Origin of the sequence: Agrobacterium sp. DE0009 (assembly GCF_007680755.1) — a bacterium.
GTDB classification, from domain to species: domain Bacteria; phylum Pseudomonadota; class Alphaproteobacteria; order Rhizobiales; family Rhizobiaceae; genus Agrobacterium; species Agrobacterium tumefaciens_B.
Window position 1 is genome coordinate 1 of the sequence record NZ_VEIU01000010.1, and the last position, 112,654, is coordinate 112,654.

General features: G+C 57.3%; 112 protein-coding genes and 7 pseudogenes. 67 read left to right on the forward strand and 52 right to left on the reverse strand.

The features are described 5' to 3' along the window. The 3 genes and pseudogenes from FS804_RS22525 to FS804_RS22535 all read left to right on the forward strand — a co-directional run. Window positions 1-339: pseudogene (locus FS804_RS22525) on the forward strand (NmrA family transcriptional regulator); the annotation flags it as partial. Between the two features lie 15 nt (window positions 340-354). Continuing rightward, window positions 355-792, forward strand: coding sequence for a cupin domain-containing protein (locus FS804_RS22530; protein WP_144579039.1), 438 nt, complete (start codon window positions 355-357; stop codon window positions 790-792). A 99-nt stretch (window positions 793-891) separates the two neighbouring features. Beyond that, complete coding sequence (locus FS804_RS22535) at window positions 892-1,338, forward strand: carboxymuconolactone decarboxylase family protein (protein ID WP_144579040.1); 447 nt, start codon at window positions 892-894, stop codon at window positions 1,336-1,338. 101 nt (window positions 1,339-1,439) lie between these two features. Here the strand turns inward: FS804_RS22535 and FS804_RS22540 are convergent. Then, window positions 1,440-1,785 (reverse strand): annotated as a pseudogene (locus FS804_RS22540) (oxidoreductase); the annotation flags it as partial. Between the two features lie 319 nt (window positions 1,786-2,104). Here FS804_RS22540 and FS804_RS25070 point away from each other — a divergent pair. Continuing rightward, complete coding sequence (locus tag FS804_RS25070; protein WP_186376965.1) at window positions 2,105-2,266, forward strand: hypothetical protein; 162 nt, start codon at window positions 2,105-2,107, stop codon at window positions 2,264-2,266. 170 nt (window positions 2,267-2,436) lie between these two features. On the opposite strand, the gene FS804_RS22555 is transcribed toward FS804_RS25070, so the two are convergent. After that, window positions 2,437-3,234 carry an alpha/beta hydrolase gene (locus tag FS804_RS22555; RefSeq protein ID WP_371417903.1) on the reverse strand — a complete coding sequence of 266 codons (798 nt, stop codon included), beginning with the start codon at window positions 3,232-3,234 and terminating at the stop codon, window positions 2,437-2,439. Window positions 3,235-3,420: 186 nt separating this feature from the next. On the opposite strand from FS804_RS22555, the gene FS804_RS22560 reads away from it, so the two are divergent. Continuing rightward, entirely contained in the window at window positions 3,421-4,182 is a 762-nt protein-coding gene (locus tag FS804_RS22560) for an SDR family NAD(P)-dependent oxidoreductase (protein ID WP_144579042.1), read from the forward strand. A gap of 47 nt (window positions 4,183-4,229) precedes the next feature. Here FS804_RS22560 and FS804_RS22565 read toward each other — a convergent pair whose 3' ends face one another. The 5 genes and pseudogenes from FS804_RS22565 to FS804_RS22585 form a co-directional block, all read right to left on the reverse strand. Further along, a complete protein-coding gene (locus FS804_RS22565) occupies window positions 4,230-4,454 on the reverse strand; it encodes a hypothetical protein (RefSeq protein ID WP_144579043.1) in 225 nt (74 codons plus the stop codon). Further along, window positions 4,451-5,251, reverse strand: coding sequence for an exodeoxyribonuclease III (xth, locus tag FS804_RS22570; protein ID WP_144579044.1), 801 nt, complete (start codon window positions 5,249-5,251; stop codon window positions 4,451-4,453). The genes FS804_RS22565 and xth overlap by 4 nt, the downstream gene beginning before the upstream one ends. A gap of 8 nt (window positions 5,252-5,259) precedes the next feature. After that, window positions 5,260-5,436, reverse strand: a complete 177-nt coding sequence (locus FS804_RS22575; RefSeq protein WP_144579045.1) for a hypothetical protein — start codon at window positions 5,434-5,436, stop codon at window positions 5,260-5,262. 449 nt (window positions 5,437-5,885) lie between these two features. After that, window positions 5,886-6,058: pseudogene (locus FS804_RS25280) on the reverse strand (IS701 family transposase); the annotation flags it as partial. A 16-nt stretch (window positions 6,059-6,074) separates the two neighbouring features. Beyond that, a complete protein-coding gene (locus FS804_RS22585; RefSeq protein ID WP_144579046.1) occupies window positions 6,075-6,773 on the reverse strand; it encodes an invasion associated locus B family protein in 699 nt (232 codons plus the stop codon). A gap of 718 nt (window positions 6,774-7,491) precedes the next feature. On the opposite strand from FS804_RS22585, the gene FS804_RS22590 reads away from it, so the two are divergent. The 5 genes from FS804_RS22590 (at window position 7,492) to FS804_RS22610 (ending at window position 13,213) form a co-directional block, all read left to right on the forward strand. Beyond that, a complete protein-coding gene (locus tag FS804_RS22590; protein WP_144579047.1) occupies window positions 7,492-8,334 on the forward strand; it encodes a CsgG/HfaB family protein in 843 nt (280 codons plus the stop codon). A 255-nt stretch (window positions 8,335-8,589) separates the two neighbouring features. Then, a complete protein-coding gene (locus FS804_RS22595) occupies window positions 8,590-11,835 on the forward strand; it encodes a hypothetical protein (RefSeq protein WP_144579048.1) in 3,246 nt (1,081 codons plus the stop codon). A 50-nt stretch (window positions 11,836-11,885) separates the two neighbouring features. Continuing rightward, window positions 11,886-12,305, forward strand: a complete 420-nt coding sequence (gene csgH, locus FS804_RS22600) for a curli-like amyloid fiber formation chaperone CsgH (RefSeq protein ID WP_144579049.1) — start codon at window positions 11,886-11,888, stop codon at window positions 12,303-12,305. Window positions 12,306-12,320: 15 nt separating this feature from the next. Beyond that, a complete protein-coding gene (locus FS804_RS22605; RefSeq protein WP_144579050.1) occupies window positions 12,321-12,926 on the forward strand; it encodes a hypothetical protein in 606 nt (201 codons plus the stop codon). Between the two features lie 23 nt (window positions 12,927-12,949). After that, on the forward strand, window positions 12,950-13,213 hold the full coding sequence (locus tag FS804_RS22610) for a curli assembly protein CsgF (RefSeq protein ID WP_144579051.1): 264 nt from the start codon (window positions 12,950-12,952) through the stop codon (window positions 13,211-13,213). A 52-nt stretch (window positions 13,214-13,265) separates the two neighbouring features. Here FS804_RS22610 and FS804_RS22615 read toward each other — a convergent pair whose 3' ends face one another. The 6 genes from FS804_RS22615 to FS804_RS22640 all read right to left on the reverse strand — a co-directional run bounded on the left by FS804_RS22615 (window position 13,266) and on the right by FS804_RS22640 (window position 17,499). Next, window positions 13,266-13,682, reverse strand: coding sequence for a hypothetical protein (locus tag FS804_RS22615; RefSeq protein ID WP_144579052.1), 417 nt, complete (start codon window positions 13,680-13,682; stop codon window positions 13,266-13,268). A gap of 169 nt (window positions 13,683-13,851) precedes the next feature. After that, entirely contained in the window at window positions 13,852-14,736 is an 885-nt protein-coding gene (locus FS804_RS22620) for a hypothetical protein (RefSeq protein ID WP_144579053.1), read from the reverse strand. 437 nt (window positions 14,737-15,173) lie between these two features. Continuing rightward, window positions 15,174-15,467 (reverse strand): type II toxin-antitoxin system RelE/ParE family toxin, encoded by a 294-nt coding sequence (locus FS804_RS22625; RefSeq protein WP_144579054.1) that lies wholly within the window; start codon window positions 15,465-15,467, stop codon window positions 15,174-15,176. Next, window positions 15,464-15,772: a type II toxin-antitoxin system RelB/DinJ family antitoxin gene (locus tag FS804_RS22630; protein ID WP_144579055.1), complete on the reverse strand. Its 309-nt coding sequence runs from the start codon at window positions 15,770-15,772 to the stop codon at window positions 15,464-15,466. The genes FS804_RS22625 and FS804_RS22630 overlap by 4 nt, the downstream gene beginning before the upstream one ends. Window positions 15,773-16,374: 602 nt before the next feature. Further along, the gene (locus FS804_RS25475; RefSeq protein ID WP_144579056.1) at window positions 16,375-16,980 is read right to left on the reverse strand and encodes a BA14K family protein; all 606 of its coding nucleotides are present in this window, start codon (window positions 16,978-16,980) and stop codon (window positions 16,375-16,377) included. 213 nt (window positions 16,981-17,193) lie between these two features. Next, the gene (locus FS804_RS22640; RefSeq protein ID WP_144579057.1) at window positions 17,194-17,499 is read right to left on the reverse strand and encodes a DUF1236 domain-containing protein; all 306 of its coding nucleotides are present in this window, start codon (window positions 17,497-17,499) and stop codon (window positions 17,194-17,196) included. A gap of 169 nt (window positions 17,500-17,668) precedes the next feature. Here FS804_RS22640 and FS804_RS22645 point away from each other — a divergent pair, with 169 nt between their 5' ends. The 4 genes from FS804_RS22645 to FS804_RS25075 all read left to right on the forward strand — a co-directional run bounded on the left by FS804_RS22645 (window position 17,669) and on the right by FS804_RS25075 (window position 20,872). Beyond that, window positions 17,669-18,064, forward strand: a complete 396-nt coding sequence (locus FS804_RS22645; protein WP_144579058.1) for a DUF1236 domain-containing protein — start codon at window positions 17,669-17,671, stop codon at window positions 18,062-18,064. 182 nt (window positions 18,065-18,246) lie between these two features. Next, window positions 18,247-19,617, forward strand: a complete 1,371-nt coding sequence (locus FS804_RS22650) for a sensor histidine kinase (RefSeq protein ID WP_144579059.1) — start codon at window positions 18,247-18,249, stop codon at window positions 19,615-19,617. After that, on the forward strand, window positions 19,614-20,261 hold the full coding sequence (locus tag FS804_RS22655) for a response regulator transcription factor (protein WP_144579060.1): 648 nt from the start codon (window positions 19,614-19,616) through the stop codon (window positions 20,259-20,261). The genes FS804_RS22650 and FS804_RS22655 overlap by 4 nt, the downstream gene beginning before the upstream one ends. 107 nt (window positions 20,262-20,368) lie before the next feature. After that, window positions 20,369-20,872, forward strand: a complete 504-nt coding sequence (locus tag FS804_RS25075; RefSeq protein WP_186376966.1) for a hypothetical protein — start codon at window positions 20,369-20,371, stop codon at window positions 20,870-20,872. A gap of 838 nt (window positions 20,873-21,710) precedes the next feature. Here the strand turns inward: FS804_RS25075 and FS804_RS22670 are convergent. Beyond that, complete coding sequence (locus FS804_RS22670) at window positions 21,711-22,640, reverse strand: XdhC family protein (protein ID WP_144579062.1); 930 nt, start codon at window positions 22,638-22,640, stop codon at window positions 21,711-21,713. 336 nt (window positions 22,641-22,976) lie between these two features. Here FS804_RS22670 and FS804_RS22675 point away from each other — a divergent pair, with 336 nt between their 5' ends. Together FS804_RS22675 and FS804_RS22680 are read left to right on the forward strand one after the other, a co-directional pair. Continuing rightward, entirely contained in the window at window positions 22,977-23,606 is a 630-nt protein-coding gene (locus FS804_RS22675) for an NAD(P)H-dependent oxidoreductase (protein WP_256366761.1), read from the forward strand. 3 nt (window positions 23,607-23,609) lie between these two features. Next, complete coding sequence (locus FS804_RS22680) at window positions 23,610-25,523, forward strand: monovalent cation:proton antiporter-2 (CPA2) family protein (RefSeq protein WP_144579064.1); 1,914 nt, start codon at window positions 23,610-23,612, stop codon at window positions 25,521-25,523. Window positions 25,524-25,711: 188 nt separating this feature from the next. Here the strand turns inward: FS804_RS22680 and FS804_RS22685 are convergent, their stop codons facing one another. The 3 genes from FS804_RS22685 to FS804_RS22695 form a co-directional block, all read right to left on the reverse strand. After that, window positions 25,712-26,473, reverse strand: a complete 762-nt coding sequence (locus FS804_RS22685) for an SDR family NAD(P)-dependent oxidoreductase (RefSeq protein WP_144579065.1) — start codon at window positions 26,471-26,473, stop codon at window positions 25,712-25,714. Window positions 26,474-26,645: 172 nt separating this feature from the next. Continuing rightward, window positions 26,646-27,167, reverse strand: a complete 522-nt coding sequence (locus FS804_RS22690) for a helix-turn-helix domain-containing protein (RefSeq protein ID WP_144579066.1) — start codon at window positions 27,165-27,167, stop codon at window positions 26,646-26,648. A gap of 185 nt (window positions 27,168-27,352) precedes the next feature. Further along, complete coding sequence (locus FS804_RS22695; RefSeq protein ID WP_144579067.1) at window positions 27,353-30,184, reverse strand: winged helix-turn-helix domain-containing protein; 2,832 nt, start codon at window positions 30,182-30,184, stop codon at window positions 27,353-27,355. Window positions 30,185-30,987: 803 nt separating this feature from the next. Here FS804_RS22695 and FS804_RS25285 point away from each other — a divergent pair. From FS804_RS25285 to FS804_RS22720, 5 genes are all read left to right on the forward strand, one after another. After that, window positions 30,988-31,215 (forward strand): cysteine hydrolase family protein, encoded by a 228-nt coding sequence (locus FS804_RS25285; protein ID WP_305765045.1) that lies wholly within the window; start codon window positions 30,988-30,990, stop codon window positions 31,213-31,215. A 658-nt stretch (window positions 31,216-31,873) separates the two neighbouring features. Then, window positions 31,874-32,704: an alpha/beta fold hydrolase gene (locus tag FS804_RS22705; RefSeq protein ID WP_144579068.1), complete on the forward strand. Its 831-nt coding sequence runs from the start codon at window positions 31,874-31,876 to the stop codon at window positions 32,702-32,704. 146 nt (window positions 32,705-32,850) lie between these two features. Next, on the forward strand, window positions 32,851-33,228 hold the full coding sequence (locus tag FS804_RS22710) for a cytochrome c family protein (protein ID WP_144579069.1): 378 nt from the start codon (window positions 32,851-32,853) through the stop codon (window positions 33,226-33,228). Window positions 33,229-33,258: 30 nt separating this feature from the next. Continuing rightward, window positions 33,259-33,711: a (2Fe-2S)-binding protein gene (locus tag FS804_RS22715; RefSeq protein WP_144579070.1), complete on the forward strand. Its 453-nt coding sequence runs from the start codon at window positions 33,259-33,261 to the stop codon at window positions 33,709-33,711. An 11-nt stretch (window positions 33,712-33,722) separates the two neighbouring features. After that, window positions 33,723-35,867 carry a molybdopterin cofactor-binding domain-containing protein gene (locus tag FS804_RS22720; RefSeq protein WP_144579071.1) on the forward strand — a complete coding sequence of 715 codons (2,145 nt, stop codon included), beginning with the start codon at window positions 33,723-33,725 and terminating at the stop codon, window positions 35,865-35,867. Window positions 35,868-36,009: 142 nt separating this feature from the next. Here FS804_RS22720 and FS804_RS22725 read toward each other — a convergent pair whose 3' ends face one another. After that, window positions 36,010-36,876 (reverse strand): aldo/keto reductase, encoded by an 867-nt coding sequence (locus FS804_RS22725; RefSeq protein ID WP_144579072.1) that lies wholly within the window; start codon window positions 36,874-36,876, stop codon window positions 36,010-36,012. Window positions 36,877-37,046: 170 nt separating this feature from the next. On the opposite strand from FS804_RS22725, the gene tehA reads away from it, so the two are divergent. The 11 genes from tehA (at window position 37,047) to FS804_RS22785 (ending at window position 46,629) form a co-directional block, all read left to right on the forward strand. Then, complete coding sequence (gene tehA / locus FS804_RS22730) at window positions 37,047-38,042, forward strand: dicarboxylate transporter/tellurite-resistance protein TehA (protein ID WP_144579073.1); 996 nt, start codon at window positions 37,047-37,049, stop codon at window positions 38,040-38,042. Window positions 38,043-38,253: 211 nt separating this feature from the next. After that, window positions 38,254-38,439 (forward strand): hypothetical protein, encoded by a 186-nt coding sequence (locus FS804_RS22735; protein ID WP_144579074.1) that lies wholly within the window; start codon window positions 38,254-38,256, stop codon window positions 38,437-38,439. A 376-nt stretch (window positions 38,440-38,815) separates the two neighbouring features. Further along, window positions 38,816-39,766, forward strand: coding sequence for a GlxA family transcriptional regulator (locus FS804_RS22745; RefSeq protein WP_144579075.1), 951 nt, complete (start codon window positions 38,816-38,818; stop codon window positions 39,764-39,766). Window positions 39,767-39,848: 82 nt separating this feature from the next. Further along, window positions 39,849-40,664 carry an alpha/beta fold hydrolase gene (locus FS804_RS22750; protein WP_144579076.1) on the forward strand — a complete coding sequence of 272 codons (816 nt, stop codon included), beginning with the start codon at window positions 39,849-39,851 and terminating at the stop codon, window positions 40,662-40,664. Between the two features lie 178 nt (window positions 40,665-40,842). Beyond that, window positions 40,843-41,601 (forward strand): SDR family oxidoreductase, encoded by a 759-nt coding sequence (locus FS804_RS22755; RefSeq protein WP_144579077.1) that lies wholly within the window; start codon window positions 40,843-40,845, stop codon window positions 41,599-41,601. Window positions 41,602-41,662: 61 nt separating this feature from the next. Then, a complete protein-coding gene (locus tag FS804_RS22760) occupies window positions 41,663-42,865 on the forward strand; it encodes an MFS transporter (RefSeq protein WP_144579078.1) in 1,203 nt (400 codons plus the stop codon). Window positions 42,866-42,957: 92 nt separating this feature from the next. Then, window positions 42,958-43,497: a carboxymuconolactone decarboxylase family protein gene (locus FS804_RS22765; protein ID WP_144579079.1), complete on the forward strand. Its 540-nt coding sequence runs from the start codon at window positions 42,958-42,960 to the stop codon at window positions 43,495-43,497. 141 nt (window positions 43,498-43,638) lie between these two features. Continuing rightward, a complete protein-coding gene (locus tag FS804_RS22770; RefSeq protein ID WP_144579080.1) occupies window positions 43,639-44,469 on the forward strand; it encodes an alpha/beta fold hydrolase in 831 nt (276 codons plus the stop codon). Window positions 44,470-44,505: 36 nt separating this feature from the next. Further along, window positions 44,506-45,225: a hypothetical protein gene (locus FS804_RS22775; RefSeq protein WP_144579081.1), complete on the forward strand. Its 720-nt coding sequence runs from the start codon at window positions 44,506-44,508 to the stop codon at window positions 45,223-45,225. Between the two features lie 91 nt (window positions 45,226-45,316). Continuing rightward, entirely contained in the window at window positions 45,317-45,499 is a 183-nt protein-coding gene (locus tag FS804_RS22780; RefSeq protein WP_144579082.1) for a heme-binding protein, read from the forward strand. Between the two features lie 305 nt (window positions 45,500-45,804). Next, window positions 45,805-46,629: an alpha/beta fold hydrolase gene (locus tag FS804_RS22785; protein WP_246665941.1), complete on the forward strand. Its 825-nt coding sequence runs from the start codon at window positions 45,805-45,807 to the stop codon at window positions 46,627-46,629. 293 nt (window positions 46,630-46,922) lie between these two features. Here FS804_RS22785 and FS804_RS22790 read toward each other — a convergent pair whose 3' ends face one another. Continuing rightward, window positions 46,923-48,293, reverse strand: coding sequence for a PLP-dependent aminotransferase family protein (locus tag FS804_RS22790; RefSeq protein WP_144579083.1), 1,371 nt, complete (start codon window positions 48,291-48,293; stop codon window positions 46,923-46,925). 260 nt (window positions 48,294-48,553) lie between these two features. Between FS804_RS22790 and FS804_RS22795 the strand changes: the two genes are divergently transcribed. From FS804_RS22795 to FS804_RS22830, 8 genes are all read left to right on the forward strand, one after another. Next, on the forward strand, window positions 48,554-49,036 hold the full coding sequence (locus FS804_RS22795; protein WP_144579084.1) for an MSMEG_0572/Sll0783 family nitrogen starvation response protein: 483 nt from the start codon (window positions 48,554-48,556) through the stop codon (window positions 49,034-49,036). A gap of 68 nt (window positions 49,037-49,104) precedes the next feature. Beyond that, complete coding sequence (locus FS804_RS22800) at window positions 49,105-50,094, forward strand: Nit6803 family nitrilase (protein ID WP_144579085.1); 990 nt, start codon at window positions 49,105-49,107, stop codon at window positions 50,092-50,094. After that, window positions 50,087-51,205, forward strand: a complete 1,119-nt coding sequence (locus FS804_RS22805; protein WP_144579086.1) for an MSMEG_0568 family radical SAM protein — start codon at window positions 50,087-50,089, stop codon at window positions 51,203-51,205. Before FS804_RS22800 ends, FS804_RS22805 begins: the two co-directional genes overlap by 8 nt. Further along, the gene (locus tag FS804_RS22810) at window positions 51,202-51,741 is read left to right on the forward strand and encodes an MSMEG_0567/Sll0786 family nitrogen starvation N-acetyltransferase (protein WP_144579087.1); all 540 of its coding nucleotides are present in this window, start codon (window positions 51,202-51,204) and stop codon (window positions 51,739-51,741) included. Before FS804_RS22805 ends, FS804_RS22810 begins: the two co-directional genes overlap by 4 nt. Then, window positions 51,741-52,712 (forward strand): sll0787 family AIR synthase-like protein, encoded by a 972-nt coding sequence (locus FS804_RS22815; RefSeq protein ID WP_144579088.1) that lies wholly within the window; start codon window positions 51,741-51,743, stop codon window positions 52,710-52,712. The genes FS804_RS22810 and FS804_RS22815 overlap by 1 nt, the downstream gene beginning before the upstream one ends. After that, a complete protein-coding gene (locus tag FS804_RS22820) occupies window positions 52,705-52,983 on the forward strand; it encodes an MSMEG_0570 family nitrogen starvation response protein (RefSeq protein ID WP_144579089.1) in 279 nt (92 codons plus the stop codon). The genes FS804_RS22815 and FS804_RS22820 overlap by 8 nt, the downstream gene beginning before the upstream one ends. 11 nt (window positions 52,984-52,994) lie before the next feature. After that, a complete protein-coding gene (locus tag FS804_RS22825) occupies window positions 52,995-54,251 on the forward strand; it encodes an MSMEG_0569 family flavin-dependent oxidoreductase (RefSeq protein ID WP_144579090.1) in 1,257 nt (418 codons plus the stop codon). Continuing rightward, the gene (locus FS804_RS22830) at window positions 54,248-55,090 is read left to right on the forward strand and encodes a Pnap_2097 family protein (protein WP_233282535.1); all 843 of its coding nucleotides are present in this window, start codon (window positions 54,248-54,250) and stop codon (window positions 55,088-55,090) included. The genes FS804_RS22825 and FS804_RS22830 overlap by 4 nt, the downstream gene beginning before the upstream one ends. Before the next feature lie 244 nt (window positions 55,091-55,334). Here FS804_RS22830 and FS804_RS22835 read toward each other — a convergent pair whose 3' ends face one another. After that, a complete protein-coding gene (locus FS804_RS22835; protein WP_060726746.1) occupies window positions 55,335-55,748 on the reverse strand; it encodes an Lrp/AsnC family transcriptional regulator in 414 nt (137 codons plus the stop codon). A gap of 243 nt (window positions 55,749-55,991) precedes the next feature. Here FS804_RS22835 and FS804_RS22840 point away from each other — a divergent pair, with 243 nt between their 5' ends. The 6 genes from FS804_RS22840 to FS804_RS22865 all read left to right on the forward strand — a co-directional run bounded on the left by FS804_RS22840 (window position 55,992) and on the right by FS804_RS22865 (window position 61,857). Then, entirely contained in the window at window positions 55,992-56,765 is a 774-nt protein-coding gene (locus FS804_RS22840) for a transporter substrate-binding domain-containing protein (RefSeq protein ID WP_144579092.1), read from the forward strand. 164 nt (window positions 56,766-56,929) lie between these two features. Then, the gene (locus tag FS804_RS22845) at window positions 56,930-57,592 is read left to right on the forward strand and encodes an amino acid ABC transporter permease (protein WP_144579093.1); all 663 of its coding nucleotides are present in this window, start codon (window positions 56,930-56,932) and stop codon (window positions 57,590-57,592) included. Continuing rightward, the gene (locus FS804_RS22850) at window positions 57,589-58,245 is read left to right on the forward strand and encodes an amino acid ABC transporter permease (protein ID WP_144579094.1); all 657 of its coding nucleotides are present in this window, start codon (window positions 57,589-57,591) and stop codon (window positions 58,243-58,245) included. Before FS804_RS22845 ends, FS804_RS22850 begins: the two co-directional genes overlap by 4 nt. After that, window positions 58,242-59,006, forward strand: coding sequence for an amino acid ABC transporter ATP-binding protein (locus FS804_RS22855; protein WP_144579095.1), 765 nt, complete (start codon window positions 58,242-58,244; stop codon window positions 59,004-59,006). Before FS804_RS22850 ends, FS804_RS22855 begins: the two co-directional genes overlap by 4 nt. A 15-nt stretch (window positions 59,007-59,021) precedes the next feature. Further along, entirely contained in the window at window positions 59,022-60,716 is a 1,695-nt protein-coding gene (locus FS804_RS22860; RefSeq protein ID WP_144579096.1) for a M20/M25/M40 family metallo-hydrolase, read from the forward strand. Between the two features lie 67 nt (window positions 60,717-60,783). Next, window positions 60,784-61,857 (forward strand): ornithine cyclodeaminase, encoded by a 1,074-nt coding sequence (locus FS804_RS22865; protein WP_144579097.1) that lies wholly within the window; start codon window positions 60,784-60,786, stop codon window positions 61,855-61,857. A gap of 76 nt (window positions 61,858-61,933) precedes the next feature. Here the strand turns inward: FS804_RS22865 and pcaF are convergent, their stop codons facing one another. Next, window positions 61,934-63,139, reverse strand: a complete 1,206-nt coding sequence (gene pcaF, locus FS804_RS22870) for a 3-oxoadipyl-CoA thiolase (RefSeq protein ID WP_144579098.1) — start codon at window positions 63,137-63,139, stop codon at window positions 61,934-61,936. A gap of 538 nt (window positions 63,140-63,677) precedes the next feature. Here pcaF and gcvA point away from each other — a divergent pair. Next, window positions 63,678-64,583, forward strand: a complete 906-nt coding sequence (gcvA, locus tag FS804_RS22875) for a transcriptional regulator GcvA (RefSeq protein WP_144579099.1) — start codon at window positions 63,678-63,680, stop codon at window positions 64,581-64,583. 76 nt (window positions 64,584-64,659) lie between these two features. On the opposite strand, the gene FS804_RS22880 is transcribed toward gcvA, so the two are convergent. The 7 genes from FS804_RS22880 to FS804_RS22910 all read right to left on the reverse strand — a co-directional run bounded on the left by FS804_RS22880 (window position 64,660) and on the right by FS804_RS22910 (window position 73,896). Then, window positions 64,660-66,729, reverse strand: a complete 2,070-nt coding sequence (locus FS804_RS22880; protein WP_144579100.1) for an acetate--CoA ligase family protein — start codon at window positions 66,727-66,729, stop codon at window positions 64,660-64,662. A gap of 11 nt (window positions 66,730-66,740) precedes the next feature. Continuing rightward, window positions 66,741-67,541, reverse strand: a complete 801-nt coding sequence (locus FS804_RS22885; protein WP_144579101.1) for an enoyl-CoA hydratase/isomerase family protein — start codon at window positions 67,539-67,541, stop codon at window positions 66,741-66,743. 138 nt (window positions 67,542-67,679) lie between these two features. Continuing rightward, entirely contained in the window at window positions 67,680-69,017 is a 1,338-nt protein-coding gene (locus FS804_RS22890) for an MmgE/PrpD family protein (protein WP_144579102.1), read from the reverse strand. Window positions 69,018-69,104: 87 nt separating this feature from the next. Then, window positions 69,105-71,075, reverse strand: a complete 1,971-nt coding sequence (locus FS804_RS22895; RefSeq protein ID WP_144579103.1) for a 3-hydroxyacyl-CoA dehydrogenase NAD-binding domain-containing protein — start codon at window positions 71,073-71,075, stop codon at window positions 69,105-69,107. 114 nt (window positions 71,076-71,189) lie between these two features. After that, on the reverse strand, window positions 71,190-72,212 hold the full coding sequence (locus tag FS804_RS22900) for an ABC transporter substrate-binding protein (protein WP_144579104.1): 1,023 nt from the start codon (window positions 72,210-72,212) through the stop codon (window positions 71,190-71,192). A gap of 47 nt (window positions 72,213-72,259) precedes the next feature. Next, the gene (locus FS804_RS22905; protein ID WP_144579105.1) at window positions 72,260-73,027 is read right to left on the reverse strand and encodes an ABC transporter permease; all 768 of its coding nucleotides are present in this window, start codon (window positions 73,025-73,027) and stop codon (window positions 72,260-72,262) included. A 35-nt stretch (window positions 73,028-73,062) separates the two neighbouring features. Continuing rightward, entirely contained in the window at window positions 73,063-73,896 is an 834-nt protein-coding gene (locus FS804_RS22910) for an ABC transporter ATP-binding protein (RefSeq protein WP_144579106.1), read from the reverse strand. Between the two features lie 780 nt (window positions 73,897-74,676). Between FS804_RS22910 and FS804_RS22915 the strand changes: the two genes are divergently transcribed. The 4 genes and pseudogenes from FS804_RS22915 to FS804_RS22930 form a co-directional block, all read left to right on the forward strand. Beyond that, on the forward strand, window positions 74,677-75,414 hold the full coding sequence (locus tag FS804_RS22915; protein WP_186376968.1) for an alpha/beta fold hydrolase: 738 nt from the start codon (window positions 74,677-74,679) through the stop codon (window positions 75,412-75,414). 309 nt (window positions 75,415-75,723) lie between these two features. Beyond that, window positions 75,724-76,335, forward strand: a pseudogene (locus FS804_RS22920) (methyl-accepting chemotaxis protein); the annotation flags it as partial. Window positions 76,336-76,397: 62 nt separating this feature from the next. Continuing rightward, window positions 76,398-77,685, forward strand: a pseudogene (locus tag FS804_RS22925) (IS110 family transposase). A 224-nt stretch (window positions 77,686-77,909) separates the two neighbouring features. Continuing rightward, window positions 77,910-78,116 (forward strand): annotated as a pseudogene (locus tag FS804_RS22930) (methyl-accepting chemotaxis protein); the annotation flags it as partial. 142 nt (window positions 78,117-78,258) lie between these two features. On the opposite strand, the gene FS804_RS22935 reads toward FS804_RS22930, so the two are convergent. Beyond that, window positions 78,259-78,945: a glutathione S-transferase family protein gene (locus tag FS804_RS22935; protein WP_144579109.1), complete on the reverse strand. Its 687-nt coding sequence runs from the start codon at window positions 78,943-78,945 to the stop codon at window positions 78,259-78,261. Window positions 78,946-78,983: 38 nt separating this feature from the next. Further along, window positions 78,984-79,661: a class I SAM-dependent methyltransferase gene (locus FS804_RS22940; protein WP_144579110.1), complete on the reverse strand. Its 678-nt coding sequence runs from the start codon at window positions 79,659-79,661 to the stop codon at window positions 78,984-78,986. A 109-nt stretch (window positions 79,662-79,770) separates the two neighbouring features. Here FS804_RS22940 and FS804_RS22945 point away from each other — a divergent pair, with 109 nt between their 5' ends. Then, entirely contained in the window at window positions 79,771-80,235 is a 465-nt protein-coding gene (locus FS804_RS22945; RefSeq protein WP_144579111.1) for an Rrf2 family transcriptional regulator, read from the forward strand. Window positions 80,236-80,311: 76 nt separating this feature from the next. Here FS804_RS22945 and FS804_RS22950 read toward each other — a convergent pair whose 3' ends face one another. The 5 genes from FS804_RS22950 to FS804_RS22970 all read right to left on the reverse strand — a co-directional run bounded on the left by FS804_RS22950 (window position 80,312) and on the right by FS804_RS22970 (window position 84,124). Further along, the gene (locus FS804_RS22950; protein WP_144579112.1) at window positions 80,312-81,043 is read right to left on the reverse strand and encodes an SDR family oxidoreductase; all 732 of its coding nucleotides are present in this window, start codon (window positions 81,041-81,043) and stop codon (window positions 80,312-80,314) included. A gap of 54 nt (window positions 81,044-81,097) precedes the next feature. After that, window positions 81,098-81,646 carry a flavin reductase family protein gene (locus tag FS804_RS22955; protein WP_144579113.1) on the reverse strand — a complete coding sequence of 183 codons (549 nt, stop codon included), beginning with the start codon at window positions 81,644-81,646 and terminating at the stop codon, window positions 81,098-81,100. Window positions 81,647-81,699: 53 nt separating this feature from the next. After that, complete coding sequence (locus FS804_RS22960; protein ID WP_144579114.1) at window positions 81,700-82,449, reverse strand: SDR family oxidoreductase; 750 nt, start codon at window positions 82,447-82,449, stop codon at window positions 81,700-81,702. A gap of 215 nt (window positions 82,450-82,664) precedes the next feature. Continuing rightward, a complete protein-coding gene (locus FS804_RS22965) occupies window positions 82,665-83,063 on the reverse strand; it encodes a RidA family protein (protein WP_144579115.1) in 399 nt (132 codons plus the stop codon). A 197-nt stretch (window positions 83,064-83,260) separates the two neighbouring features. Beyond that, window positions 83,261-84,124, reverse strand: coding sequence for an alpha/beta fold hydrolase (locus FS804_RS22970; RefSeq protein WP_144579116.1), 864 nt, complete (start codon window positions 84,122-84,124; stop codon window positions 83,261-83,263). Window positions 84,125-84,290: 166 nt separating this feature from the next. Between FS804_RS22970 and FS804_RS22975 the strand changes: the two genes are divergently transcribed. Then, window positions 84,291-85,298, forward strand: a complete 1,008-nt coding sequence (locus FS804_RS22975; protein WP_144579117.1) for a hypothetical protein — start codon at window positions 84,291-84,293, stop codon at window positions 85,296-85,298. A gap of 3 nt (window positions 85,299-85,301) precedes the next feature. On the opposite strand, the gene FS804_RS22980 is transcribed toward FS804_RS22975, so the two are convergent. Together FS804_RS22980 and FS804_RS22985 are read right to left on the reverse strand one after the other, a co-directional pair. Next, window positions 85,302-86,210 (reverse strand): AraC family transcriptional regulator, encoded by a 909-nt coding sequence (locus FS804_RS22980; RefSeq protein WP_233282595.1) that lies wholly within the window; start codon window positions 86,208-86,210, stop codon window positions 85,302-85,304. Between the two features lie 235 nt (window positions 86,211-86,445). Beyond that, window positions 86,446-87,177 carry an SDR family oxidoreductase gene (locus tag FS804_RS22985; protein WP_144579119.1) on the reverse strand — a complete coding sequence of 244 codons (732 nt, stop codon included), beginning with the start codon at window positions 87,175-87,177 and terminating at the stop codon, window positions 86,446-86,448. Between the two features lie 72 nt (window positions 87,178-87,249). Here FS804_RS22985 and FS804_RS22990 point away from each other — a divergent pair, with 72 nt between their 5' ends. The 3 genes from FS804_RS22990 to FS804_RS23000 all read left to right on the forward strand — a co-directional run bounded on the left by FS804_RS22990 (window position 87,250) and on the right by FS804_RS23000 (window position 89,983). Continuing rightward, the gene (locus tag FS804_RS22990) at window positions 87,250-87,933 is read left to right on the forward strand and encodes a TetR/AcrR family transcriptional regulator (RefSeq protein ID WP_144579120.1); all 684 of its coding nucleotides are present in this window, start codon (window positions 87,250-87,252) and stop codon (window positions 87,931-87,933) included. Next, window positions 87,930-88,832: a LysR family transcriptional regulator gene (locus tag FS804_RS22995; protein ID WP_246665942.1), complete on the forward strand. Its 903-nt coding sequence runs from the start codon at window positions 87,930-87,932 to the stop codon at window positions 88,830-88,832. The genes FS804_RS22990 and FS804_RS22995 overlap by 4 nt, the downstream gene beginning before the upstream one ends. 200 nt (window positions 88,833-89,032) lie before the next feature. Beyond that, window positions 89,033-89,983, forward strand: coding sequence for an MBL fold metallo-hydrolase (locus FS804_RS23000; RefSeq protein WP_233282545.1), 951 nt, complete (start codon window positions 89,033-89,035; stop codon window positions 89,981-89,983). 247 nt (window positions 89,984-90,230) lie between these two features. Here the strand turns inward: FS804_RS23000 and FS804_RS23005 are convergent, their stop codons facing one another. Next, the gene (locus tag FS804_RS23005) at window positions 90,231-91,118 is read right to left on the reverse strand and encodes a LysR family transcriptional regulator (protein ID WP_144579123.1); all 888 of its coding nucleotides are present in this window, start codon (window positions 91,116-91,118) and stop codon (window positions 90,231-90,233) included. Window positions 91,119-91,278: 160 nt separating this feature from the next. On the opposite strand from FS804_RS23005, the gene FS804_RS23010 reads away from it, so the two are divergent. Beyond that, window positions 91,279-92,154 carry a DMT family transporter gene (locus FS804_RS23010; protein ID WP_144579124.1) on the forward strand — a complete coding sequence of 292 codons (876 nt, stop codon included), beginning with the start codon at window positions 91,279-91,281 and terminating at the stop codon, window positions 92,152-92,154. 95 nt (window positions 92,155-92,249) lie between these two features. Here FS804_RS23010 and FS804_RS23015 read toward each other — a convergent pair whose 3' ends face one another. After that, the gene (locus tag FS804_RS23015; RefSeq protein ID WP_144579150.1) at window positions 92,250-93,344 is read right to left on the reverse strand and encodes a GSU2403 family nucleotidyltransferase fold protein; all 1,095 of its coding nucleotides are present in this window, start codon (window positions 93,342-93,344) and stop codon (window positions 92,250-92,252) included. 406 nt (window positions 93,345-93,750) lie between these two features. Beyond that, window positions 93,751-95,004: an MFS transporter gene (locus tag FS804_RS23020; protein ID WP_144579125.1), complete on the reverse strand. Its 1,254-nt coding sequence runs from the start codon at window positions 95,002-95,004 to the stop codon at window positions 93,751-93,753. A 69-nt stretch (window positions 95,005-95,073) separates the two neighbouring features. On the opposite strand from FS804_RS23020, the gene FS804_RS23025 reads away from it, so the two are divergent. Together FS804_RS23025 and FS804_RS23030 are read left to right on the forward strand one after the other, a co-directional pair. Beyond that, complete coding sequence (locus FS804_RS23025) at window positions 95,074-95,517, forward strand: helix-turn-helix domain-containing protein (RefSeq protein ID WP_144579126.1); 444 nt, start codon at window positions 95,074-95,076, stop codon at window positions 95,515-95,517. An 84-nt stretch (window positions 95,518-95,601) separates the two neighbouring features. After that, window positions 95,602-96,051, forward strand: a complete 450-nt coding sequence (locus FS804_RS23030) for a hypothetical protein (RefSeq protein ID WP_144579127.1) — start codon at window positions 95,602-95,604, stop codon at window positions 96,049-96,051. 253 nt (window positions 96,052-96,304) lie between these two features. Here the strand turns inward: FS804_RS23030 and FS804_RS23035 are convergent, their stop codons facing one another. Together FS804_RS23035 and FS804_RS23040 are read right to left on the reverse strand one after the other, a co-directional pair. Then, entirely contained in the window at window positions 96,305-96,808 is a 504-nt protein-coding gene (locus tag FS804_RS23035) for a GNAT family N-acetyltransferase (RefSeq protein WP_144579128.1), read from the reverse strand. A gap of 269 nt (window positions 96,809-97,077) precedes the next feature. Next, window positions 97,078-97,995, reverse strand: a complete 918-nt coding sequence (locus FS804_RS23040; protein ID WP_186376969.1) for a LysR substrate-binding domain-containing protein — start codon at window positions 97,993-97,995, stop codon at window positions 97,078-97,080. 74 nt (window positions 97,996-98,069) lie between these two features. On the opposite strand from FS804_RS23040, the gene FS804_RS23045 reads away from it, so the two are divergent. The 3 genes and pseudogenes from FS804_RS23045 to FS804_RS23055 form a co-directional block, all read left to right on the forward strand. Continuing rightward, entirely contained in the window at window positions 98,070-98,552 is a 483-nt protein-coding gene (locus FS804_RS23045; RefSeq protein WP_144579130.1) for a DMT family transporter, read from the forward strand. A gap of 38 nt (window positions 98,553-98,590) precedes the next feature. Then, the gene (locus tag FS804_RS23050; protein ID WP_144579131.1) at window positions 98,591-99,220 is read left to right on the forward strand and encodes an FMN-dependent NADH-azoreductase; all 630 of its coding nucleotides are present in this window, start codon (window positions 98,591-98,593) and stop codon (window positions 99,218-99,220) included. A gap of 633 nt (window positions 99,221-99,853) precedes the next feature. After that, window positions 99,854-100,078 (forward strand): annotated as a pseudogene (locus tag FS804_RS23055) (chloramphenicol O-acetyltransferase CatB); the annotation flags it as partial. A gap of 782 nt (window positions 100,079-100,860) precedes the next feature. Here FS804_RS23055 and FS804_RS23060 read toward each other — a convergent pair. From FS804_RS23060 to gstA, 3 genes are read right to left on the reverse strand one after another with little or no spacing between them, the layout of a single operon-like run. Beyond that, window positions 100,861-101,070 (reverse strand): 4-oxalocrotonate tautomerase family protein, encoded by a 210-nt coding sequence (locus FS804_RS23060; RefSeq protein WP_144579132.1) that lies wholly within the window; start codon window positions 101,068-101,070, stop codon window positions 100,861-100,863. Window positions 101,071-101,089: 19 nt separating this feature from the next. Beyond that, window positions 101,090-101,461 (reverse strand): nuclear transport factor 2 family protein, encoded by a 372-nt coding sequence (locus FS804_RS23065; protein ID WP_144579133.1) that lies wholly within the window; start codon window positions 101,459-101,461, stop codon window positions 101,090-101,092. After that, window positions 101,458-102,087: a glutathione transferase GstA gene (gene gstA / locus FS804_RS23070; protein ID WP_144579134.1), complete on the reverse strand. Its 630-nt coding sequence runs from the start codon at window positions 102,085-102,087 to the stop codon at window positions 101,458-101,460. Before gstA ends, FS804_RS23065 begins: the two co-directional genes overlap by 4 nt. A 114-nt stretch (window positions 102,088-102,201) precedes the next feature. On the opposite strand from gstA, the gene FS804_RS23075 reads away from it, so the two are divergent. From FS804_RS23075 to FS804_RS23095, 5 genes are all read left to right on the forward strand, one after another. After that, on the forward strand, window positions 102,202-102,594 hold the full coding sequence (locus FS804_RS23075) for a helix-turn-helix domain-containing protein (protein ID WP_144579135.1): 393 nt from the start codon (window positions 102,202-102,204) through the stop codon (window positions 102,592-102,594). A 94-nt stretch (window positions 102,595-102,688) separates the two neighbouring features. Then, window positions 102,689-103,150 (forward strand): hypothetical protein, encoded by a 462-nt coding sequence (locus FS804_RS23080; RefSeq protein WP_144579136.1) that lies wholly within the window; start codon window positions 102,689-102,691, stop codon window positions 103,148-103,150. 86 nt (window positions 103,151-103,236) lie between these two features. Next, complete coding sequence (locus FS804_RS23085; protein ID WP_144579137.1) at window positions 103,237-104,442, forward strand: aminotransferase class I/II-fold pyridoxal phosphate-dependent enzyme; 1,206 nt, start codon at window positions 103,237-103,239, stop codon at window positions 104,440-104,442. Between the two features lie 37 nt (window positions 104,443-104,479). Then, window positions 104,480-105,130 (forward strand): RraA family protein, encoded by a 651-nt coding sequence (locus FS804_RS23090; protein ID WP_144579138.1) that lies wholly within the window; start codon window positions 104,480-104,482, stop codon window positions 105,128-105,130. 76 nt (window positions 105,131-105,206) lie between these two features. Next, window positions 105,207-106,109, forward strand: a complete 903-nt coding sequence (locus tag FS804_RS23095) for a LysR family transcriptional regulator (protein WP_144579139.1) — start codon at window positions 105,207-105,209, stop codon at window positions 106,107-106,109. On the opposite strand, the gene FS804_RS23100 is transcribed toward FS804_RS23095, so the two are convergent. From FS804_RS23100 to FS804_RS23130, 7 genes are read right to left on the reverse strand one after another with little or no spacing between them, the layout of a single operon-like run. Beyond that, on the reverse strand, window positions 106,110-106,871 hold the full coding sequence (locus FS804_RS23100) for a LamB/YcsF family protein (RefSeq protein ID WP_144579140.1): 762 nt from the start codon (window positions 106,869-106,871) through the stop codon (window positions 106,110-106,112). After that, window positions 106,868-107,302 (reverse strand): biotin/lipoyl-containing protein, encoded by a 435-nt coding sequence (locus FS804_RS23105; RefSeq protein ID WP_144579141.1) that lies wholly within the window; start codon window positions 107,300-107,302, stop codon window positions 106,868-106,870. Before FS804_RS23105 ends, FS804_RS23100 begins: the two co-directional genes overlap by 4 nt. Then, the gene (locus FS804_RS23110) at window positions 107,302-108,276 is read right to left on the reverse strand and encodes a biotin-dependent carboxyltransferase family protein (RefSeq protein WP_144579142.1); all 975 of its coding nucleotides are present in this window, start codon (window positions 108,274-108,276) and stop codon (window positions 107,302-107,304) included. Before FS804_RS23110 ends, FS804_RS23105 begins: the two co-directional genes overlap by 1 nt. Continuing rightward, complete coding sequence (gene pxpB / locus FS804_RS23115; protein ID WP_144579143.1) at window positions 108,273-108,935, reverse strand: 5-oxoprolinase subunit PxpB; 663 nt, start codon at window positions 108,933-108,935, stop codon at window positions 108,273-108,275. Before pxpB ends, FS804_RS23110 begins: the two co-directional genes overlap by 4 nt. Continuing rightward, complete coding sequence (gene accC, locus FS804_RS23120) at window positions 108,925-110,280, reverse strand: acetyl-CoA carboxylase biotin carboxylase subunit (protein ID WP_144579144.1); 1,356 nt, start codon at window positions 110,278-110,280, stop codon at window positions 108,925-108,927. The genes pxpB and accC overlap by 11 nt, the downstream gene beginning before the upstream one ends. A gap of 28 nt (window positions 110,281-110,308) precedes the next feature. Next, on the reverse strand, window positions 110,309-110,752 hold the full coding sequence (locus FS804_RS23125; protein ID WP_144579145.1) for a biotin/lipoyl-containing protein: 444 nt from the start codon (window positions 110,750-110,752) through the stop codon (window positions 110,309-110,311). 57 nt (window positions 110,753-110,809) lie between these two features. Then, window positions 110,810-112,114: an MFS transporter gene (locus FS804_RS23130; protein ID WP_246665943.1), complete on the reverse strand. Its 1,305-nt coding sequence runs from the start codon at window positions 112,112-112,114 to the stop codon at window positions 110,810-110,812. Between the last annotated feature and the right edge of the window lie 540 nt (window positions 112,115-112,654).

Here is a 112,654-nt window from a genome sequence, read left to right on the forward strand (position 1 = left end):
GAGTTCATCGAGACCCTGGCCGGCGCTTATGCGGCCGACGGCGTGGTGAAAGTGCCGGATATCGACTTCCAGCCGATTGCTGCCGACGACGTCGCCGCAGCCCTGGTGGAGGCCGCGCTCGGCGAGCCTAAGAACGTAACGGTCGATCTTGCCGGACCCGAGCGCGCACCGTTCGAATCCTTTATCCGGGCGTATCTCGGTTCGAAGTGCGACGGCAGTCCGGTGACCGCAGACGCCGCAGTCGAATACTTCGGCGCACCTGTCGCCAAAGGCTCTCTGGTTCCCGGTGGAGACTACATCAAGGGCGGTGTCACGGTCGCCGAATGGCTAAAGGCATAGAAGGAGCCTACGATCATGAAGACCATTTCATATGCGGCTGCGGCATTTGCGGCCTCCCTTGCCACCGCGTCAGCTCATGACGTTGCGAAGCCGGGACTAGCCTACGATTCGAAGGATGCCAAGGTGACGCTCGTCTACGAGCACCCCTTGCCCGACGTTCCTGGTAAGAGCGTCAAGGGCGTGCTCGTCGAGTACGGCCCCGGCGGCTACAGCTCCGCCCATACGCATGCAAAGTCTGCGCTGATCTACGCCACGGTTCTCGAAGGCGCGATCCAGAGCGCCGTGAACGGCGGCGAGACGAAGACCTTCACAGCCGGCCAGAACTTCACCGAGCTACCGGGAGACCGGCACGATGTAAGCGCCAATGCCAGCAACACGAAGCCGGCGAAGCTGCTCGCCGTCTTCGTCGTCAACACCGACGACACTGTCCTCACGACGCCGCGCAAGCCCTAGGCTCGAGGCGCCTACCTAATCCTCCTCACTTTGAAGTTTTACAACGACGGCTCCTCCAGCGACCGGGGAACCGTGTGCTGAAGAAAGGAAAGAAGAACAATGTCCCGCATGAACTGGTCCGAAGTGGCGCCCGAGGGCGCAAAGGCGCTCTACGGTGTCCACCACTATGTGACGACGAAGACAAACCTTCCCGACGAGCTGATCCACCTTGTTTTCCTGCGCGTGTCGCAAATTAACGGCTGCGCACACTGCATTGACCTACATAGCCGCGATCTGCGCAAGACGATGTCCATCGATAAGATCACGCTGGTTCCCGTGTGGGACGAGGTGCCTCATTTCTTCAGCGAACAGGAACGGGCCGCTCTCGCCTGGGCCGAGGAAGTCACTAATGTCAGCCAGACCCACGCCTCCGACAAGGCTTATACCGCAGCCGCAGCTGCTTTCGAACCGAAGGACCTCGTCGATCTGACGATCACGATCGCCGCAATGAACGCCTTCAACCGCTTGAGCGCGCCGTTCCGTCTTGCAGTGGCGGCCAAGACCTGATCGGCGCCCGGTCACCATGGTTGGAACAACCCTGCCGGTCTATCGAGACCGACAGGGTGTCCCGCTCACAGAGGCAATCCCAGCATCTGCTTCGCCGTCTCCTAGAGACGGGCAGCGTTTTCCGCATCGACCGCGTATCTCGCTACCCCCTTGAACGGTCCCTCTCCCCGCTCGTCGACGACTGGGGCCTCCCGGCAATCGTCGAAATATTGTCCGGAGATGCCTTGCACGAGAGGCGAAGCCGCAAGCAAGACCGACGTGGCCGCCCCCTGCTCTATCGTCTTGCGCAGATGCTCTGGTGTTGGAAGGCCGCCGGTGTTCTTTTCCAGTCCCATTGCAATCGCTCCAGGATTGAGCCGTTGGACGTATACCGTCGCTGCCCCAGTTCTTGGCAATTCCGACGGACATCAGGATGCTGGCTGTCTTCGACTGCCCACAAGCAAGCAGCACCGCCACTCAGCTTGCCATAAGGTATCCTGGCAACGGCTACTCGCCGTCCGATCTCGCCGCCGATGGGAGTCTTTGTGGCCGTCGTGCGGCGTCGCTTCGTCCAGGTGGCTATTAGGATGAGATTCTCTTTCCCCTCTTCCGCCCCACGTTGGGCGACGACATCGAAGAAGCCGTACGCAGCGTCGCCCAAGAACTCGGATTCAGCCGTGAAGAAATGCTGCGGGTCATCGTCAGAGAATGGTTGGAGCAAAACGCATACCTACCGGTGTTGGATCTAGACGACGAAGGTTAGGCTAGCGGCAATCTCTAGAGGCTGATGGCAACCCAAATGAAGGCCGCCATCCACCATCTCGGCTCAGTTCACAGGCGTGGCGCCGGCAGTGCCGCACTTGGCGAACTTGCCTTTCGCATCACGGCACTGCTCAGCGCTTACCGGCGCAGCGGCGAAAGTAGCGAGGGCAGCGACGATCAAAACTGACTTCCACATTCCCGAATCCTCCTGACCGAAATTGGCCGAAGCCATCGTTACAACATGATCAGGAAAGCTCAAGCGGTGAGCATGGTGCGATGAGGGACGCCTCTTGTAGATACCGTGCTTCGGTTGCGTACTTCCAATAGGGATCCTGGACAGCCCCCTTTCGTCAGCGCCTATTTGAAACGGTCGCGTAGAAAGATCGCGGCATCTCGGGCTTCTTCCGAAGAAATCGTGTGACCGACGCCAGGATAGATTTTTGACGTCACGGCGAACCCCGCTGCTTTGAGCTGGTTCGCCGCAGTCGTCGTCGCAGCGGATGGTATGGTCCTGTCCGCAGAACCATGCATCATAAAGATATTCGTCCCGGCAGAAGACGAAGTCGGCGGTAACGGCAACAGTCCGGCGAAGGTGACGAGGGATCCGACCTTCCAACGACCCGAGGCAACCGCATCCAGCGCCATGATGGCGCCTTGCGAGACCCCGACGAAGGCCACCCTGTCGAGCGCGTTTTCGAAACCTTCCCGTTTGATGATCTCGGAGACCACGCCGTCGAACGCTCGACGTGCTGCGTCGATCCGCTCAGGACGCATGATCTGGTCATCGACGGCAAACCACTGACGACCACCTGACCTATGTGGAAACGGCGCGTCCGGCGCGACGAATGCCGTGTCCGGAAGCGTCGCCTGCCAGGAATTTCCCACCGCTTGCATAACGGAGCCACGTCCTCGGATCCCATGGAACAGGATCACCAGATGATCGGCGCGAACCATTCCTTTTTGAGAAGCTGTTTGTTTCTGGGTGCGTTCCGCCTGCAAAATTTGCAAAGGCTTCCCAGCAGGGTCGACCGCCTGGGACATGAGTTTGATTCCGCTGTCCGCAGCCAATACTCGGTCCGGCTTCGCGAGGAGGTAGATCGCGCCGACAAGGATGATGAAGAGAGAGACTAGGGTCGAGAGATGTGACGACGTCATGGGGCGTTCCTGTTGGATCCAATCAACCTGCATTCCAAATGTTCGTTCCGCTTCGCTGCCAGACCGGCGCTGACATTCTCGTTACGGTCATGGTGTCCCTCGAAACGGCCGAGCCCCTGGATCGGGAACAACCCCGCATATCTCCCGTTCGAGCGGATGCACCACTGCGCACTCAAGGAGATTTCAATGCAGCGATTTGCAGACAAGGTCGTCGTCGTGACTGGCGCAGGCTCAGGAATAGGTAAGGCGACAGCGGAGCGTTTTCTCGACGAAGGCGCTATCGTTACACTGGTCGGCCGCACGAAATCGAAGCTCGAAGACGTCGCCAAGCCTTTCCGTGATGATCAATTTATGATCGCTGAGGCGGACGTTTCGAATGAGGACGAGGTAAAGGACCTGATTTCTCGCACCGTCGAGAAGTTTGGACGCTTGGACGTTCTCGTCAACAATGCTGGTGTCGTCGCCGAGGGCGATGTCGGCACCCTGACCACAGACGATTGGCGTACAGTGATGGCAACGGATGTCGATGGCGTCTTCTACGCCAGCCGTGCGGCGCTCCCGCATCTGAAGGCGTCGCGCGGCTCGATCGTCAACGTCAGCTCGGTGTCCGGCATGGGCGGCGACTGGGGCATGGCCTCATCCAACGCCGCCAAGGGTGCGGTGACCAATCTTACGCGGGCTATGGCCATGGACCACGGGAAAGACGGCGTCAGGGTGAATGCGGTGTGTCCAAGCCTGACACGAACAGGCATGACCGAAGACATGATGGACGACGACAAGCTGATTGCGAAGTTCAACGAACGGTTCGCACTTGAGGGACCCGGCGAGCCCGAAGACGTTGCGGCCGTAATCGCATTTCTTGCAAGCGACGATGCGCGCTTCGTGACGGGGGTCAACCTGCCTGTGGATGGCGGGATGTCAGCGTCGGACGGTCAGCCGCCCCAGTAAGCTTCGAGCGGCCCCTCAAGGAGATTGGTGAGGGGTCGCGTCACGTTCTATTCGACAGATCGTCCTTCTTCCGCCGCCGGCCAGTCATTGGCCGGCTCATCAACGGCTTCATCGTCAGCGGGATCCGGATCGTGCTCACGGGCCACCATGAGGGCGTTGACCTCCACGACAATCATACTGCAGGCGTCCTTGTAACTGACGCCGTTCACGACGAGGCCATCAACCAATTCCTCCAGCCTGGTGCGGACCTCGCGCTTCCAATCGTCGATCATTTCTCTCTCCTTTGTTTTGCTGTTTTCTCAATCAGTTCTATCCAAACCGGCGCATGATCGCTGGCGTGCCCCCAGCCCCGGACATGCTTGTCGACCTGGGCTCTTACGAGTTTGTCGGCGAGATCCGGGCTGAGCAAAAAGTGGTCGATCCGGAGGCCGGCGTCGCGTGCGAACGCATTTCGGAAGTATGCCCAGAACGTATAGATGTGGTCGTCTGGATGGAGGTGCCGCAGTGCATCCGTCCAGCCTTGGTCCACCAGGTCGGCGTAGGCTTTCTTCACCTCCGGCCGAAACAGTGCGTCGTCGATCCAGCGCTCCGGTTTGTACACGTCGAGGTCGGTTGGCATGACGTTGAAATCGCCCACGAGCGCGACTGGGACACCGAGTTCCAAAAGTTCGGCCGAGTAGGAATGCAGCCGCCGAAACCAATCCAACTTGTACTGAAACTTCGGCCCAGGAACGGGGTTGCCGTTTGGCAAGTAGAGGCAGCAGAAGACAATCCCGTCGATGACGGCCTCAATGAAGCGGCTTTGGTCGTCATCCCGATCGCCGGGGAGCCCTCGTCTTGTCTCAAGCGGCTCCTGACCTCGTGCGAGAATGGCAACGCCGTTCCACGACTTCTGTCCTTGCCATACCGCGCCGTAGCCAGCGCGCTCCAACTCCTTGCGGGGAAACTTGGTGGAGGACGCTTTTAGTTCTTGAAGGCAGACCGCGTCCGGTCTCGCCTCGTCGAGCCATCGCAGGAGGACGTCAAGGCGGCCGTTGATGCCATTGACGTTGAACGTGGCGATCTTCATCCAAGTGGTCAGCGTTTGCGGTCGCCCTTGTCGCCCTCGCCCGATTTCGTATCGTGCTTTGCGTCATGGCGTGCGTCGGCCGAGAGCGAGCGGGAGACATCGACGCTCTCCTTGAACTTCCCGTCTTCGTCGCGGCGGACATAACGCTTGTCAGTGCAAGTATCGATTAGTTCACGCTTGGTCATCACAGACCTCCTTTTTCGAACAGGTTGCAGAGACAAACGCGCTGCGTCGGCGAAGATGCATTCGAATCAGCACCATAGAAGAGATTCGCGTAACGGGCGCGCGCATCTGGCTAAGTAATTGAAAAACGATTCATTTTGCCAGGAACGATTCGCATGTTGTTTCGGTTTAAATCGCATCGGTTGTGTCAGGAGTACCTCTTCCACCTGCGCAACATTCTGATCCAGTGCGCCTTCGACGGTCGCGCTGGACAGACGATATACATGATGAGTGGATGCGCAATTTCGCCGCCAACAAACCCGGTTTGTCCATCGACCGCCTGGAAGCTACGCGCGACCGGATGAACGCGGTCCTCCCAGAGACAGTGGTGGGGGACCATCGCCCGCTTATTGCGGATCTCACGCTACCTGATCCCGATGATTAGTATCCTCGGTCTTTATTAGTTGCCGAGTCATGCGCCAGTGGTGATCACAGCTATCACTGCGACGACGAACATGACGAGCGAGACATGGTGATGACAGCCATGCCACAGGCGGACTCGTTACGATCGCGGCCGGGTTCGTTCTCGTCTGTCTCGAAGGTGTCGTCGAGTGCATAACGATGACCTTCGACGGATACGAGCGTGCCTGTTGCGGCAGCATCATATGGAAGACATTTTGGCTAGCGCAGCCGAGAAACCTCCGAGGGAAAGCATAATAGGGATTTGGCTGCCTTCCGGTGTTGTAACAGTAAACTTCACTTCTGCCCCCTTTTTCATGGCTTCCAGAAGCGGCGTGTCCAGCTTGCCTTCCAGCAAGCATCCCTGCTGCGTGCAGCGACTGATTGCAATCTCGCTCTTGTAATCCTCGCCTACTGAAATTTGAACCTTCTTCTGCACCGCGATGCCTAAAGGTAAAGCCGCTTGGTAAAGCGTGGTTTTCATATCCGGGGATGAGGCGATGCTGAGCACGAGAATGGTCTGTTTCTGATCTGCCGACGCCGTTTTTCCAGTAATCTGGCATCGCCGCGCGTCCTGTGCCGGGTCTGCGCACTCCACGGCCCAGTTGCCGAATACTTCTTGTTTCGCAGCGATCTGCGGGGCGGTTGGTTGCTGCGCCTGTTGTGGAGGCGGAGGTGTAGTCGCGCGCGTCTGTGTCGCGTTCCCGCCGCCCGCAGAGTTTAAGATTGTATCTGTATCGGCGCGGGGATCATTGAGGATCGGCGCGCCCGTTGTCGAACGAGATGCCGGTGTCGAAAACATTGGGCCGGAAGACTGTGTCTGTGCTGTCACAATCTGAGGAAGCGCGAGAAATGTACTGATAATTATCGTAAAAACATGAGCTCTTCCGAGAGCGGACATCTTAAATCCTCCGAATGCATAAGATAAACATAGTTTAAATCAAATTACGCTCGTGGCAATTGCATAAGTTCTCTTAATTTGCTTATGTTTGACCGGAGTTTACAGTTCGCAGGGGAAAAGGTTGGTAACGATGTCGAAAAGCTTGGCACTTCTGGGTTTGCTTGCTCTCGCGGCATCGTTCACATCCAGTCCTTCTTATTCACAGGCCTACGTCAATCAAGCCAGCCCCGGCGTGAATTCTGTTTATCTCAATCAAATTCCACCGGAAGCGAAGCCCCGGCCACCGGCGATCAATAAACCTGCAAAACGTCATGTTGTGCAAAGATCACCAGCTATGGCTGCGGCGGCGGTTGCCAGCAACACCGCCGTACCGCGATATCCCGACGTAGCCTCCGGCTCGTCTGCAGCTGTACGAGGCAGCGCAACAGAGTGGCCTTCGGTGGGTCGCGGTTCCGTAAAGCGCTGAGAGTTATACTGTTGCATAATTAACCAATGCTCTCGATATTCGGCCTGAACGCTTCACTTAGAGAGATATACCCAAAAATGGGACTGCGCGCGCGAGTTGCTTAGTGGTAGTGAGCAACTGCCTCAAAGGCGCAAGTATTGTGCTTTCGTGTAACTTTAAGGGGTCGTGGGTTTAATCGCCTATTAACCAGAACCACTGGGTTCTGCTGTTAATGTGTTTGATTATGGCTGCGGCAGGGATTGTGGGGACAGAATGAAGCTTCAGTTTGCGGCTCTTTGCGTGGTGAGCCTCGGCATTGCAGGATGCCAAAGCGGCCAGCAACTCGAAACACCCGCCGCGACGCTTACCGCTCCGACCAAGACATCCGCAAAGGTAGAGAATGTTCCTCTGCCAGCGGTGCCGGTTGATGTTGCGGTTTATGATTTTCCTGATCTGACTGGCCAGGCAAAGCCAAATGAGAGCTTTGCAGAGTACAGCCGTGCCGTGACCCAGGGCGGTAGCGCCATCCTGATCGACGTATTGAAAAAATCCGGAAGCGGGCGGTGGTTCCGCGTGGTTGAGCGTGGCGGGTTAAAGAACCTCGTTCAGGAACGCACCCTCATCGAGAATACCCAACGCTCTTTCGGTCGGCCCAGCGGCCTGCCAGCCGTAAGATTTGCAGGCCTACTTTTGGAAGGCGGGATCATTGGATATGATTCCAATGAACTCACAGGCGGCGCTGGCGCAAAGTACCTCGGTATTGGCGGCGATGTGCAGTATCGTTCCGATGTCGTGACGGTTAACCTTCGTGCTGTCAGCGTACAGACTGGAGAAATCCTTGCGTCCACGACGACGACGAAACAGATTTATTCTATCGGGGTTCGCGGCGGCGCTTACAAGTTTGTGAAAGTCGGCGAACTTCTCGAAGTCGAATTGGGCCAATCCAGGAACGACCCAGGATCGCTCGCAGTTCGCGAAGGAATAGAGTTGGCGGTGTACTCGCTTATGGTCGATGGCGTTCGTCAGGGGCTATGGCACCTGCAAGATCGCTCGCAGGAAGCGGCGTTCATCAGCGGATTTCACAGGCGTTACAAAGAAAAAGTTAGTGAAAAGTGAATTGTCGGCGAACTAGCCATTAATATATTAAGGTTGAATGGGGTCGGATTTCCATTTCCGACCCCATTTTTTTTGCGAAGATCGATCTAATATGTCCCATTTTTGGGTTTATTCTTTTTCGTAATTAACTATTACTTAATAAGCATTTAAATGTGTCTTGCTAAGAGACAAAAAACAGTGGCATTAAGCTGTTGTTAACGAACCACTAGCCGAGGCACGAAAGCTCAGTAAGGGCCGCCTCACGGGGAGAAACCAATGAAAATTCCTAGCAGACGCACACTGCTTCTCGCAGGTGTTGCTGTCGTTGCGCTGAATGGCCAGGTTCTGGCTCAGGACGCCAACTTCGGTTACATCGGCCAACGTGATGACAGCAACTTCGCTTATCTTTCGCAGGCTGGCGTCAACGGCGCCGCCGGAAGCAACAACGGCTTCATTTACCAGTACGGTTACAACAATGCTTTTCTGCCGTTCGGAAACGGTGCTGGCGGTGACGCCCAGCTCGGTAATAACGATCTTGGTGTAGAGCAGCTTGGCCGCAACAACTTCATCGGTGGCGACTTCCTGCAGGTTGGCGATAACACTGCGGGCCTCGCCCAGTTCGGCGAAAACAACATCGTTGACAAATTCCGCCAGTCCGGTTTCAACAGCGCCGCCGTCTTCCAGGGTGGCCATGAGAACCTTGCCCGCAACGTTCAGACCGGCGGCACCGCCCAGACCGGCAATGAAACGGGGATCATTCAGTTGAACGGCGACTATTCCGTCGCCGGCAACATCGCTTCCAGCGAACAGATCGAGGGCACCGACACCTCGTTCTCCGGCACGTTCCAGGCTGGTTCTGCCAACGTAGCGATCACATCGCAGAAATCTTCGACCGATGCACGCGGTAATATCGTTCAAATCGGCGATAACAATGGCGCGACCAACGCGCAGATCGGCGTAGAAAACTCGTCAGCTTCTATCGGCCAGTTCGGCAATATCAACGTTGCGATCAACACGCAGGATGGAGCGGATCGCTCTGCCGCCGGTATTCTTCAGACCGGAAACGGTAACACCGCAGCAAACGTTCAGGACATCTACACAGGTGTTGGTGGACCGATTTCCGGCGAGGACCTCACTGCCAACATAGGCCAGTTTGGTAACCGCAACGCTGCTACCAACGCTCAGCAGGGCGCTCGTAACGACGCTGGCATCCTTCAGTTCGGTAACGCCAACACCGGTGCGAATGCGCAGGTGGGTGCAGACTTAGACGCAGATATTCTGCAGGTCGGCAACCGCAACGATGCAACCAACGTGCAGAACGCCGGTGGGTCTTCGGCGGCAATCGCTCAGTTCGGCAACCGCAATACGGCTCTTAACGGCCAGACCGGCGCCAATGAAGCTGGCATCCTACAGATCGGTGACCGCAACGAAGCAACCAACTCGCAGACGCGTGGCGGTGCGGCGGGTAACCTCAACCGCGCCGGTATCGTTCAGGGCGGAAACGCGAATGTCGCAAACAATGCCCAGGTCGATGGCCTGAATGAGGCGGGCATCGCCCAGTTTGGCAACCGCAATACCGCGACCAATGGTCAGGTCGGCGGTGTGGAGAGCCAGTCAGGCATCCTCCAGGTTGGCAATCGCAACGTGGCGACCAATTCGCAGGCTGCGACAGCCAACACAAGCGGCGATGCTAACACGGCGCTTATCGGGCAGGTCGGTGACGGAAACACGGCAACCAACGTACAGTTCGGAACCAGCGGCGCAGTCCGCACCGGCCGCATTCTGCAAGTTGGCTCCTCCAACGAAGCCACGAATGCACAGCTTGGCGGAAATGCCAACAATGCTGGCGTTGCACAGTTCGGTGATACCAATGCCGCAACTAATGCCCAGACTGGTGGCAACACCAACACCGCGGCTATTTTGCAGGCTGGCGTAACCAATGAAGCCACGAACCTTCAGTCAAATGGTCTCGGCAATGTGGCCAATGCCTTGCAGGTTGGTGCGGAAAACGTTGCAACCAACGTCCAGTCCGGCGGTGCTAAAGCAACGGCGACCATCGCTCAGTTCGGCGTAGGCAATAGCGGCATGAACGCTCAGGTCAATGTCGATCCAACCTCTGCTCTGATCGTTCAGGGCGGTGTGGACAACACGGCTGCCAACGGCCAGACCAACGTTATCAACTCGAGTGCTACTATCGTGCAGCTCGGCGCCGATAACGATGCGGTCAACAGCCAGACGGGCGGGACGGGCCTCACAGCTGCAACTCTCCAGGGCGGCTTCGGCAACACCGCGATCAACCTGCAGGACGGCGGTACCGGTAATACCGGCCTGATCGCTCAATTCGGTTCGGACAACACAGCAACCAACCTTCAGCATGAAAAGAGCTCCCGTGTCACGGCTTCGGTCGTTCAGATTGGTAGCAACAACACTGCACTAAACACGCAGGGTGCGCGCCAGACGGTGAGCTATGTTGTACCGGGTTATAATCTGTCCACGCTGGTTAAAACTCCTAAGTACATCTCTGAAGCATTTTCGCCGACGTTGGGTCCTTACACCACTGGTCTGATCGCTAACGATGGCTTGGCTACCGGTAGTGGCTCTGCTCCGGCAGTAGACTCGGTCGCTGCCGTAGCTCAGTTCGGTAACAACAACGTCGGCGTGAACAATCAGGTGGGTCAATTGCTCGTACCTGAAACAGTTCATGTCACTCAGACGGGCACGCTGTATGCTCCGAAATTCGAAGGTGGCGCGGGCACGAAGTTGCGTAAGGTGCTTGGTGTCACAGTTACTCGTGAAGATCCTTTCCGGTGGTCGCAAGGGCAGGAAGATGTAACAGTCGTAGACGCTGACATAGATACTCCGACTGGCGAAATATCGCTGCCAACCGTCGCTTCCGCTGCTGGCGTCGTTCAGGCTGGTGATAACAATACTGCCTTCAACTTCCAGACTGTCGCTGCGGGTTCGCTTGCTGCCACGGTTCAGCTAGGAAACGGTAACTTCTCCATCAACAGCCAGACGGCCACCGTTGGTGTAATTGCCGCAACCGTACAGAGCGGAACCGGCAACATCTCGAACACTACGCAGGAGCTCGCTCTGGCATCGGCTGCCGGTGTCCTTCAGTCCGGCAGCGGCAACTACGCAGAGACCACACAGGTGGGTAGCCTTCTGGCTCCATCCACCGGCAATCTTTCGCTGACCATGCAAGATGGTAACGGTAATGCCGCCATCGTCAAGCAGCCGGGATTCGCCAACAAGTCGCTGGTCGTCCAGTCGGCCGATCACAGCTTTGCTCTAGTCAACCAGACCGGAAGCACCAACAACTCTGCTGTCATGCAGGCTGGTGCCTACTCGAATGCTTGGGTTTCCCAGCAGGGTAGCGCTTCCAACTCTGTCGTCCTGCAGTACGGCACCGGTGGTGCTGGCCAGGAAAACATTGCTGTCGTGACACAGCAGAACGGCGGTCAAAACTCCCTGGTCAGCCAGATTGGACGCGCTAACGTTGCTTACGTTTCGCAGCGTTAATCAATGGTCGGGGCGCTCCTGGGCGCCCCGTTCCCACTGGCGAGGCTCAAATGGCGCGTCCTTTGATGAGCGGAACGACTATTCCAATATGTGTTTTAGCGACGCTGCTGACGAGCGGTGCAAGCGCCGGAAACGGTGAGATGTATCGAGGGGCGGTGGCCGACGATAGGGTCGCGGAATGCGGGATTATAGTGAGTAGAGACGAGACCACGCGGATTGAACCTTTTCTGGTGGGCCACGATGATCTCGAAGGCAGGCTGGTTCTGAATGTGCAAAAGAAGGGCATCTCCGGAACAAGCCAGTTAAGTCAGACAAGCATGTTTGCCAACGGGACCCTCGGGCGGGTCAGTTCCGCTTTCGAACGATCCTCTGATGTGACGGTCGAGATGATCGTCACCGACCGGTCCGGCAAAATCCTGTGCGAAATGCCCCGCTCGATGGTGGCTGGCAGCGCAGCAAAGAAGATTTGAGTGGGAGTTGTGACGATGAAATATGCAGGCAGGGTTTTCGGAAAAATGAGAAGCGTGCTTCTGGCCGCCAGCATCGCCGTAGTCGGCACGGCAGCAGTCGCATCGGAAAATCTTCTCGTCCAAAACTACGAGACCAGTACCGCCAGCGTTCAGGCGCTCATGGAGCCGATCCAGCAGTTTGTCGGTGGCGGGCAATCCAACACTGGCATTATCCAGCTCGGCCAGGATAACTATGCCAATTCCGGTATTGAGGGCAGAGGCAGCCTGTCGCTGATCCAGCAGTCAGGAAACAGCAATCGCGCGGTGCAGGCCATAGAAGGCTCGAACTCGGCCCTTCTTCTTGTTCAGGGCGGCTCCAATAACTCGGTTTTACAAGCGAGCCAGGGAGACAATAATTTCCAGCTGGTCGGCGTTTCCGGGAAAAACAACCAGATCGCCTACATTCAGAAGGGCGATAACCTCGCAGGCGCGCTCGATGTGCGCGATTCCGTAAACTCGACAGTACTAGCAATCCAGACGCCGCAAAGCGGCAACTATATGATGCCCGCCGGTTTACGTGGCCTCGAAAACAAGACTGTTATCGTCGTGCCGGGACGGATGTACGTTCTTCCTAAGCGCTAACTATCCAAGGTAAGGAGTTTGATATGAAAGCCATAAATGTTTTTCTTTTCGCCGCCGCTCTCATCGTAAGCGGTAGCGCGCAGGCATCGCAGATCGTCTATCGTCCTGTGAACCCATCGCTCGGTGGCGACCCGCTGAACGGCAACTGGCTGCTCTCTCAGGCCAGCGCACAGGGTGAAGGAGCAGCCCAGAGCCCCGGCTTCTCCATCGATTTCCCTGATTTCGGTGGCGTTACGCAGCCTGATCCAGATCCGAGCACGCTGCCACCGGTAAACCCAACGCCTTAATTGCGTTTGTCATTTTATCAAAGGCTGCTTTATCCAGCCTTTGATAATTTGCCTAGCGCTGCCGGATGATCGCGAGGTTATTGCGACCTTCTTGGCGGACGAAAGCCTGATGACCTACGCCGGTTTGCGTGATTGAGGCTGAATTTGTATAGCCGATTTGCTGGATAACGCCAATGTTGCGGCTGCCCGTCTGCTCGATTGATGCCGTGTTGAAATCACCGGCCTGGTAAATAAGCGAAAGGTTGCCGACCAGATCGGACGTATCCATTGCCTTGACGGATGTAAGCACTTCCATCGATGGTTTGAAAATCGAAGCAGTGTCCATCAGTCCAGCGCTGCCGCCGCCAGCGCTCCCACCAGTTGCCTGCTGAACGAAAGCCGGCGACGGTGTTGCAGGGCCCGCGACAGCAGAGGACGCGCCAAGAAGTGCGATTAACGAAACGACAATCATTACTGGGTTGTTACGCATACCATTCTCCCTGTTTCTTTAATGTCGAGAGAATGAATTGCGTAATTTAAGATATGACCCAATAAAAATGGTTATTTTTCTAGAAAACTCTTCTCTATAATTAACAATAAATATTTCTTTTATTTTTAACCAATCGAATTAAGATTCAACAGTAATATAATACGCCTTATTAACCTGTAACCGCCCAGGCACTTTTGATTGCTGCATATTTGTAAGCTTGCCAGAGACGATAAGCATCGATCAACTCACGCGATATCCACATCGATCCGCCGTTTCCTGGTCTTTCCCAACCAAGAAGTTCCAGCTCACGGGCTCTTGCAATTAGACGCTGACCATGACTGCGCGAGATAATATAATTGCTTGTTATATTCGAAGCTGTAACGGGGCCAACCCATATCCGCTCCGGCAAATCAAGAGTAGGTGGAACCCTCAGGAACAAGTCATGCAGAATGTTGCTGCCGGATTCAACCCACACAAATGTTGCAATGCTTTCAGGTGGCTCTGACCACGCCCGCTCCCTCAATAGCGTTCTGATCGCCAAGGGGTGACTGCGATGCAGTAGCTCCGGCTTTTCCGACAGAGTGGCAAAGCGATCGCCGCCGTCCAGATGATCGAGCGAGTGCAGGTGCCCTTCAAACCACTTTCGAACTAGGGTCTCACCAACGTCCGCCAAGATCAGTGGTCGGGAACGTTTGCTCTGTGATGTCATGTCATCGCCGAGAAGGCCGTACATTCGCATCTCGACCAAATGCGAAACTGCAGTATTCTTACTAACCGCTTTTACGTTATAGCTCTTCAGCAGATTTAGAAGGCTCGCGATTGTCAACGGGGGAGCGGAGTTATCAAGCAGCCGCTCAAAATGAAGCAATACAATGCCCTGCGTCAGCAGCCATTTAGGAATATTTGCTACGTAACGTGCCGTGCGCGGGGCAACGGCGTGCAAATTCAGTAATCTTTTAGATGACTCGTGAAGGGCGGTTGGAAACATATGGTTTCTAGAAATATAGCACGCAGTAGATAAAGTGTCCAAAATACCACCTTGGAATACGCTCACCTATTCACAGCCGTGAAATGTGATTTCTCATCATGTATTTATAATGGTGCAATCTAGGGTAATCCGCAAATGAAACTTTAGCGGTTCGTTAAGTAAATTGGTTAAAAAGCAGCAATCGCTAGCAAGGAGGTATACGTTATGCAGATACGGCCGAAAAAAGAGTAATTGAGCGGCATTGGCATTATAGAAATTGGTGATTTTCGCTGACAAATGACCCAGCGGTGGTGCGGATAAAGAGATGGACTGTGTCATTGTTGAAGGCCGAGGATTCCTCAGGTTTCAATAGGCAATTTTGAAAATCTGTTTCCATAAGTCACGGACCGCTACCTCCCAGTCAACAAGGTGAATTCGGCCCCCCCCCGGCTGTGGCAACGGCCCATATAAGCCACACGCCTTGATGGGGATCGAACCGTCGGCCCCTACATAAACGTGGTCGATCAGCTTAGCGGCAAATTTTCTGGCCATTCTTGCGCACCATGGAGTACGCGAAGAATTCGAACTGTCGTCTCGGCAACGACGTAGGCGGCGATGTAAGGTGTGCCATTTATGGCGAGTTCGCGCGTCCCGGCAATCCGACCCAGGCGCCCACTGGCAGGAAAATCGAGCAAGCGACGGGCGCCAGCGGCTATCCGTTCATCGATCAAGACGGCGGCGGCTGGATTATCTGCCTCGATGTATGTGAAGATGGCGTCACGATCCGATAACGCAAAAGCGGACCAAGTAAGTTTCACGATTCTGGCACACCCGCTTTAAGGCGGGCCGCCACTCGACGTTTGGCAAAGTGCGCCTCTGCCTCGTCGTCCGATAAATCCGGTCGAGTATCGTTCAACGCTTCAAGCACCTTCGTCCGAAACCAAGCGTCATGCGCCTCACTGCCGGATAAAAGTTCAAGAGGCAGAGCGCCCTCGTTAGCGGTCCGGGTGAGCATGATACGAACCGCATCAGATACCGTGAGGCCCATGCTTTCAAGGACGGCAGAAGCACGATCCCGGACTTCGGAATCAATACGTGTTTGTACAAGAGCGTTTGCGGCCATGGCTGTCTCCATATTGAAGGAGAATGTAATGCAATTGAATGACGTTTTCTAGCTGAAATTTTACGCCGTCCCGTTCACGGCTCTCTTAAATGCTCTTGAAACAATTCGAACCTTCAACCTTCGGATCTTAAGCTCCAAGTCACTGAAAATTCCGGTTCTTCACTTCTAACGTAGCATATTGAAAAAATTAGGCACTTATCCGGAGCGGGATACTATTTTCTAAAACATGGCATTTCAGGTGAAGCTGCTCCGCAAACTCCGCATATTGTCAAAACAATCAAACGCAGGATTACGTATAATCCTACTGACTGCAGCGCATGTCGCTCAGCGGATACCCGAGACGACGCTGCGGCTCGTGACGCCATTGAGCGTTCAGGATTAGGTCACAGCCCTCTGAGCACCGCGTAGATTTTGCCCTCTTGCTACACAAAGAACGCCACTTGGCGAGCTTGGACACTCACACTTGTCCGCATCAATCAAATCAACTCGATCATGTCGATCGAGTTGATCGCGTTACAACCACCGATTAAGGCGTTCCAAACGGCGTCAATCGGCGCCGAGCTGCCGCCGCCGAATAGCTACGCTTGGGGCTGGTCGTCTGTCTAATTGGATACCTGTTGGGCGAGTAGAGTTGTCCGGTAACGCTGATCTGGCGCTTCTAAACCGGACTGGCACTTTCTCCTCCGACCTGAAAACGGCTGGTACGAATTGTCCTCAGCCTGGTAAGAGCGATACCGGCTCATACACCACGCAACGTGGTTCTCGTTTAGCGAAGCGATTTGTGGTCGCGTGTCTGTCTTGACCACATCCAGCGGTGGGACGCAGCGCCTGCGCGGCCCACCACTGAAGGGTTGGTAACTTTTATCGGCCTTCACATACGATCGGTATTTGCGGGAGCACCATTCATCTGATTTGTGCTCCGCAACATCAATCTCAGTCGTTTTTCCAAGCGGTAGACCGCTGGCTTGTATGAATGGCTTGCTTCGCGGGATATCATTGGAAGCGAGTAGTGCAGACGGTAAACGCTCATAGGCTTGCTGGTTTGGATCAACACGCTTGACTTGAGTGGACCACAAGGGCTCCTCATTTATATCCAGAATGACAGGTGGCTGGTGCTGCGACCTGAGATCGGACGCAATCCTCATTCCGCCACCAACAACGGGTAATGCACAGAGGAGCAGTAGAGAGCCGACGATAACGTTTTGCATGGCGCATCACAAAAGAGCATCGAAATATCGCCAGAGCAGCAAGACGGAAAATTTCGTGCCGCTCGGCACACGGGTAGCCGATCAACTAGTTGGTCGCGCCACCGCGACCAACGCCGAGTGGCCAGGTCGTAAGAACGTAAATGATCTTACAGCTTGCAGGATCGATGTTAGGCGACGTGACATCTCGCATCCATCGATCGCGCGGTTACCGGCTTAGTTCATGATCCTGATGATCTTGCCGGTGCCGGGATCGACTATCGCTGTCTTTCCGTTAACGACGACGTAGCTATAGGTGAGATCCGGTGCGTCAATCCTGTGCAGCTCGACCGTCTCCGGAAGGGCAGTGCCAACCACGACATCGACATTTGGCGCATCCACTGAGGTAACCGTGTGCGCAGTCACGTACTTCTGGATTACAACTTCCTGTTCCGGGCTGATCACGACGGTCTGCGCGTGCAGAACGCTCGACGTGCCCATAACGATAATTGCAGCCGACATTGCGAGGACTCGGTTTTTCATATCATTCCACCTTGGCAAGTGTTGTTTTTTGCCTGCGGTTGCAGGTGGGATTTCAAGCAAATTGGACGGAAAGTGTTCCAGGACAGGGCACAAAGTCCTATGCCCGGAACTGATCCAGATCGAAAAATATTGTTTGGCTGTGGAAATTCTGCCCTAAGGAGGAACACCCATGCAGATGAAACAGCTTTCTTTCCTGACGTTAGCAATACTGGTCGCCGGCGGAGCTCAGGCTCAGGAATCGACTGTGACCGGCGCCGCTGGCGGCGCGATTACCGGTGCAATCGTCGGCGGGCCGGTGGGCGCAGCCGTTGGTGGCGTCGTGGGAGCCGTCGCAGGCACAGCTATCGATCCGCCGCCACCGCGCGTTGTTACTTATGTTCGGGAGGCCCCGATGCCGACTGAGACAGTTGTCGTAAAGGAAAAGGTCGTTGTCGGCGAGCCGCTTCCCTCGACTGTGGTCATTCATCAGGTCCCGGACGAACCGAAATATTCGTACGCCATCGTCAACAAGCAGCGAGTAATCGTTGAACCGACCACGCGCAAAGTCGTGCAGGTTATCAACTGATGGCGTTGCCTGCCGGGCTTTCTTCCCGGCAGGCCTTTTCCTGGGGAATAAATTAGTATTTTCAGAAATAAAAACCTTCATGCTTTCAGGCTTCGCTTTCCGTCCTCAAGATCCTAATTTACAGTTGTCTGAAGTTCGCTGGGCTGACCCTCGGCGGCAAAGTTACAGGCACGCGTGTCACAATGTCAGGTCGCACAAACACTCGTCTTTCATCGAAGACCTTGGGCGCATTGTCACTCGCCCAACAGTTCTTCCTCGCCGGCGGTCTTGTTACGTTGGGTGCGACGGTTTTGATTGGATTGCTGGTGACAAACCAAATTGTTGACACTGTAACAAGGAATGCAGGCTCTACAACCGCGCTTTACGTCGACAGCATCATTGCGCCTATCCTGCCGGATCTCACCCGCGCGACAAAACTCGACGATTCCATCGAACGAACGCTGGATGAAACTCTGGGACAGGGTGCACTGGGCAGACGACTCGTTTCCTTCCGACTGTGGACAAAAGACGGGACCATTATCTATTCGAACGACAAGCGGCTGATGAACATGGTCGTGCCGCCTGGCGAAAACAGGACAAAAGCGTTCGCTGGCGAGCTCGTCGCAAATTTCGAAGAGGCAGGAGACCCAGAGAGCGACGCGGAGCGAGCGCTCGGGGAACCCCTCCTGGAGATATATAATCCGGTCTTGCAGCCATGGTCCGGAGAGGTGGTTGCCGTCGCAGAGTTTTATGAGCGGGCAACGGATCTTGAGAAAAGCCTGGCGCGAGCGCGCTGGAAGAGCTGGATCGTCGTCATCGCGGTTGCCTCTGCATTTTTCGCCGTACTTTCCACAATTGTGCTCAAGGGCAGCAGGATGATCCGGCATCAACTGCGTGAGATCGAGGAGCTTGCGCGTCGCGTGCAAAAAGGATCGCGGCGCACGGTGGCCTTGAACGAGCGGCTGTTGCGCAAGATCGGTGCCGATCTGCACGATGGGCCTGCACAGCTCATCGCCTACGCAGCACTGCGGGTGGACAGCGAGAAGCTCGTCAGCGACCAGACAAGTCGGAATGAACGAGAATCCGAGACGACATCGATCAAGGCCAGTCTGGATGAAGCTATCCGCGATATCCGCAACATCTGCCGCGGCCTTGTTTTGCCGGATATAGAAAATCTGCCCATCGAAGACGTTGTTGGTCGGGCAGTTGAACATCATCAGTCCCGTGCTGGTACGCGAATAACGACCTCAATTGAGGATGTGAACGCGCAAGTCGGAGTTCCCCTTAAAATCTGCGCTTACCGGTTCGTCCAGGAGGGTCTGAACAACGGTTGGCGCCACGCAGCATCAACAAATCAATGCGTGTCACTCCGACAGGAAGGCACAGAGATCGTCGCTACTGTTTCAGACGGCGGCAGTGGTTTTTCGTTCGACGAGATTGAACCCGATTGCATCGGGTTGTCAGGCCTTAAAGAAAGAATTGAAAGTCTGGGGGGCCGTTTCGAAGTGCAGACATCGGCACGCGGAACGCACCTCACCATGAGACTGAACACCGTCGATGTGAGCGATCCATGACAGAAAATATAAAGGTCGTCATCGTTGATGATCACCCGATGTTTCGCTCGGGTGTATCGCTGAGCCTGAAAGAGTGTGGCTTCGACGTCCTGGGTGAAGGAGAAAACGCTGACGACGCACTAGCCCTTGCGACCAGATTAGCGCCGGACATCATCCTCCTGGATATCTCGATGCCCGGCAACGGCCTAGCGGCGATCAAATCCATATTGAGCCTGTCTCCGTCCATTCGAATTCTCATTCTCACAGCATCTGAGAGCGTGGATGATCTTCAGACAGCAATCCAGTCGGGCGCGGCGGGATACGCCTTGAAAGGCGTCGGCTCTCGTGAGCTGGTACAGATGCTGCGGACCATCGCAGACGGCGGGCGTTCCATTCCTGCCGAACTGGGCGCGAAACTGCTGGCTGAACGAAAGGCGGCGTCGGAACTGATCGAGCAGCGTCAGGATTTAAGCAACCGAGAACGGCAGGTCATGGATCTTATTGCCATCGGAATGAGCAACAAGCTTGTCGCGCGCAAACTGGGGCTTCATGAGAAAACGGTGAAGCACCACGTGACAAGGATTTTTGCCAAGTTAAACGTCAGCAATCGCACGGAGGCGGCACTTCTTTGGAGAGATCGCATCCCTGCTCAGCGTGAGCCCTGAAACCTTGAACGATCCTTGGCAGTCGCAGGCCGTTCAACGATGACACGGCCCTTATTGTCGCGCATCGAATACCGGCCTTTACGTAAAGTCTCGGTGATGCCATTGGCGTGGCGCACTTCGAGGGTCTGGCCAGACTGCTGAACGCCAGCCCGGTTCTGGCTGGAATTTCCGGCTGCTTCAGGATCTGGTGCTTTCCCGCTTCCGCTCTCGTTTCCGTTCCCTTTGCCACCTCCATTTCCATGTCCGCCATCATTGCTGCCGCCGTTGCCGTTGCCGCCACTATTTGCGCTTCCGTTTCCGCCGCTGTTACTACCGCCATTTCCGTTTCCATTGCCGCCGCCGTTGTTTCCTCCGCCATTACCGCCGTTATTCCCGTTACCGTTGCCGCCGCCATTACCTTGAGCGACAGCAACCCGAACACCGGCGGCCTGCAAGAGTTGGACAGCGATCAACGCAACCACTGGCCGTCCGACCATGGGAAAGGTGAAGAGGTACTTAAGCATGTTTCTTCTCGTACGCACTCCATTCTCCATATCTGGCATCCTGCTGGAATGGACGCGAACCAATTACTTCTGCACAGGCTGCCAGAGTTTGGCTCGGTTGAGAACTGACTTGGGGTAGTCTTGGCCCCGCTTTTTCTGAAATACCCGCCTTCCGAAAGCTAAAGACGTGATGGTTGCACAAGAGCCGCGCATAAACAGAAACCCGCACCTTCCCGCCGGTGCAGCGCGACCAAAAAAGTAACGTTGTCCCAAAAACAAGCGTCAGCAGCTCCCGTCCGTATCGCTTTTTGGATGAGCATCAAGCTGCTTCTGGAGGCATCTCTTCAACATTTTGTCGATCAGGGCCCTGTCTCCGTTACAGTGATCCAGAACGTCGACTGCCCTCGAAATGCTCAAAGAATATCTTTGTTGAAGTTGCTCAACGGTGTAAGGCTCGGGTCGTAAGCTCTGGTCCATCTCATCCTCTTTACGTTCTGCAATCAGATGCTGTCCGATCGATTGCGCTTGCTAGACGCCGGCATGGCTTGTGTCGAACGGTACAGATCATCTCTCGTTGGGATCCCCTCAAGATTAGGTTCCTGACAAAGAACACCCATCATGCGGAGGGGTTCATCTATTAGGACTTAGTGCCCATAAACGCGTGCGACGCGTTAGCCTCGAACGGGTTTGGCCATGCCTGACAGGTAGTCGCCGTTGTAAGCCGTCTGAACGCCAAGCCCCGCAATCGCATCTCGTATGTCAGCATCTCTAAAACCCGTCACGACGATCACGGAATGGCTTTGGCATGCAAGCGCAGCGTAGGCAGATCGGCGAACGAGCGGCATGGCATGCCGCCGAATTCCGTGAAGAGCCTGTGGCATCCACTTGAGCCCATTGGGCTTGATCGCCCCGCTGCCAGAATGACGATCGCGACTGTCGGCTCTCCTCCACCACCCATCAGCGCTTCCTAACCGAAGACAGCAAGGCGTGTGGCCGCAACGTCGGCCAGGACAGAGAGCGCAAGCGATGCAGAATCCCGTGCGGGCCCGAAGATTCCGATTGGCGCCTTGAGTCGGCGAATGTCCTGCGGCTCAAAGCATCGCTCGATCAGGCGCTCGACGCGTCTTTTATGCGTGCGACTGCTTCCCAGTGCCCCAATGTAGAAGGCAGGCGATTTAAGCGCCTCGTCCAGCGCCGCCGCTTCAGCGTCGAGATCATGATGAAGAAGTATGACTGCCGTGAAAGGGTCAATTGTCCACGGATCACTCAGGTTCCGGCCGGGCGCTGGTATCCTTACAACATCATATGAAGACGCTTCGGCCACTTCGGCAATGGCCTGCGCCTCACACGTCTGTCCCGAGATAACAATGAGCGTCTGTGGGCGGTAAACACTCACAAATTCCTCCCCAGTCCAGCCGGACCGCCCTGGCGCATCCGTTAAGCGCACGCGCTGTTGCCGTGGCAAATAACTGAGGCCGACGGCGCGCCTGGCGTTGAGGCGATCCAACACCATTTGCAGCGGCTGCGGATCGCGCAAGAGATGGATGGCGACCGAGATGCCCCCACCACAGGGGAGAGCGATGTCGAAAAACGGCGAGCCTTCTCCAAATTTCACAATCCGATCACACCCCTCGGCCATGGCAAGCAATGCTTCGGCCGCAACGGCAGCTTCCACGCACCCCCCAGAGACATAGCCGCAATAGCGTCCGTCCGAAGCGACAACGACATGCGAACCAAGAGCTCGCGCCGCGCCGCCGCGGATTTCAACCAAGGTGGCGAGCGCGACCAGCCCCATGCCAAACGCCTCGACCGTGAAGCGAAGCAGCTTTGCCGGATCATCGGTTGTCGACACGCGCAAAGGTATCGGTTGCAAGAGAGAATCGGTTATTTCAAGCATCTACAAACCTCTTTGGGGAAGGCTGGCCTACGGATTGCGAAACCAATGCATACGGGCCGAAGATGGTGGGATGCCCGCTCCGCAGCGAGACCACCAGTGAAACCGGCGCTCAGTGCACTTATGGCCTTTGACTGATAAGCTTCCGTTCCGCCGGTCCCGCCCACATTTTCTCAGCTAACTGACAAATTGCAGGGCGTCTTTGATGATCCAGCTTTTGTTAAATATCGGCAGAACACATCCGACGAATGCAGCCGGATCGTGCAATCGACCGGCCCGTCGCCGCTATACACAAGACAGCTGCCTCTCGACTGCTTCTAACCTTGTGGCATCAGCTTAATCGTTTTAGATAAGGACGGGTCTACCATGCGGGTTCTGGTCCTGCTTGCGCACCCTGCGCAACGGAAGAAAAGCATTAATCTCGCGATGGCGCATTTGGCGCGCCGGATCGAGGGGATTACATTCGTAGATCTCTATGCGGAGTATCCCCGCTTTTCCATCGACGTGGATCGCGAGCAGCAAAGACTCTTGAATCATGACGTCATCGTTTTTCAGTTTCCGCTTTTCTGGTACTCTTTCCCGGCCCTTCTAAAGCAGTGGCAGGATCTCGTCCTGGAATATGGCTTTGCCTACGGCCCGTCAGGCCAGAAGCTTTCCGGCAAACTTGTGCTGGCCTGCGTCACCACGGGCGGCAGCCGCCACGACTATTCACCGGATGGCGGTAATGAACATCTCTTTGAGCACTTTTTGCTTCCTCTGCGCCAAACGGCCATCTTGTGTGGGATGGAGTTTCTGCCGCCCTTCCTGCTTCATGCAGCAAATCATATCGAAGCGGAAATCTCCCGGTCTCACGTAGACGCCTATCCCAGGCTGCTGACGGCGCTGTGGGATGGCAAGCTCGATCTGCAAACAGCGCGGACACATGCCAGTCTATCCACGGGCGATCTCGCCCACCTGATCGGAGGCTGAACCATGCATGGGCTTGCCTCTTACGCATTCGCGTATCTCGCGACCGCGGTGATTGCAGTGATCATTTCCCGGCGCATAGGCCTTGGGACGGTGGTCGGATATGTCGCCGCGGGCGTCATCATCGGCCCGATTCTGCAGGTTTCGACTGCTGGCTCCGAATACCTAGAACAGTTCTCGGAGTTCGGCATTGTAATGATGCTCTTCCTGATTGGGCTCGAGATCGATCCGCAAAGGGTGTGGAGACTGAGAGCCAAGCTGCTGGGTCTTGGAGGGTTGCAGGTCATTGGGACCCTTGGCGTGATCACCGCTATAGGAACTGTCGTCGGTTTCACCTGGCAGCAGAGCCTATTTTTTGGATTCGTCGCCGCCTTGTCCTCCACAGCGATTGTACTTCAGACGCTGGAAGAAACAGGGCTGCTGGAATCGGATGGTGGACAGGCAGGTTTCGCCGTTCTGCTGTTTCAGGACTTTGCCGTCATTCCGATGCTGGCCTGCATCCCATTGATTGCCGGCACCAGCACGGCGACATCGGCCGGTCACGACACTACCCTGCTCCAAAGTCTTCCTGGATGGGCGGCCGCTCTCCTGACACTGAGCGCTGTGGCACTCGTCGGGATCTCTGGGCAGTACCTGTCGCGGCCCATCTTTCGGTTGATTGCCCTCTTGCGTTTGAGGGAAATCTTCACGGCGATGGCACTTCTCGTGGTCGTCGCGATTGCTCTCCTGATGTCTGCGGTCGGTCTATCGCCCGCCCTTGGCGCCTTTTTGGCGGGGATCATGCTCGCCAACAGCGAGTTCAAGCATGAACTACAGAACGACGTAGAACCATTCAAGGGACTTTTGCTCGGTCTATTTTTCATGACCATCGGTGCCAAGGTAGATCTGGCAGTTTTGCGTGACAATTGGCAAGTTATTCTTGCCGCAACTCTTGCGCTCATCGCGATCAAGATAGCCGTTCTCTTGCCGCTGGGCTGGCTTTTCCGGGTTCGCGGGACAGCAGGCTGGTTGTTTGCGCTCGGCCTTGCACAGGCAGGGGAATTCGGCTTCGTCCTTCTCTCGATTGGTAGAGAACGTCAACTGTTGACAGAGCAGATGACGTCTGTGGCCATCCTCGTCATTACGATGGGGATGATCCTGACGCCGGTCCTATTTGCGTTGTATGACCGCATCGCCATGCTGATCGAGACCCAACAGGACGAGGGCGAAGCCGACAGGCCCGATGAAGGAACGATCATCATTGCTGGCGTCGGGCGCTTTGGCCAAATCGTTAACCGAATGCTGCTCGCAAACGGCCATAAAACCGTCATCCTGGATTACCGAGCCGATGTGGTGGACGACATCCGCAGGTTTGGCGTCAAATCGTTTTTCGGCGACGCAAGCCGGCCGGATCTCTTGACATCTGCGGGCCTGGAAAAGGCACATCTTCTGCTGGTTGCAATTGATGATCGTCATCGGGCTACCGCAATCGTCGCACATGCACGACAGCACAATCCCACCATCCGGATCATTGCCAGAGCCTATGACCGGCTCCACCACTACGAGCTCGCCGAAGCCGGCGCAGATCACATCGTGCGTGAGCTTTTCGGTAGCTCTGTAGAGGCGGCGGGTTTGGCCCTACAGTCGCTCGGAATGCATCCCTATGAGGTCGAGAAGCGAAAGAACATTTTCGTTGAGGAGGATGTGGCGGGGCTCGTTCGCATGGCTCCCCTTGTGGGCGAGGTATACCGCGCGCACGAAAATCCAATGTTTGTCAACAGTTTCAACAATATTGCTGGCATTATCGAAAACGCTATGCGCGGCGAAAGAGCGGGTTATGAGGAGATCGTGCGACGCGGGTGGAGCCCACCGAATCTTGGCAAAAGCGACGCCACGGACTCGGCGTCAGATCAGAGACCTGAGGCAGAGGTGAACGCCTGACCAAGAACAAAGGCGATCGGTATAGCTCTTTGATGAAGGGAAGCCACTATACACGTCGACACGACAGGGGATTATCGCGACCGACCTGTTATAGAAACAGAAAACTGAAAGGCATTCGCCCTTCCGCAGTGGTTTGCACTTCGGTGCACGAACGATGTGCAGGCCTTCAGACGAACTTTCCTTCCCAATCACGCTGTATAGCCGCCGTCAACATTCAGAACCGTTCCGGTGATGAATGAGGCAGAGGGACTGGCGAGAAATGCAACGGCAGCAGCGGCCTCTTCTGCGGAGCCTAGTCTTTCCATGGCATTGGCTGCAATTTCGGCTTCCAATTGCGCAGACGGAACGCCTCGCAGTGCGGCGTCGATGGCGCCAAGTTGGACTACATTCACGGTAATACCGCGCGCACCCACGTCGTGAGCAGCACCTTTGCAGAAAGCGACCAAAGCCGCGCGGGTAGCCGCATAATCAGCCAGCCCGGGCGTACCGACGCGATCAGCCACACTGGCGCCTACCGCGATGACGCGACCTCGATCATTCATACCTTTGATTGCTGTGCGAATTACAGATATGGTGGCAGTGACATTGACGGCGAACTGCGTCGCAAGCGCATCTTCGTCCTGATCCAGGTCGTCGACCTGCCATTGCAGTTTGTGTTCGCAATTCACAACCAGGACATCCAGCTTGCCGACCGTAGCGATCACGCGCCGGACAAGTCGAATACACTCTTCGCAATTGAATGGGTCAGGGATCTGAAAAACGGAAATCTTGGCCCCTGCAGATCGAAGCGCTTGGACGAATGCGGGTTCCGGTTTCGAACTGCTAACAGAAATTGCAAGGTCTGCGCCACCCTTGGCAAGAGCCCACGCGGTCGCTGGTCCGATACTAACGTCGGCACTCGTCAGAAACGCAGTCTTGCCGGCCAGCGGCCTTTCCCCTTGTCGGTCCATCGTGATCTGCGCCTCCCGTTTTGTCGTTGAGCAGGGCGCTCAACCTCCAACGGTTGTAGATTGACGCCTTGGGGTTTGCGTCTATTGTCGATTCGTGCGCAAAGGAACGCGGAGCTAGATCAACAACGACAGCTCGTGATGTCTTGCCGAGCCGCTCTTCGGCGTATAGCGATCAGGCGACATCTTCCAGTTGTCGTTCCTGGCTCGCTTTAACGCTACTTGGACCCCGGCTCTTCTCACGCCATTCCTGAGGTGTCATACCAGCAGCTCGGCGAAATGACTTGCACAAATGCGCCTGATCACACATGCCACACGCGCATGCGATCTGGCTGAGTGGTTCGTCGGTCATCTGGATAAGCGCCATGGCGAGGGCAACGCGCCTTGAAAGAACATAGGCGTAGGGAGACGCGCCGAAGGACACCTTGAAGTTTCGCGAGAAGTGGCTCGCACTCAGGTGAACAAGCGCACCAAGATCGACAATCCTCAAGCTCGTCCGGATGTTTTGATCAATGTGACGGACGATCTTCTTTTTCTGCCACTCCGAGAGCCCTTTGGCGCTGGTACGATCTGATGAGAGACGATGTACAGCTTGATTTGAAGCGCTTGTGACACGGGCGACCTTCACTTCGATGTCGTTGTAATAATCGGCGAAGTGGTGGGCTATCGCAGAAATTGAGGCTGTCGTTGCTTTCATAAGGTTCACCTCGCTGTACGGCTTACAGCATGGTGCAGGAGGGCCGCACCAACAGCGAGTTATTGGATGTTAAGAGATGTTGCCTTTAGCGGTAACAACTGTTTTGGATGTCAGACCAAGACGGTTCAGAAGACATATTTCGTCCATCGCTTTGAGGGGGGCATCTCTCTGATGGAGCAGCGAAGTTAAGCCTTCGCCAATTGATCCAGCATATGCCGCACTTCAACCAGATCAGGGCTATCGAGCCCTTCGGTGAACCGCCCGAAGGTCTCCCGAAGTGCCGCTAGGGCATGGCTCGATGAAACGGGATCCTCGGCGATCTTGGCAAGCCTTGCGAGAATCCTCAGCTCGACGGACAAGATGCCATCAGACCGCGCCTGCATGAGTGCCTGCTGTAAACCAGCCACATAGGCTTCGCGGTCGCCGAGCTCATGCCATAAAAACACGGCCCGCATTCTCATGAGATCTGCGAGATAAATTTTGGTTCCCGTTTCGCGAATTCGCATCAGTGTTTTATCCACGAGTTCCCTAGCATCGCGGTAGCGACCCGCTTCGGCATAGGCCTGTGCCAGTTGGCCCAGCATGAGGATTTCCTGGAGCCGGCTGTTGGTATCTAGCAACTTGCTGACACTCCGCTCGAGCAGTTCGATGCCCCTATTCACGTTTCCTTTCAACACTGAGAGGGTCCCGCTGTGCCCATCGGCAACGAACCGGAACGGTAACAGCGCGCTCCGGGTGGAACATTCCAAGAGCCGCTGGTTTCGCTGTTCGGCGAGGTCTAGGTCGCCAGCCCACAGCGCCAGCACGGTGCCCCAGACCAAACCGGTTGCCAGTGGAACCGGGCTGCCGAGCATTTCAGCCTCCTCCAGGCTTTGACGCGCCATTTCCTTTGCCTGATCGCGAAAACCTTGGATCCACAGCGCCAGACTACAGGAACTGTAACACCAGATGCGGTAGTCGACACCAATCCGAAAAAGATTGTTCGAACGTTTGACGGGAAGCACAGCGAGTGCACGGGCTGCATGAAAACGGTTCTTTGACAGGTCCCCCGCGAAGAAGGCTGCGACACATTTCATCCCCTCCAAGATGCCCCTTTCCTGCAATCCCTCAGTCATGTTTTCGGCGCGAAGGATGGTCTCTAGCATTCCCTCGATATTTCCCGCTCGCAGATGAAAAGCGAACAGGGCTGAGACCGTACTAGGCCAAAAGACGTTGTCTTCCAATTTTTGCGCAAGGGTCAGGGCGCGGTCTATCGCCTGCCGTACATCCTGAGAGTTACCGCGCATGAAAAGAAGCGGCATTGCGAAATGGGTCGAGAGAGCCATTTCGGTATGCGTGCCAAGTTGCGCATCCGAAAGGCGCTCGAGCGCAGCAGCAGCCCATTTGGTGCATTCGCCCAGTAGCGACAGGTCCGTCATCAGATCGGCGGCAGCAATTGTGAGCGCTATGCCTATCTCTTCATCACCACCCTGTGAGAAACACCAATCGAGAGCCACGCGCACATTGTCGATATCAGGGCGTAGGCGCGCCATGGATTGCTGCGGTCGCTGTTGCGCTTCTTTCTTCAGCAGGGAAAGATAATAGTCGGCATGACGTCGGCAAAAATGTGAGGTTTCGGTCGCGCCCCTCAACCGCTCGGATGCATAGTCGCGGGTCGTATCCAAAAGCCTGAAACGAACCTGATCATGCGTGACATCGGCCGAGACAAGTGACTTATCGACCAGATTGGAAAGGAATTCCGCCACCTCATGGCCTGTTATGTTATCATCGCTGGCAATGTTCTCTGCGGCTTCCAAAGAAAACGTGCCGGCAAAGACGCTGAGGCGGCGCAAAACAATCTTCTCGGTGTCTTCCAGAAGATCGTGACTCCAGTCCAGCGTTAGACGAAGCGCCTGGTGGCGCGGCTGGGCGGTGCGTCTTCCACGATTGAGAATGCGAAAACGCTGGCTGAGGTAGCTGGCTAGACCTTGCAATCCGAGACTCGAAACGCGCCCGGCAGCAAGTTCGATAGCCAGTGCAAGACCATCCAGTCCCCGGCAGACCTGGGCGACCAAGGCTGCGTTCTCGTCTGTTAGCTGGAAGTCATCCATCTGCGAGCGCGCGCGTTCCACGAATAGCGATACGGCAGGATAAGCGCGCGCCGTCCCCGCGGTCATCACCTCATCCTCCGGAGGGAAAGCGAGACCCTGTAGACGATAGATCTTCTCTCCGCGGACGCGCAGCGGTTCCCGCGTCGTGGCCAGCAAATGGACACGCGGTGCCGCGTCGAAAATCTTTTCGGTCAGCTCGGCGACGGCGCCGATGACATGTTCGCAATTGTCAATGATGAGCAGTATCTTCGCCGCATCGAGCGTGGCGATGATGCTGGCTGTTTCGTTCTCGCCCCGTACCGGCAGTCCGAGTGCCGTCGCAAAGGCGCTCGTGACCATTCGCTGATTGCGCAAGGGTGCCAGATCAATGAAGACAACGGACTCGGCGAACTCCGCCAACAAGCTTTCGGCAACAGCCAGGGCTACAGTCGTCTTACCGATACCGCCAGTACCGAGGATCGACACGAAACGGTTTGCAAGCAACTCCTGCCGAATACGCTGAACCGCATCATCTCGTCCGACGAGTTTTGGAGGCCGCATGGGCAGCCGATCGACCTGCGCAACAGGCCGCACGGCCGCCGCCGGGAAAGCGGGAGCGTTCTCGTGACACTGTTTTACTGGGACCGCAAAGCTGTAGCCACGGCCAGGCACGTTGACGATATAGCGATCGGCATCCGCAGCTTGGCTCAGAACCTTTCGCAGCTCCGAAATATGCACCCGCAGACTGACGCCTTCGACGTGCAGACCTCCCCATACATCCAGCATCAAATCTTCATTGCTGACGATGTTGCCCGAGTTTCGAACGAGACAAAGCAGAATATCAAGCGCCCGACTGCCGAGACGAATGGCGCGCCCATCAACGCTCAGTTGTCTTTCACCCGCCGACAGGCGAAAGGAACCGAATTCAAAAACACTTCCGCTCGACAACGACTACTCCTTTTCGCCACACGCAACAGAACGGCAGCGCCGGAAAGCATGGCCTTTAACTGACGAATAATAAGTCTTCATGGACTGTTCAACCGGTCGATGGAACGCAAGAACAAAATATAAGAAGAAAATTCGCCATCCATTTTTTCTGTGAAGACAAGCTCCAAGACGCGCCAGGTCACATGTATTTTCGTGCCAGCAATGGCCCGGCTTCTTGGGCCAGCCGTTTGTTCACCGGGATTGCAGGATAATACAAGCCACGCATCGGTCGCGCTCCTATTCTCGGGAAATTATTCGAGAAACGGAGACAAACTTTGACCAACCATTCTCTCGCAGCCTATGCAGACCCAGAAACTCCCGCCCTGCCGAAGGTGGGAATGGGGATCGAGCCCGGTCGAACAGCTCTGTTGATCACGGACCCGCAGATCGATTTCCTTAGTCCCAAAGGGTGCCGCTTGGGGCGCATTTGGAGAGAGCATCACAGAACACAACACGGTCGAAAACATTGGCAGACTTATGCAGGCTTCCAAATCTGCTGGCATCGAACTGATCATCTCTCCCCACTATTACTATCCCTTCGACCATCGCTGGGATTTCGCTGCCACGGGCGAAACCCTCATGCATAAACTACGTATGTTTGATCGTAGGGATCCGTTGTCGCTGAATGGTTTTGACGGATCTGGCGCCGACTGGATGCCGGAATACAAGGAGTTCATTGAGGACGGAAAGACTATAGTATGTTCTCCCCACAAGATCGCCGGTCCGCAGACCAACGACGTTGTCTTACAGTTGCGTAAAAAAGAATCGACAAGGTCATTCTTGGAGGAATGGCCGCAAACTTCTGCGTCGAGTCCCATCTGCGCGACCTCGTGGAGAAAGGTTTCGAGGTTGCCGTGGTGCGTGATGCCACCGCAGGCAGCAAGCTGCCGGAAGGAGACGCCTATCTCGCTGCCCTGATAAATTTCCGTTGGTTTGCCAACGATCTCTGGACGGCGTCTCAGGCACTGGAGAAACTGGCCAGCGCCAGGTAACCCCCTGCAGCAGCTCGCCAAGAATTCGACCGGATATCTTGCCAGGTTTCCGGGTGTAAAATTTGCTCGCCCGGCGTTAGCCGCTGTGTGCCTTGTTCCGCCGTCAATGGTAAGGACCTGCCACGAGGCACCCCTTGAGAGGGCACTGCGGCCAGACGGATGTGATGAGAGTTAAAAGACCAAGTCATAAACCTCGCACGACGGTTGCTGGAACATGAGCAAAAAAAGATGTCCCTACCCATAGCGTGGACAGGGGCCAAAATGCTCGTTCGTCAGGTTTCGATCGGCGAGTCCGAAACCGATGAGTGCTGTGACTCCATTTGATCGTCCCGTCCCGGATCGCCGGAAGCATCGTGCTTGGCCTTAAACCTTGGTGACGAAGAACGTTGCCGGAGGCAGCGTCTGCCGTTTGGTACCGCGAGTGTTCGAAATGGGCGGAAACGTACAAGCTTGTTTCCAGGCGTTGCCCTAGCAATCAGACATATCGTCAACAGAACGGCGGAAAAGCTTCTTCGAGCCAACGGAGCGTGACAATGAGCGACGAATTTGGATCTCACTCACGCGACGGCAGACGTTGATCGCCGGAGCATCCCATTCATTTGCAATAGCCAAACCGGCTCTTTCTGCCTTCCATAAGAAGCTACAAGGATTTGATCCCATGACCGAGAATTTCATCAAGACAAAGGACGGCGTCAACCTCTTCTACAAGGACTGGGGTAAAGGACAGCCGGTCGTTTTCCACCATGGCTGGCCGCTCTCCTCGGACGAGTGGGACGCCCAGATGTTGTTCTTTGTCCAGCAGGGTTTTCGCGTCATAGCCCATGACCGCCGTGGTCACGGCCGATCCACTCAAGTCAGCGATGGCCATGACATCGCTCATTATGCTGCCGACGTCGCCGCTCTGACGGAGCACCTGAACCTGAAGGACGCCGTCCATATCGGACATTCCACCGGCGGCGGTGAAGCGGCAGCCTATGTCGCTCGCCATGGCAAGGGGCGGGTCGCCAAGCTCATCATGGTCGGTGCGATTCCTCCCATGATGGTCAAGACGGCATCCAACCCTCGTGGCACGCCGATCGAGGTGTTCGATGGGTTCCGTGCTGCCCTGGCGGCGAACCGCGCCCAGTTCTATCTGGACGTTGCATCTGGGCCGTTCTACGGCTTCAATCGGCCTGACGTGAAGGTCTCTCAAGGTTCAATCCAGAACTGGTGGCGTCAGGGCATGATCGGAAGTGCCAAGGCCCACTATGACGGCATCAAGGCATTTTCCGAGACCGATCAGACCGAGGACCTGAAGTACATCGACGTGCCAACCCTCGTCATGCATGGCGATGACGACCAGATCGTTCCGATCGCCGATTCCGCCGAACTCTCGGTGAAGCTTCTCAAGAGGGGCACACTCAAGGTCTACCAGGGCTACCCGCACGGTATGCTCACCACCTATGCCGACGTGCTGAACGCAGACATGCTGGATTTCATCAAATCCTGATCCACCTCCGGACGTCCCACCACGCCTAACCAGTCCTCAACCTGCGGGAACGGCGCGGAGGATGTTTCCTCGTCTGCCTCCCTTCGGGAGATCTGCCAATTGCGCTGCTGTCACGAGCCGGCGCTCAACCTAACCAGAGGTCTACCATGCCAACGATATTGCGCGCTGCCGCTGCTACTGCACTTGTACTGACATTCTTCTCCAACCCCGCTCTCGCTGATGGAAATGCCGAAAACGGCAAGAAACTTTTCAGTCGATGCAGTGCCTGTCACGCCATCACCGACCAGAACAAGTCTGGGCCCGGCTTGCTCAACGTTGTTGGACGAGCCGCCGCGTCTCTGCCGCAGTACAAATATTCCCCGGCGCTTGCTGCATCTGGCCTGACCTGGGACCAGCCTACCCTTGACGCTTTCCTTAAGGCACCGACCAAAGTCGTGAAGGGCACGCGCATGGTTCTCGCCGTGCCGAAGGATGAGGATCGTGCCGATATCATTGCCTATCTGCAAACACTGTCGGGAAACTGAACCTGCGTCCTGTCGAAGAGGATAACAATCATGAAAACGCTCGTCATCAACGGTGTTTCGCATCAAGTGGATGCCCCCGACGATATGCCGCTGCTTTGGGTATTGCGAGACATTCTGGGAATGACCGGTACGAAATATGGCTGCGGCATCGCACAATGCGGTGCCTGTACCGTTCATCTTGATGATGAGGCCGTACGCGCCTGTCAGACCACGATGGATATGATTGAGGACCAGGCCATCACCACGATCGAAGGAGCGTCCAAAAATCCCGTCGGTGCAAAGGTGCAGGCGGCTTGGCTTGAGAAGGAAGTGGTCCAGTGCGGCTATTGCCAGTCTGGCCAGATCATGTCCGCGATCGCGTTGCTTTCAAAAATTCCGAAACCGACCGACACAGACATCGATGAGGTGATGGCCGGTAATATCTGTCGATGCGGCACCTATGTTCGCATTCGCGAAGCCATTCACGCTGCGGCATCGGCTTGAAGGAGGCCGCCATGATCAAGAACCTTCACTCACGCCGCAGTTTCCTGAAGGGAACGGTGCTTGCGACCGGCGGCATTCTCCTGTCTCTCCCGTTGCCTGATTCAACCCGCACCCGTGCAGCACTTGCCGCGGATCGTCCTGTGCGCTTCGTCCCGAATGCGTTCGTTAAAATTGACGAACACGGCGTGACGCTGATCATGCCGCATACGGAAGTCGGCCAGGGAATTTACACGTCGAGCGCGATGATGATGGCGGAAGAGCTAGAACTTGATTTGGACCAGGTAAAGGTAGAAGCCGCACCTCCGGACCTGTCGAGATACATGGACCCCAACCTTTATGATCAGGCTACCGGCGGCTCTATGTCGACCCGCTCAGACTGGATGCGTTTGCGCGAGGCAGCAGCAGCAGCACGCATCATGATGGTTTTCGCTGCAGCGGCTCGGTGGCAGGTCGAAGCTTCCACGCTGAAAGTGGATCGCGGCGTGATCCACAATCCCGCGACCAGGCAGCAGTTAACTTATGCCGAGATTGCCCCGGAGGCCGCCAGCCAACCTGTGCCAACCGACATCAGGCTGAAGGAGCCAACGCAGTTTCGACTGATCGGCACCAGCGCCAAGCGCGTGGATACCGCTGCTAAGGTCGACGGCTCGCTGATCTACGGCATAGATAATCGTCAGCCGGGCATGAAGATCGCCACCTTGGCCATGGCTCCGGTCAAAGGCGGGAAGATTGCATCGCTTGATGAGGCATCCTGCAGGTCCGTACCGGGTGTCCTTGACATTGTACGCGACGGCAATGATGCGGTCGCCGTGATCGGCGAGCACATGTGGGCGGTCAAGCAGGGGCTAGAGGCCCTCACCGTGGTCTGGGACAATGGCACCAACGCCGCCGTGACGGTGGACAGCATCATAGAGGCTATGGATGTAGCCTCGAAACATGAGGGCGTCGTGATCCGGAACGAGAAGAATGCGCAAGCTTCCATCGATGCCGCGACGACCAAGCTTTCCGCCATCTACCAGTCTCCCTTCCTCTCGCATTCGCCTCTGGAGCCGCTGAACTGCACGCTTCATATCCGCGACGATGGCGCAGAGCTTTGGGTGGGCACGCAGGTTCCGGTAAGGGCGCAAAAAGCCGTTGCCGATGCAACCGGCCTGTCACCAGAGAAGGTGACTGTCTACAACCAACCGATGGGCGGCGCGTTCGGGCGCAGGCTCGACGTGGACAGTATCGAGATTGCCGCAAGGCTGCTCAAGGAGATCCGATATCCGGTCAAGATGGTTTGGACCCGCGAGCAGGACATGACCCACGATTATTATCGGCCTTACTACTACGATAGGGTCGCTGCTGGTCTCGATGCTGAAGGCAAGCTCGTAGGGCGCACCCATCGCGTCACGGGTTCTTCCATCTACGCCCGGTGGGCTCCCGCCGCCTTCATCAACGGCGTGGACCCCGATGCCGTCGACGGTGCGGCCGAAACGCCCTATGACGAAGATGCCGTTCTGGCGGATTACGTCCGTCAGGAGCCGGATGGAATGAATACGAGCTGGTGGCGCGGTGTCGGCCCGACCCACAATGTTTTCGTGGTCGAAAGCTTCGTGGACGAAATGGCAGCGGCCACCAATCAAAATCCGCTACAGTTCCGGCGCCGCATGTTGACGCGCAATCCAAGAGCACTTGCCGTCCTCAATCTCGCTGCGGAGAGAGCAGGCTGGGATGGGAAGCTTCCGGCTGGCCGGGGGCGTGGCATTAGCTTGCAATTCGCCTTCGGAACCTATCTGGCGCACGTTCTGGAGATCGAAGCGGTTCCCTCCGCCGAGATCCGCCTGATCCGTTCGGTTATTGCAGTGGACTGTGGCATCACCATCAATCCGGATACGGTGCTTGCACAGATGCAGGGCGGCATGATCTTCGGCTTGAGTGCTGCCATGTTCAACCAGATTACGCTGACGGATGGTGCCGTGGACCAGACGAATTTCGATACCTACCGCGTCATGCGGATCAACGAGGTACCGAAGATCGAGGTCCACCAGATTGAGAACAACGAGGCTCCCGGAGGGGTCGGTGAGGCCGCAACAGCCGCCGCCGCCGCCGCCCTTGCAAACGCGATCTTTGCCGCCACAGGAAAGCGCCTGCGGAGCCTCCCACTGAGCGCTTGACCTTTGCCAACAGGCATAACAGGAAAAAGCCGTCGCGTAACGCGGCGGCTTTTTACGTTTTAAGTCGATTGTTTCTGGCACCGTGACCCACAACCTCGGAGCCATTGCCAAATGTCATAATCACTTGTGAGACCGATAAGGGTCAGGATTGGCGGCCGGCCTCATCCAGATCGCGGAACTCCTGATCGCTCAATTCCACACCGGCAGCCGCGACATTCTCCTCAAGATGCGCCACTCGAGACGTGCCCGGGATGGGCAGGATGACGGGGCTTCGTTTCAGAATCCAGGCAAGTGCCATTTGACTGGGTGAGGCACCCTTATGCGCAGCCAGGCGGGTCAGGATGGAACCGCTTTCAAGCAGGCGGCCCGCTGCAAGTGGATACCAGGGAATGAAACCAATGCCATTGGCCTCACAGTAGTCGAGAACGTCTTCACTGCCACGATCTGTCAAGTTGAACCGATTCTGCACGGTTGCGACCGGGAAGAAGGCCCGCGCGGCCTCTATCTCCTCAACGTTGACCTGGCTGAGACCGGCGTGACGGATGACGCCGGAGGAGAGCAGCTGCCTGATGGCATCGAACTGCTCGTCGCGCGGAACACGCGGGTCGATCCTGTGCAATTGCCAAAGATCGATGCGATCGACTCCGAGCTTCCATACGCTGCGATAGGCTTCCTGGATAAGATATTCCGGCCTGCCCAAAGGGTGCCATACATCCGGACCCGTCCGCACGAGACCCGCCTTCGTCGCGACGACAACATTGTTGTAGGGATGTAGCGCCTCGCGGATCAATTGTTCGGAAATGTCGGGTCCATAAGAATTGGCCGTATCGACAAAGGTGACACCGAGCTGCGGAAGCTGACGCAAGGTTTCCAGCGCACTCCCCCTATCGTCAGGTTCGCCCCAAATTCCACGTCCGGTAACCCGCATGGCGCCGAAACCAAGGCGGTTCACCTCCAAGTCTCCGCCTATGAGAAAGGTTCCAGATCGGCCGGCGTCGATGTGCAACATGATAATTCTCCTGTAGTGAATGGCTGCAATCAGCATGCAGCAGGACCGGCTGTCTTGATTGTCGAATGCTGTCTATTGCGGTCAGTGCTTGCGCCGATTGTATGGCGGGATCGTCCAATACCAGCGGGCAGCCTATGGACAATCCTTTTTCGCCAGACTTGGAGACTGCCATGAACGCCCTTCCATCGAACCTCACCGATACTCCCGGAGGCCTTTTGAGGCGACGACTGCCGGTCATTCCTGCCGCGTCCTTCGGCATTGTGCTAGGTCTCAGCGGCTTGGCAAATGCCTGGAAGGCGGCCGAGGCACTCTGGGGATTGCCACTCTGGCCTAGCCAGATCATCGGCCTGTTCACCATCTTCATCTGGTGCCTGCTGCTGGCCGGCTATGTCCTCAAGTGGGTCTTTTCCAGCGCCAAGGCGATCGAGGAACTGTCGCACCCGGTACAGTGCTGTTTCGTCGGCCTTATCGGCGTGTCCACGATGCTTGTTTGTGCACTGGCGTTGCCCTATTCGACGATTTCGGCAAACGTGCTCTTTTGGTCCGGCGCATCGTGGACGGTTGCGTTTGCTGTCTGGCGCACGGGTGCTCTATGGACAGGTGGGCGCGAGCCCACCACAACGACGGCAGTCCTATACCTTCCGACGGTTGCAGGCTCCTATGTCCTGGGTATCGTGGGCGCAACCCTTGGCTATGTAGACATGGCCCAACTAGCTTTTGGTGCCGGCTTCTTTTCCTGGCTCGCCATCGAGTCGGTTTTGCTGAACCGGCTGCTTACCGCACCAACGATGTCCGAGCCGCTTCGTCCGACTATCGGCATTCAGCTTGCGCCACCGGCGGTTGGCTGCCTTGCCTATCTGAGCGCCACCACAGGCCCGCCGGATATGCTCGCACATGCCATGCTGGGTTACGCGCTTCTTCAGTTGTTGCTGATTCTGAGAACGCTGCCATGGGTGATGAAGCTACCCTTCACCGCCGCCTATTGGGCCTATTCCTTCGGACTGACGGCGTCGGCGACGGCGATCATTCGTACGGTCGAACGCGGAGATACAGGGATAGTTGCAAGCCTCGCCCTACCCGTCTTCATGCTGGTCAACGCCGCTATCGCACTTCTTGTGATGCGTAGTCTAACCGCCGCTGCGCGCGGCAAGCTGTTCCCGCAGTGACGCAGGTCCCGGTCGTCTGCTCGTGGTCAGGATTTGAAGCCATCTCACCTTGGACAGTCCCCATTCCTGCTCTGGCCGACGTCACCAAGTGGGATGCCCGGCAAACCACGCAAGGAGCTGATCCCGGTTTCCGAGCGGTCGGAAACGGCTTCGCGATACAGGAGTTGACCGGGACTATCCAAACCAATTAAACGAGACGAAAGGAAGCTCAATGATCTTCAAGGCGCTGCTGACCTCCAAGGAAAGCGACAAGACGTTGACGAGCCTCGTCGATTTCAAGGATGAGGACCTAATGCTCGGAGACGTGATCGTGGCAGTGGACTACTCTGCTCTGAACTACAAGGACGCGGGCGCCATCACCGGCCGGATGGATGTCATTAACGCTCGCGGGGATTGACACTGTAAACGCTCCCAAAGCCGTGCGGGCGAGGCATGGTCGCGACTTGCCCGGAATCTCGACTTAAAAAGCTGGCGCGCACAACATCAGTAATCAATCTTGGCAATGTGCTGGATGCAGCAGTCCGATTGTTAAAGGGAGGTATCCAGGGCCGTACTGTCGTCGATGTCAACGCCTGACAACGCAGGATACGAGGCTTTGCGTTGGCTGGCACGGAGCAGCCAGAAACGTGCTGCGGCTAGCCTTCAAGGCGGCGGAAAATTATCCATTCGCGCTGCCGTCCAACAAACGACATTTCTTGTCTTCGATGTGAATAGCGTTTGTTCGATGAATGCGGTCGAATTAGTCTGAACCGTCAATTCGGGAAGGAAAGAAAATGCGACAGGTCGGTCTGGTCCTTGAAGACGGGTTCCAGCTCATGGGACTGGCAGCCCTTGCGGCTTTCGAACTCGCCAATGCCCAACTCGGGGAGGAAGGCTATCAGTTGACCGTCCTGTCGGAGAATGGCGGTACGGTCAGGTCCTCAATGAATACGGGCATCGAGACGGTGGCCCTTGGTGTGATGCCCGACACGCTGATGGTCGCGGGCGAACTCGTTCCTTCTCCCGTTTCTCCTGGGCTGCGTGGCTACTTGGCGCTAGCCGGAAGGGAAGCTCGCCGTGTCGCCGGAGTCTGCACGGGCGCATTCGTCCTCGCCGAGGCCGGTCTGCTGGACGGGCGCATGGCCACCACCCATTGGGCACACGCATCCACCCTCAGGTCTCGATTTCCAAGGGTCAACGTGGACGAGGATCGGATTTTTATCCGCGATGGCAATATATGGACCTCAGCCGGAATGTCCTCGGCCATCGACCTGACACTGGCGCTGATCGAGGACGATCATGGCCCGGCACTGTCGCGATCCATCGCCCGCAAGCTGGTCGTATATCATCGCCGCCCCGGCGGCCAGTCGCAATTCTCGGCGCTTCTGGAACTGGAGCCGCGCTCCGACAGGGTAAAGCGCGCCCTGTCCTATGCCCGTGAAAACTTGCGAAATGCACTGTCGGTCGAGGAACTGGCAGAAGCCGCCAGCCTGTCACCCCGGCAGTTCAGCCGGGTTTTTCGTGAGGAAACCGGTCAGTCGCCCGCGAAGGCCATCGAGATGCTTCGCTTGGAGGCCGCGCGCGTGATGCTTGAAGAGGGCCGACATCCGATGGACATCGTTGCCCGCGACACCGGATTTGCCGACCGTGACCGAATGCGCCGTGCTTTCCTTCGCAGCTACGGGCAGCCGCCAGCGAGCTTGAAGCGCAGCCTCAAACTGATGGAAGACAGCACGGCAGCGTGACTGCATTCACCGCCTCTATGTCATTTCAGCCAACCATAGCCCACGCTAACCTGCCGCCATTCCCACGGAATGGAGAAGCAACATGGAGAAGATTTCACGTAACGGCTGGCTGGATACAAGCCACGGCCGCCTTGCCATCAGGCAGGACGGACCCTATGGCGGCATCCCCTTAATCCTGCTGCAGCGGTTTCGCGGCACAATGGACGATTGGGATCCGGCATTCATCAGGTCCATATCCGCCGATCGGCGCGTCATCCGCTTTGACAGCGCAGGTATTGGCCGATCCGAAGGACGCGTGCCCGAGACGATTGCGGGAATGGCTGCGGTTGCGGCTGAGGTGATCGTCCGGCTGGGATTCAACCAAGCAGATGTTCTTGGTTGGTCGCTCGGCGGTGTCGTGGCGCAGCAACTGGCTCTTGATGCCCCTCACCTCATCCGCCGACTGATCGTAGCCGGGTCCAGCCCGGGCGGCATCACCGATGGACCCCAGCCACATCCGCGCGTGCCACAGGTCATGACACGTAGCGTCAACGACGAACCGGATTTCCTCTTCCTTTTCTATCCCGAAACGGAAACCGCCGTTTCCTGTGGTAAGGCGTCGATCGCCCGGATTGCGGCGCAGCTCGACCCCGGGCCGGCAGTTACCGCCGAGGCCTTCATGGCGCAGATCAAGGCGATCTCCAGTTGGCCGGGGACCCTGGCCCGCGCGAAGGATCTACGCATGCCGATCCTGGTCGCCAACGGTGCCCATGATGTGATGCTCCCCGCCTACCGCTCCTTCGTTCTTTCACAGCAGGCGCCTGACGCCAGGCTGATCCTTTATCCGGATGCAGGCCATGCCTTCCTGTTTCAGGAGATCGATGATTTCGCGACACAGATCGATCTATTCCTCGCCTGAAGCCACAGCAACGTGAGAGCAGATTTAGACAATACCCGGCCACCGCGCCGGGTCTTTTATGTCCTCATTAAAGTCCATGTCCTGAATTGCCGTTTATACGACATTTGAGACTAGAGATCTGGCAAGCATATTGGGCTCACCGAAAGCGCCACGGTGGCGCAGCAGAAAGGACGATCCCATGCAAATGACCGGCAACACAATCTTCATTACCGGCGGGACCTCAGGCATTGGCCGGGCGCTCGCCGAGGCCTTCCATCGGCTCGGCAACAAGGTCATCATCGCCGGCCGGCGAAAGGCGTTGCTTGACGAGGTGAGCTCCGCCCATCCCGGCATTGACGGTGTGAAGCTCGATATCTCTGATGCGGCCGACATCGACCGTGTCGCCGCGCAACTGATCCGCGACTACCCCACCTTGAACGTCCTGATCAACAATGCCGGTATCATGCCGTTCGACGATCCTGCGAACCGCATTGATGATGCCACATCGCGCCGCATTCTGGACACAAACCTGCTCGGCCCGATCCGCTTGACGTCCGCGTTGATCGAGCATCTCAAGGCTCAGCCGCGAGCGACGATCATCTACAACACCTCGGTCCTCGCCTATGTGCCGATCGCCACCAATGCAGTCTATTCGGCATCGAAAGCCGCACTGCATTCCTACGCCCTGTCGCAGCGCTTCATGCTGAGGGATACAAGTGTGACGGTGCAGGAAATCGCGCCGCCGTGGGTGGATACCGATCTTATCAAGAAGAGCGGCGATCCGCGCGCCATGCCGTTGGATGCCTTCATAGCAGAAACCATGAATGGTCTTGCGACCGAAGCGCCGGAAGTCTTCGTGGAGGGTATCCGCGCCCTGCGAGACAATCCCGGCCTTAATGAACATGCGCTGGTTAACGGCTTCAACGCCCAGATTGCCGCAAACCCGATCCCCGTTTGACATCTGTCGTAGCACCGGAGCCTGAGCGAGTTTTAGGCTCCGCGTCAGAAAGATTTCCCTCATGTCCCTGTCGCCCACCCAAACATCCCATGCCGCACTGGTTCCGGCAGGGTTCCTTGCACTTGGGACCTTTGCCATCGGTACCGAGGGCTTCATGATTGCGCCCCTGCTCCCGGTCATGGCTGAAGATTTCCGGATGGCTGTACCGACGGTGGCCCTCCTGGTTGTCGTGTTCACCTTGGTGCTGGCCGTATCCTCACCGATCACCACCGTTGCAACCGGCAGGCTGCGGCGGCGAAAGGTACTGCTGATCGCTATGCCGATCTTTGCCATCGGCAACCTCGTTGCGGCGATCTCGTCTTCCTTCGCCGTGCTGATGGGCGCGCGGGTTCTTATGGCCATCGGTGCGGGCCTCTATGTGCCAGCCGCAAATGGTCTTGCCGGCGTCATCGTGGCCCCGGAAATGCGCGGTCGGGCGCTCGCCATCGTCAGTGCTGGCCAGACCTTGGCCATCGCAATTGGCTTGCCGCTGGGCGGTCTGATCGGCCATGCTTTTGGATGGCGGGCAACCTTCCTGCTGGTGGGCGCCATGAGCGTCACCGCGATTGCCGGCATCCTTGGAGGGATTTCGCGCGATGCCGGCCAAGGAATAGGGGTTGCAAGCCTGAGGGATCGTGTCCTCGTGACCCGTCAGCGTCCGGTTCTGCGACTGCTGGCCATCAGTCTCTTCTGGTCAATCGGTGCTTTTGCCGCCTATCCCTATATCGCCGAATATCTCATCGCCGTGCTCTCCTTCGGGCCGATGGCAATTACCGCGACTGTTTCACTCTGGGGACTGTCAGCCGCAGCCGGCGTGATGACCGGAGGGATCCTGAACGACCGCTTCGGCGCGGACCGTGTTGTGCACTGGTCGCTCGGTCTGTTGGGACTGTCCTTCTTGGTACTCGCAATAGCTTCTGGCCTGCCGCCAACATTCTCGCTGATCCCCGTGCTCAGTGCCGTTGTTCTCTGGGGCTTTACCGTCTGGTCGTTCTTTCCGGCACAAATGTCGCGGCTGATCGGAGCCGGACCACCATCTCAAGCGCCCGTCGCCTTGGCACTCAATACATCTACAATGTACTTCGGGTTCTCCGTCGGAAGCGCGCTCGGCGCGACCGTACTCGGCATGGGCGCCATCTGGAGCATCGGCGCGCTGGCTGCGGCAGCAGAACTGATCGCTGCAGCCCTGAACGCCTCGGCCTCCAAAAAAACCAATCCGCAATAGGCGCTACCGCTCCGGCCACGCCCAATTCACTGAATCATCCTCTTCCAACCGCGATTGATCGCCTCGGAAACCAACTCAATAGGAGCAACCAAATGACCTCTCGTATCGATACACCCGCCGCCGCCGCTGCCTCCGGCGAAACGGCCGAAGTCTTTGCGGCGATCCGCAAATCCGTCGGCACGGTGCCTAATGCCTATGCCGCCATCGGCGCCCTGAATACGCCAGCCCTGCAGGCAATACTCTCAGCCGACGCTGCACTTGCCCGCGGCGCGCTGTCAGCCCAGGACCGCGAAACTGTCAAGCTCGTGGTCAGCACGATTGCCGGCTGCGATTATTGCGTGGCGGCCCATAGCCTTGCCGGGAAGGCGTCCGGCATTCCCGCTGACACGGTGCGCGCAATCCGGGCGCTGGAACCGACGGGTGATGCACGCCGCGATGCACTGGTCCGGTTTGTCCGTGTCGTTCAGGAGAGCAGCGGAACAATCGATCAGGCTGAGCTCCATGCGTTACGCGCCGCTGGCTTTCCGGACGAGGCCGTTGTCGATATCGCCCTGGCGATTGCCATCATCACTTTCACCAACGTCTTCAACCGCGTCAACGACACCACCGTGGATTTTCCGGCCCTCAAGTGATGCTCCCTGCCCCTCCACATGGCACCGTCATATCGAGGGGCGTCCCGAACGCCGTCTTCTCATTTCGAACGGCTCTGCCCACGCTATCGTCCCCCCAACCATCCACGCCTCGGTCGCGGATGACCGCAGAAGGACCAGATCATGAGCACAACCCTCCAGACCGCGCCGACCTTCTATGTTGAAACAGGCGGCATCCGTTTCGCCTATCGCAAGCTCGGACCCGAAAGCGGTATCCCGCTGGTCTTCCTCCAGCATTTTACCGGCACCATGGACGCCTGGGATCCACGCGTCGTCAATGCACTGGCCGCGGACCGCCCGGTCATTCTATTCAACAATGCGGGCGTCGGTACATCGACTGGCACCGTGCCCGATACCATCGAGCAGATGTCCGCCGATGCGGAGAACTTCATGGTGGAGCTTGGCCTGAGCGAAGTCGATCTTCTCGGGTTCTCGCTCGGCGGCTTTCTCGCTCAGGTGATCGCCACCCGTTCGGTGGTCAAGGTCCGCAAGCTCATCGTCGCCGGCTCTGCCCCCAGAGGCGGAGAGGAACATCTCCTTGAGGTGGTGGGAGAGGCATTCTCGAAGAACGCCCGCGACGTGCGCCTTCCTCTCTTCTTCACGCCAAGCGAGGCAAGTCAGGAAGCCGGGGCAGCCTTTGTCGACCGGACAATCGCGCGAACAAAAAATCGGGACCGGGAAAGCGGTGAAGCCGTCAGCAATCCGCAGGCGGCTGCGATCATCGCATGGTGCGCAAACAAGGATGACGGACATGCAACACTGAGGGCAATTCGTCAGCCCACCCTCATCGTTCATGGCAGCGACGACACCATGTTTCCCTCAATCAACGCCTACGAGATGTTCAAGCATATGAGCAGCGGTACGCTGATCATCTATCCCGACTCCGGCCATGGCGCCCTGTTCCAGTATGCCGACACCTTCGTTGCTCACGTCCGGACCTTCCTCGACGCTTGAACGGACGCCCGCACCAGATTCGAAAGGACCTCGTCTATGATTACCCTCGCGCAGAAAATCATCGATGCCCATGGCGGCCTTGACACATGGAAGACATTCTCCAGCCTGACCGCTCATCTAAAGCAGGGTGGTGCGCTCTGGCACCTCAAGGGCCAGGGCGGCAAGCTCGACGAGACCGATGTCACGGTCGGGCTCGGCGATGAATGGGCTTCACACCATCCATTCGGCGCCGACGGCAACGTCACCCTTTTCCGGCCCGACAAGGTCGAGATCAAGGACAGCACGGGCCGGGTGCTTGAGGAACTCGATGCGCCGCGTGACTCCTTCGCCGGCCACACGCTCGAGACGCCGTGGACGGAGCCGCAGCTTGCCTATTTTGCCGGGATTGCGATGTGGACCTATCTTAACATGCCGTTCCTGCTGGCCGCACCCGGCGTCGTTAGCGAGCAGCTGGCAGACTGGAACGAAAATGGCGAGACCTGGCAGCGCCTGAAGGTGACCTTCCCGAAGGAGATCGCGACCCACAGCGCCCTACAGACACTTTATGTCGATGTGGACGGCTTGCTGAAGCGCCACGACTATGATGTCGAAATCGCCGGTAATACGCCCGGCGCCCACTACATCGCCGGCTATACGACGGTTTCGGGAATCAGATTCCCAACCGAGCGGCGCATCTTCCCGCGTCAGCCCGACGGTGAATCGCGTCCCGAGCCTCTCGTCGTGTCGATCGACCTTTCTGACATCAAGCTGCGTTGAGTGCCAGCCTACAATAGCAATGCTCTCCATCCTCTGAGAAAACCGCGATGTATGTTCCCCAAGTAAGTTTGACGCCGCCAAGGCAGCCATCATGGCAGCAGCAATCAAGACGGCCGAGATCGGCATCCGTGCGACCATCGTCGTGCTCGATCGGGGTGGAGAGCAGATCACCATGGCGCGCATGGATCAAGCCGGGCCTGGCGCCTTTGATCTGGCGCGGGGCGAGGCTGAGACGGCCCGGTCGTTTCATGCACCGCAGCATTTGTCCAGTTGATCCAACCGGACGCCAGTCTATTTGCGGTCGGGAATGTCGACGCCGGCAAGTATGCCATTCTTCCCGGCGGCCTTCCCATCGAGCGGGAAGGACACGTCACTGGAGCTGCCGGTTAAATCGGCGGCTTTGGTGAACAGGACGCACTGATAGCTGCAACTGCACTCGAAACAGCCGTCTCTGAGCAACAGGAAAAACCGTAATCAGCTGACACCGGCGACCACCACAATGATCTGGTCGTCCGCAATGACGGAAGCGACCGTATGGGGTTCGCATATCGAAAAGGGACATCCGTTATGACTACTCACATGTTGATGCCGAAAGATGCTTCGTTCACTGAGATCGATGGCTTGAAAATCCGAATGGTACGATCCGCTTCGCAGGACGGAGTACCGATACTTATGACGGCGCCCTGGCCAGAAAGCATTTATGCATTCAATGTCCTGTGGCCGCGGATCTGTGGCATAGGTCCCGTCACCGCCGTCGATCTTCCAGGCTTTGGCATGTCCGAGAGTCGTCCGGATCTTATGTCGCCCGAGGCAATGGGCCGATTCCTCATCCGGACGATGGACGAAGTGGGCATCGAGCGAGCGCATGTCATTGCGCCCGATGTCGGCACGCTTGCCGCGCTCTTCGCTGCGAGCAGCAATCCGGAACGGTTTGAAAGTATCGTCGGTGGTAGCGGCGGCATTAGTATGGATCTTCTGGGCGAGCCCTTGCGGCAGATTGTTGAGTCCTCGCGGGACGACTTCGCTGGCTCCGATGGCGGTGAACAAGTATATCAGCTTGTGAAGACCATGGCGCGGACGACAATTCCCGAGATCATTCTGGAGGATTACCGAGCGTCATCCAAAGGACAGCGCTGGAACGAGGTTGCGGATTTTGTCCGCGCCTATCCTCGCGACCTTCCCCGTCTCGCCGAGTTGCTGCCCACAATAGGGACGCCGACCCTGGTAGTTTCGGGAAAAGACGATCCATTCGTTCCACCTTCGAACGGGCAGTTTCTGGCGGAAAGCATGCCGCATTGCCGAGCCGTTGTAGTGAGGGCCGGCCACTTCGTCTGGGAAGATGCTGCTGAGACCTATGCTTCGCTGATTTCCAGTTGGATCTCCCGGGACTATCGCGATATCTGATACGGACTGGGTGACTGTGCCTTCACTACAAGCCATCCATCACTCCGGGGAGCAGCGTTAGTTGAATGCTACGCCCTATCGACAGCGCAGACGCTTTTATCCTTTGAAATGCCCGCCTAAAAAGCCAAAACCAACATAGACGAATGTTCTATTGCCTACAGGATCGGCGGCGTATTTCGGCACGATGTGACGAGGTTGCAGTCAGCTTTTCCTCAGCCGCCGCTTTCGCCGCAATCAATCTGCTGGGGGAATTTGATCGAGGCTTCTCCCTGTGACGATGGTGCGAGCCTGGTTCAGCCCATCCAGCCACCGTCGGAAAGCGAGTTCGCCATGAATAGCAATCCGGCGCGCAGTTGCTCGCGGTTGACGATGCCCCCAAGACACACTCTGACATGCTCGTCAGGTGCGCCAAGAACAGTAAATGCGTCTGACGGCATCAACCCGACATGACGACCGGCCATCCGTCCCATAAGTTCCGCTCTGCTGAAACCCTTGGGCAGCTTTAGCCATATGCTGAAAGCCTCAGGTTCGCCTCTGACATCTAAGTCAGGAAGCGCTTCGATGGCAATCTTATGTCGGGCTGAGCTTTCCGCACGGACAAACCGGCGAATGGCATCGGCCGTACCATCCTCGATCCACCGCGTCGCCAGTGCCATGCATATTGGCGACGGCATGACAGCGCTGGCCCGTAATGCCTGGGCCAGTGAATAGGCGGCTCTGGCGTTAGGAGAAACTGTGTAGGCAAGGCGCAGACCTGCTCCAAGGCATTTCGCGAGGCCCCCGATGTGCCAGGTGAAGTCGGGAGCAAGCGTAGCAAAAGGTACGGGCGCCGTTGCGGGAATGAAGCCGTATGCATCATCCTCTATCAAAGGCAGTCTATGCCGCAGGACAACCTCGGCAATCTGCATTCGCCGCTCGCGTGGAATGGTCAGCGTCGTTGGATTATGGACCGTGGGATTGAGATACAACGCTTTCGGTTGATGCAAGTGGATGGCGGCGTCAAGCGCGTCCGGCAGAATGCCGGAAGTGTCCATCGGAATTCCCACAAGTTGCAATCCCATGCGTGCTGCGATCGCCCGCAAACCGGGATACGTCACCGCCTCGCACAAGATCACATCGCCCGGTCTCGTCATCGTCGAGAAAAGCGCTGTCATCGTCGCGTGCGCTCCCGGGGTAATCGCGATCCGCTCGAGACTTGGCACCATCCCCCTCTTCGACAGCCAGGACGATGCCGCGGCTTTATCTTGTTCTCCGCCGGTCGTCGACTGGTAGCGGAGAAGGGAAATAAGGTTTGCGGAAACAGTCTGCAGTCCTTCTTGCATTCTCGCGACGAGCTCCGGATCCTGTGGCTCTGGAGGCATGTTCATCGACAGATCCTCGTCCCCGGCGCGGCGCGGATCGATACGATGCTCCTCTTTCGCGCGGCCGAGTGCAAAGGTACCTCTTCCGACGTGGCTTTCCACGAGACGTCTGGAATGCGCCTCGGCGTAGGCGCGGCTGACTGTCGTGAAGTCTATCTTGAGACGCTCGGCGAGCCTGCGTTGTGGCGGCAATCGATCACCAGCGGCAATATCGCCTCGCTTGATCGCCAGTTCGATCGCGTCAGCAATCTGGAGATAACGAGGCTTGCCGTCAGGACGAAGTTCAGGGAGCCACTTCAACATTTCATCTTGCCTCAAATATTGATTGTTTCACATTGTATGGATAGCACGAGGCGGATTCAAGTGTTGATTTCGCGACGAGCCTGAGATCATAAATTGGGCATAAACGCCGATTTTCGAGCTGTTAATTGAGCAGAGCGTATGTTCCGTATGCAGAATTACGGTTCATCAAAGAAATATTGTATGCACAATGAACTGCTTATTGATTCATACAATTTCGCTCGTATCGTTTCTGTATCAACCCCGCGTAAGGAGATGCAGACATGCCTGAAGTAACGCAGCCGCCGCATAAGGATGGTGACTTCTTTGTCGACTACGAGTCCAAGGTTTTCGAGGATGTTAAGGCCGATCCCGGTGATAAGGCACTCGTAACCTTCCATACGGTGGCGTTCGAAGGCTCCATCGGGCTCGTGAACATCCTCAATGCCATTCGCCTGCAGCGGAAAGGCTACGAGACTTCCATCCTTCTCTACGGTCCGGGCGTGACATTGGGGATCCAGCGAGGTTTTCCCAAACTCGGCGATGAAGCCTTCCCCGGTCACCTGAATTTCAACAAGAACCTTGAGCGCTTCATGAAAGAAGGCGGCAAGGTCTACGCCTGTCGCTTCGCGCTTCAGGCTCTTTATGGGCACGGCGAACCGGCTCTGATCCCCGGCATCATCCCGATCCTACCTCAGGACGTGCTGGACTGCGTGCTTCTGCACAAGAAAGCCAACGCCCTGATCATCGATACATGGACCGTCTGATTTGACCTTGGCACCCCGCTCGACAGCGAACGGGGTGCACTGTTCCAGGTTACTCAAAGGAGCCAGTCATGCCCAAAACAGTACGTGCCGCCGCCGTCCAGATAGCACCCGACCTTACGTCGCGCGCCGGCACTGTCGAGCGGGTCTTGAATGCGATCGCCGAAGCCGCTGACAAAGGCGCGGAGCTGATCGTATTTCCCGAGACGTTCGTGCCCTGGTATCCCTATTTCAGCTTCGTTTTGCCACCCGTTCAGCAAGGCCCAGAGCACCTGCGGCTTTATGAGGAGGCGGTCACGGTACCATCTGCGGAAACGCGGGCTGTCGCTGACGCCGCGCGCAAGCGCAATGCCGTCATCGTTCTTGGCGTGAACGAACGGGACCACGGCTCGCTCTACAACACCCAGCTGATCTTCGACGCGGATGGCAGCCTGAAACTCAAGCGCCGCAAGATCACGCCGACCTATCACGAGCGGATGATCTGGGGCCAGGGCGATGGCGCCGGTCTGAAGGTTGTCGACACTGCCGTCGGTCGCATGGGGGCCTTGGCATGCTGGGAGCATTACAATCCTCTGGCGCGCTATACGCTGATGGCCCAGCATGAGGAAATTCACGCCTCGCACTTTCCCGGCTCTCTGGTGGGTCCAATCTTCGGCGAACAGATCGAAGTCACCATGCGCCACCACGCGTTGGAATCGGGCTGTTTTGTAGTCAATGCCACCGGCTGGCTGAACGAGGGGCAGATCGCATCTATTCATCCAGACCCCGCCTTGCAGAAGGGGCTGCGCGATGGGTGCATGACCTGCATCATAACCCCGGAAGGCCGCCACGTCGTACCGCCCCTGACCTCGGGCGAAGGCATCTTGATCGGCGATCTGGACATGCGGCTCATTACCAAGCGCAAGCGGATGATGGATTCGGTCGGACACTATGCTCGGCCCGAACTGCTGCATCTTGTCCATGACACGACGCCCGCACGCGCACGCGAGCAGGTCGGCCTTTCAGGCGATTTTTCCGATGCGGAGCAAGACAAGCTATTTGAGGAGGTTCAAGATGCGTGAGCTGCCATCGATAGATCCGGAACTCATCAACGACCTCCAGACGCGAGGAATGCGTCTCGTCGATCCGCGGGCCGGCCACGAGAGCAGGCGCGGCGGCGCAGGCCCCTCGGACCATAAGGCCGTCAATTTCGGCGACACAACCGTCATGGTCCCGGTACATACCGCACCTGCATTCGACAGTCCCTATCTGGTGGAGGCGCCCGATGCCGACGGCCGTGCGCGCATCACCAGGGAAGGATCCGAGGTCGCCCGAATTCGATTTCCCAATCGTCCGCGATTCTATGATCTGACGACTGCAGACGGCATTCCGTACAACAAGATCGCTGTTCTCCATTCGCGCGATGTGCTCGCCACGACCATTCTGCAGACCTGCATCCGCTATGAAAGCCGCAAGAAGACCTGTCAGTTCTGTTCGATCGGCCAAAGCCTTGCAGCCGGCCGGACTGTCGCGCACAAAACCCCCGCGCAACTGGCGGAGGTCGCAAAGGCGGCCGTCGAACTCGACGGCGTGAAGCACATGGTGATGACCACCGGCACGCCTGCGGGCAAGGACCGTGGTGCTGCCGTTTTGGCAGAGAGCGCGCGCGCGGTTAAGGCCGTCGTCGACCTGCCTATCCAGGTGCAATGCGAGCCGCCGGAAGACGATATCTGGCATGAACGGATGAAGGATGCGGGCGCGGACGCGCTTGGAATGCATCTTGAAGCGGTGACACCCGAAGTCCGGGAGCTGATCATGCCGGGCAAGGCCAGCGTTCCGCTTGAAAAGTACTTTTCGAGCTTCGAGGCTGCAGTGAAAGTCTTCGGGCGAGGACAGGTCTCGACGTATATTCTCGCGGGGCTGGGCGATACGCGTCAAGCCATCCTCGATATGTCGACTCGACTGGTCGCAATGGGCGTCTACCCATTCGTCGTACCGTTCGTACCGATCTCCGGAACGCCGCTCGAAAGTCACCCCGCACCGAAATCCGATTTCATGGCATCCATCCTTGCGCCATTGTCCCAGATCGTCATCGACGGCGGGTTGAAGGCCTCGGACATCAAGGCCGGTTGCGGCAAATGCGGCGCTTGCTCGGCCCTTTCGACCTATGAAAAGCTGAGGATCCCGGCATGAGCCTCATGGATCACTCCACCTTCATCAGCCCTGAATTCATCATCCGGGCAGCAACTGAAACCTGGGAACTTCAAGGGGTATCTCGTCTCCGACACCAGGTGTTTGTAGACGAACAGCGCATCTTCGTCGGCAGTGACCATGACGAAATCGACGCTAGCGCCCTCCCCCTTGCGGCAATCGCTACGTTGGCGGCCGAACCTGCAGAAGTTGTGGGGACTGTCAGGATCCACGAGCCCACGCCCGGTATCTGGTGGGGCTCGCGCCTTGCGGTCGCTCCGGCATATCGCAGAGTTGGTCGGCTGGGACCGGAACTGATCCGGTTGGCGGTGAGTACCGCGAATGGCCTCGGGTGCAGTGAGTTTCACGCCCATGTCCAGCTTCAGAACGTACCTCTTTTTCGCCGGCTGCATTGGGAGCCGCAAGGAGAGATCGAACTGCATGGCGTGCGCCACATGCACATGCTGGCTTCACTCGATCACTATCCCCCCATATGCGACCCGACCATCGGCTGGTCCGCCAGAGCACGGAGGCCATGATGGACGTACATGCCCTGGCGGCAGCACTCGCAGCCCACCCCTCGATCCGCAGCAAACTTGGCATAGCAGGCACGACACGAGCGCTCTCGATATCAGCCGGGACGGCGGGAATGCCGGGCGACGACGCCGCCGCAATTGCGGCTCCGGATGGGACCTGGGATCTGCTGGCGGGGGAAGGTTTCATTCCGCAATTCGTGCAAGACGATCCGTGGTTCGCCGGGTGGTGCGGCGTGATGGTCAATCTCTCGGACATCGCAGCCATGGGAGGGCGTGCGACCGCGCTGCTCGATGCCGTGTGGGCACCGGACGCGGCGTCTGCCGACCCCCTTCTTACTGGCCTCCGCGACGCAGCGATGGCCTATGGTGTGCCGATCGTCGGCGGACACACGAACCTCCGCAGCAAAGATCTCAATCTTGCAGTTTCGGTGATGGGACGTGCAAAGAAGCTGATTTCCAGCTTTGCAGCCGCCCCTGGAGATCTGCTTATCGCAGCCATCGATCATCGCGGGCAGTATCGGCCAAGTTTCGACAACTGGTGCGCCGCCCTTGATGCGCCCCATGAACGGCTGCGCCGCGACTACGAGATCCTTCCGGAGCTTGCCGAGGCCGGTCTGGTGGATGCCGGAAAGGACATCAGTCAGGGCGGTATTGTCGGCACAGCGCTGATGCTAGCGGAATCGTCACGCTGCGGCTTCGATATCGCGCTGGCCGACATCCCGCTTCCGCAAGGCGTTCAACTCGAACGCTGGCTGCGCAGCTTCCCGAGCTTCGGCTTTCTCCTTTCGGTCCGCCCGGAACGGGCAGAAGAGGTCTGCGACGTGTTTGCTGCTCGGGGCATCAGCGCAGCTGCCATCGGTCATGCAACGGACAGCTCCCGGATCGATCTAACGAGCGGTGGCGCCCGGGCAACTTTCTGGGACTACGCGGCAGCCCCCTATATCGCGCTCGCAAAGGAGATCGCCCATGCCTGAAGTACGCTTTACCATTCGATGGCCTGATGGCATGGAGGAGAGCTGCTACTCGCCCTCGACCGCCATAACGCGCCATCTCGAAGCCGGATGCACCTATCCGCTGACCGAATTTGTCGAACGTGCCCGCACCGGTCTGAACGAAGCATCGGACCGCGTCACGGCGAAATTCGGCTTCGCCTGCTCCTCCGCACTCGACCAACTGGCAAAGATTGAAACGACAGCCGCCTCTCAGCCGGCTGACGCCGAAGTTACATGCCTCTCGATGTCATGAAAGGGTTCATTATGACCGACGCCACTGTACCGCACGTACCAGTTCTCATCATCGGGGGCGGCCAGGCTGGCCTTTCGGTCAGTTGGTATCTGATGAAGGAAGGAATCGAACACATCGTTCTCGAGCGCCACCGGAAGTTCGAAAGCTGGCGCAACAATCGCTGGGACAGTTTCTGTCTGGTCACACCGAATTGGCAATGCCGCCTGCCTGGCTGGCACTATAAAGGCGCGGATCCCGATGGTTTCATGCTCAGGCAAGAGATCGTAGACTATCTGGATGGCTTTGCAGAAAGCTTCAACCCGCCGGTCCGTGAAGGGGTGGACGTCACGCATGTCTCCCCTCGCGAAGGCGGCGGATACTGGATCGAGACCAGCTCTGGCACCTTGACTGCAGATCAGGTTGTGGTTGCGACAGGCGGGTATGACAATCCAATCGTGCCGTCCTACGCGGCAGATCTGGACGCCTCTATCCTACAGATGCACTCGCGCGATTACCGGCGTCCGTCGCAACTGCCAGATGGCGGAACCTTGATTGTAGGCACAGGGCAATCTGGCGTGCAGATCATGGACGACTTCCATCTGGAAGGTCGTCCGGTGCATCTTGCCGTAGGGCCGGCCCCGCGCAGCCCGCGCAAATATCGTGGGCGCGACGCGACAGATTGGCTTTACGATGCAGGAACCTATGCCGTCACGATCGATAGCCATCCCGATCCTGTAAAAGCGCTCACCCAGACGAACCATTACATGTCCGGGCGCGACGGCGGCAAGGAGATCGATCTGCGCAAATACGCCCTGGAGGGCGTGCGGCTATACGGATCTGTCGCGGGCGGCTCCGGCACAACGATGACGTTCCTGCCCGACCTTGAGAAGAACCTCGATGATGCTGACCGGAGCTACCTGGGTATACGTAAGCAGATCGATGCCTGGATCGCCGCGCAGGCAATCGATGCTCCGGAGGAACCCCCTTTCGAAAAGGTCTGGCGTCCCGCTCAAGAAATCACCGAAGTTGATCTCGCGGAGGCAGGCATAACGTCGATCATTTGGGCAATCGGTTTCCGTCCGGATTATTCGTGGTTGAAGGTCGACTGCCTGGATCAGCGAGGCAAGCCTGTGTTCCGTCGCGGCGTAACGGATGCACCGGGTCTTTATTTCATAGGTCTTGGCTGGTTGAACACTTGGGGCTCGGGCCGATTTCTTGGCATCGACGAGGACAGCCAGTATCTCGCCGAACAAATAGTGGCACTCCAAAAGGACAGGCTGGCCGCATGAGCACCTTTCAGCTCGCCAGGCATGAAGGAACGGAGCTTATCGAACGCCACGTTCTAGGCATGGCGGAAATGGGCTACAGCGGCATTTCGGAGCAATGGCTCAAGCGACGTGCCGGTGATTTGCACTGGCGGCTCATCGCGCGCGCCATGGGACAGCGGGATGCAGTTTTCACTTGCTCAGAGGGCGAGCCACTCTATGCGGCTTTTCGTGCGACCAGCTTGCAGCTCGTAAGACCCCATCTCCCCCGCCTGGGTGGGGAGATGACACTCGCCGCCGATCTCTACCGCGTCGGCCACGGGCGTCTGGCGTCACTTCTCCGCATCACCGCAGGCGGCGATACAGTAGGTCGCATGATTTTGGTCTCGACCTTTGTGGGACGCTCTGAACCCGGCGTCAACCGATCCGTCGTCCGAAGGAGCCCGCGAGCTTTGGCGATGCCGCCTGAGGCTCCCCTCGCGGTTCGTCGCGTTGCCGAGACGGCCTCGGCCGCCGCGCGAGACATTCGCAACAACCATCTTAAACTCTCCGCGATGTCACAAACCCAGATGGTCCTGCCGTGCCCGACGACAGACTTCAATGCCGCAGGACTTCTCTATTTCCCGAGCTACAGCGCATTGGCAGATCGGGGATTGTTTCAAGCAGGGGAGATGCACCCTGCAATGATCACCTCGCGGAATGTGGTTTATCTCGGCAATGCGGAGCCGGGAGAATGGATCGAGATCAGCTTCAAGAAGCTACCTTCAGGGCATGATGTCTTCCTGAAAGATTCAGACTTCAGACCGCTGGCGTTGATGCGGGTACGCTTTAATTGTGGCAGCGACAGCTCTGTAACCTCTTAACAGCGCGACGCTGTCAACAAGGAGTGCCGAGTCAAATGCGGCTACGGCAACTCACGCGATACCGCCTCATTAGTCTAGCTCTTGATGCGGATTGAACCGAAACACCTCAATAGGGGCCCGCCCAGCGGCCAAAACTGCGATATAAGCCTGCACCTCCTCCTTTACATTTCAAAAAAGAATGTTGAAGCGGTTTCATCCGCTTGGGCAGATATCATCTCCCCTACAGACTAAATAGATGCCATCGTCAAGCCGGCCCCAGCATGATAAACGTTTCGCTCTTCGAGACGCCTTCCGTCGCACGAACCGTTGAAATTAACTCGTTCAATTCGGACATCGTGGAAACCTCGATCTCGGCGATCACGTCCCACACGCCGTTGGTGTTGGAAACGGCAGCGACGCCGGGGAGCCGTTTTACTGCTGACACAGCCGGCCGCGGTGGCCCGTTGATGGTGATCAGGATAAATGCTCTGATCAAATCCTTGCTGATGTCGTCCTTTAGACGAACCGTAAATCCTCTGATGTGCCCACCCTCGATCAACCGGTCCAGCCGCTTCTGAGCCGTCGCTCTGGCGACCCCAAGAAGCTGTGCAAGTTGCGGAACCGAGGCCCGGCCATTGATGCGTAATTCGGCAATCAGCCGCCTGTCCAGATCATCCACAGCAGATCCTCCAATTTCGTCATATCTATTACTATTTCGTCAAAAAATGAGGATATCAATCAGTTTACGTTCTTTTTTGTTCTTCATAAACCACTTACGACTCCTCCCATCGTTGCTGAAGCAGTCGGAAGTCATACGGGAACAGTCAATCGGCCCCTCTCGCATTCTGCGATCGAAGCTTGAAATTTGCGTCACAAGCCCCGCGACGATCAGCGATCTCGCGTCAACTGGGAGATAAAATATATGAAGTTTAGCAAAGTCCTTGCAGCGCTTGCTGTTGCTGCAGCTGTTTGTCTGCCCCTGGCAGCTGCCCACGCTGACGATCTGCAGAAGATAGAAAAAGCCGGAAAACTATCAGTTGCGCTTTCGGGCTCGTTTCCTCCCTTCAGCTTTGTCGATGAGAGCAATAAGGTCGTCGGCTTCGACGTCGATATCGGCACAGAGATCGCGAAGCGCCTCAAGGTAGAGCCGCAGATCATCACGACCGCCTGGGACGGCATTATCGCGGGCCTCGTTACCAGTCGCTACGACACCATTATCGGCTCCATGAGCATCACCGATGAGCGGAAGAAGGCGGTCGATTTCGTCGGCCCCTATTATCGCTCCGGTCTCGCGATCTTTGTGAAAACGGGCTCTGAGATTAAGACGGTCGATGCGCTCAAGGGTAAGACGATCGGCGTGACGCTTGGCGAAGCAGCGGAAAAGTGGGCGCGCGAACAGAACATGTTCGATATCCGCACCTATAAGGGCCTGCCCGAAATGCTTCTGGATGTGAATGCAGGCCGCGTCGATGCGATCGTCGCCGACGATGTTCCCGTCTTCGTTGCGATCGCCAAGAGCAACGCCCCGATCGAACAGGTCAAGGATGACCATATGCCGCGCTACGATATCGGCATCGCCATCCGAAAGGGCAATCCCGACCTTGCCGCTGCCATGCAGAAGGCGCTCGACGATATGATGAAAGACGGCACCTACGAGGCCATCTCGAAGAAGTGGATCGGCCAGGATATCCGCTGATCCGGCAGACCGGAGGGCCAAATCCCTCCGGCATTCCTTTCCTCCTCGATAATGCAAGTCCGCTTGAGCGAGCGCCTTAGCTTGCCCGTAGAGATTTGGCCTTCTGGGCATCCTGCGCCAGTCGGATGCCTTACGTCTTCTCAATACGATCCGGAGTGCCCGGCATGGATTTTCAACTTATTGCGCGCATAGCACCCTTTATTGCCGAAGCCGCGCTGGTGACGGTCGAGCTGACCGTCTGCTCCCTGGCTCTCGGTCTCGTCGTTGCCACTGTTCTCGCCGCTGGCCGCTTTTCCAAGATTTTGCCCGTCCGTTTGCTGGCCACATTCTATGTCAGCATCATGCGCGGTACCCCGCTCCTGGTGCAGCTCTTCATCGTTTATTTTGGCGGTCCGCAGTTCGGACTTGAATTGACCCCGTTTGTCGCAGGCCTGCTCACGATGGGCTTGAATATCGGAGCCTATATGTCAGAAGGAATCAAGGGTGCGATCCTTGCCGTCGACAAGGGACAGACCGAAGCAGCGCGCTCCCTTGGCTTCGGTCGCCTCGACACGTTGCGGCTCTTCGTAATGCCGCAGGCAGCGCCGCTGATGATTCGATCGCTAGGCGTCAACACCGTGATCCTCTCGAAGAGCACGGCCCTCGTCTCGACTATTGGAGTGGTCGAGCTGACTTATGCGGCTCAGCGATTTGTCACCTCCACCTACAAACCCTTCGAGGTGTTCGCGGAAGCGGGCGCCGCTTACATCGCCATCGTTGCGGCTATCTCGCTGATCGTCCGGAGCATTGAGAACGCCTTCAGGCCCGGTCAGGAGGCACGCCCATGACACTCGATTTCAGCGTCGTTTCGTCCTACACCGACCTTCTTCTTACCGGCCTCCTCTGGACGATACTCATTACGTTCCTTGCGGGCGCCTTGAGCGTGATCCTTGGCATCCTGATTGCGATCGCAACACTGTATGGGCCAAAAATCGTCAGTCTGCCCATTCGTGCCGTGACGTTCCTCTTCATGGGAACGCCGCTCCTGCTGCAACTCTATCTGCTCTATTACGGGCTGTCGCAGGTGGGCGTGATGTTGCCCGCCTTCTGGACCGGTGTTGTCGGACTTAGCTTGCACTACGCGGCATATAATGCGGACATCTTTCGCGCCTCGATCGAAAGTGTCGATGCTGGACAGGCGGAAGCGGCAAGGTCCCTGGGCTTTGGCAGAACTGCCACCCTGCGCCACTTCATCGTCCCACAGGCGGTCCTGACTGCTCTTCCCCAGGTCGGCAACAACAGCATCATTCTCCTGAAGGACACAGCGGTCCTGTCTGTGCTCGGCATAACCGAGCTTGTGTTGAATGCGCAGCGCGCCATCAGCGAGACCTACCGTCCCTTCGAATTCTATTTCACCGCGGCCCTGCTCTATTATGTCGTCAATCTGGCGATGGAATTTTGTCTCGGCTTGGCCGCACGTAAAGCGGAAGCGATCCGATGACGTCTCAAACCCCAATGATAGAGTTGCGGAATATTCGCAAGGCCTACGGCGACCATGAAGTTCTGAAAGGCATAGACCTCAGCGTCGAGCGAGGAAAGATCGTCTCCATCATCGGTCCAAGCGGCTCCGGCAAGAGCACGCTTCTGCGGTCGATCAACATGCTTGAGGAGACATCGGGCGGCGAAATCTGGCTCGATGGCCAGCAGGTCAACCGTCCACTGAAAGGTCGCGCTTTCGAAAAGCACATCAATCAGATTCGGCAGGAAATGGGCATGGTGTTTCAGCAGTTCAATCTTTTCCCGCATCTGACGGTACTGCAAAACATCATGATCGGTCCCATGCGTCTTAAGGGTCTGTCCAAGTCGCAAGCACTGGACCGGGCAAACGCGCTGCTGGCCAAGGTCGGCCTTGCAGATAAAGGTCAAGCCTATCCAGCCCGGCTGTCAGGCGGGCAGAAGCAGCGTGTGGCGATCGCACGCGCGCTCGCCATGCAGCCGAAGGTCATGCTCTTCGACGAGGCAACCTCGGCGCTCGACCCGGAACTCGTCGATGAGGTCAACCTCGTCATGAAGCAGCTTGCGGCAGAGCACATGACAATGCTCATCGTCACGCATGAGATGCGTTTTGCGGCGGAGGTCTCCGACCACGTCATGTTCATGGATGGCGGTGTCGTCGTCGAGCAGGGCGAACCCTCCCGTGTTCTTTCGAACCCGACCGAAGAGCGCACCCGCGCATTTCTGCGCAAGCATCTCTCGAACTAAGAACGGAAAGCTATAATGACCAAGGTGCACGAAAAGATTGAGGCCGATGGCGGCAGCAAGATCGACAGCAACCGCGTCCGCGAGTTCGCCCTGCGCATCACCTCCTGGCCCAGCGAAACGGGAACTCCCGGAGAGGCATCCTTCGCTGGTCGGCTTCATGGGCTTTTGAGCGAATTTCCATATTTTCAGAAACATCCGGAAGATCTCAGGCTCGTCGAAAGCCACGGAGAGCCGCTCACTTACAATGTCGTCGCACTCGTGCGTGGAAAAGGCAGGCGTACGCTGGCGCTTGCCGGACATTACGATACGGTCGCCACCGACAACTATCATGAACTCAAACCGCTGGCCTGCGAGGCGCCTGCCCTCAAGGACGCCCTAATCGAGATGCTCTCAGGACGAGAGCACCGCTCGGAACAGGAAGAGCGCGCACTGCAGGATCTGGTGAGCGGCGAGTTCCTTCCCGGCCGCGGACTGCTTGACATGAAAAGCGGTATTGCGGTCGCGATCGCCGTCCTCGAACAGTTCACATCCGACCCTGCCCGCGAGGGCAACCTGATGCTGGTCGCCACGCCTGATGAGGAGCGGGAAAGCCGGGGCATGCGGTCTTTCCGCAATGCACTTCCGCAACTGGCGAAAGACCTTGATATCGGTGTCGTCGCCGGCATTAACCTCGACGTGACCTCCGATCAGGGAGATGGCCGCGAAGGGCGCGCAGTTTATGCAGGGACGATCGGCAAGCTCCTGCCCTTCGCGCTGGTGATCGGCTTGAGCTCTCACGCCAGCTATCCGTTTGAAGGTGTCAGCGCCCAGGCCATGGCAGCGGGAATTCTCGCGCGGCTGGAAGGCAATGCGGCTTTGGCGGACAGAGATGAAAACGACATATCTCCCCCGCCGATCTGCCTTGAAGCCAAGGACCTTCGCGATGGCTACGAGGTGACGACGCCCGAGCGATTCTGGATCGCCTTCAACTGGCTCTATCATTCCATGAGCGCGGATGAACTCTTTGACCGCTTTCGCGAAGAGGTTTTAAACGGCGCCACCAACGCTGTCGACCAGTTCACTGCTCAGTCTTCAGAATACGGCCGTTTGGTTGGGCGGAGTGCTGGCGCAACGCCAGCAAAGCCTCGCCTTCTCACTTTCCATGAGCTCCGAAAACTGGCGGCCGATGCCATAGGCGATGGTTTTGAAACGCTTTACAGGACGAAGGAGCAGGAATACCACCATATCGACAACCCCCTCGTTCTCAGCCGCCTGCTGACGGAGTGGCTGATCGGCATTGCACGCGTTTCCGGGCCCGCGGTGATCATCGGCTTTTCCGGGCTGCACTATCCATCGAGCCATCTGCGCCTTGATGAACAGGAAGATCGTAATCTGCATCACGCCATCGAGAAGGCGCGCTCGCGTCTTGGCAACGATCCGCAGCGCAGTCTGGTCTGGAAACCGCATTTCCAGGGCATCTCAGATATGAGCTTCCTTGGGATGGCGAGCAGCGCAAGCGCGGTGGTTTCGAACAATACGCCGATTTTGCGCTTGGTCGATCAGGCCCCGGAGAATGCGCTGCGCTTTCCGACGGTCAATCTTGGCCCCTGGGGGCGTGAATTCCATCAGAAATTCGAACGTGTCCACGAGCCCTATGCGTTCGGCGTACTGCCCGGCCTCGTTGCCGATATCGCGAACATGTTCCTTGCTTCCAACAATAGCGATCGATGATTCGCTGCGGAAACGAAGCTTTGGCGCACGCTCCCCACGACCGAAACCACAAAAGGAACAAGCCGCGATGACTGCTCACACCAATCTGAACACTGTCCCGTTCGTCAGCGTCGATCACATGATGAAGCTCGTGCTGAAGATCGGCGTCGAAACTTTCTTGACCGAGCTTGCTGCTGCGATCGAGGAAGATTTCCGCCGCTGGGAGCAGTTCGACAAGACACCGCGGATCGCTTCGCATTCCGAGGAAGGCGTCATCGAGCTGATGCCGACGAGCGATGGCACGCTATACGGGTTCAAGTATGTCAACGGACATCCGAAGAACACGAAGGATGGTCGCCAGACCGTCACGGCCTTTGGCGTCCTATCGAATGTCGACAACGGGTATCCCCTGCTGCTGTCGGAAATGACGATCCTGACCGCCTTGCGTACGGCAGCAATGTCGGCGGTCGCTGCCAAGAATCTTGCCCGTGCAAATTCCAGGACGATGGCAATCATCGGCAACGGTGCTCAAAGCGAATTTCAGGCACTTGCCTTCAAAGCGATCGTCGGGGTCACCGATCTCAGGCTCTACGACATAGATCCGTTGGCTTCAGAACGCTGCGCGAGAAATCTCGCCGACAAAGGTTTCAACATCAAAACGTGCTCGTCAGCCCAGGAGGCGGTGGAAGGCGCCGACATCATCACCACCGTCACGGCAGACAAACAATATGCGACCATCCTTTCGGACAACATGGTTGGACCGGGGGTGCATATCAATGCCGTCGGCGGCGATTGCCCCGGCAAGACGGAACTTCACAAAGACATTCTGCTGCGCTCCGATATCTTCGTCGAATACCCTCCGCAAACGCGCATCGAAGGCGAAATCCAGCAATTGGACGCCGATTATCCGGTCAAGGAGCTTTGGGAAGTCATTGCCGGAAGACGGGACGGTCGGGAATCCGAAAGAGCAATCACCCTCTTCGACAGCGTGGGCTTCGCCATCGAAGACTTTTCCGCGCTTCGCTATGTCCGAAGCAAGCTTGAAGAGACCGGCCTCTTCATCGATCTCGACCTGCTCGCAGACCCTGACGAGCCGCGCGACCTCTACGGCATGCTGTTGCGGAGCGATGCAGCCTACAAAGCGACCGTCGGCATAGGATAAGGGACCAGGCAAGGGCACGATGTGAAATCCGCTTATCGCCCGTCATAAAAGCTCGAGAACCCGCCTTCTTCTAACGTCAGGCTTTTTCCAGCGCGATCGCAATACCCTGGCCAACGCCGATACACATCGTCGCCAGGGCTCTCTCCTTGCCGGAAAGCGATAGCTCCAGTGCTGCCGTTCCGGCGATACGGGCGCCCGACATGCCAAGCGGATGGCCAAGAGCAATCGCGCCGCCATTGATGTTGGCGCGCGGATCGTCATCTGCCAGGCCCAGTTGACGCAGGGTGGCAAGGCCCTGAGAGGCGAAGGCCTCGTTGAGTTCGATGATGTCGAACTTCTCCTGCTTCCAACCGAGACGGTCCAGCAGTTTTTGCGAGGCCGGTGCAGGACCGATGCCCATGACCCTCGGGGGAACTCCCGCCGTTGCGCCGCCGACGATGCGGGCCAAGGGTTTTAGGCCATATTTTGCGGCAGCGGCTTCGGACGCGATGATCAGCGCCGCCGCGCCATCGTTGACACCGGATGCGTTACCCGCGGTCACCGATGCGCCTTCCATGCGATTGACCGGTTTCAGCTTGGCCAAAACGTCGAGGCTCGTTGCGCGTGGATGCTCGTCTTTCTCCACCAATATAGCATCGCCCTTTTTCTGCGGGATGCTGACAGGCGTGATCTCTTTCGCAAGTCTTCCATTGGCTTGTGCGCGGGCAGCCTTGTCTTGGCTTCGCAACGCAAAGGCATCCTGATCCTGCCGCGAGACCTTGTAGTCGAGCGCGACATTGTCTCCCGTCTCCGGCATGGAATCCACGCCATAAAGAGACTTCATCTGCGGGTTCACGAAGCGCCAGCCAATGGTGGTATCGTAGATTTCGGCATTGCGGGAAAAGGCGGTCTCAGCCTTCGGCACGACGAATGGCGCGCGGCTCATGCTTTCCACACCGCCTGCGATCATCAAATCCGCTTCGCCCGCCCTGATGGCGCGCGTCGCGGTGATCACGGCATCCATACCGGAGCCGCAGAGACGATTGATCGTCGTGCCTGTGACGGAAACGGGCAATCCCGCCAGAAGAAGCGACATGCGCGCGACGTTCCTGTTGTCCTCACCGGCCTGGTTCGCGCAGCCGAAGATCACATCATCGACCGCGTCCCAATCCACATTCGGGTTTCGCTCCTTCAGGGCCATCAAAGGAACGGCGCCCAGATCATCCGCGCGGATCGAGGAGAGTGCGCCGCCGTAACGGCCAATGGGCGTGCGGATGTAATCGCAGATATACACGTCAATCATTGATGCTCCTCCAGCTTCCGGTGTCGGCGCCTCCCAGCGGCCGACAAAAGTGATAATCGCCATAGCCGAGCCATCCGTAAGACACCTGATCTGGGGCAACAACTGACAAGAAGTCATCCACACGAGCAGAGAAACTTGGGCAATCCGCTGCCTTCGACAAGCGAGAACCACCCGCATGCGTTATTCGGCATGTATCGGGGACATGATCCCGGGCTACCTCTGCCCGGCGAGTTTTCCCCGTCGTTCAGCGCATTCTTGGCGGTCACGTGGGAAGGTTGCCAAGTCAGGAGCGCCGATCCAAGAATATTCGTACCGCTTCCAGATCGGCAGAAAATCAGACTTCACGACGTCGGGCTGCTGAAGCCTACGGCTTGAATTGGGATGAAGGGCTGGCGGTCTTTTCGCGCGACATTTGACAGAGATGTTGTTATCGCTTCGCGACATCGCTTATCCGTTGGAAACCCGTGTGGTATCGTACGAGGAATTGGCAAGATTAGCCCTTTGAACAGTGATATCGAAGTCAGGTATATGCGCCGCCATGTCTAATCCTATGCCCCCTCTCAATCCATTGCGTACCTTCGAAATCGCAGCAAGGCTCAACAGCTTCACCCTGGCTGCGGACGAATTGAACGTTTCGCAGGTCGCGGTCAGCCGACAGGTCAAGGCGCTTGAGGATTATCTGGGTGTCGCCCTTTTCAACCGCTTGCACAGGGGTCTGGTGCTGACGCGAGAAGGACAGGAACTCTACCATGGGATTACCGAAGCGTTCCAGCAGATCGGAAATGCCGCAAGGCGCGTCTCAAGACGGGGTAGACGGGATATACTGGCAGTGCAGGCCTATACCACCTTTGCGCAGAGGTGGCTGATCCCGAGGCTGGTGGCCTTTCATACGGCCCATCCACGTGTCGAGGTGCGGTTGTCGTCCTCCGCCACCGCAGCAAATTTCGATACCCAGAACCTCGATGCAGCCATTCGCTCTGGCAATGGAGAGTGGCCCGAATTGCATGCCGAACGTCTTGTCGATGTAGAGCTGATACCGGTTTGCTCGCCATCCTTCCTGGAAGAGTTCCCGCTTAAGCAGCCCAGCGACCTTTCCAATGTCCGGCTTCTATATTCGATGGCGCGCCCGCACGATTGGAGCGCCTGGGCCGAGAGCGTGAACTGCGATATCGTTTCGCATCAGGGCGTGAAGTTCGAAAATTCCGCTCTGGCATATGAGGCTGCCTCGGTAGACGTCGGTGTGGCCATTGCCGTACGTGTTTTCGTCGAGCGGCATCTTCGCAGCGGCGTTCTCGTCGCCCCTTTCGAGCAAACATGCCGAACGGGCGATGGCTATTACCTCACGTGGCCGAAAGACAAGCGTCCGTCTCAGCCACTCATGCAGTTTTTGAACTGGGTTCGAAAACAGATGGAAGAAGATTCGGCCCGCCTGCGATCATCGTAGCCGAACAAGCGCGCACAACGCAAAAAGCGCCGACGTTTGCGCCGGCGCTTTTCCAATGTCGGGATTTGCGCACCAGCTATTCGCCGATGACCACAAGAGCGTCTCCGGCCCTGACGCCCTGACCTTCAGGAAGCACGAAAACGGGGTTGATTTCGGCCTCGACAAGGCGGCCATCCAGAGAATGCGCCATATCGGCGAACGACAGGATGGTCGAGACCAGACCATCGGTATCAGCCAGCGGCTTGCCACGGAAACCTTTGAGAAGCGGCGCGCATTTGAGGCTGTCGATCATCGATACCGCCTGCTTCCTGTCGATCGGCAACAGTCGCAGAGACACGTCCTGATAAAGCTCCGTCGTGACGCCGCCTGCACCGAGCAGGATATAGGGCCCAAGCTGAGGATCGCGGTTGAAGCCAAGGATAAGCTCGACGCCGCCGGTGATATATTCCTGGACCAAAAAGCCATCGATGTGCGCGTCCGTGGCTAAACGCACCCGCGCCAGCATATCGTTGCAGACCTTCGAAACCTGATCTGGCGCAACGCCGACCACAACGCCGCCGACCTCTGATTTATGCAGGATCTCGTCCGACAATATCTTGATGACTACGGGACCGCCGAAACCCTTGGCAGCTTCCGCCGCTTCTTCAGCCGTCGCAACGGCGACTTCCTTGGTGACGGGAACGCCGAAACGTGCGTAAAGCGACTTGGCGTCGGCCTCGTTCATAGAACCGGCCACGATGTCCGAGCAGTCGATCTCCTGATGTTTGCGAGCTTCCACGCCGTCGGATTTGCCCACCTTCAACAAGGCGGTAAGCGCAGACGCACAACTTTCAGGCGCTGCGAATGCTGGCACTCCGCTGGTGTTGAGATGACGAACGATGCCCGGGGCCTCGGGGCTGACGTAAGCGATAAGTGGCTTATCTGTCATTGCCATGGACTCCAGCAGAGGTCGCGCCACGACATCCGGTTGACCGATCGAAGACGAACCGATCACAACGACAATGGCATCGAAGCTCGAGCTTTCCGCCAGTATCTTGAGGATCGACCGGAAGAGATCCGGTCGCAGGCCCGCAAGCGTGACGTCGATCGGGTTGCGATCCAGAACCGCCTCCTTCAGCTCCAAGGCCAGAAGTTTTTCGGCAGTGTCTTTGTCGGGGCTCGGCATATCAAGGCCGAGATAGCCGACATTATCGGCAACGATCGTCGCCGCGCCGCCAGTTGACGTCACGATGGCAACCCGCTTGCCCGCCAGTTTGCGACCCGACGCCAGGATCGCTGGAATGTCGAGAAGGTCTGCGAAGGTTTGGGCCCTGATGATGCCAAGCTGGCTGAACAGGGCATCGTAAACCTCATCGGCGCCGGCCAAGGCGCCGGTATGGGAGACGGCAGAATTTGCGCCGGATTCGGATTTGCCGACCTTGTAGACAACAATGCTTTTTCCCGCGTCGATGACACGTTTTGCAGCTGCCCTGAATTTGGCGGCGTTACGGATCGTTTCAAGGTACAGCGCGACGACGGACGTGGCGTCGTCCTCGGCAAAGGCATCGAGAAAATCCGATACTTCAAGGTCGCACTCGTTGCCCGTCGCCACGAGTTTGGAAAAACCGATGCCTCGGCCCGCAGCACGCGAAAGAAGCGATCCCATGATCCCGCCGCTTTGAGACAGCAGCGCGATCGAGCCCGTCGGAAAATCGTCCATCTCCATCGCGCCGGAGGCCGTAAGCAGGATCTTGTCGGTCAGGTTGACCAGGCCGATGGTGTTGGGCCCGAGGATGCGCATGTTACCCGCGGCTTCCAGAAGCTGCTGTTGACGCGCCCGGCCATCTTCGCCGCTCTCGCCAAATCCCGACGCCAGGACGACGGCGGCTTTCGTGCCCGCCTGCGCCAACTGGCGAACGGAATCGATAACGCGGTCTGCGCCAACGAGAACCAATCCGAGGTCCGGAGCAGCGGGAAGCTCGCGCGGATCGGCATACGACTTGAGGCCGGCAATGGTGTCGTAACGTGGGTTGATCGGGTAAATGTCGCCTGCAAAGCCATGCCGTTGCAGGTAAGCTACGGGTCTCCCGGTCAGCTTTGCCGGATCATTGGACGCACCGACGACGACGACGCTTTGCGGGTTAAAAATTGTCCTGACGATATTCATATCACCACACCTCACTTCGACGACTTGTTGAGGAAGTCCTCGACGGACTTGCGGTGCTCGGCCGTGGTGTAGCAGATCGCCTGCGCTTCGCGACCCAAGGCAAAAACCTGCTCATCGGTGCTTTCAAACGTCTTGTCGAGGATCGACTTCGTCAAGGCGATGGCGGCGGGCGAGCCGATGCACAATTCTTCAGCCCAGGCCTGGACGTTGTCCATCAGTATGTCCGGAGAAACCACCCGGTCCACCATGCCGATCTTCAGGGCTTCCTCGGCCTCGAGAACCTGGGCCGTCAGGATCAGCTCCTTGGCTTTGACAAGGCCGACACGGCGCGGGAGGAAGTACATGCCGCCGCCATCGGAAACGAGGCCGCGCTTGATGAAGCTCATTGAGAGCTTTGCGCCTTCCGACGCAACGATGAAATCGCAGGCCAGGGCCATGTCCAGTCCGAGGCCAAAGGCGGCACCGTTGACAGCCGCAATGACGGGTTTCGAAATGCCGTGAATCACGGCAACGCCACGGTGGGTGCTTTGCTGGCGCGTCCAGCCGTTAAACGCCACCTCTCCCGACGGTGCATCAAGTCTGGCGCGCATACCGGCAACGTCGCCTCCCGAGCAGAAGCCTTTACCCGCACCTGTCAGGATGATTCCACGCACTGTCTTGTCGGCACCTGCCGCTTCGAACGCTGCAATCAGTTCGGCACGCATCTGGTCGTTGATGGCATTACGGACATCCGGCCGGTTCAGCGTAATCGTCGCGATACCGTTTTTCTCGCTTACCAGCACGAACTCGGCTTGGCGATTGGCAATGTTCATCGTGATGTTCCTCGAATTTGGTGATGCGAACGGCTGCACTCCTCCGCGCCGCTTTGGCATTCTCCATGAATAGTGAGACAGACCGGAATGTCGCAACCGAGGATCACGTCAGCCTTGACCAACATTAGGTTGGGCAATTCAACAGGCCTGCTGCGGCAGCTCTGTTTCGGTCAAAATTCTGTTTCTAAGTGCTGCAATTTGAGTGGCGTTCAGCACTGCACCTGTCAGTTCATCGAACTTCTGGACCAGCTCTTCCAGGCTCAAGGGATCTTCCGGGTCACCTTTCCTTGTCTCCTGAAGATGCTCCACGCGACGACCGTCGTTCAGATGCACGGTCAGTTTCGCCATGCGTTGTTTCGGGTAGAGACCGGCGAGTACGGGATCCATACCGACGGCAACTTTATCCATCAGCTGTCGAATATCCGCATTTTTGAGCGCCTCGTCCTTGAAAGCACTCAACCGGACGCCTCCCAACACCATGTCGGCGGCAATGCAGTACTGCGCGCTAAAACGGGCATCTGCCGCGGTTTGAGGAGCCGGACGATCACACATGGTCTTGGTCGCACCATATCCATCAATGCGGATCGCCTTCACGTCAGACGACGTGAAGCCGTGACGTTGGCGCATCAGACGAAGACCGTCGAGAGCCGGGAAAATATGGCCACAGCAGCCGTGATTTTTGATCGTCATGTGTTCGATGGGCGCCCACTCTCCCAAGCCCTTTAATGCAGAGGCCCAGTCGCCCGTAGACGCACTTGTGGCGGCGGCGTAGCCGGTTTCCCCATGCAATGCGTCCGGCGATCCGGTCATGCCGCTGGCGGCAGAAAATGCCGCAAGCATTCCAGCTTCGGCGGCGTGCCCCGCGTGCAGGGCTTTGGCCATGCCGCCGTTCTTCAGGTTCTGCTGGTGCCCTCCGGCGAAACTGCTCGCAAGAGAGATCGCGTGTGCGATTTTCTCGGCGTCACATCCAAGAAGCATGGCGCAGGCTGTTGCGGCACCCATGGTGCCGATCGTCGCTGTGGTATGCCAGAAGGCGTAGTGGCTCGGCTGGACCGCGAGCGAAATCCGACACCCAACCTCATATCCACCGATGATCGCCCGATGAAGGTCGTTCAGGGGACGGCCCAGATGCTGGGCGAGCGCCAAAGCCGCGGCAATCGTCGGACTTCCTGGGTGATAGCCGCCGTCTTTGAAAATATCGTCGAACTCCACGATATGACTTGCCGTCGCGTTCAGCAATGCGGCGGCCCTTGGAGAACGCATCTTTCCGTCCGCGTAACACACCGATCGTCCAGGAAACTCCTCGAACTGCACGGCTTGAAGCAGAGCAAGCGATGGTTCTTCCTTGGCACCGGGAAGCGTCGTTGCGAACCAATCGAGGATCGCCCGACGCGCCGCGACCTCAAGCCCCGGAGTCAGCTGCTGAAAACGCCAGTGCTCCGCCTGTCGTGATAAGGAAACTAAAGGATTGTCCATGTAACTCTCTCGACGCCATTGCCACCTATCAGTCACTAAGACCAGCCGTCACGGACGCGTTTAATTCGCTCGCGGTAACGTCTGCGTTCAGGCGACCGTTCGGACGTGACGTGTCTCTACGCTCATCATGTGCATCGGCCCTCCCCGATGACGGGGAAAGCCGTAACCGTTGATCATCACGACATCGATGTCGTCGGCATTGTCGGCAATGCCTTCGCCCAGCACTGCCATCCCCTCTTGCTGTATCGTCTTGATAATCCGGTCCATGATGTCCGCTTCGGTGAAGGAATGACGGGTGAAGCCGCCCCGTTTGCTTTCATCGAGAATAATGCCCATCACCTCGTCATCCACAACAGGCTTGCCGGACGAATAATCGTACCATCCTTTGCCAGTTTTCCTGCCAAAGCGACCCGCTTCGCAAAGCCTGTCGGCAATGTGCGCCACGCGCTGGCCGCTTGCCTGCGACGACGCCTTTGCCTTGCGTTGTGCCCAGGCGATATCGAGGCCGCTCATATCCTGGACCTCGAAAATGCCCATGGCGAAACCGAAGTTGCGCATTGCGGCGTCGATCTGCGAAGGTGTGGCTCCTTCCTCCAGCATGAACTCGCAGTCGCGCCGATAGGCAGCCATGATCCTGTTCCCGATAAACCCGTCGCACACGCCCGAGACGATGGGAATCTTGCGCAATCGCTTCGCCAGCGCATGAGCCGTTGCCAAGGCTACCGGCCCGGTTTTGGCACCACGCACGATCTCAAGCAGTTTCATGATATGAGCGGGGGAAAAGAAGTGCAGGCCGAGAATACGCTCGGGGTGCTTCGTCGACGCGGCCAGCGCGTCCACGTCCAGATAGGATGTGTTGGTGGCCAAAATCGCGGCGTGCGGCATGATGGCGTCGAGCTTGGAGAAGACCTCGCGCTTGACCGCCATATCCTCGAACACCGCCTCAATGACCAGCGAGCATTCCTTTAAAGCGTCGTAATCGGCCAAAGCGAGCAAACGCTGCAGCGCCTCTCCCGCGCTTTCGGCAGTTATGACTTTTCGCTCCGCGCTCTGTTGGAGCGTCGCGCTCACCCGTTCCCGCGCCTTCTGTGCGGCCTCGGAAGTTTGCTCAACCAACGTGACTGACGATCCAGCGAGCAGAAGTGCAGTGGCAATCCCCGCGCCCATCGTTCCGCCGCCGATGACGCCGACACGCGATAAATCGACCGGATCAGCATCGGGTGTCTTGAGACTTTGTCCTGCACTGCGCTCGGCAAAGAAGATGTGCTTCAAGGCCCGGGATTCGTCCGAAACCGCAAGCCGCAGGAAGCGTTGCCTTTCCCTGTCGAGCGCGATGTCGGCATCGAATGTTGCAGCATCTTTCAGCGCCTCGAGAGCTTCGAGCGGCGCGATGGCGCCTCGCGCTTTTTGTTGGACGGAACGTTGCATGGCTGCCCAGCCGATGGCGTGAGCATTCTTAACCTCGCGCTGAAGCAAAGGCTGTACCGGCTTCTCCAGAAGCGCGCGCGCATATTGCGCCGCCTCCTCCACAAGATCGCGATCAACGAGCCGATCAATGAGGCCGGAAACAAGCGCCGCCGCCGCCGCCATCGGTTTGCCGGACGTGACGAGGTTGATCGCTTTTTCCAACGGTATCAGGCGAGGAAGCCTGACCGTTCCGCCCGAACCGGGAATGATACCGAGGATGACTTCAGGAAGACCCAGTTTTGTACCTGCGAGCGCCACGCGGCCAGCACAGGCGATGGCAAGTTCCAGACCGCCGCCCAGGACCGTCCCATGCAGCGCCGCCACCCATGGCTTGGACGATCCATCGATCTTTTGCAGCACGTCCGGCAAATAGGGCCGCTGGGGGTTTCCGAGTTCGTTGATATCAGCCCCGGCAACAAACGTCCTGCCTGCACAGGCAAGAACGACCGCGTCCACGTCTCGATCGGCGGCGATTGCGTCTGTAACAGCCAGCAGTTCCTGCCGGACCTGTTGGCTGAGTGCGTTCACCGGCGGACTGTCGATGGTGACAATCGCGACACGATCCTGAACTTCGAAATCTACCAACGCCAATTTCGGGCCTCCTGTCATCAGCCTCTCTGTTGCCATTACGGTTCGTCGAGAGGAATAAACGCAGTGGTGAGCGGCGGGTACATCTCCACTCACAGGTGCTCTTGAAGGGCTAGATCACTTCTTCAATTCTGCGACAGCCTGTTCCACATAGCTGTTGTCGAAGTAAGTCTCGGGGGTGCCGGCGATCTTGGTTCCCTGAAGCTCGCTTAGGAACTGGATCACGCGACCGACCGTTTCAGCCATCAGGACGGGCGTGTCCGGATACGTGCCGGCATTGGACTTCCACGCTGCTTCGAACACCTCGTCGGACGTCGACGCGAACCGCTTGCGAACCGCAGCCTTCGCCTTCTCCGGATCGTTATGGATCAACTGATCAGCCCTGGTGATGGCGCGGAGAAACTTCACCGCCATGGCACGATTGTCTGCAAGCCAGCTGTCCTGCGCGGAAATTGCAATCGATGGGTATCCGGCAAGCGGCTCATATTGACCGGCGGACATATCGATCAGCATCTTGCCCTTGTGATCCAGCACCGCAATATCGGAAGTGGGGGACGACAAGGCAAAGCCGTCGATACGGCCACGGTCGAACGAAGCGAGCATTGCGCCGCTGTCGTTCATGTAAAGAAGGCTCATATCGCTCTCGGGTGAAAGCTTTGCAGCGCCCGCAAGGTGGCGAACGAGGAAGTCTGCGCTACCGCCTGCCCCGGCTGCGGCGATCTTCAAGCCCTTCAAAGCGGCAAGACGCTTTTCCATCGGCATGTCTGGCGTGAGGCCAATGCGCTCCGCCGTTTCTTCCGTAACGACGATATTGGACGCGTACTGGTCTATCATCGCGCCGATCAGCTTTACCGGCGCACCTTTTTCTGTGGCATTGATGGCGTTCTGTACCGAGCAGGAACAAATCTCCACGCTGCCGCCCACCAGGCCGGACATTGCCGCACCGCCGCCCTTGAACTTGACGAGCTCTACGTCGAGCCCCTCTTCTTTGAACAAGCCACCATCATATGCCACGAAGAGCGGCAGATGCACGAAGCCATCCGTTCCAAGCGCCACCTTCAATGAATCAGCGGCGTTGGCCGATCCGCTGACAAGGCCGACTGCGATTGTCATCGCAGCAATAAGGGACCGAGCAATCATTTTTTCCTCCCACGATTTCTCAGATTTTATGGTGATAGTTGGCGACCCTAGATCGTCAGCTCGCGGTCATTCGCCGCCGTTTTCCAAGGCATCAACTTCTTCTCGGCAAACTTGACGGCCGTCTGCAAACACAAAGCGAGGAAGATGATGGCGATCAACGCGGCAAATACGCCGCCGGTATCCAGCTGTCCGGCAGCATCCTGCAACAGGTAGCCAAGGCCGCGATTGGAGGCCATGATCTCGCCGACGATCGCACCGATGAGCGCGTAAGGCACAGAAAGTTTGAGGCCCGTGAAAACCCACTGAATAGCCGATGGCATGATGACCTTACCGACGAGATGGCGCTCCTTGGCGCCCATCAAGCGCAGGATTTCAACGAGCTCGCCACTGACGCTACGCACACCGCTATAGGTATTGAGGAAGACAAGGAAGAAAACGATGACCGCCGTCAGCATGATCTTCATCTCGATGCCGATGCCGAACCACATGATGAAAAGCGGAGCCAACGCAACTTTCGGCAAGCTATAGAGCGAGATGAGGATAGGGTCCAAGAGCTCTGCGAGCGTCTCGTTACGGCCAAGAATCAGGCCGACCGCAATACCGGCCGCGGCACCGAGAGCGAAGCCGCCGAGCGTTTCGACAAGCGTGATCCAGCCATGATCGAACAGACGGCCGCTCTTCAAAAGCACCCAGAATCGCTCGCCGACCTCCAGCGGACTGCTGATGAAAAATGGATCTGCAAATCGTCCGGATGCGAATTGCCAGATGCACAGCAGCCCAAGGATGAGTGCGATTCTTCCCAAAAATATTTTCATTTCTACCTCCCGAATTCGGTCACGGCGCCGCGATATCAGTGCGAAGCTGTCATTGAAGGTGCAAGAATGTCCCACAGATCGGAGCAAAGTTGCTGGTAGGTCTGGTCCTTGCGTAGCGCCAGGATCGAACGCTCTCTTGGAAGCGGAACCTCGATGTTCTTGACGATGGTGCCAGGCCGTCCCGAGAACACAAGGCATCGATCTCCCAAAGCCACGGCTTCATCGATGTCGTGCGTGACAAACAGGACCGTCTTTTTCAGACGACGCGACAGCTGGAAGAGTTCCGTCTGCATCTTGATCCGCAACTGCGCATCGAGTGCCGCGAAAGGCTCATCGAGAAGCAGGGTTTCAGGATCGTAAGCCAGCAATCTCGCAAGGGCGGCGCGCTTGCGCATGCCGCCCGAAAGCTGTGACGGGTAGGAGTTCAGGAACTGCGTCAAGCCGACCAATTCCGCCAGTTCTTCGACACGCGCCATGCGCGCCGGCTTCGACATGCCCCGGATCTCCAGCGGAACCGCAATATTTCCCGCAACGGTGCGCCATGGGAGAAGGTGGTCGCTTTGCGTCATATAGCCCGTGCGGCCATTGACGTCCGAAATCGGAGCATTGCGATATTTCACCGTTCCGACGGTGGGCGACAGAAGACCAGCGGTCAGATTGAGCATCGTGGATTTGCCACATCCCGAGGGGCCGACGATGGTGACGATCTCGCCTTCGCGAATGTCGACGTTGATGTCCTTCGTGGCTTGAATTTCGGCAGCGCCAGCCTTGAAGGTCTTGCCGACGCCGGCAAACGATATGACGACATCCGCCTGTGTCTGGACCGGGCTAAAGGACACGTGCTGTATGACTTTTTCGGTAGACGACATAAATCCTCCCATCTTGCTTACGGCCAGATCCCGCGCCGTTTTCGTTAGCTTCGCTGGCTTAGAGGCAGGGGAACCAATGGCAAACCTGTCACGTGCTTTTGAGCACGGTGTTCAAGGTACCGCAGAGCCTCCCAACTCTTCGTGCGTAACCTATTTCCTGAGGGTGATCCGTCCAACGCCACTCCGCAAGAAACATTCAGGCGCTCAATGCCCAACCTATTGTTGGGCAGAATGCATCGTCGGCATCGCAACGCAGATAAGGCAATCCCCATCACGGCAACGTCGAAGGCATTGGGGCAATCGATATTGATGGAGTGTCCACCCGGCAAATCCTCGATGGCGATATGCGGATGAGAGTCGTGCAGCCAGTCACGCGCGGTCTGAAACCGTTTCTCCCAAACGCCATTGACCAACAGCGTCGGCACATGCAGTTCGCCCAGACGCTCGCGAACGGATAGATGTGGTGTTGCCTGTGATAGAAGCATCCATCGAGACAGCAATCCTCCTGACTCAAAACGAACGCTACCAGAAAATCATTCGTGTTACGCCCAACTATTCACACGGTCTCTCCAAACGCCAGGTTATGGGGCGGATCGGCAGGTTTGCGCTATAAGAACCTGAGGGACGGGATATCGTGCCCGGATAGGTACCGGTTGTTTCTTGACGGCGCAGCGCCTCTGTACAATTCAGGCGCGGTTCAAGCCAAAGGACTATACGTCCAAACGCAATATCATGTAATTGTTTTGCCTTATGCCAGGGGAGTTTCAAAGGAGACAGGCTATGAGCACACTTCTCACCATACCGGGGATCATGTCCGACGTCAGGACCTGGAGCGCGGTCGTAAAAAATCTCAATCTGGGAGGCGTGACACTCCACAATGCGGATTTGCAAAGGGACGCCACGATCGAGGAGATGGCCGCCCGTGCGCTTAGCGACACCCAAGGCGACTTGATTGTCCTTGCCCATTCCATGGGCGGGCGTGTGGGCATCGAGATGGCCCGACAGGCTCCGGAGAGGATCCGCGCAATCGTATTGGCGAATACCAACACCGATGGCCTGGGCCCTGACGAGGCGGCCCACCGCGGAGCCCGCATTGCGCAAGCAAATGAGGACATGGCCGCCTATGCTCGGAACTGGGTCCCGAAAGTGATCTCGTCAAGAAGCCTGGAAGAGGCAGACCTGGTGGCTCAAATCGTGGCAATGGTGGAAGACTGCCCGCCCAAAGTCCATGAGCAACAGAACAGGGCTCTTCTTGTCCGACCGGACGCGTTGGACGGCCTGCAATATCTGGCTTCTCCGGTCTTGCTGGTAACCGGTTCCGACGATCACATGTCCACTGAGGCCTCAAACAACGATGTCGCAAGGCGAGTGCAAGACGCCGAGGTCCGTATCGTCGAAGGAGCCGGCCACCTTTTGCCTTTTGAGGAGCCGCAGCAACTTGCCAGCGTCATTCTTGACTGGTTGTCCGACAAAGGTATGGGACGAGACCTTCGGCATAGTCGCGTTAGAGGTATGTAACGAGCGATCGCGACTTACAAATTCGACGCGCATCGCCAGCCTAGCAGTGCTTCAGCGTCTTTAGCTCTTGAGCCGATCTGAACAAATGACCCTGTTATTTCAGTTTCCCCAGAACTCGTAAGGTCACCACGGACTTGCCTTGAAGCATGCCCGATGAAGCGCCGCTTATCATGAGACTGCCAGACCAGGTTTCTGTTATCGCTGCCTTGAGATGACGATCGTTAGGGCCTCCGCCACCTTTCGCGATCCGCCACTCAACGATGGCCTTCTGTCATATCTTCGATGAGGACGTCCGTGAGCGGGCAACCTGATGCCCTGGCGCAGGGCCTCGGTAAACTCGCAGATGGCAACGTTTCCTACCGGATCAATTCACCATTCGTCGCCGATCGCGACAGGCTGCGAGCCGACTTCAACAACTCCGTAAGCAAACTGCACGAGGCTTTGGTGTCCGTTGGCAAGAACGCCCGTGGCATTGATGCTGGCGCTAACGAAATCCGTTCTGCTGCGGACGACCTCTCCAGGCGCACCGAACAGCAGGCAGCATCTGTGGAAGAAACGGCAGCCGCACTAGAACAAATCGCGACGACAGTTCGCGATTCTGCCAAGCGCGCCGAAGAAGTCGGCGGACTTGTGACCAAGACGCGGCTTGGCGCCGAGCACTCCGGTCAGGTTGTCCGCAACGCCGTCGTTGCCATGCAGCAGATCGAAAAATCCTCTCGCGAAATCTCGAACATCATCGGTGTTATCGATGAGATTGCCTTCCAGACCAACCTTCTTGCGCTTAATGCGGGTGTAGAGGCGGCGCGCGCTGGCGAGGCTGGTAAAGGTTTCGCCGCAGCACCTACGGAAGGAAGAACTGGAGCCACCGAGGGAACGGTGCGCGCAGCTTTTTTGCTGCAAGCGCGCATCGTTCGAGGTGGCCATGGCCAGTCGAAGTACCTCTAGAATGTGAGTGTTCACAACTCATTCGGGAGAGACCGACCATGACCAGTCAGAATTCTATACCTGCCGATGCTGTGTTGGTAGCCATCGACATCGCCAAGGTTCGCAATGAAGTGTTGATCGAAGCACCCGGCCATAAACGCCGCCGTCGGTTATCTGTTCTCAATACGCGTGCAGAACATGACCATCTGATCGCGATTTTGCAATCATATGACCGACCGGTGGTCTGCGCCTTTGAGGCAACGGGTAACTATCATCGTCCGATCGCCTGGCGGTTGGTGGAAGCCGGCTTCGAAACGCGGTTAGTGTCGTCGCTAGCGCTTGCCCGCACGCGAGAAGCCTTGCACAACAGTTGGGACAAAAACGATCCCAAGGATGCCCAGGTGATCCTACACATGTTGAGGATCCACTCGACTCAGGTCTATCATGATCCCTTGCGTGCTGGCATCAACGACGTTCAAGAATTGTCGAAGACACACGAAGCCATTGCTAACGCCAAGACCGAGATCCAACATCGCATCCTGACGCATTACCTGCCGCTGTATTTTCCAGAGATCGAGCGTTTCCGGGGTAACAGTCGGAGCGACTGGTTCTTCGCGTTCCTCGACGCCTTCCCCACACCATCGAGCATCACGACACTGACGAAGGAGAAGTTCGTCGAAGCGGCATGGGATGTTGTCGGCAGGAAAGTGAGCAAGTCACAGATTTTAATGGATATTTATGAGACTACCCGCACCTCGATTGGCTTGCCATTGCCGCTGGATGCGCCTGCAATTCGCATGTTTCGGATGGTTGTCGCCGAAGCCCGCAGCCTGATCCGCCAACGCAACGAGATCGAAGCACAGGCCGATGATTTGCTGCGAAACAGCCGTGATTATCAGATCCTGCGGCAGATTCCTGGGATCGGTCCGATCAACGCGCTAACGATCATTGCGGAGGCTGGGGACCTGCGCCGCTTTCATCATCACCGTCAGTTTCTCAAATTCTGGGGGCTGGATCTGTCGACACAGCAATCGGGCCAGTATCGCGGCCAAACCCGACTTTCCAAATTCGGCAACGCGCGGCTGCGACGAACCCTGTGGATTGCTGGGCAAGTTGCAATCCGCCAGCGTGAGAACGGCTTCCGACATAAATTCGAACGCTACATCGCGAGAGATCGTGACAATCCCGATCTCCGCCGCAAGGCAATGACCGCTATTACCGCCAAGATGGCGCGTGTCGTACACGCCGTCGTCAAAAGCGGTTCAGATTACCGGCCCTTCGTTGAAGGGCGGGTACCAGGTGGAAGAACCTCTGTCAGTTAGAGCCGTGAGGGCATCCTTCGAATGACCCTGTAGACAATGCTTGGGTCTTCCACCTGGAACAGAAGCTCGTGTTAAGGACGGTGAGGGCCAAAATGATGGACCCTGTGTTTGCTATGGACGAGACCTTTTCCCTTGCCAGTGGAAGCCGCCTGGTTCGACGATGTGACTTGACGAGCGTCATGCAGCGTGAGCATGCTGACGGACAGAGAAACTTTGCCTGCCAAGCCCATTTTCTTCCGCACTTAGGACGTTGTCGCGCAGGAAGTTCGCGAACTCGCCCAGCGCTCCGCGACTGCGGCAAAAGAAATCAAGACGCTGATTGTCACCTCGGGCGATCAGGTTCGTTCGGGCGTCGAACTCGTTGGCAACACTGGCAAGGCACTTGAGGTGATTGTTTCTGAGGTTCAGCATATTAACCAGCATGTGAAGTCACGGACCGCTACCTCCCAGTCAACAAGGTGAATTCGGCCCCCCGGCTGTGGCAACGGCTCATATAAGCCACACGCCTTGAACGGAATCGAACCAGCGTCCGGTCATCCTAACCGACTATTTGCATGTGACTGAACCACTTGAGCACGTGGGAAGTAAGGGACTCAGCCTAAAAGTAAACTCCCGTCTGCCCCATCAGACCCACTGCCTTGCACTGCAGTTGCTCGGGATAGGGTGGCCGCTTGGCGCTGGGCCGCTGGCTGAACCTATCGAACCACATCTGGAGCTTAACGCACCCGGGCGGGATCGGAACGGCATAGAAATCGCTCGTATACTGCAGCGTCGCCATCGCCACGCAGTCAGCCAGCGTGACGTGCTCACCGGCAATGAATGGGTCTTCGCTCATCAACCTTTCGATGAGCCGCAGCTGCCCGAAATACCGGTCGGAGCAGATGTCCGCGACTTCGCGGCTTGATCGCACCACGCCTTGTCCGAGCGCACTGCCGTGGCGCGCCCAGAGGCCGAAAAAGGTAAGGGCCTCATCGACAACATGAACGATTTGGCGAACCTTGGCCCGTTCCGCTGGTGTCTTCCCTCGCATATCGGGGACCGGGATCCGATCCTCAAGATATTCGAGGATCGCAAGCGACTGGGCAACTAAGGTACCATCGGCGTCCCTGAGGATGGGGAGAGATCCCGTGGGAGTGAGAGCCCTGATTTCAGGCGTCGGCGTCTGCTCACGCTCATTTGGCTCCGCATACAATGTCACCGCGACGCTCTCAGGCTGCTTTTCTGCCAGGTAGATATTCACCCTTTGCGGATAAGGCCCAAAGGCGAAATTGAAAATTTCAATCAAGCTGATCCCTCCTTATCGACAGGGCGTTGTGCGCAGCGTCAGGCGGTCATGACCCAGCCGCGGAACGAAAAAGCGGCGTAGAACAGGCTTGGTTGCTGGAAGCCGGCTTCGCGAAAGCACGCTTCTTCCCGGTCCTGCGAAAGCAGCGGCAACCGCTCGGCCATCGCCTCGGCCGAGGCTGCTGCCTGTCCAGGCGCCGAGGTCGGACCCGCGGCAAATGCCGCAGATCTCGCCAACCAAATTTGCGCTTGTCCTTCGATCTCAGTGTGATGGGCGGCAACGAAAACGCCGCCCGGCTTCAGACGCCTGCAGATCTCCTGTAGAGTCTCCAGCCGCTCGTGCCAATCGAGGAAATGCAGTGTCAGGAGGCAAACCGCGCCATCGAAAGGACCGGCTGGTGCATCGATCGCCGTTCCATGATTAAGTTGCGTTCGCTCGGCGCAAAATGACGTCGTTTGGCGGGCGATGTCCAGCATGGCAGGCGAGGGATCGACGCCATTAAATCGCCAGTCCGGCCGCATCTCCGCCATAGCCCTGATTTCCAGGCCGCCGCCGGCACCCACGACGAGTATGTCGGCAGCACCCGGCGCCTGTTCGGCAAGAAGCAGCGCTGCCATTTTGTGGAGGTCTGCAAGCCCTGGCACCTTGCGCGGCGTCTCAAGGACATAGTCGCTGACGGCCGCCAGATTCTGGAATGGATTGGGATTGCCGTTCATGACGAACCTCTTTATGTATCAGTCGAAGATACATAATACGCTTTCGCTTCTTGTATCAAGTGATGCTACATGATTCGCCAGGATGATGCTCGCACGAGTGGGGCGGCCGATGAACAAGGATACGAGACTATCTGATGTGTTGCATGTGCTCTTGCACATGGCGCAAGTGAAGGAGTGCCTGACATCGGAGGTTCTGGCACGAAGCATGGGTACCAACCCAGCCGTATTCCGTAGGACAATGGCGGGGTTGCGTCGCGCGGGCCACGTCATCTCGGGCAAGGGCCACGGCGGGGGCTGGCAACTTGCGCGACCCCTTGAGGAAATCACGCTTCTAGCCGTCTATGAAGCGCTGGAGCGGCCGACACTGTTTGCTATTGGCTCACGCGGCAGGCATCCGGGATGCAGGATTGAAGAGGGCGTCAACTCAACCCTGGCGGAGACGATGCGGCAGGCGGAAAGCCTGCTGTTGCAGCGATTTGGCCAGGTGACGTTGGATCAACTGATGCCGTCGCAGGCAAAGGCATCAATGCAGACTTGCCGCAGTGCCTTACCCGCCACGCCGCGTGGGGACTGAGTTGACCCCCAAGGCATGGCGTCGCAACGCGGGCGCTGCCGCAGAACCGCAGCAGCGCCGGATGAAGTGCCGGGTTTCAGTCACCCGCCGTAGGTCGAACGACGATATCGCTCGTGTCCACCCCGTCAGGCTGGCCTATGACATGCATGATGGCCGCTGCAATCGCCTCGGGCTTCAAAGCGATCTGGCGATAACTCTCCATGGCCTGCGCCGCCACCGGATCGGTGATCGTGTTGGCCAGTTCAGATTCCACCACACCCGGATAGATGCAGGTGACGCGGAGCTTGTCGTTCTCTTGGCGCAGCCCGTCCGAGATCGCGCGAACCGCATATTTGGTTGCGCAGTAAACGGCGGCCGTCGGCGAGACGGCAAGGCCGCCGATCGACGAGATATTGATAATCTGACCGGATCCCTGCCTGTTCATCACTGGCAGAACCGCTGCAATGCCATGCAGGACGCCCTTAATGTTGACGTCGATCATAAGGTCCCACTCGTCCACCCTCAGGGACGCCATGGGTGACAGCGGCATGATGCCAGCATTGTTGATGATCACATCAATCCGACCGAACTCCCGGACAGCCGCATCCGCAAAGGACTGGACGCTGTCACGGGACGTCACGTCAAGGCTTCTATAGATCGCCTTGCCGCCGGCGGCATTCAATTCGCCGGCAAGCTCTTCCAGCCGATCCGTTCGCCGCGCACCAAGCACGACCGTGGCGCCGGCGCCGGCAAGTGCCCGCGCGGTCGCTTCGCCGATCCCGCTGCTCGCTCCGGTAATCAGGATGATCTTGTTTTCGATGTTCGTCATCTGAGTATTCCTTCCTTGGTGGTTTCAAATGGGGCAACGGCCTGCGCATGGTGCTCACGGCAGGTGACGCCACTTGACCATGCGGTGCTTCAGGTCGAGCGTGCCGTTGTCGACGGTGAAGGTCCCATCCCCGCGATGGTGCAGGGTTCGCCGTTCCGTGCGGCTTTCATTGAGCCAGATCCTCTTCGCCTCGAGGATGAAGAGGTTGTAGGGGTCGCGCAGCCTGTCATCGATGACGACACATTCGATGTTGGCCAAGCAATCCGCGAGAAGGGGAGCCGAGACCTGCTCCGCGGGCCTGGTCCTCAGGCCAAACCGCTCAAACTTGTCGAAATCCGCGCCGGAACAGTTTCCGACATCGACAACGGTTTCGGCCAGATCGAGGCCTGGCACGGCAATCACGCATTCACCGGTCTTGCGAAGCGCGTGATAGCTATGATCCCAGGGGCCGATCACACAGCCAATGAGCGGCGGATCGTGCTGGATCATCATGTGGAAGCCCATTGTCAAGACATTGGGCTTGCCGTTGTCGTAGGTCGACACCAACACGATCGGGCCAGGTTCAAGCAGACGGTATGCCTGCAATGCGGGTAGTTCCTTCATCTGGATCTCCATTGAGGCCCCTGCGCAGCGGCAGGGGCCGAAAGGGCGGCGCCTTACCAGCCCTGTTCCACGGGCAGGACGAAGAGTTCGGCCACATCAACATGCGCCGGTGCCTGTGCGGCAAAGACGACCGTGTCGCCGATGTCCTCGCCCTTTAGGAAGGTCATCTGGCCGGCAAGGTCGTCCATCTGCTGGCGGTAGCCGGGATCGGTGATGTGATCGTAAAGCTCTGTGGCGACAGCACCCGGCTGGATGCAGGTGACCCGGATGTTGTGCTTCGGGCCCACCTCCATGCGCAGGCCATCCGAAAAGGCGGCAACGGCATGTTTGGTGGCGCAATAGACCGACAGACCCTTGAAGACCTTGCGGCCGGCAATCGAGGACATGTTGAAAACATGGCCCGAATGCTGCTTGATCATCTGCGGCAGGACGGCGGCCGTCGTATTGAACAGGCCCTTCACGTTCACATCCACCATCCGGTGCCACTCATCAACCTTGAACTGATCAATATCGGAGAGCGGCATCAGGCCGGCATTGTTGACGAGGATGTCGATCGCACCATAGGTATTGACAAGCGTCTTGACGCTAGCTTCGACGGAGGTGGGGTCAACCACGTCCATCTCGAGTACTATGGCTTCGCCACCCACAGCCTCGATCTTTGTCCTGAGTTCATATAGCTTTTCGGTGCGGCGGGCGGCAATGCCAACTCTCGCTCCGGCCTCGGCAAGCTTGAGAGCGGTTGCGGCGCCAATACCGCTGGAGGCGCCGGTCACGAGGGCGATTTTTTCGTTCAGGTTCGTCATTGTCGTCACTCCTAATCTGGGGAAGCCGCCTTGAAGACGGTTTGTCGCGTTGACGATGTGAGATTTAGGCTCGACTGGATGAGCTTCTTTGGGGGTCTTGCGCCGCATGTCGGGATCTTGCGCAAAAGTCGCGATCCGCATGCGTGTGACGCAAATGTGCAAGGCAGGAGCCTTAGATTTGCTCCCAGCAACGTCGTGGCAGAGCGCGATGAATATCAGCGGTTGCTCGGTATACGAGCGATAACCTTGATCTCGAAGTCAAACCCGGCGAGCCAGGTGACACCGATCGCAGTCCAGCTTGGATAAGGTGGTTCCGGAAATACCTCGTTTTTCACCGCCATGATGACGCCGAATTGGTTTTCGGGATCCGTGTGGAAGGTCGTCACGTCGACAACATCGTCAAAGCTGCAACCTCTAGCCGACAGGGTCGCTTCAAGGTTCGCGAAGGCCAGTCGGACCTGCGCCGCGAAGTCGGGCTCTGGTGATCCGTCGGACCGGCTTCCGACCTGGCCGGAAACGAATAGAAGGCCGCCGGAGGCTATTGCTGCCGAGTAGCCGTGCGCTTGGTAGAGGGCGTGACGATCCGTTGGAAAGATGGCGGTACGTGAATTCATTTTCTCTGCTCCTTTACTCGGCGGTCCGTAGACCGCCGTCATTGAAAGAGAAGAAGCTAGGAGCTGATGGTGGATCGTCTCGCGCGATCTTGCTTCGTGTGTTGCGCTTTTGCTGAATTCGACGGAGAAGCGCCCAGCCAGCGAGTTAGCCGCCTGAGCCTAGAGAAGAGATCTGCGGCCGGTAGCGCTACGACGACTTACGAGAACGTTGCTGAAGCAGGCCGTATAAACTGCGAAACCAGTTCCGCAATTTTCTCCGGCTGGTCCTCCGGCGAGAAGTGACCGCAATTTTCCAAGATGGTCAGGGCTGACCCAGGGATTGCATCACGGAGCTTTCGCCCCCACTCTGGGACCTGCCACTCGTCATTGGCGCCCCAGATGAGTTGCACAGGGAGGTCTTTCAACTCACCAAGCCTGTCAGCAACCTCCAATGTATGGACAGGGTCGTAGTGCTTTACCTGGTGCTCAAACAGGCTCGGCTGCCCGATCGGACCAGAAATGTAATCAAGATACGTCTCAAGAGGACCTTCTTCGAACCTATGCTTGTCGTACACAGCGCTGAGCAGCCAATCCCGGAAATGCGCCCGATGGGCGGCGTCGGGCGCTTTCATCAGCGCCTCGAGCCCCTTTTCCATTTGCTGCTTGGTCCGCCTTGAGGGATAGCTGTCGAAGCTCACGACGTCGATCATCGTTAGGGACTTCAATCGATATGGACTAAAAACGCCAAACCTTTGCGCTATTCCCCCGCCAATATCGTGCGCCACCAGATGAAAACGTTCGAGGCCCCAGTGCTCCAGCATCTTTTCGAGAATAGGCACTTGCCCAGACATGGACGTGTCCACATTTCCTGCCTGCGGGCGTTCGGAAAGACCGAAGCCTAGGAGATCGAACACGTGGATCTTGCACCCGGCTTTGATGAGGTGTGGCGTGACATTCCTCCAGATGAGCGATGAGGACGGGGTTCCATGGAGCAGAACCACGGGTTCTCCGTTGCCATGGGTGCCGGCGGCAATGCGATGGCTGTTGACGAGAACCTGCTGGTTGATCAGATCATTCCCCATTTGTATCTCCACTCCTCTCGAGGCCGGCGACAACGATGCCACCGCAACACCTTTCGGCCCGAAGACGCCGACGCGCTCGTGTCGAATGGCGTCAAGATTGCACCTGAGCCAGTGAGACTACAGCGGCACTTGCTCCTGTGCTCATGACAAATATTGAGGTTCTTCCATGCGAAATCGATTGTGCGTGACCTGCAACGAGGCAGCCGCCGGCTATCTGAAGGCGAGCCAGGTATCTATTCCAGCGAGGTCACAAATCATACCTGTGCGCAGCAGCTTCATCAGGTCTCCTGTCATTGAAGTGGATCTCGGCGACAGCGACAAACAACAGGCCCTTCCCTCTATCCACCCGGCGCTGGAACAGATCTTGCAGAATTGGCGTGACGCCGATCAGGTGGAGCTGTACATAGATCCTGACCCCAACAGCCAACTGCTGATGGTCTATCTATTGAGCCATGCCCTTGCCGCGGAAGTCGGCCACACGAATCTGTTGATCTTCCAGCGCATAACACCGTGGGGACAACAGCTCCCTCAGACGCAAAGCAGTTCGGTGGTGGCGCCGATATCGGTTGAAAATCAGCATCTGACCGCCGCCGCCGCAATATGGTCGGCCTACTCAGCTTCCACGCCCCATGCATGGCTTGGCCTTAGTTTAGACGAGCTGTCCCATTTTCCCTTCATGACCCAGACAAGAGAAGCGCTTCTTGATGATCTGCCGAGCGCCGAGACGGGCCTTGGCTCGTCCGAGCGCCTGGTACTGATGACTGTCGCCGATGAAGGATGTACCGTCGGCCAGGTTGCTAGGGCCTTTGCCAGCGACCCGTTGCATCTGCTTAGTTTGCCTTTGGTCGTTGACCTCATTACAACACTTGCGTCAGGCGTTTCGCCACTCATTGCCGGGCTGTCTGGACGCTTGAGGGCGACAGACTTTTTTGATGATGTCGACGCTTGGGACACGTATGTCGGAAGCTACCTTGGATTGACGGCTGACGGGCACAAGATCATCGCGGGCGCGATTGATTTCGTCGAGACGCAGGGCGTTGATCGCTGGTGGGGCGGCACCCGATTGATGGGACACACCTCTTGGCGATGGGATAAACAAACGCGTGTTCTGATACCACCAGAAAACTTGATGTGTGAGAACATCGGGACACCACCCTGGATCTGCGGCACATAGTATTCACGTCTTGCGATAGTGGCTGGGCAGCAGTCCCGTCTCCCGTCTGAAGACTTGCGAAAAATGGCTCGGGCTGGTGTATCCAACAGCAATGCCTACTCGGATGATGCTGAGATCTGTCTCTTGTAGAAGTTGCTGAGCGCGCGCCATCCGTTGACGGATGAAGTAGCGAGAAGGTGACAGCCCTGTCGCTTTCTTGAACAATCGGCTGAAGTGGAAAGGGCTCATCCCGGCCTTTTCCGCAAGCTCCGCCAGATTGAACGGTTCAGCCAAGTGTTCTTCCAGATGAGCGATCGCCCTTCTCAGCTTGTAGCCTGGCAATGCGGTTTGCCGATCATCATCGCCGCCGTTTGAGGCGTAGTTTCGTATTAGATGAACAGCAAGACTTTGGGCTAGCCCTTCGACATACAGCTGGCTCCCCCTACCTTGCGCCGTGAGCTCGTGGTGAATGAGAGCCAGGAAATGTGTCAGCCGTGGATCCTGACCTCCCGACACATCGCGCAATCGTGGAGGAGTGTCGCAGCCAAGAACATCGCCTGCCACCCGCTCGAACAGAGGGACAGAAATGTAGAGGTGCATCACCTGAAACGGATCAGATCCGAGAGCGCGCCATCGCATCTCATAAGGCCGGTCTGCTCGGGTCAAAAAGAAATCGCCAACGTTAACACGGGCAGTCTGCCACTCTCCATCGAGATCTCGCTCTTCGACGATGGCCTCACCCGACATAACCCAGACCACGAGCGGCTCGGCCACTGCTGGGACCAGAAACGGCTCCTGGTTCTGATGGCGTGAGTAGACTTGTACGAACAGATCACTCCAGGCCAGACCGTCTCCGCTCAACAAGGTTCGGCCTGCTATGAACTGCTCCAGCCCACGCGGTGACGTGCGATCGGGGACAGTTCGGTCCAGCATAGGTGCATCTGCGCCCGGCGGAAAATCCCCATCATCCTCTGGCGATAGAGGACCGGGATCAGGATGATCGGAGGTTGCGACTGTCTCTACCATGTGTTTCCTTGGGACTTGGTGCCTTCGCCGATAATCCGTTTCACTGACGCCCGCTATTGATGCCCGGGCAAAGGCGTGGTTCGCGGTTGCGCGACAGAGATGTCGGAAAGGGCCGGCATAGGCCGGCCCGGATAACGTGACGCTACCAACCGACAGAGCCCTCGGGGGCAACAAATCGGCCAGAAACCGCATTGTCGTCGAGCAAAGCATATTGGACCGGAAGGCGGGCCCCCTCTTCCGGTGTCATGTAGCCATTACCTCCAGTCAGGTCCGTTTTGACATAACCCGGCGCTACCGAGTTAACGACAATGGAGCTCCCCTTGAGCTCAGCGGCCAGTTGCACCGTAAGCATATTCAACGCCGCCTTCGAGGCGTTGTAGCCAATCAGGCGTGCCTCGTAGTACGGAGACGTAGGATCACCATTCACCGTGAGCGAGCCAAGCGTCGTCGCCAGATTGACGATCCGGCCAGCGCTCGACTTGTGCAAGAGCGGTAACATGACCTGTGTAACGGCCAGCGTCCCGAGAAAGTTCGTCTCCATCAACCGTCTGGCCGCACCGACCGTTGCAACCGAAGGCGGCCCGTCCTCAGCGTCGACGACACCGGCATTGTTGACAAGAATATCGAGCCTGCCGTGGCGGGCCGAGATGGCTGCAGCTGCAACTCGGACTGTCTCCTCGCGATTAAGATCCAGCTCGATGGCTTCCACAGCCAATCCGGCCTGGGTCAGTTCCTTCGCAGCCGTGTCGCCGCGGGCATAGCTGCGGGCGCCCATGATTACAGTGACACCGGCCTCCGCCAATTGCTTTGCGATCTCCAAGCCGATGCCCTTGTTAGCGCCTGTGACGAGCGCGATTTTCTTTGTATCTGTCATTCATTCACCTTTGTATTTGGGAAGGATGCAACGGTAAATATATGAAGGATAGTTCGGATTTTGGATTCGCATATGGATGTGCCTCCCCCTCGCCACCTGAAGGCCCGGAAACAGCCGCGTCAGGCCCGCTCCGCCACTACGATCGACGCTATTTTCGAGGCGACTATTCAGGTTTTGATTACGGAGGGAACGCACCGGCTGACCACCACGCGTGTGGCAGAGCGCGCCGGCGTCTCGGTCGGTACGATGTACCAGTACTTTCCCCACAAGAAGTCCTTGCTCTACGCGCTCAACGAACGCTATCTCGACAAATTGGCGGAGCGCGTGGAGATGACCTGCCGTACACACCATGCTCGGTCGACCGACGAGATGGTCGAGGCGCTTATTACCACTTACTGGGAAGCAAAGACGGAGCGTAGCGATGTCACGCGCGCACTCTACAGCTCTGCGGTAGAACTGGATAATGAGGCGCTGATTGATGCTTTCGCCAAGCGCATGGATGCAGCGACGAGGGCGATGCTGCTGAGCGCTCCTGATGCTCGCTACGAAAACATCGATCTCGTCAACCTCACGCTTCTCTCCGTCATCTTCGGAACGGTCAGGAATGTTTTCGAGCGCAACCTGCCACCTTCGGAGCAGACTTCCATACGCGATGAGTTGAAGCGCATGTGTCTCGCCTACCTCGCTATGGCATCCGGTGAGGTGTGTGCGACAATCCGGCCGCCTGAGGAACGACATAGATGCTTCGAGACATGAGCGACACGCTAGCCTTCGTTGAAGTCGTCGAGCGGGGAAGCTTCACCGCTGCAGCGGAGAGCTTCAGAACATCCAAGGCGCGGATCAGCAAGAAGGTGCAGGACCTGGAGCAGAGGCTGGGGGTGAAGCTCCTTCACAGAACCACCCGCAACATACGTCTGACGGAGGCGGGATCGATCTATTTTGATCGTTGTCGCGATCTCGCGCGGCTTATCGGTGACGCGGAGAGCGCGGTCGAGCAGGTGCATGGCAAACCCTCTGGGTGGTTGAGGGTGACGGCGCCGCACTGGCTAGTCACCAAGGCCCTCGCCCCGCTCATGGTCGGGTTTCGAGAAGCCTATCCAGAGGTCAAACTGCAACTGCTTCTCGACCACGACGTCAAGAACATCGTGCAGGAGGATATCGATGTCGCCTGCCGCTTGTGGAACGGCCCCATGCCCGATTCCAACCTCGCCGCCCGTCGCTTGGCCAACGTTCAGACAGGCCTTTACGCGTCGAGGCAATACCTTGAGCAGCACGGAGTCCCACAACATCCGTCGCAGCTGAAAGACCATGCCTGCCTGGTGACGCAATTGTTTTACGGGAAGCCTCAGCACTCATGGCCTTTGACAAGGCAGAGTGAGGTAATGGATTTCCCGATCAACCCGGCGGTTGTCGCAACAGACCCGGAGGCCTTGTTCGAATTTCTGATCCGAGGACAGGGCATACAGCTCACCAATCCCCACCTCGCCCATCAAGCGGTGGAAACCGGCGACGTCGTCCGTATTCTCCCTGAATGGTCCGGACCCAGTGCCATATTGTATGCCGTCAGGGCCGGTGGACGCGTCCAGCCTCTCAAGGTCCGGTCCTTCATCGACTATCTGAGTGAGAACCTCGAAAACGTGCTGCGGCTAACCTGAGCAGTCTATCTGCTCGATCCCTCATTGTAATCAGATCGCTGACAGCGCGATCAAGGTTCAGCGCCTAATCGCCCGAACGACCACCCCTTACTTTCATCCCGTACTCGCCGCGCGCATCGAATTGCCGCTGCTCGGTGACAATGGATGAAGGATTTATCATGAACAGCATAACACGACGAAACGTCCTCAAGGGGGCGTCCATGCTAGCCACGGTCGCGGCCATTTCGGGAGCCCCCTCCCTCACGTTCGCGGCTGCCCCCAAGCAACACTTTCAGTCGCCCGGTTTTTTCAGGATGGCTCTGGGCGATCTGGAAATCACGGCACTCTCCGACGGGACACTGCCCCTCCCTCTTCCAGAAATGTATCGTGACGTGACTGCAGAGCAAGCCGCTCGACTGCTGCACGCAGCTTACCGTGACATTCCGACTGACACATCGGTCAACGCCTTCCTCGTCAATGACGGTCAGCGTCTCGTCCTCATAGATGCCGGTAGTGGTAGCTACTTAGGCGCGGAGGCCGGGCATCTATTCGCCAACCTGGAAGCGTCCGGCTACAAGGCCTCTGAGATTGATCATGTCATTTTGACCCATGTCCACACGGATCATTCCGGTGGCCTGGTTCGGGACGGGAAGCTCGTCTTTGAAAACGCAACCCTGCATGTTCCCGCGCGTGAACTTGAATTCTGGCTGAAAACTCCGGTAGAGGCGCGACCTAAAGACTTGAACCAGCAGCTGTTCAAGGAAGCAGAGGATTGCCTTCGGCCGTATCTCGAGCGGGGCCGGGTTGAAGTGTTTCAGGATGATAAGGAGGTAATTTCGGGTTTCCAGTCGATCATGCGCCCTGGCCACACTCCGGGCCACAGTTCGATCGTGGTTCAAAGCGGCGGCAAAAAACTGGTGTTCTGGGGCGACATCACGCATGGCGATATCGTTCAGTTCGAGCAGCCTGATGTGACCATCGAGTTCGACGTCGATCGTCCGAGGGCAGTGCGATCCCGGCTTGACGCCTTCGCCGAAGCCATCGCGGAAGGTTATCTCGTCGCCGGCGCGCATATTGCCTTTCCGGGGATCGGCAATGTCCTCAAAGAAGGCGAACACTTCGACTGGATGCCGGTGAATTACTCTGATGGTGAAGCTGGCATGGTGAGATGAGAACCTGATGGCGACGATGTAGGAGCTAGATCGTTCGTCGATGGGGGAATACATAGAGGGCACAGCAATGGGTCGCTTGTTACCCGCGTCGCCACTTATTCTCTGGTCCCATCGACGACAATTCTGATCGCGGCACGGGCTGGATCATAGGGCCCGGCCCACCTTCGGGTGGCGCCTGCCTCTCGGCACGTGGACTATATGAGCGGCGTTGGCAACGATGGTGGCATCAAGCCGAACCCAGTCGAACTTAGCCCATCAACGCCAGACCTCCCTGACGCCCAACCTCGGCTTGTATTTCAGCGACGAGGCTATCAAGAGCCGGGTTCCGCGCCTTCCGTGCCCGCCGTACAACATAGGCAAGCGAAGGGGGTGCGGGTAAGCGATCGGAGATAAGGCGCATGTTGCGGCTGATATGACGATCGCTCAACAATGCGACTCCCATCCCGGCATTGACCGCAGAGACAATACCCGCCGAGCTGGAGCACTCAAAAACCGTTTCCAGAACGACATCATCCCGCCCCACATCAAGCGCCCACTTCCGGTAAAAGCAGTCATCATCGAAGGACAAGAACGGGACTGGCTCTTCGCGTCGGAGCTCTAGCTCGGGGTGGCTTACCCAGCGAAGAGCTTCATTGTAGAGAACAACATCCGTGGGCCTCACTTCATGATCAAAAATCTGAACGATTGCGGCGTCCAACTCGGCACGCTCCAGCATGCCGCGGAGGACAAGGCTCATTCGAACCTTCGTCTTAACAGCCACATTCGGGTGCAGTTTTTTGAAGCGTCCAAGTACGCGTGCAAGGTCGCTGCAAGCGGTATCCTCTGTAAAACCCAGCAGCAGTCGGCCCGCGAGTGGCGTCTTCGCGAGACTCCGCAAAGCCTCGTCGTGCAGGTCTAGTATCTTGTTCGCATAGTCCAGGAGCTCTTGACCAGCTGTGGTGAAAACTGGGCCGCCTGTTCGGCGCGAGAGCAACTCGCAGTCAAGATTCAGCTCAAGTCGCCGAATCTTGTGGCTGACGGCCGATTGCGAAAGTCCTAAGGCAGCCGCTGCCCTGGTGATTCCGCCGTGGTGCTTGATCGCGCGCATTGCCCGCAGTGCGTCAATTTCCAAACGGCGACTGTTGATCTCGATCATCCTGACATCCGCGTCAGTGTTGCAGGGCGATCCTAACAGTATGACAGATACAGAACGAATGTCATGGCATCATCGACATTTGTCATGCGGCATTGCGATGTCGGCTCGTTAATCCTGGAACGTAGCTGCATGTACGAGGCACAATGAATTTTTCGAAGGCATTAAGGGCCAACATCACCGCCTTTGTTCGTGGCCGCTATTGGCCACCCTTCTGATCGTTGGCTGGAGCTCCGGGTTCGTGGGGATCCGATATGCGAATGAGGAGGCAAGCGTCATGCTGCTGCTCTTCTGGCGCACCCTGCTGGCCGGACTGGTCTTACTTCCGTTCGCGCTGGCCTTTGGTCCCAGAATGTCGCTAGCTGCAGTCAGGTATCAAGCGTTGCTCGGGTTCATGGCGGTTTTTCTGTACCTGGGCGGTTTCGCGCTCGCCATAGAGCAGAAAGTGCCAACCGGTTTGGTAGCACTCATCGCCGACCTCCTTCCGCTTGCTGTTGCTGCCCTCTCGCAACCCGTCCTCGGTGAGCGCTTGACGACACGACAGTGGCAAGGGACCGCAATCGCAGTCTCAGGTGTGTTGATCGTATCCTTTGACAGCCTCGGTATAGGCACCGCTCCGGCCTGGGCCTATATTCTCACGGTTGGATCAATGTTGATCCTCGCTCTCGCCTCTGTTGTGAACAGGAGGAACTCGACGAGCGGCATGCCGGTCCATCAAAGTCTCTGTGTCCAAATGCTGACGGGCGCGGTTCTGTTCGGGCTTTGCGCGTCCATGCAAGGCAGCCTTGTGCCTCCTCTCACGCAGAAATTCGCGCTCGCCATGGCCTGGCTGGTGCTGATCGCGACGTTCCTAGCCTACTCGGTGTATTACACCAGCCTTCGGCTCTTCCCCGCAGCAAAGGTCAGCGCGGCCATCTACCTCAGCCCGCCAGTTACAATGCTGTGGGCATGGATGCTGTTTTCGGAGCCTCTGACGTTGATGATGCTGAGCGGGCTGGTGATAACTCTAGTCGGCGTGTGGATGACGTCTAGGCCGTAAAGGATGCGCCTTGAACAGAATTGAACCCTTGGCACCCTATTTGTCCGCGCCACTTCGAATGCAATCAGCAACCTGGCGTTCAATGGGAAGGCGGGCTATTCGCTAAACGGAAGTTCAATATTTTCGCGGTTTTTCTTTGCGCCGTCCATTAGGACCGTTTTGAACCGGTCCGCATCTGGCGCCGGCAGCATCCCCGCCCCGGTTCGAATAGCTTGTTGCCATGCCGCCCCGCGCTCCCATGCTTCGTTGTAGACGAGGGCCAAGTCGGCAGATCGCCTCGTCTGCTCCAGCGCTTCAAAAAGCAGCGCGGCTTGGCGAAGGTCCTTCTCACGCTTCGCTGGCCCCTGCCCGTCAGAGTGGCGGCGGCTGGCGACTATGAGCTTGTGGACCGCATATCTAGTTGGATCGGGGACAACGACTGGGATGCCGCTTCGGTGGAGAAGTATTGTTCTTACGGGTTCCCTGATAAGAAAATCGAGAAAGCGTAGTGGATCCGCGCTGGCGCCGCCGAGGGCGGGCATCTTCGCCGGCTGATCGATGTAGTCGTCCGAGCCGCGGTTCGATGTCAAGAATTCCACCCTGTAGCCGTCGGCATTTTGAAATGCGGACGAAGCCGCTGATCCCGATCTATGTGGAACGGGCCGGAAACTGGCGTCGACGTCCTGCAGCAATTCTACGATCGGAGGCAGACTATCTTCAACCTCTCGACTAATGGCATAATCCTGAGCGATGTCCGCATCGCCGGTTAGTATGGCGGCCATGGGAAGGCGCACGCCCAACAGCCCTGAATAGCATTGAAAGGCCACCGTGCCGATGAGAACGCCACGAAGTCGAAAGAGACCGCCATTGGCTAAAGCTTCAACGATATCGCCTGACATTGCGTCGGGGGATATCATCCCGCCTTCACGGGTCAGGGTGTTTACCAGGCGCCTGCGAGCGCGTAGATCGTCCTTGTCCCGCTTATGATCAGATACGCGCTGCGCTATATCCGGATCGTCAGCAGGTCCAACATAACGACGTTTCGTACCACCGTGTCCGTCCGGGATGTCGAAATACCAATACTTCCGTCCCTTGATGTTCGCCGGAGTGAATCGACCCTCCGGAGGGAAATCGGCCGTCCATGCAGCGTCGAGCGAGCGCTGACCTAGCTCGGCGAGCATAGTTTGATACATGAGATCAACTGACTTCATAAGCTCGATTCCGATGTTATACTGTTTTTCAAAAACAGTATAACGCTCGAGTGGAACCGTCACAATAGGGAACTCGATTCTGTCGCCTTGACATAGATATGAACCACTGACCCGTAGTGGGAACGACAGGACACTGGATGCTCGAGACCATTCATCTGATCAAAACCTGCTCCGTCACTTTCCGTAGCGAACCAGCCCGGCTTGAGATGACCTTGTGAATTGCTATCAGGTTAGGATGCTTGATTCCCTCTTCGGTAAACTTAGCAGCAAGGGCATCTGACTCGCCCGCCGGCGTTATCAAAGGGCAAGGTGTGCCGCTCAACCAACTATTTTTGGCCTGTTGATCTTCCCTGGCGTCAGGGCCATGGTCTGGGGCAATTGTCCACAATTACACGAGCTGTCCCCGTCAGGCCTCACCGCGCTCAACCTCTGCCCTATGCTTGTCCGGCCGGAAAACCGCGACGGCGAAGGTAGCCATGGTCAAGGCACCGGCAATGAGAAAGGTCAGGCGCATCCCGGATGCTATAGCCGACGCCGGCGCCTGGGTGACATCCGTTGTGCCGACACCAAGGGCGAAGAAAAGGCCCATGGCCGAAGCACCGCCAATCAGCCCGATATTACGCGACAAGCCCAAGAGCCCGGAGACGGTCCCGCGGCGGTCCTTGGCCACATCCGCTAGGGCTGCCGTATTGTTCGCCGCCTGGAACAGTTGATAACCCGGTGTAAGGACGAGAATCGACAGCACATAACCGGCGACCCCGATCACGCCCGGCACGATGGCCAGCATAAGCGCTCCAACACCCAGCAGGGCCAGGCCGATTGCCAGCATGCGGTGGCTGCCCCAGGCATCCACGAGCCGGCCGGATGGCACGCCGCTGACGATCGAAATCACCGGGCCGATCGCCATCACCGCGCCGACCTCAGAAACGGTCAATCCCAGCCCGAGGCCGAGATAGAAGGGTCCCACCACCAGCGTCGTCATCATGATGGCAGCGACCAGCAGATTCATAAGGAGATTGCCGGTCAGACTCCGGTCCATCACCGACCACAGGCTCGGCGCCTTGCTATCGGCTAAGTTCGCGTCACGCGGCAGAAACGAGACTGCCAGGATCAACGCCAAGGCTGCCAACGGCAGCTGCATCCAGAATATCGCCCGCCAGCCCGACAGCGGGATCAGCAGCCCGCCGAGAGAGGGGCCAAGGGCAGTGCCGATGGCCGAGACGGTGCCGAGCAGGCCCATGGCCCGCCCTGTCTGCATCTCGCCTGCAGTCTGGCGCATCAACGCCATGGCCAGCGTCATCAGAAATGCCGCGCCGGCGCCCTGAAACGCCCTTGCAACGATCAGCACCGACAAGGTCGGCGCGGCGGCGCACAGCCCGGTGGCCAACGCAAACAGCACCAGGCCCAGCACGAGCATCGCCTTGGCACCGAAGCGATCGGCAAGACGGCCGGCGACGACGACGCAGACCGTCAGGCTGGCGAGATAGGCCACCGTGACGGCCTGCACCTGCGGAAGCGGCGCGGCAAAGGCCTTGGCGAGATCCGGCAGGGCGATGTTGGCAATGCTAGTGCCGAGCGAGGCAAGGCCAGTGGCCAGCGAGAGGGCGATCGTGATGCCGGCTCGACCAGAAAGCGGTCGGAGTGAATCGATGGTGTCCAATGTCGTTTCCACTTGTCAAATGATCAACTGAGGGGCAAGCTGCCACTTCAAGCCAACTTGAGGTCAAGTATGAAATTCCTGGATATCGGTGAGGTCGCTGCGCGCACAGGGATCAAGCCGTCGGCCCTGCGCTATTACGAGGAGGCTGGCCTGATCGCCTCGGTATCGCGTCACGGCCTGCGCCGGCAGTTTCCGCCCGAGGTGCTGCTGCAGCTCAAGCTAATCGCCATGGCGAAATCGGCCGGCTTCTCACTACAAGAGATCGCCGGCATGTTCGGCCGCAACGGACTGCCGGATCTGCCCCGTGACCTGCTGCGTCGTAAGGCAGAGCACATTGATCAACAGGTCGCGGAGCTGACGGCGCTGCGCGAAACACTTCGTCATATCGCCGATTGTCCGGCCCCATCGCATATGGAATGCCCCACGTTTCGAAGACTGATCCATGGGGCCATCAAACGTGGAGGCCGGGCGAGCCGTCCCCTAAAAGAGTCGTTGAAAGCTGACGAAGTATAACCAGGACAGCCCGTCCCGCGACGCCCGAATGGAGCAATCTGCGCCCGACAAGCGTGCGCTTACGTCAGAGTCAATGCGGCATCAATGTCCGACACGATTTTACGCTACGTTCCGACCGAACCCTTCTGGCAGCCGACGCCGGAACAGGCGGGCAAGGCAGCGGATCTCCTCAGGGTCATGGCGCCAAAGGCTGAAACCATACAGGCCAATTTCGAGAATACTGTGCGCTTCTTTGATCCCGGCGAAAACTGGTCGGGGGTGCGATGCCCTACCTGCGATGCCGAGATCGAAGAATGGTGGGGGGACGCCATGGAAAAGGCCTATGAAACGGAGTTCAAAAACCTTTCCGCTCAGACGCCCTGGTGTGGCGCCAGCGTGTCTCTCAATACGTTGAAATATATCTGGCCTGCGGGCTTTGGCCGCTTTGCACTTGAGGCTCTCAGTCCCAACATGGATAACACGACTCGCGCGCAGGATGAGGAGCTTGCCAAAAGCATCGGTGCGCCGTTGGGAAAAATTTGGGTAAGAAATTAGTATCTTCTCACACTGGCTACAGCACTTGATGCAGCGCGGACCTTGTTTGCAGCGGACTTTGTAGCCCACAAAACCGCGGATATGTCGGATCATTATGAGCAGATTTTGGATTTCGGAAAGTCGCGGCAAAATTGCCTACCGGAGCACCGCATCGACCATACTCTCCGATCGTCCTGGGAGGGGACGGTTTAGCCCGGTGATTGCAACGGTACGTAGCAGAACGGACCTCATTACTTGCCGGTCACCGTGAACCTCACCAATCAGCTAGTAGTGCCCATCTTTCATGATCCCGCCACGCGCCAGATATTTTTAGATAGTGTGTCGAAAATCCCTCTTTCTTGAAGCCAATTCGCTTTACAAGAGCTAACGAAGCCGCGTTCTCAGGCTGAATGTTGGCCTCAAGCCTGTGAAGACCAAGATCATCGAATGCATGACGACAAGCGCTCCTGACTCCTTCAGTCATGAGGCCTTGGCGAGACCAATCTACCATGCCGTAGTAACTCAAGTACGCGCTTCTGAACACGCCCCAGACGATTTCACTGAGGTTGACGACTCCCACGATTGCGTCCGTATTCGCCTCCCTGATGATGAAGCCAAGATTGGGACCAGTAAGGGTTCTTCCGTACCAAGCATCAAAGCCTTCTTGGTCGATGAAAGGCTTAACCCAAGGTGAGTGATATTCAGCGCTTTTTCGATTTGCGTTGATAAGCGCGTCCGCGTCTGCCTTAACGGCTCTTGATAGTACAACTTTTGACATCCCCTCTGCTAACACCTTGCGGTCGCTTGGTCACCTCCTTGCCCGTGTCATGGCTTTGCTGGCGAGCGTTGGAGTATTTAGGAAGGCAGGCGCGAAGCGGCCTTACGGGTTAAGGATGCCAAAGGAGCGGTTCTAACGCGCGTCGCTCCCTTCCCTACCTCTGCTCTGCCAGTCTAGTGTTGCAAACTTATCTGTCGGGATTGGCCACGGGAATGTCACGTTAAAACGACGCTCGTTATTGGCGGGATTAAGGGGACCGCCTCGGGTCATTATTTCAGGGACGCCGCAACATCCGATATGACGTTGCGAAGCCACAGGTGAGCAGGATCGCTCGCGCGACGCTCATGCCAGACCTGCACAAACGGAAATGGCGCTATCGGAAACGGGGGCTCGAAGAAAACCAGAGAGGCATCGGTTTCATGGAGTGCGAGCGCATTGCGCGCGACCGTCAGAACGAGATCCGTTCCGTGGATCAGCCGCGGTGCGTTGCCCCAATGGGGTAGCGTGACGACGACGTGTCGCGTATAGCCTAAAGCGCGTATAGCCATGTCGATTTCGGTGTTCGTGCCGTCGTTCATCGCAACGAGAACGTGGGGCCTTGCAAGAAAGCCGTCCATATCAAGGCGGGCCTTGCCCGCCATCGAACTGCGGTCCGCCACGCAGGCGAAGTGCTCGATGGCGAGCTGCTCGGCTTGCAGCCGTTCGGGAAGATCAGGAAAGACGCCCAGGGCGAGATCGCACTCGCCGTCCAGCAGCAGCCGTAGCATGGCTTCCCGGCTCGACTGGGTCACCACAAGCTCGATCCCTGGCGCCTCGCGACGCAGCCTTCGCAAAAGACCGGGAAGTACAACGGAAGAGCCATAGTCCGACATTGCAAGGCGGAAAGCTCGTTTCTCACGCGTAGGGTCGAAGTCGTTCGGGCCGAGGACCTCCCTCATCTGTCGCAGGGCTTGCCCCAGAACCGGCGCGATCTCCATTGCCTTGGCACTTGGGACAAGCTGACCACCGCGGCGTACGAACAGGGGATCGTTGAACAGAAGACGCAGGCGCCCGAGCGCATGGCTGACTGCCGGCTGGCTCATATTGAGCCGTGTCGCTGTCCGCGACACATGCCGCTCGGCCAGAAGGGCATCAAGGACCACAAGAAGGTTGAGGTCGACGCCTCGGAGATTATTCACATCATGCATAGCGAAGATATTACATCGGAATTTCCATCAGCACATCAAATATTGCATGTGGTGGGCATCGGAGGTTATCCGCCATGCAAACCAATGCAATATTCCTTATCTTCGCTGCCGTCGTGACCGGTGCGGTCGTTCCCTTTCAGGCAGGAGCAAACGCGGCTCTCGGGCGCTCGCTTGGTCATCCGCTTTGGGGCACGCTCGTATCCCTGTGCGTCAGCCTGGCCTGCATTGTGCCCGTCATGCTTTTGACGAAGGTGCAGTTGCCTACCCTGTCGAACCTTGTCCACGCGCCGCGCTGGATATGGATCGGTGGCATTGTCGGCGTCGTCTACATCACTGGCGCGCTCATGCTTGCGCCAAAACTCGGTGCGGCCGGCTTCATCATGGCGGTCATCGCCGGGCAGATGCTCGCATCGATCATCATCGACCAATGGGGCCTCGTCGGCCTGCCGCAGCAACCCGTTTCATGGTCGCGCCTCACCGGTCTCGGCCTCATCTTTCTCGGGCTGATCGTAATGCAGTTGCAGACATTCTGGCTGAAGCCGCCTGCCGGTTCGTGATGTCAGAAGAGACAATGCTTTTCCAGAAAGGACAACTGATGAAACTGCTTCACATCGACTCCAGCATTCTCGGTGAGCAATCCGTTAGCCGCATGCTGAGCAAGACCGCTGTTGAGCGACTCAAAGGGCTCGAACCGTCGATGGAAATCATCTACCGCGATCTCGTCACCAACCCCCTACCGCATCTCATCGGTAAACATCTCGCTCGTGTTGCCGATGTCATTGATGATGTCACGCTTGGAGAACGGGCCCTCGAGGAGTTCATCGATGCCGATGTTATCGTGATTGGCGTTCCACTCTATAACCTATCCGTTTCAAGCCAGCTAAAGGCATGGATCGACCGGATCGTGGTCCCAGGTCGCACATTTCGCTATACATCCCATGGCCCCGAAGGCCTGGCGCATGACAAGCGCGTCATTCTCGCTATGGCCCGCGGTGGGCATTATCGACAGGGAAACGGCCTGGCTACGTACGAACACGCCGAGGCTTATCTTCGCTCGATATTTGCGTTCATTGGGGTAACCAGGCTTGATGTGATCGCCGCAGACGGGCTCGCTGTCGACGACACACAGAAAGAACTCAGCATCCGAGAAGCCCTCAAGTCGATATCGGCCCTTGAACCCCTCGTCGAGGTCCCAGCGATACGCATGAACCGACAGCGCAGTTGAAGGCAAATCAGCGATTTGAAACAAAAGAAGCGCTAAGGATATGGACGGCTTCTGCACCGGGGGTGAAATGCCGTAATGCCCTTCTTGGGAGCGGCAAGACCACCTCATCAAGCTTGGGCTCTTATGTCGCCATCGGCAAACGGTTGGGACACAAGCGCACCAGTTCCAGACTTTCAAACCCTATATTTGCTTTAGGAGAGCCGGAGAATGGACTTAAAGAATTTGACGTTTTCAATGACGCTGACGGCAGTCATCTCCGCTGTATCGACCCCGCTCTTTGCGAAAGACCTTCTGCCGATAGATCTCGGGACATACGTGCAAACACAGCGGGACTGCAGTGACCCGCAAAAATCCATGCCGTTCATATATGACGGAGACACAGTCAAAAGCAGCAAGACAGCTTGCTCTCTGAGGAACGTTACAAACACGGGTAACATTTATCGTTACGAGGAGAAATGCTCCTACTACCATCGTTCATGGAGCATCCTTCCGACAACTACCACGGAATTTAAGACCACCCTGGAAGTTTTGAATCGCAGAGAATTCCGGCTGAAGCGTCAACATGCAGACTCGGAGATCAATGATCACTACCGGTGGTGTGCACCACAATAGTCGGATCGTTTCTTTCGCATGATCGGTGATGGCGCGGTCATCGGCACCAGGGCGCTGGTGACAAAGGATGTTGAACCCTACGCCATCGTTGGAGGCAATCCGGCAAAAGAAATTCGAGAGTGGTTTGATGACACGGATATTGCGATGCTACTCAATGTGCGCTGTTGGGGCTGGACCGACGACAGGCTCAAAGCGATGAGCCTTTTGACGACCGGTGACGTCGCAACGATTGTCAGGCTTGCCTAAGGAAGACATTCATCCGGAACCAGGCGCTCAGTCTGAGTGCAAGCGTATTTATTGACAGCTGTACGAAGGCAAAATTGCAGATCGCTCCTCCGTCGACAATAGTTGCTTTGCACTCGCCGCGAGACACTCCGCTGAACAACTAGTGATCCTGTCTGGCAGGAGGGCAGGTTCGGGCTCATTTCACAATAGTACCACTGCGTTTTTGGCACTGTCATTGTGAAACCATCTGCGAACAAACATCTCTGAATTTGGGCTTGCTGGTTCGGAGTTTTGTCCTCTCGGGGAGGAACGCTCAGGCTGGAAATACTCGCTGATCCGCATTCAAGCAGCGCCTTGGACACCTCGGTGGAACTCGCTCCCGGTTTGGTCCATACCTGTCCCTCCGTAGGTGGGGGCTGAAACCAGTCAGGGTTCCCGCAACCTGAAAGAACCAAGGCGAGCGCAAGAAGAGTAGCAGAATTTTTCAGAAATTTTTGGCTTCTTTTTTCCATTAACTTTGCCACTTGGATCAATGAGGAGTTTTTTTTCCCGGTTAATCCGGCACTCCTTCTTCTCATTGAACAGCGTCGCCGACGGACGTCCGGGCGGCCCACCCGCAGACGCTTCTAGCACCCCGTGGTCGAAGATGGTCGCTTGGGCTCGGCCCGTCACTTCATGTTCGGTTCATCGACCACAGTATCTGCTCAACATTTCTGAGGCGCGTAAATACGTGCCTCAAAAATCAGGGATGACATGCCCCAATCCGCGACGAAACCTCGAAGCGAATCAGATCATGCCCACCGCTATGTTTCGCGGAGTATCTTACGATATTCTGCGACAGGAAGCCCTCCAACACCCCAGTCTTCCAGTTCCACCTCATCAATGACGACGAATGTGGTTGCCGGGTTTTTGTCGAGCACTTCGACCAGAAGATCGGTCACTCCTTTGATAAGCCTGGCTTTCTGTTCCGTCGTTGCGTCTTCACGTGTAATTTTGATGTTCACATATGGCATCGGTTCTGATCCCTTACTATCAACGTTCAATGATCTGGAAGACCTTGGAGATAATGCGCCACTCACCATCGCTGCGCACCAGCGTCAGAAAGTCGACGAAATCACGTTGGCCGATCGAGCAACGGACACGGGCGAAGGCGGTATTTTCCCCTGCCAGGTCGATGGCATCGATATGATCGCGACGCGTCTCATTGCGTGAAGCCGGTGACTGCCGGGCTGCGACCACCGGTACATATTCCTCCATCGTGCGATAGAGCAGCGGGGTTTCATCAGCAGTGGCATAGATCGCCCGGGGATGGAAAACGCGCTGCAAACGGTTGGTGTCGCAGAAATAGAGTGCATCAAAATAATCCTGCAGGGCAACGGTAATGTCATGGAAGGCAGACGTCACGCTACGACCTCCGCGGCCAGAAGTCCTTCTTGCCGCATGGCTTCTCGGACAGCCGGTCGGGCCGCTATCCGCACCACATAGGCCGCGACATGCGGCCACCGTTCAAGGCTGAACCCGATAAAACCGGACCAGTTCAGCACGACGAAGAGATAGGCATCGGCCACGGTGAAACGCTCGCCGAGAATAAAATCACGGCCATCAGCGAGGCCCCTCTCGACGTCGTCAACACGGCGGGCAAGTTTCCAGTCCACCTGCTTCTTCTCTTCACCTTCAAGCGGGTGTCCACGAAAGTAGGGGCCGAATGCCTTATGAAGTTCGGACGATGTAAAGCCAAGCCACTCCTGTTGTCGCGCCCGCTCCAGCGGCTCGCGTGCTGCCCCGAAACCAAAATCCGGATGGGTATCGGCAAGATACTGAAGGATAGCGGGGTTTTCTGTTAGGACGGACCCATCCGCCAGTTCAAGCGCAGGGACATACCCCTTGGGATTGATCGAACTATAATCCACGCCCGTTTCCGTCAGACCCCTGTCCGTATCGACCTTGACCGCGTCGAACGGAATACCAAGTTCAGTCAACACGATACGCGATGACATAGAGCAAGCGCCCGATTTGAAATAAAGTCTCATGCAAGTCTCCTGTTTGTGTGCAGCAGGAAGCTATGCACCGGAGTTTCTCTTGCCAACCTGGTTTCTTATGGTTACTTCACATTCGAGTTTCCTCGCAGTAACCAGGGTACGATCATGAGCCTCAAAGTTCGCAAGAACCGCAGCACGCCTCCGCCGGAACCCTGTGCATTGACCGAGTGCATGAGGATCATTGCCGGCGCATGGGCCCCAAACGTGATCTGGCACCTGCGTGCCGGGCCGCGGCGTTTCAGTGAGCTGCGGCTCGACATTCCGCCCGTTTCAGCGAAGGTTTTGTCTCAGCGCCTTCGAGAGCTTGAAAGCCGCAAGGTCGTGACCCGCACCATCCAGCCGACGACACCGCCCTCGGTGGAATACGCCCTCACGCCGCTTGGGCGGGAATTGGTGCCAGCGCTGGAAGCGATTGTCGAGATTGGTCACAAGCTCAAATCGACAAAGCGAAACTCTGAAGAGGGCAATGTTGCATCGAACTCCGAGGCGATGCTGTAAGTCTCTTTCCCTATGTCTCCCGAGCTGTCAACGCGCGATCCGAAATGGACACCTGGAAGCTCTATCCACTTGTTGATAGTCAGGCGTTGTAGCTATGACCGACGCAGCAGCACACATCTTAAGCCTGTACCTGCGCCACGCTGGCGCATGGACAAATGCTCATAACATGGAGCTACAGGAGCTCGCTTGGATCGAGCATTTTGCCGACATCCTGAGGCGAGGAGCGACGGTGCTAGACATTGGATGCGGATCAGGCGAGCCGAGTGCCCGATTTCTCTCACAGGCAGAGGTCATCTCCACCAACCGGCATCAATGCCAATGCCTCCTCGGTCCAGATGTCGGCGATGGTACCGCGCATCTGGCCGCGTGGAGCCTTTGCCCAGAACTCCTTGCACCGAATCTCCAGCCAGTTGTTCGGGGCATTCCTGATGTCGACCGCGAAGACGACTATGCACTAGGCAGCGATCTCGAGATAAATTCATCCTTGACGCCCCAGCTACGTTTAGACAACCATCAGCTCTCAGTATTCATCCTGCGCGACTCTCATTCCTTTTAGAAATGGAAATTGATTAGTATTAATCGCTTTTCTTGAACTTGCTTTCCGCCTAGCTTTTGCGAAATTAGAAAGTCAAGGCGAACAAAATGTCTCTTCAAATTTCAAATCGCGCACTCGCGTTGAAGCCGTCTGCAAGTATTGCGGCCAAGAAGATGGTCGCGGATCTGCAGGCGCAGGGACAAGAGATTTTCGATTTAACAATCGGCGAGCCGGACATTTCTACCCCCGCGCATATAGTTGAGGCGGCATACACGGCGATGAAAGCCGGCGACACACACTACACAGCATCTGCGGGTACGCCAACACTCCGCACTGCCGTTGCCGCTCAGATCAGCCGGGAAAAAGCGCTACCCGTCAAGCCCGAAAACATTGCAGTCGGGTGCGGTGCCAAACAGCTGATTTTCGAAGTTTTCTCCGCGACGCTGAACGAAGGTGATGAGGTAATAGTTCCGGCACCCTACTGGGTGTCCTATCCCGACCTGGCTACCCTGCATGGTGGAAAGCCCGTTGCTGTGGTTTGCGCAGAAGAGGCCGACTTCAAGCTGACGCCAGCGGCGCTGGAAGCGGCGATTACCGCAAAGACCCGCTGGCTCGTTCTTAACACTCCGAACAACCCGTCTGGTACGGTGTATTCTCGTGACGAACTCTTGGCTCTGGGCGAGGTGCTGCAGCGCCATCCCAATGTTTGGGTCATGACGGATGAGATTTATGAATATCTTTCTTACAACGATGAACGCGCCCTGAGCCTTATCGAAGTCGTGCCGTCACTGTTTGAGCGCGCGGTCATCATCAACGGCATGTCAAAGGCTTACGCTATGACGGGATGGCGCGTTGGCTACGCGGCCGGTCCAAAGTTCTTGATAGACGTGGTTGTCAAGATGTTGAGCCAGAGTACGACATGCGCAAGCTCGATCAGTCAGGCTGCCGCTGTTGCGGCGCTGGAAGGCGATCAGGCTTGCGTGCGTGAGGCAACTGCAATGTACCGTCGCCGTCGCGACCGTATGGTGGAAATCCTGTCAGAAGCGCCGAGCCTGTCGCCACGCGCGCCCTGGGGAGCCTTCTATCTCTTCATTTCCGTTGCCAGCTTGATTGGCAAGACCACGCCGACCGGCAAGGAATTGCGGACCGATCTCGACGTTTCACTCTACCTTCTGGAGGAGGCCAAGGTAGCCGTTCTCGACGGGTCAGCCTATGGGCTGTCGCCCTATCTTCGGCTTTCATTCGCGGCTTCCCTGGAAGTCGTCGAATCCGGGAGTCGAGCTATCGTAGAAGCGATCAACGCTCTTCAATGAGAAGCATCGCCTCGCACTCAATCCAGAGAGAATTTCAATGATCGGAAATCGGATACTTCCAAGCGCGCCCCAGGCAGATGCCGAACTCGTCTCAGCCTATGCCAGGTCCTCGACAGCAATTATAAGCGACAATCTCGCCCGTCTTCCTGGCGCGATTGGCGTTCGACCATTCCATAAGGTCAATCGCACGATGGCTGGTACAGCTCTGACAGTTCGTGTTGCTGCCGGAGACAATCTGCTGATCCATAAGGCACTTGATCTGGTTCGCCCGGGCGACGTCGTTGTCGTGGATGGTGATGGCGAGACAAACCGTGCTCTGATCGGTGAGATCATGGCAACGATTGCTCAAACTCGAGGTGCGGCCGGCATGGTGATAAACGGCGCGATCCGCGATGCCGGAGCTTTGGCGAAATCCGAGTTTCCGGTGTTTGCGCGCGCCGCCATCCATCGCGGACCTTACAAGAACGGCCCAGGCGAGATCAACGTGCCAGTGGCCATCGGCGGCTTCGTGATCGAGCCGGGAGATATCGTCGTCGGAGACGAGGACGGAATTGTTGCGTTTCCGGCAGCAATTGCTGCCGAACTACTAAACGCCGTGCATGCGCAGGAGGCGAAAGAGGAGGACATCCTGCGCAGCATTCGTCAGGGAACTTATACCGGCGCATATGGAACTCCAGCGACATCGTGATTTCGACGACTGCGGGAGTTTGCTAATCTGTAAAGAGATGTAGAATCTCTCAATCGGAAACTGGAAAACATCCGGCGTGATCACGTTCAAACAGCTTGAGGCAATTTCCTGGATCGCCGACCTTGGGAGCTTCGCAGCCGCTGCAGCGAAGCTGAACACAACGCAATCCGCCGTCTCGAAGAGGGTTCAGGAACTCGAACAACAATTTAGCGTAGAGATTTTCGACCGCAGCAAGCGTACTGCCAGATTGACCGAGAAGGGCGCGGAAGTTCTTGAATATGCCAAACGCCTACTGGAAGAGCGCGATCAATTCGTAGAGCGCGTGAGTTCCAGTCAGGTCCTCTTGAGGCGCTTCCGCATTGGCGTAACAGAACTCACGGCAATGACGTGGCTTCCCAGCCTTGTTGGCATGATCAAGAGCGAATATCCCCGCGTCAGCATCGAGCCAGAAGTTGAGCTCAGTGCCACGCTGTTTGATCGATTGATGGATGACACGATCGATGTGATTGTCATTCCTGACGTCTTCAACGACTCCCGCTGCGTCACTGTACCTCTCAAGTCGGTGGAGAACGCGTGGATGGCGGCGCCGAGCCTTTACGAAGGGGAAGCAGAGCTTTCCGTGACCGAGCTGGTCAATTTTACCATGCTTGTCCAGGGCAATAGATCAGGTACAGGGCTTGTGTATGGCCGGTGGCTGTCGAGCCATGAAGTCGCGCCTTCGAAGACAATTCATTGTGAAAGTCTCGTCGCACAAATTGGCTTTACCGTTTCCGGCCTCGGGGTTAGTTACCTCCCGGTACCAGTCACCGCGAAGCTTACGAGAGACGGTCGCCTGCGGCGCCTGCCGATGAAGACCCGGCTGCCGCACGTACGCTATGCGGTGCTGTATCGAGCCGACCGGAGATCGGACTTCAAAAAATCGGTTGCCGGCTTTGCTGAGCAATGCTGCAATTTCGAAACCTTCTTCCTGCCCTCATAGTCACATCCGGGACAGGGAGACGATCTCCGCACCCGCTTCCAGAACGGCTGAACGTATGGTTTCGCCAAGCTGAACGGCGCCCGGCGTATCACTGTGGACGAGGATAGAACTGGCCGACATCTTGATTTCCTGTCCGCCCACGGTCGCCACTGTCCCATCCTGCAACAGTTGGATGATGCGCTCGCGGATTTTTGCCGGGTCTTTTACGATCGAATTCTGCTTAGAGCGAGAAACCAGCAAACCCCTTTCGTCGTAGGCCCGGTCGGCGAGAAAAGAAGTCACAACGTTCAATCCGTGTTTGCGAGCTGCCTTTTCCGCTTCCGTATTCGGCAAGGCCACGAAAATGAGGTCGCGATTGAAGGCCCGGACGGCTTTGAGCAAAGCATCGGCGACATCGGCATCCACGAAGGATAGATTGCCAAGCGCGCCGTGGAAGTTGGCGTGGGTCAGACGATGCCCGGCGGCATCCGCGATAGCTGTTAACGCGCCAAGCTGATAGAGCGTTATCAATTCGAGCTCGCGCGGTGAGAACGCCATGTGTCGGCGGCCGAAGCCCTGCCGATCGGGATAACCAACGTGTGCGCCGACATCGACGTTGTTCTTTAGCGCCAACTGCACGGTGCGATCCATGACTACCGGATCGCCGGCGTGATAGCCACAAGCCACGTTGGCGGAGGAAACCAGAGACAGAATGCTCTCGTCGTCGGCAGCGCTGTAGATGCCGAAACCTTCACCGAGGTCGGAATTGATATCGATCTTCATCGCACACTACCTTGTTGTGGAGTGATCTGAAAAACCACGTCGCCGTAACTGACCAGTGCCTTCTCGCGGTATCCGCAGCTTTTTAGAGTTCCGCGTTGTGGAGCGCGAATGGCCTTCATAACCGGTCCGAGCCGGACAAACCCAAGAATCTGCCCCTCATTCACCACCATTCCGTCGCTGATCAACAGGTTTTCCGGTTGATGAAACTCGCCGAAACTCGGCGCTCGGACTGCTTCCGGGCGAGGCTGTTCGGTTTGAGCCCCCTTTGTCGAAGCGCCTCGGAATTTGCGGCTGGCCGGCTTGAGCTTGAGCGATATCCTCGCCTCACCATCGCACCACTCCAGCTCGGAGACGCCATGTTCTGACGCATAGCGAGCAAGTGAGACAAGCTCGGCGTTATCGAGCAGTTTCAATTCCTTGCCGTTTGCCATTACAAAGCCCTCCTGCTCTCGCCGATTTGCGAAAACACCGCCGCCATGCACGCATTCTGGTCGCCAAGTTCCCCGATTGCCTCTTGGCGGGAGACCTCGACAAAGCGCAGCTTGCCGCCCAGCCTTGCCTGACCCAAGCGCCAGAGATCAGCCGCAATGACAACGCCGATCTTTGGGTATCCGCCGCAGGTATTGGCATCACTGAGCTGGATGACGGGTTGGCCCGACGGTGGCACCTGGATCGTACCAGGCATGATGCCGTGTGAGCGCAGTTCCAGCTTGGCTTTCAGGTCCAGGACCGGTCCAGCCAGACGATAGCCGATACGGTTGCTATCCGGTTGGATGGTCCAGGCCTCGTCTCGAAACAAATCGAGCGCCGTGTCCTCGAAGGACGAGTATTCGGCCGCAGCGAGAAAGCGCACGGAAACTTCGTCAGGATAGCCGGCCTCGTAGAAGGAAGAGAGCGCGCGCGGATCGAGACCGAAATCGGAAGCCATCGGCAAGGTAGCCGGCGTCGTGAGCGGTAGCCGGTCTCCAGCTTGAAGGGCACGTCCGCCAAGACCACCGAAGCCCCCCTTCATGTCAGTGCTGCGGGAGCCGAGAACCGGCTCGACGGCGAGTCCGCCGGCGATCGCGAGATAGGTTCGCATGCCATGCCGTGGAGCGGTTGCCTTGAGGACCTGCCCCGCCTTGGCGTGAGCAGACCAGAAGGGTGGAATTTCGACAGTGTCCAGCTTTACGGCACAATCGGCACCAGCCAAAGCGAAGACGGTATCCCGCTCGAAGCGGATTTCGAACGAGCCGATCGTGAATTCGATCACAGCCGCTCCGTCGTCATTGTCGACCAGCCGATTGGCGATGATAAGCGCTAGCGGATCCATGGCGCCACAAAAGCCGACGCCGATATCATAATAGCCATGGCGACCAAGATCCTGGACCGTCGCCAGCGGGCCGGGTGTGACGATCTCGATCATGGTTCCATACTCTCAATGCGAAAGCGAATGACGTCACCCGGTGCCAGCAGCGCAGGCGGTGCGGCCGCGGGATCGAAAAATCTCAGATCCGTCTTGCCGATGATGTGCCAGCCGGAAGGCGAGGTCTTGGAAATGACCCCTGCCTGCGCGCCACCGATCACGATGGACCCTGCTTCTACCCGCGTCCGCGGCACTTCGCGGCGCGGCACGGCAAGCGACGGATCGAGCCCTCCCAGATAGCCGAAACCGGGCTGACTGCCGAGGTTGAACACAATGTAGCGGCCTTCACTGTGTCGGCGGACATAATCCTCCGGGGAAAGTCCGGTTATCTTGGCGACATGGACAAGATCAATCCCATGTTGTCCGCCGTAACGCACCGGCACCTCGATCTCCTGACCGGCGACACTATGCTCATCAAGCCCGTTCCAGCAGGTCTCGATATCCTTTAACGCCTCAGCGCCACCGATAGCGGCTGCATCGATCATGACGAGCAGGTTGTTCATGCCGGGCACGACTTCCCGCACAAAGGCGCGGCCCTTCAGTTGCTCGGCAAGCGCCCAGAACCGTTCCTGCAGTTTGAGATCGATCGCTGCATGTCCAGTGTCGCAGAGAATGGCCTGCTCGCCCATCCAGCTCAGCTTGAGGGGCTCAATCGTCATGGTGGCGCGTCTCCAGCCAATGTTCGAGGTGATGGATACCGACATTGCCGGCGACGAAATCCGGGTTGGCCATGATATCACGATGCAGCGGGAGGTTGGACGTAATGCCGTCAAGAACGGCCTCCCCCAGTGCTGCCTTCATGCGCGCAATCGCCTCCTTACGACTTTCACCATAGGCAATGATCTTTCCGATCATGCTGTCGTAATGAGGTGGAACGACGTAACCGCTTTCCACATGGGTGTCCACACGGATGCCGGGACCGCCTGGCGCGTGCCAACGCTGGATACGGCCGGGACTGGGGCGGAAAGTGTAAGGATCTTCGGCATTGATCCTGCATTCGATCGCATGTCCCTGCCGAACGATGTCCTTTTGCTCGAAGCCGAGGCGCTCGCCGCCGGCGATACGAATTTGCCAGGCGACGATATCGATGCCCGTGACGGCTTCCGTTACCGGATGCTCGACCTGAACGCGAGTGTTCATCTCAATGAAGTAGAAAGCGCCGTTTTCGTAAAGAAACTCAAAGGTCCCTGCCCCGGAGTAACCGATGCTACGGCAGGCCGCTGCGCAGCGCTCGCCGACTTCGGCAATCAAATCGCGTGAAATGCCGGGAGCGGGAGCTTCTTCTACGACCTTCTGGTGACGGCGCTGCAATGAACAATCGCGCTCACCAAGCCAGACAGCATTGCCGTGATTATCCGCCAGTACCTGAATTTCCACGTGGCGCGGGGCTTGGAGAAATTTTTCCATGTAGACGGCGGGATTACCGAATGCGCGTCCCGCTTCTTCTCGTGTGGTGACGATGGCTTCAGCGAGCTCGTTGGCGGACCGGACGATCCTCATACCGCGTCCACCACCGCCGCCAGCTGCCTTGATTATGACCGGATAACCGATCTCATCTGCCATATAAGCACAACGGATCATATCATCCGGTAGTGCTTCGTCGCCGCCGGGGACGCAAGGAACGCCCGCGGCCTTCATCGTCTGCTTGGCCGCGATCTTATCACCCATGGTTTCGATTGACGCGGCCTTAGGGCCGATGAAAGCGAGACCAGCCCCCTCCACGGCTTTCGAAAAAGCCGCGCTCTCTGAAAGAAACCCGTACCCGGGATGGACAGCATCTGCGCGCATGAGTTCAGCGGCCTGTAGTATTTTCGCGATGTTGAGATAGCTATCCCTTGCTTGCGCCGGGCCGATGCAAAGGCTCGAACTTGCGCTCTGCACATAAGGCGCATCGCGATCTGCATCGGAAAAAATCTGGACGGACTCGATGCCCAGAACCCGGCACGCGCGTTGAATACGAACGGCGATCTCACCCCGGTTCGCGATAAGAACCCTCTTCAGCATTAGCCTTATTCCCTAGCCGGCAGAGCCGTCACGATCCGATTTCGAACGATGCGGCACCAGCTTCAACTGATACGCCGTCTTCCACAAGAACAGCAGTAACTACGCCATCTTCAGCCGCCTTCACGGGCGTCAACATCTTCATTGCCTCGATTAGCGCCAATGTCTGACCTTTAGTAACCTGATTACCTACTTCCACAAAAGGCGGTTCCCCGGGACTTGCGGAGCGATAGAATATGCCGGGCAACGGCGCTTCCACCAGATTACTTTTGCCGCGACCTAGGACGTTCGGGGCAGCAGTTTCTTCTTTTTGAGCGGCCGCGGTCGTGCAACTCGTGTCCGGCGCGTCTCCATTTGAATAGGAAGCCGATGCCTTCACAATTCTTAGGCGGACGCTTTCCTCGCTGTATTCCAATTCTGAAACGGAGGCTTCGTCCATCGCCTTTATTAGGCCTCTGATCTGCTCGACGTTCATTTCAACACCTGTCAAACAGGCGCCATGTGTGTCACGGCGCCTTTATTTGAATCCCTTTTAGATGGCTTTCCGTGGGACAACAGGCTCCGCGGACGAACCATCCAGCGTATCAGCATCGATCTCCTCAAGGCTCTTGCGGTTGGTTTCCACGGCAAGCGTTGCGATCATCAAGGCCTGCACGACAAGAAGCGCTGCAACCGTGCCTACCACCGCCACGAGACCACCAGCCTGAACGAGATAGACCGACACAAACGGAATGCCGATCGAAGTTAGGCGGCCCGCTGTGACCGCCCAGCTCGTGAGACGCATGCGAACCTCTGTTGGAAACAGCTCGGGCAGATACCCGGCCTGAACGACAGAGACCAGAAAATAAACCAAACCGAACATCAGAAAACCAAGCGCGGTGGCGATTTCCTGCGATTGTACCAGGGCGAAGCAAGGACCGATGACGGCGCCAAGAAGCGAAGCTCCGATGATCGCAGGCTTCCGGCCAATACGGTCAGTCAAGAAATAGGCGGCAAGCGCACCTGCCGGGCCGCCAAAGGTCATCAGAACGGACTGACCGAGCGACTTGTTAATCGGAATGCCTTGTTGCGCGAGGAAGGTCGGCAGGAGGGCGATGAAGCCATAGATAGCTGCGCTTTGAACGATCTGAGTCACGGCGCCGATCGCAAGCGGCTTGTGGAAACGGGCAGCGAGAGGATTGTTTCTGCCCAGCGACGCAGATTGCTGAGAAGGAGCGATAGGAGCAAGTTCTCCGACATTTGTTTCGGATTCGATCTTGGTGACGATCGCATCGGCTTCAGCCTGTTTGCCGTTTCGCTCCAGCCAACGTGGAGACTCGGGAATATTCTTGCGGGCGATGAAGACGATGAGACCACCAATGCCGGCAATAATGAACATCGCACGCCAACCCAGCGATGGAATGACGATCCAGCTGGTCAATGTTGCAGCAAAGAGGCCGAATTGAGCAATGCAGGAGAGCAACGCCGCCCAGCGACCGCGATGGCTCGGCGGTACGAATTCGCTCAACAGTCCGTAACCGATTACAAGCTCCGCCCCTAAGCCGATACCGGTTACAAAGCGGGCAACGATAAGCCATTCCATCGTTGGCATAAACGCGCAGGCAATCGACGAAAGGCCAAAGACCAGAAGATTGAACTGGTAGGTAAACTTGCGACCGTAACGGTCGCCGAGGATACCGGCCATGATAGAACCCAATAGCATGCCAAATGCGGTCGCCGAAAGAAATGCGGCATTCTTATCGACCGTCGACCACCCATCCTGAACTAGGGCACCGAGTACGGAGTTCGCGAGATAGATATCGAAGGCATCGAAGAAGAGACCCGCCCCGACGAGCATAAGAATTCTTTTATGGAAGGGCAGAATTGGTAGTCTATCCAGACGCTGTGAGACTGTGGCGGTTTGCATCGACTTGTTCCCCAGTTAATAATTGGGGAAAGAATGACAAAACCCAATCGCAAGAAAAAGCGATATTAACGCATCACGATTTATCGCTTTTAGGAATACTCCTGCTCCCTTTCATCAATCTCCGGTCTATTCTGTAAATCGATTGGAATCAGCGACAGACGTGATTTCGGTGCGGCTTCCTCATTGAGATCGGCTCCGATCGTCAGCGCCGCGCATTATGGACAGTATCAGGGAAAGTTACCCTGACCGAGAAAGAGGATTAGTGTCTCCTGCGCGCCACTGCCGAAAGCGTGAACTTTTGAATCTGTCAGGCGGACTTGGTTTGATGAGTCCATCCTAGCGTTTTTGCTCTTGAGCCAATTCGAACGACAGACCGGTAGTTTTACCAAAGGCTGCTTAATGAAAATTCCGGCTCTTCACTTTCAGTGTATCGATATGAAGATCGGGCACGAACATGTCGCGCGGAACGAC

Coding starts and splice junctions, on each gene's coding strand:
- FS804_RS22825 (WP_144579090.1), top strand. CDS start 52,995: ATGACCGACGCCACTGTACCGCACGTACCAGTTCTCATCATCGGGGGC.
- FS804_RS22530 (WP_144579039.1), top strand. CDS start 355: ATGAAGACCATTTCATATGCGGCTGCGGCATTTGCGGCCTCCCTTGCC.
- pcaF (WP_144579098.1), bottom strand. CDS start 63,139: ATGATTGACGTGTATATCTGCGATTACATCCGCACGCCCATTGGCCGT.
- FS804_RS22915 (WP_186376968.1), top strand. CDS start 74,677: ATGAGCACACTTCTCACCATACCGGGGATCATGTCCGACGTCAGGACC.
- FS804_RS22535 (WP_144579040.1), top strand. CDS start 892: ATGTCCCGCATGAACTGGTCCGAAGTGGCGCCCGAGGGCGCAAAGGCG.
- FS804_RS22715 (WP_144579070.1), top strand. CDS start 33,259: ATGAAAACGCTCGTCATCAACGGTGTTTCGCATCAAGTGGATGCCCCC.
- FS804_RS22970 (WP_144579116.1), bottom strand. CDS start 84,124: ATGGGGAATGATCTGATCAACCAGCAGGTTCTCGTCAACAGCCATCGC.
- FS804_RS23035 (WP_144579128.1), bottom strand. CDS start 96,808: ATGTCAAAAGTTGTACTATCAAGAGCCGTTAAGGCAGACGCGGACGCG.
- FS804_RS22860 (WP_144579096.1), top strand. CDS start 59,022: ATGACCAAGGTGCACGAAAAGATTGAGGCCGATGGCGGCAGCAAGATC.
- FS804_RS22960 (WP_144579114.1), bottom strand. CDS start 82,449: ATGACGAACCTGAACGAAAAAATCGCCCTCGTGACCGGCGCCTCCAGC.
- FS804_RS22990 (WP_144579120.1), top strand. CDS start 87,250: ATGGATGTGCCTCCCCCTCGCCACCTGAAGGCCCGGAAACAGCCGCGT.
- FS804_RS22880 (WP_144579100.1), bottom strand. CDS start 66,729: ATGAATATCGTCAGGACAATTTTTAACCCGCAAAGCGTCGTCGTCGTC.
- FS804_RS22720 (WP_144579071.1), top strand. CDS start 33,723: ATGATCAAGAACCTTCACTCACGCCGCAGTTTCCTGAAGGGAACGGTG.
- FS804_RS22705 (WP_144579068.1), top strand. CDS start 31,874: ATGACCGAGAATTTCATCAAGACAAAGGACGGCGTCAACCTCTTCTAC.
- FS804_RS23000 (WP_233282545.1), top strand. CDS start 89,033: ATGCTAGCCACGGTCGCGGCCATTTCGGGAGCCCCCTCCCTCACGTTC.
- FS804_RS23045 (WP_144579130.1), top strand. CDS start 98,070: ATGCAAACCAATGCAATATTCCTTATCTTCGCTGCCGTCGTGACCGGT.
- FS804_RS22655 (WP_144579060.1), top strand. CDS start 19,614: ATGACAGAAAATATAAAGGTCGTCATCGTTGATGATCACCCGATGTTT.
- FS804_RS23060 (WP_144579132.1), bottom strand. CDS start 101,070: ATGCCATATGTGAACATCAAAATTACACGTGAAGACGCAACGACGGAA.
- FS804_RS22630 (WP_144579055.1), bottom strand. CDS start 15,772: ATGGCCGCAAACGCTCTTGTACAAACACGTATTGATTCCGAAGTCCGG.
- FS804_RS22605 (WP_144579050.1), top strand. CDS start 12,321: ATGAAATATGCAGGCAGGGTTTTCGGAAAAATGAGAAGCGTGCTTCTG.
- FS804_RS22820 (WP_144579089.1), top strand. CDS start 52,705: ATGCCTGAAGTACGCTTTACCATTCGATGGCCTGATGGCATGGAGGAG.
- accC (WP_144579144.1), bottom strand. CDS start 110,280: ATGCTGAAGAGGGTTCTTATCGCGAACCGGGGTGAGATCGCCGTTCGT.
- FS804_RS22805 (WP_144579086.1), top strand. CDS start 50,087: ATGCGTGAGCTGCCATCGATAGATCCGGAACTCATCAACGACCTCCAG.
- FS804_RS22965 (WP_144579115.1), bottom strand. CDS start 83,063: ATGAATTCACGTACCGCCATCTTTCCAACGGATCGTCACGCCCTCTAC.
- FS804_RS22840 (WP_144579092.1), top strand. CDS start 55,992: ATGAAGTTTAGCAAAGTCCTTGCAGCGCTTGCTGTTGCTGCAGCTGTT.
- xth (WP_144579044.1), bottom strand. CDS start 5,251: ATGAAGATCGCCACGTTCAACGTCAATGGCATCAACGGCCGCCTTGAC.
- FS804_RS22945 (WP_144579111.1), top strand. CDS start 79,771: ATGAACAAGGATACGAGACTATCTGATGTGTTGCATGTGCTCTTGCAC.
- FS804_RS22985 (WP_144579119.1), bottom strand. CDS start 87,177: ATGACAGATACAAAGAAAATCGCGCTCGTCACAGGCGCTAACAAGGGC.
- gstA (WP_144579134.1), bottom strand. CDS start 102,087: ATGAGACTTTATTTCAAATCGGGCGCTTGCTCTATGTCATCGCGTATC.
- FS804_RS22745 (WP_144579075.1), top strand. CDS start 38,816: ATGCGACAGGTCGGTCTGGTCCTTGAAGACGGGTTCCAGCTCATGGGA.
- FS804_RS22800 (WP_144579085.1), top strand. CDS start 49,105: ATGCCCAAAACAGTACGTGCCGCCGCCGTCCAGATAGCACCCGACCTT.
- FS804_RS22710 (WP_144579069.1), top strand. CDS start 32,851: ATGCCAACGATATTGCGCGCTGCCGCTGCTACTGCACTTGTACTGACA.
- FS804_RS23040 (WP_186376969.1), bottom strand. CDS start 97,995: ATGCATGATGTGAATAATCTCCGAGGCGTCGACCTCAACCTTCTTGTG.
- FS804_RS22900 (WP_144579104.1), bottom strand. CDS start 72,212: ATGATTGCTCGGTCCCTTATTGCTGCGATGACAATCGCAGTCGGCCTT.
- FS804_RS22815 (WP_144579088.1), top strand. CDS start 51,741: ATGGACGTACATGCCCTGGCGGCAGCACTCGCAGCCCACCCCTCGATC.
- FS804_RS22810 (WP_144579087.1), top strand. CDS start 51,202: ATGAGCCTCATGGATCACTCCACCTTCATCAGCCCTGAATTCATCATC.
- FS804_RS22645 (WP_144579058.1), top strand. CDS start 17,669: ATGCAGATGAAACAGCTTTCTTTCCTGACGTTAGCAATACTGGTCGCC.
- FS804_RS22650 (WP_144579059.1), top strand. CDS start 18,247: ATGTCAGGTCGCACAAACACTCGTCTTTCATCGAAGACCTTGGGCGCA.
- FS804_RS22560 (WP_144579042.1), top strand. CDS start 3,421: ATGCAGCGATTTGCAGACAAGGTCGTCGTCGTGACTGGCGCAGGCTCA.
- FS804_RS23130 (WP_246665943.1), bottom strand. CDS start 112,114: ATGCTCGTCGGGGCGGGTCTCTTCTTCGATGCCTTCGATATCTATCTC.
- FS804_RS22980 (WP_233282595.1), bottom strand. CDS start 86,210: ATGCTGGACCGAACTGTCCCCGATCGCACGTCACCGCGTGGGCTGGAG.
- FS804_RS23025 (WP_144579126.1), top strand. CDS start 95,074: ATGAAATTCCTGGATATCGGTGAGGTCGCTGCGCGCACAGGGATCAAG.
- FS804_RS22850 (WP_144579094.1), top strand. CDS start 57,589: ATGACACTCGATTTCAGCGTCGTTTCGTCCTACACCGACCTTCTTCTT.
- FS804_RS23125 (WP_144579145.1), bottom strand. CDS start 110,752: ATGAACGTCGAGCAGATCAGAGGCCTAATAAAGGCGATGGACGAAGCC.
- FS804_RS23080 (WP_144579136.1), top strand. CDS start 102,689: ATGACCGACGCAGCAGCACACATCTTAAGCCTGTACCTGCGCCACGCT.
- FS804_RS22640 (WP_144579057.1), bottom strand. CDS start 17,499: ATGAAAAACCGAGTCCTCGCAATGTCGGCTGCAATTATCGTTATGGGC.
- FS804_RS23105 (WP_144579141.1), bottom strand. CDS start 107,302: ATGGCAAACGGCAAGGAATTGAAACTGCTCGATAACGCCGAGCTTGTC.
- FS804_RS22830 (WP_233282535.1), top strand. CDS start 54,248: ATGAGCACCTTTCAGCTCGCCAGGCATGAAGGAACGGAGCTTATCGAA.
- FS804_RS23100 (WP_144579140.1), bottom strand. CDS start 106,871: ATGAAGATCGATATCAATTCCGACCTCGGTGAAGGTTTCGGCATCTAC.
- FS804_RS22670 (WP_144579062.1), bottom strand. CDS start 22,640: ATGCTTGAAATAACCGATTCTCTCTTGCAACCGATACCTTTGCGCGTG.
- FS804_RS22950 (WP_144579112.1), bottom strand. CDS start 81,043: ATGACGAACATCGAAAACAAGATCATCCTGATTACCGGAGCGAGCAGC.
- FS804_RS22595 (WP_144579048.1), top strand. CDS start 8,590: ATGAAAATTCCTAGCAGACGCACACTGCTTCTCGCAGGTGTTGCTGTC.
- FS804_RS22615 (WP_144579052.1), bottom strand. CDS start 13,682: ATGCGTAACAACCCAGTAATGATTGTCGTTTCGTTAATCGCACTTCTT.
- FS804_RS22575 (WP_144579045.1), bottom strand. CDS start 5,436: ATGACCAAGCGTGAACTAATCGATACTTGCACTGACAAGCGTTATGTC.
- FS804_RS22735 (WP_144579074.1), top strand. CDS start 38,254: ATGATCTTCAAGGCGCTGCTGACCTCCAAGGAAAGCGACAAGACGTTG.
- FS804_RS22610 (WP_144579051.1), top strand. CDS start 12,950: ATGAAAGCCATAAATGTTTTTCTTTTCGCCGCCGCTCTCATCGTAAGC.
- FS804_RS22885 (WP_144579101.1), bottom strand. CDS start 67,541: ATGAACATTGCCAATCGCCAAGCCGAGTTCGTGCTGGTAAGCGAGAAA.
- gcvA (WP_144579099.1), top strand. CDS start 63,678: ATGTCTAATCCTATGCCCCCTCTCAATCCATTGCGTACCTTCGAAATC.
- FS804_RS22755 (WP_144579077.1), top strand. CDS start 40,843: ATGCAAATGACCGGCAACACAATCTTCATTACCGGCGGGACCTCAGGC.
- FS804_RS22855 (WP_144579095.1), top strand. CDS start 58,242: ATGACGTCTCAAACCCCAATGATAGAGTTGCGGAATATTCGCAAGGCC.
- FS804_RS22760 (WP_144579078.1), top strand. CDS start 41,663: ATGTCCCTGTCGCCCACCCAAACATCCCATGCCGCACTGGTTCCGGCA.
- FS804_RS22725 (WP_144579072.1), bottom strand. CDS start 36,876: ATGTTGCACATCGACGCCGGCCGATCTGGAACCTTTCTCATAGGCGGA.
- FS804_RS23110 (WP_144579142.1), bottom strand. CDS start 108,276: ATGATCGAGATCGTCACACCCGGCCCGCTGGCGACGGTCCAGGATCTT.
- FS804_RS23030 (WP_144579127.1), top strand. CDS start 95,602: ATGTCCGACACGATTTTACGCTACGTTCCGACCGAACCCTTCTGGCAG.
- FS804_RS22685 (WP_144579065.1), bottom strand. CDS start 26,473: ATGGACCGACAAGGGGAAAGGCCGCTGGCCGGCAAGACTGCGTTTCTG.
- FS804_RS25475 (WP_144579056.1), bottom strand. CDS start 16,980: ATGCAAAACGTTATCGTCGGCTCTCTACTGCTCCTCTGTGCATTACCC.
- FS804_RS25070 (WP_186376965.1), top strand. CDS start 2,105: ATGGCAACCCAAATGAAGGCCGCCATCCACCATCTCGGCTCAGTTCAC.
- FS804_RS22590 (WP_144579047.1), top strand. CDS start 7,492: ATGAAGCTTCAGTTTGCGGCTCTTTGCGTGGTGAGCCTCGGCATTGCA.
- FS804_RS22905 (WP_144579105.1), bottom strand. CDS start 73,027: ATGAAAATATTTTTGGGAAGAATCGCACTCATCCTTGGGCTGCTGTGC.
- FS804_RS22750 (WP_144579076.1), top strand. CDS start 39,849: ATGGAGAAGATTTCACGTAACGGCTGGCTGGATACAAGCCACGGCCGC.
- FS804_RS22555 (WP_371417903.1), bottom strand. CDS start 3,234: ATGACGTCGTCACATCTCTCGACCCTAGTCTCTCTCTTCATCATCCTT.
- FS804_RS22690 (WP_144579066.1), bottom strand. CDS start 27,167: ATGAAAGCAACGACAGCCTCAATTTCTGCGATAGCCCACCACTTCGCC.
- FS804_RS22890 (WP_144579102.1), bottom strand. CDS start 69,017: ATGGACAATCCTTTAGTTTCCTTATCACGACAGGCGGAGCACTGGCGT.
- FS804_RS22910 (WP_144579106.1), bottom strand. CDS start 73,896: ATGTCGTCTACCGAAAAAGTCATACAGCACGTGTCCTTTAGCCCGGTC.
- FS804_RS22785 (WP_246665941.1), top strand. CDS start 45,805: ATGTTGATGCCGAAAGATGCTTCGTTCACTGAGATCGATGGCTTGAAA.
- FS804_RS22995 (WP_246665942.1), top strand. CDS start 87,930: ATGAGCGACACGCTAGCCTTCGTTGAAGTCGTCGAGCGGGGAAGCTTC.
- FS804_RS22765 (WP_144579079.1), top strand. CDS start 42,958: ATGACCTCTCGTATCGATACACCCGCCGCCGCCGCTGCCTCCGGCGAA.
- FS804_RS23015 (WP_144579150.1), bottom strand. CDS start 93,344: ATGAAGTCAGTTGATCTCATGTATCAAACTATGCTCGCCGAGCTAGGT.
- FS804_RS22770 (WP_144579080.1), top strand. CDS start 43,639: ATGAGCACAACCCTCCAGACCGCGCCGACCTTCTATGTTGAAACAGGC.
- FS804_RS23075 (WP_144579135.1), top strand. CDS start 102,202: ATGAGCCTCAAAGTTCGCAAGAACCGCAGCACGCCTCCGCCGGAACCC.
- FS804_RS22795 (WP_144579084.1), top strand. CDS start 48,554: ATGCCTGAAGTAACGCAGCCGCCGCATAAGGATGGTGACTTCTTTGTC.
- FS804_RS23090 (WP_144579138.1), top strand. CDS start 104,480: ATGATCGGAAATCGGATACTTCCAAGCGCGCCCCAGGCAGATGCCGAA.
- FS804_RS22940 (WP_144579110.1), bottom strand. CDS start 79,661: ATGAACGGCAATCCCAATCCATTCCAGAATCTGGCGGCCGTCAGCGAC.
- pxpB (WP_144579143.1), bottom strand. CDS start 108,935: ATGACGATTGAGCCCCTCAAGCTGAGCTGGATGGGCGAGCAGGCCATT.
- FS804_RS22865 (WP_144579097.1), top strand. CDS start 60,784: ATGACTGCTCACACCAATCTGAACACTGTCCCGTTCGTCAGCGTCGAT.
- FS804_RS23050 (WP_144579131.1), top strand. CDS start 98,591: ATGAAACTGCTTCACATCGACTCCAGCATTCTCGGTGAGCAATCCGTT.
- csgH (WP_144579049.1), top strand. CDS start 11,886: ATGGCGCGTCCTTTGATGAGCGGAACGACTATTCCAATATGTGTTTTA.
- FS804_RS22775 (WP_144579081.1), top strand. CDS start 44,506: ATGATTACCCTCGCGCAGAAAATCATCGATGCCCATGGCGGCCTTGAC.
- FS804_RS22565 (WP_144579043.1), bottom strand. CDS start 4,454: ATGATCGACGATTGGAAGCGCGAGGTCCGCACCAGGCTGGAGGAATTG.
- FS804_RS22780 (WP_144579082.1), top strand. CDS start 45,317: ATGGCAGCAGCAATCAAGACGGCCGAGATCGGCATCCGTGCGACCATC.
- FS804_RS22975 (WP_144579117.1), top strand. CDS start 84,291: ATGCGAAATCGATTGTGCGTGACCTGCAACGAGGCAGCCGCCGGCTAT.
- tehA (WP_144579073.1), top strand. CDS start 37,047: ATGAACGCCCTTCCATCGAACCTCACCGATACTCCCGGAGGCCTTTTG.
- FS804_RS23005 (WP_144579123.1), bottom strand. CDS start 91,118: ATGATCGAGATCAACAGTCGCCGTTTGGAAATTGACGCACTGCGGGCA.
- FS804_RS22955 (WP_144579113.1), bottom strand. CDS start 81,646: ATGAAGGAACTACCCGCATTGCAGGCATACCGTCTGCTTGAACCTGGC.
- FS804_RS22790 (WP_144579083.1), bottom strand. CDS start 48,293: ATGTTGAAGTGGCTCCCTGAACTTCGTCCTGACGGCAAGCCTCGTTAT.
- FS804_RS22845 (WP_144579093.1), top strand. CDS start 56,930: ATGGATTTTCAACTTATTGCGCGCATAGCACCCTTTATTGCCGAAGCC.
- FS804_RS23085 (WP_144579137.1), top strand. CDS start 103,237: ATGTCTCTTCAAATTTCAAATCGCGCACTCGCGTTGAAGCCGTCTGCA.
- FS804_RS22585 (WP_144579046.1), bottom strand. CDS start 6,773: ATGTCCGCTCTCGGAAGAGCTCATGTTTTTACGATAATTATCAGTACA.
- FS804_RS22680 (WP_144579064.1), top strand. CDS start 23,610: ATGCATGGGCTTGCCTCTTACGCATTCGCGTATCTCGCGACCGCGGTG.